Annotated in this window: 107 protein-coding genes, 1 tRNA gene, 1 other RNA gene, 1 riboswitch and 5 other annotated features (1 of these 115 only partly in view); of the genes, 102 read left to right on the plus strand and 7 right to left on the minus strand. The window is 48.9% G+C overall.

Features of this window, described 5'->3' with window-relative positions; all coding sequences use genetic code 11:
* Positions 1–7: 7 nt before the first annotated feature.
* The 9 genes from EEX84_RS00550 to EEX84_RS00590 all read left to right on the plus strand — a co-directional run bounded on the left by EEX84_RS00550 (position 8) and on the right by EEX84_RS00590 (position 8,559).
* Entirely contained in the window at positions 8–223 is a 216-nt protein-coding gene (locus tag EEX84_RS00550; RefSeq protein WP_123164020.1) for a helix-turn-helix transcriptional regulator, read from the plus strand.
* Positions 213–707: a hypothetical protein gene (locus tag EEX84_RS00555; RefSeq protein WP_123163630.1), complete on the plus strand. Its 495-nt coding sequence runs from the start codon at positions 213–215 to the stop codon at positions 705–707. Before EEX84_RS00550 ends, EEX84_RS00555 begins: the two co-directional genes overlap by 11 nt.
* On the plus strand, positions 704–1,153 hold the full coding sequence (locus tag EEX84_RS00560) for a small multi-drug export protein (RefSeq protein WP_123163631.1): 450 nt from the start codon (positions 704–706) through the stop codon (positions 1,151–1,153). The genes EEX84_RS00555 and EEX84_RS00560 overlap by 4 nt, the downstream gene beginning before the upstream one ends.
* A gap of 46 nt (positions 1,154–1,199) precedes the next feature.
* The gene (locus tag EEX84_RS00565; RefSeq protein ID WP_123163632.1) at positions 1,200–1,976 is read left to right on the plus strand and encodes a TrmH family RNA methyltransferase; all 777 of its coding nucleotides are present in this window, start codon (positions 1,200–1,202) and stop codon (positions 1,974–1,976) included.
* Positions 1,977–2,229: 253 nt separating this feature from the next.
* Positions 2,230–2,459 (plus strand) — a binding site (T-box leader).
* A gap of 39 nt (positions 2,460–2,498) precedes the next feature.
* The gene (gene pheS, locus EEX84_RS00570; protein WP_123163633.1) at positions 2,499–3,536 is read left to right on the plus strand and encodes a phenylalanine--tRNA ligase subunit alpha; all 1,038 of its coding nucleotides are present in this window, start codon (positions 2,499–2,501) and stop codon (positions 3,534–3,536) included.
* A gap of 14 nt (positions 3,537–3,550) precedes the next feature.
* Positions 3,551–5,950, plus strand: a complete 2,400-nt coding sequence (pheT, locus tag EEX84_RS00575; RefSeq protein WP_123163634.1) for a phenylalanine--tRNA ligase subunit beta — start codon at positions 3,551–3,553, stop codon at positions 5,948–5,950.
* A 221-nt stretch (positions 5,951–6,171) separates the two neighbouring features.
* Positions 6,172–6,624 (plus strand): type IV pilus modification PilV family protein, encoded by a 453-nt coding sequence (locus EEX84_RS00580; RefSeq protein ID WP_123163635.1) that lies wholly within the window; start codon positions 6,172–6,174, stop codon positions 6,622–6,624.
* The gene (locus EEX84_RS00585) at positions 6,624–7,076 is read left to right on the plus strand and encodes a PilW family protein (RefSeq protein WP_240033887.1); all 453 of its coding nucleotides are present in this window, start codon (positions 6,624–6,626) and stop codon (positions 7,074–7,076) included. Before EEX84_RS00580 ends, EEX84_RS00585 begins: the two co-directional genes overlap by 1 nt.
* Complete coding sequence (locus tag EEX84_RS00590) at positions 7,069–8,559, plus strand: DUF7305 domain-containing protein (protein WP_123163636.1); 1,491 nt, start codon at positions 7,069–7,071, stop codon at positions 8,557–8,559. The genes EEX84_RS00585 and EEX84_RS00590 overlap by 8 nt, the downstream gene beginning before the upstream one ends.
* A gap of 60 nt (positions 8,560–8,619) precedes the next feature.
* Here EEX84_RS00590 and rnhC read toward each other — a convergent pair whose 3' ends face one another.
* On the minus strand, positions 8,620–9,552 hold the full coding sequence (gene rnhC / locus EEX84_RS00595) for a ribonuclease HIII (protein ID WP_123163637.1): 933 nt from the start codon (positions 9,550–9,552) through the stop codon (positions 8,620–8,622).
* A gap of 83 nt (positions 9,553–9,635) precedes the next feature.
* Between rnhC and zapA the strand changes: the two genes are divergently transcribed.
* From zapA to EEX84_RS00780, 37 genes are all read left to right on the plus strand, one after another.
* The gene (gene zapA / locus EEX84_RS00600; RefSeq protein ID WP_123163638.1) at positions 9,636–9,896 is read left to right on the plus strand and encodes a cell division protein ZapA; all 261 of its coding nucleotides are present in this window, start codon (positions 9,636–9,638) and stop codon (positions 9,894–9,896) included.
* A gap of 5 nt (positions 9,897–9,901) precedes the next feature.
* Positions 9,902–10,441, plus strand: a complete 540-nt coding sequence (locus tag EEX84_RS00605) for a CvpA family protein (RefSeq protein ID WP_123163639.1) — start codon at positions 9,902–9,904, stop codon at positions 10,439–10,441.
* A gap of 57 nt (positions 10,442–10,498) precedes the next feature.
* Positions 10,499–12,202 carry a DNA polymerase/3'-5' exonuclease PolX gene (polX, locus tag EEX84_RS00610; RefSeq protein WP_123163640.1) on the plus strand — a complete coding sequence of 568 codons (1,704 nt, stop codon included), beginning with the start codon at positions 10,499–10,501 and terminating at the stop codon, positions 12,200–12,202.
* Between the two features lie 11 nt (positions 12,203–12,213).
* The gene (locus EEX84_RS00615; RefSeq protein WP_123163641.1) at positions 12,214–14,574 is read left to right on the plus strand and encodes an endonuclease MutS2; all 2,361 of its coding nucleotides are present in this window, start codon (positions 12,214–12,216) and stop codon (positions 14,572–14,574) included.
* A gap of 23 nt (positions 14,575–14,597) precedes the next feature.
* Positions 14,598–15,011, plus strand: a complete 414-nt coding sequence (locus tag EEX84_RS00620) for a DUF350 domain-containing protein (RefSeq protein WP_123163642.1) — start codon at positions 14,598–14,600, stop codon at positions 15,009–15,011.
* 328 nt (positions 15,012–15,339) lie between these two features.
* On the plus strand, positions 15,340–17,031 hold the full coding sequence (locus EEX84_RS00625; RefSeq protein ID WP_123163643.1) for an AMP-binding protein: 1,692 nt from the start codon (positions 15,340–15,342) through the stop codon (positions 17,029–17,031).
* Between the two features lie 43 nt (positions 17,032–17,074).
* Positions 17,075–17,704, plus strand: a complete 630-nt coding sequence (locus EEX84_RS00630; RefSeq protein WP_123163644.1) for a TetR/AcrR family transcriptional regulator — start codon at positions 17,075–17,077, stop codon at positions 17,702–17,704.
* A gap of 23 nt (positions 17,705–17,727) precedes the next feature.
* Positions 17,728–18,501 (plus strand): enoyl-CoA hydratase, encoded by a 774-nt coding sequence (locus EEX84_RS00635; protein ID WP_123163645.1) that lies wholly within the window; start codon positions 17,728–17,730, stop codon positions 18,499–18,501.
* 20 nt (positions 18,502–18,521) lie between these two features.
* Positions 18,522–19,295 carry an electron transfer flavoprotein subunit beta/FixA family protein gene (locus tag EEX84_RS00640; protein ID WP_123163646.1) on the plus strand — a complete coding sequence of 258 codons (774 nt, stop codon included), beginning with the start codon at positions 18,522–18,524 and terminating at the stop codon, positions 19,293–19,295.
* 194 nt (positions 19,296–19,489) lie between these two features.
* Positions 19,490–20,464 carry an electron transfer flavoprotein subunit alpha/FixB family protein gene (locus EEX84_RS00645; RefSeq protein ID WP_123163647.1) on the plus strand — a complete coding sequence of 325 codons (975 nt, stop codon included), beginning with the start codon at positions 19,490–19,492 and terminating at the stop codon, positions 20,462–20,464.
* Positions 20,465–20,623: 159 nt separating this feature from the next.
* Positions 20,624–20,938, plus strand: a complete 315-nt coding sequence (trxA, locus tag EEX84_RS00650) for a thioredoxin (protein WP_123163648.1) — start codon at positions 20,624–20,626, stop codon at positions 20,936–20,938.
* A 50-nt stretch (positions 20,939–20,988) separates the two neighbouring features.
* The gene (gene uvrC / locus EEX84_RS00655) at positions 20,989–22,782 is read left to right on the plus strand and encodes an excinuclease ABC subunit UvrC (RefSeq protein ID WP_123163649.1); all 1,794 of its coding nucleotides are present in this window, start codon (positions 20,989–20,991) and stop codon (positions 22,780–22,782) included.
* A 40-nt stretch (positions 22,783–22,822) separates the two neighbouring features.
* A riboswitch (Lysine riboswitch) is annotated at positions 22,823–22,996 on the plus strand.
* 136 nt (positions 22,997–23,132) lie between these two features.
* Positions 23,133–24,344 carry an aspartate kinase gene (locus EEX84_RS00660; protein ID WP_123163650.1) on the plus strand — a complete coding sequence of 404 codons (1,212 nt, stop codon included), beginning with the start codon at positions 23,133–23,135 and terminating at the stop codon, positions 24,342–24,344.
* 321 nt (positions 24,345–24,665) lie between these two features.
* Positions 24,666–25,277, plus strand: a complete 612-nt coding sequence (locus tag EEX84_RS00665; protein ID WP_123164022.1) for a succinate dehydrogenase cytochrome b558 subunit — start codon at positions 24,666–24,668, stop codon at positions 25,275–25,277.
* Positions 25,278–25,323: 46 nt separating this feature from the next.
* Positions 25,324–27,072, plus strand: coding sequence for a succinate dehydrogenase flavoprotein subunit (gene sdhA, locus EEX84_RS00670; RefSeq protein WP_123163651.1), 1,749 nt, complete (start codon positions 25,324–25,326; stop codon positions 27,070–27,072).
* Between the two features lie 18 nt (positions 27,073–27,090).
* On the plus strand, positions 27,091–27,861 hold the full coding sequence (gene sdhB / locus EEX84_RS00675) for a succinate dehydrogenase iron-sulfur subunit (RefSeq protein WP_123163652.1): 771 nt from the start codon (positions 27,091–27,093) through the stop codon (positions 27,859–27,861).
* 137 nt (positions 27,862–27,998) lie between these two features.
* On the plus strand, positions 27,999–28,466 hold the full coding sequence (locus EEX84_RS00680; RefSeq protein WP_123163653.1) for an acyl-CoA thioesterase: 468 nt from the start codon (positions 27,999–28,001) through the stop codon (positions 28,464–28,466).
* A gap of 66 nt (positions 28,467–28,532) precedes the next feature.
* Positions 28,533–28,988, plus strand: coding sequence for a MarR family winged helix-turn-helix transcriptional regulator (locus tag EEX84_RS00685; RefSeq protein WP_240033888.1), 456 nt, complete (start codon positions 28,533–28,535; stop codon positions 28,986–28,988).
* A 16-nt stretch (positions 28,989–29,004) separates the two neighbouring features.
* Positions 29,005–29,808, plus strand: coding sequence for a glutamate racemase (racE, locus tag EEX84_RS00690; protein WP_123163654.1), 804 nt, complete (start codon positions 29,005–29,007; stop codon positions 29,806–29,808).
* A gap of 78 nt (positions 29,809–29,886) precedes the next feature.
* Complete coding sequence (gene rph, locus EEX84_RS00695) at positions 29,887–30,636, plus strand: ribonuclease PH (RefSeq protein WP_123163655.1); 750 nt, start codon at positions 29,887–29,889, stop codon at positions 30,634–30,636.
* The gene (locus EEX84_RS00700) at positions 30,633–31,238 is read left to right on the plus strand and encodes an XTP/dITP diphosphatase (protein WP_123163656.1); all 606 of its coding nucleotides are present in this window, start codon (positions 30,633–30,635) and stop codon (positions 31,236–31,238) included. Before rph ends, EEX84_RS00700 begins: the two co-directional genes overlap by 4 nt.
* 210 nt (positions 31,239–31,448) lie before the next feature.
* A tRNA-Arg gene (locus tag EEX84_RS00705) sits at positions 31,449–31,522 on the plus strand.
* 218 nt (positions 31,523–31,740) lie between these two features.
* Complete coding sequence (locus EEX84_RS00710; RefSeq protein ID WP_123163657.1) at positions 31,741–32,298, plus strand: class I SAM-dependent methyltransferase; 558 nt, start codon at positions 31,741–31,743, stop codon at positions 32,296–32,298.
* A gap of 103 nt (positions 32,299–32,401) precedes the next feature.
* On the plus strand, positions 32,402–32,701 hold the full coding sequence (locus EEX84_RS00715) for a TIGR04104 family putative zinc finger protein (RefSeq protein ID WP_123163658.1): 300 nt from the start codon (positions 32,402–32,404) through the stop codon (positions 32,699–32,701).
* A 91-nt stretch (positions 32,702–32,792) separates the two neighbouring features.
* Positions 32,793–33,773: a DUF3196 family protein gene (locus EEX84_RS00720; protein ID WP_123163659.1), complete on the plus strand. Its 981-nt coding sequence runs from the start codon at positions 32,793–32,795 to the stop codon at positions 33,771–33,773.
* Between the two features lie 149 nt (positions 33,774–33,922).
* On the plus strand, positions 33,923–35,236 hold the full coding sequence (tig, locus tag EEX84_RS00725; protein ID WP_123163660.1) for a trigger factor: 1,314 nt from the start codon (positions 33,923–33,925) through the stop codon (positions 35,234–35,236).
* Positions 35,237–35,403: 167 nt separating this feature from the next.
* Complete coding sequence (gene clpX / locus EEX84_RS00730; RefSeq protein WP_123163661.1) at positions 35,404–36,675, plus strand: ATP-dependent protease ATP-binding subunit ClpX; 1,272 nt, start codon at positions 35,404–35,406, stop codon at positions 36,673–36,675.
* A 202-nt stretch (positions 36,676–36,877) separates the two neighbouring features.
* Positions 36,878–39,205, plus strand: a complete 2,328-nt coding sequence (lon, locus tag EEX84_RS00735) for an endopeptidase La (protein WP_123163662.1) — start codon at positions 36,878–36,880, stop codon at positions 39,203–39,205.
* Positions 39,202–39,783 (plus strand): ribosome biogenesis GTP-binding protein YihA/YsxC, encoded by a 582-nt coding sequence (gene yihA, locus EEX84_RS00740; protein WP_123163663.1) that lies wholly within the window; start codon positions 39,202–39,204, stop codon positions 39,781–39,783. Before lon ends, yihA begins: the two co-directional genes overlap by 4 nt.
* A 471-nt stretch (positions 39,784–40,254) precedes the next feature.
* Positions 40,255–41,628, plus strand: a complete 1,374-nt coding sequence (hemA, locus tag EEX84_RS00745; protein WP_123163664.1) for a glutamyl-tRNA reductase — start codon at positions 40,255–40,257, stop codon at positions 41,626–41,628.
* Between the two features lie 85 nt (positions 41,629–41,713).
* A complete protein-coding gene (ccsA, locus tag EEX84_RS00750) occupies positions 41,714–42,544 on the plus strand; it encodes a cytochrome c biogenesis protein CcsA (RefSeq protein ID WP_123163665.1) in 831 nt (276 codons plus the stop codon).
* An 18-nt stretch (positions 42,545–42,562) separates the two neighbouring features.
* Positions 42,563–43,492, plus strand: coding sequence for a hydroxymethylbilane synthase (gene hemC / locus EEX84_RS00755; RefSeq protein WP_123163666.1), 930 nt, complete (start codon positions 42,563–42,565; stop codon positions 43,490–43,492).
* A complete protein-coding gene (locus tag EEX84_RS00760; protein WP_123163667.1) occupies positions 43,485–44,177 on the plus strand; it encodes a uroporphyrinogen-III synthase in 693 nt (230 codons plus the stop codon). Before hemC ends, EEX84_RS00760 begins: the two co-directional genes overlap by 8 nt.
* Before the next feature lie 4 nt (positions 44,178–44,181).
* Positions 44,182–45,162, plus strand: a complete 981-nt coding sequence (hemB, locus tag EEX84_RS00765) for a porphobilinogen synthase (RefSeq protein ID WP_123163668.1) — start codon at positions 44,182–44,184, stop codon at positions 45,160–45,162.
* Complete coding sequence (gene hemL, locus EEX84_RS00770) at positions 45,163–46,449, plus strand: glutamate-1-semialdehyde 2,1-aminomutase (RefSeq protein ID WP_123163669.1); 1,287 nt, start codon at positions 45,163–45,165, stop codon at positions 46,447–46,449.
* A 266-nt stretch (positions 46,450–46,715) separates the two neighbouring features.
* Positions 46,716–47,765, plus strand: a complete 1,050-nt coding sequence (locus EEX84_RS00775) for an AbrB family transcriptional regulator (RefSeq protein ID WP_123163670.1) — start codon at positions 46,716–46,718, stop codon at positions 47,763–47,765.
* 21 nt (positions 47,766–47,786) lie between these two features.
* Positions 47,787–48,005: a binding site (T-box leader), on the plus strand.
* A 369-nt stretch (positions 48,006–48,374) separates the two neighbouring features.
* On the plus strand, positions 48,375–51,014 hold the full coding sequence (locus tag EEX84_RS00780; protein WP_123163671.1) for a valine--tRNA ligase: 2,640 nt from the start codon (positions 48,375–48,377) through the stop codon (positions 51,012–51,014).
* 513 nt (positions 51,015–51,527) lie between these two features.
* Here the strand turns inward: EEX84_RS00780 and EEX84_RS00785 are convergent.
* Complete coding sequence (locus tag EEX84_RS00785) at positions 51,528–52,322, minus strand: ATP-grasp domain-containing protein (RefSeq protein WP_123163672.1); 795 nt, start codon at positions 52,320–52,322, stop codon at positions 51,528–51,530.
* Positions 52,319–53,182 carry an ATP-grasp domain-containing protein gene (locus EEX84_RS00790; RefSeq protein ID WP_123163673.1) on the minus strand — a complete coding sequence of 288 codons (864 nt, stop codon included), beginning with the start codon at positions 53,180–53,182 and terminating at the stop codon, positions 52,319–52,321. The genes EEX84_RS00785 and EEX84_RS00790 overlap by 4 nt, the downstream gene beginning before the upstream one ends.
* Before the next feature lie 71 nt (positions 53,183–53,253).
* Here EEX84_RS00790 and EEX84_RS00795 point away from each other — a divergent pair, with 71 nt between their 5' ends.
* From EEX84_RS00795 to EEX84_RS00875, 17 genes are all read left to right on the plus strand, one after another.
* Positions 53,254–54,435 (plus strand): bifunctional folylpolyglutamate synthase/dihydrofolate synthase, encoded by a 1,182-nt coding sequence (locus EEX84_RS00795; RefSeq protein WP_123163674.1) that lies wholly within the window; start codon positions 53,254–53,256, stop codon positions 54,433–54,435.
* A 41-nt stretch (positions 54,436–54,476) separates the two neighbouring features.
* Entirely contained in the window at positions 54,477–56,180 is a 1,704-nt protein-coding gene (locus EEX84_RS00800; RefSeq protein ID WP_123163675.1) for a sensor domain-containing diguanylate cyclase, read from the plus strand.
* A 197-nt stretch (positions 56,181–56,377) separates the two neighbouring features.
* Positions 56,378–56,944, plus strand: coding sequence for a type IV pilus modification PilV family protein (locus tag EEX84_RS00805; RefSeq protein ID WP_275669722.1), 567 nt, complete (start codon positions 56,378–56,380; stop codon positions 56,942–56,944).
* Positions 56,941–57,426, plus strand: a complete 486-nt coding sequence (locus EEX84_RS00810) for a prepilin-type N-terminal cleavage/methylation domain-containing protein (RefSeq protein ID WP_123163677.1) — start codon at positions 56,941–56,943, stop codon at positions 57,424–57,426. The genes EEX84_RS00805 and EEX84_RS00810 overlap by 4 nt, the downstream gene beginning before the upstream one ends.
* Complete coding sequence (locus EEX84_RS00815) at positions 57,426–58,895, plus strand: hypothetical protein (protein WP_123163678.1); 1,470 nt, start codon at positions 57,426–57,428, stop codon at positions 58,893–58,895. Before EEX84_RS00810 ends, EEX84_RS00815 begins: the two co-directional genes overlap by 1 nt.
* A 48-nt stretch (positions 58,896–58,943) precedes the next feature.
* The gene (locus EEX84_RS00820; protein ID WP_123163679.1) at positions 58,944–59,435 is read left to right on the plus strand and encodes a hypothetical protein; all 492 of its coding nucleotides are present in this window, start codon (positions 58,944–58,946) and stop codon (positions 59,433–59,435) included.
* A gap of 1 nt (position 59,436) precedes the next feature.
* Positions 59,437–60,939 carry a VanW family protein gene (locus EEX84_RS00825; RefSeq protein ID WP_123163680.1) on the plus strand — a complete coding sequence of 501 codons (1,503 nt, stop codon included), beginning with the start codon at positions 59,437–59,439 and terminating at the stop codon, positions 60,937–60,939.
* Positions 60,940–60,960: 21 nt separating this feature from the next.
* Positions 60,961–62,619 (plus strand): GspE/PulE family protein, encoded by a 1,659-nt coding sequence (locus tag EEX84_RS00830; RefSeq protein WP_192892892.1) that lies wholly within the window; start codon positions 60,961–60,963, stop codon positions 62,617–62,619.
* 3 nt (positions 62,620–62,622) lie between these two features.
* Positions 62,623–63,663, plus strand: coding sequence for a type IV pilus twitching motility protein PilT (locus EEX84_RS00835; RefSeq protein WP_123163681.1), 1,041 nt, complete (start codon positions 62,623–62,625; stop codon positions 63,661–63,663).
* Position 63,664: 1 nt separating this feature from the next.
* Positions 63,665–64,876 (plus strand): type II secretion system F family protein, encoded by a 1,212-nt coding sequence (locus EEX84_RS00840; protein ID WP_123163682.1) that lies wholly within the window; start codon positions 63,665–63,667, stop codon positions 64,874–64,876.
* A gap of 134 nt (positions 64,877–65,010) precedes the next feature.
* Complete coding sequence (locus EEX84_RS16720) at positions 65,011–65,499, plus strand: prepilin-type N-terminal cleavage/methylation domain-containing protein (protein ID WP_123163683.1); 489 nt, start codon at positions 65,011–65,013, stop codon at positions 65,497–65,499.
* 36 nt (positions 65,500–65,535) lie between these two features.
* Positions 65,536–66,474 (plus strand): type IV pilus biogenesis protein PilM, encoded by a 939-nt coding sequence (pilM, locus tag EEX84_RS00850; protein WP_123163684.1) that lies wholly within the window; start codon positions 65,536–65,538, stop codon positions 66,472–66,474.
* 2 nt (positions 66,475–66,476) lie between these two features.
* Positions 66,477–67,229 (plus strand): PilN domain-containing protein, encoded by a 753-nt coding sequence (locus EEX84_RS00855; RefSeq protein WP_123163685.1) that lies wholly within the window; start codon positions 66,477–66,479, stop codon positions 67,227–67,229.
* Positions 67,222–67,974 carry a pilus assembly protein PilO gene (locus EEX84_RS00860; protein WP_123163686.1) on the plus strand — a complete coding sequence of 251 codons (753 nt, stop codon included), beginning with the start codon at positions 67,222–67,224 and terminating at the stop codon, positions 67,972–67,974. The genes EEX84_RS00855 and EEX84_RS00860 overlap by 8 nt, the downstream gene beginning before the upstream one ends.
* Before the next feature lie 480 nt (positions 67,975–68,454).
* Positions 68,455–69,210 (plus strand): prepilin peptidase, encoded by a 756-nt coding sequence (locus tag EEX84_RS00865; RefSeq protein WP_123163687.1) that lies wholly within the window; start codon positions 68,455–68,457, stop codon positions 69,208–69,210.
* A gap of 165 nt (positions 69,211–69,375) precedes the next feature.
* Positions 69,376–69,858, plus strand: coding sequence for a DUF2975 domain-containing protein (locus tag EEX84_RS00870; protein WP_123163688.1), 483 nt, complete (start codon positions 69,376–69,378; stop codon positions 69,856–69,858).
* A 15-nt stretch (positions 69,859–69,873) separates the two neighbouring features.
* Positions 69,874–70,092: a helix-turn-helix domain-containing protein gene (locus EEX84_RS00875; protein WP_123163689.1), complete on the plus strand. Its 219-nt coding sequence runs from the start codon at positions 69,874–69,876 to the stop codon at positions 70,090–70,092.
* A gap of 485 nt (positions 70,093–70,577) precedes the next feature.
* Here the strand turns inward: EEX84_RS00875 and EEX84_RS00880 are convergent, their stop codons facing one another.
* Positions 70,578–72,104 carry an AbgT family transporter gene (locus EEX84_RS00880; protein WP_123163690.1) on the minus strand — a complete coding sequence of 509 codons (1,527 nt, stop codon included), beginning with the start codon at positions 72,102–72,104 and terminating at the stop codon, positions 70,578–70,580.
* A 385-nt stretch (positions 72,105–72,489) separates the two neighbouring features.
* Here EEX84_RS00880 and EEX84_RS00885 point away from each other — a divergent pair, with 385 nt between their 5' ends.
* The 16 genes from EEX84_RS00885 (at position 72,490) to EEX84_RS00960 (ending at position 84,309) form a co-directional block, all read left to right on the plus strand.
* On the plus strand, positions 72,490–73,095 hold the full coding sequence (locus EEX84_RS00885) for a Maf family protein (RefSeq protein WP_123163691.1): 606 nt from the start codon (positions 72,490–72,492) through the stop codon (positions 73,093–73,095).
* Entirely contained in the window at positions 73,092–73,784 is a 693-nt protein-coding gene (radC, locus tag EEX84_RS00890; RefSeq protein WP_123163692.1) for a RadC family protein, read from the plus strand. The genes EEX84_RS00885 and radC overlap by 4 nt, the downstream gene beginning before the upstream one ends.
* Before the next feature lie 88 nt (positions 73,785–73,872).
* A complete protein-coding gene (locus tag EEX84_RS00895) occupies positions 73,873–74,901 on the plus strand; it encodes a rod shape-determining protein (RefSeq protein WP_123163693.1) in 1,029 nt (342 codons plus the stop codon).
* A 15-nt stretch (positions 74,902–74,916) separates the two neighbouring features.
* Positions 74,917–75,801 carry a rod shape-determining protein MreC gene (gene mreC / locus EEX84_RS00900; RefSeq protein ID WP_123163694.1) on the plus strand — a complete coding sequence of 295 codons (885 nt, stop codon included), beginning with the start codon at positions 74,917–74,919 and terminating at the stop codon, positions 75,799–75,801.
* The gene (gene mreD / locus EEX84_RS00905) at positions 75,798–76,331 is read left to right on the plus strand and encodes a rod shape-determining protein MreD (protein ID WP_123163695.1); all 534 of its coding nucleotides are present in this window, start codon (positions 75,798–75,800) and stop codon (positions 76,329–76,331) included. Before mreC ends, mreD begins: the two co-directional genes overlap by 4 nt.
* Positions 76,332–76,350: 19 nt before the next feature.
* Positions 76,351–77,016: a septum site-determining protein MinC gene (gene minC, locus EEX84_RS00910; RefSeq protein ID WP_123163696.1), complete on the plus strand. Its 666-nt coding sequence runs from the start codon at positions 76,351–76,353 to the stop codon at positions 77,014–77,016.
* A 1-nt stretch (position 77,017) separates the two neighbouring features.
* Entirely contained in the window at positions 77,018–77,818 is an 801-nt protein-coding gene (gene minD, locus EEX84_RS00915) for a septum site-determining protein MinD (protein WP_123163697.1), read from the plus strand.
* 55 nt (positions 77,819–77,873) lie between these two features.
* Positions 77,874–78,812: a nuclease-related domain-containing protein gene (locus EEX84_RS00920; protein ID WP_123163698.1), complete on the plus strand. Its 939-nt coding sequence runs from the start codon at positions 77,874–77,876 to the stop codon at positions 78,810–78,812.
* A 176-nt stretch (positions 78,813–78,988) separates the two neighbouring features.
* Positions 78,989–79,071: a sequence feature (ribosomal protein L21 leader region), on the plus strand.
* Between the two features lie 14 nt (positions 79,072–79,085).
* On the plus strand, positions 79,086–79,394 hold the full coding sequence (gene rplU, locus EEX84_RS00925; protein WP_123163699.1) for a 50S ribosomal protein L21: 309 nt from the start codon (positions 79,086–79,088) through the stop codon (positions 79,392–79,394).
* Positions 79,395–79,397: 3 nt separating this feature from the next.
* The gene (locus tag EEX84_RS00930) at positions 79,398–79,727 is read left to right on the plus strand and encodes a ribosomal-processing cysteine protease Prp (RefSeq protein WP_123163700.1); all 330 of its coding nucleotides are present in this window, start codon (positions 79,398–79,400) and stop codon (positions 79,725–79,727) included.
* A 13-nt stretch (positions 79,728–79,740) separates the two neighbouring features.
* A complete protein-coding gene (gene rpmA, locus EEX84_RS00935) occupies positions 79,741–80,034 on the plus strand; it encodes a 50S ribosomal protein L27 (protein ID WP_123163701.1) in 294 nt (97 codons plus the stop codon).
* A 100-nt stretch (positions 80,035–80,134) separates the two neighbouring features.
* Entirely contained in the window at positions 80,135–80,650 is a 516-nt protein-coding gene (locus EEX84_RS00940) for a Spo0B domain-containing protein (protein WP_123163702.1), read from the plus strand.
* 1 nt (position 80,651) lies between these two features.
* Positions 80,652–81,941 (plus strand): GTPase ObgE, encoded by a 1,290-nt coding sequence (obgE, locus tag EEX84_RS00945; RefSeq protein WP_123163703.1) that lies wholly within the window; start codon positions 80,652–80,654, stop codon positions 81,939–81,941.
* Positions 81,942–82,146: 205 nt separating this feature from the next.
* Positions 82,147–82,599, plus strand: coding sequence for an ACT domain-containing protein (locus EEX84_RS00950; protein WP_123164025.1), 453 nt, complete (start codon positions 82,147–82,149; stop codon positions 82,597–82,599).
* 16 nt (positions 82,600–82,615) lie between these two features.
* A complete protein-coding gene (pheA, locus tag EEX84_RS00955; protein WP_123163704.1) occupies positions 82,616–83,482 on the plus strand; it encodes a prephenate dehydratase in 867 nt (288 codons plus the stop codon).
* Between the two features lie 122 nt (positions 83,483–83,604).
* Positions 83,605–84,309 carry a potassium channel family protein gene (locus tag EEX84_RS00960; protein WP_123164026.1) on the plus strand — a complete coding sequence of 235 codons (705 nt, stop codon included), beginning with the start codon at positions 83,605–83,607 and terminating at the stop codon, positions 84,307–84,309.
* A 262-nt stretch (positions 84,310–84,571) separates the two neighbouring features.
* Here the strand turns inward: EEX84_RS00960 and EEX84_RS00965 are convergent, their stop codons facing one another.
* Positions 84,572–85,108 (minus strand): transcription repressor NadR, encoded by a 537-nt coding sequence (locus EEX84_RS00965; protein WP_123163705.1) that lies wholly within the window; start codon positions 85,106–85,108, stop codon positions 84,572–84,574.
* A gap of 123 nt (positions 85,109–85,231) precedes the next feature.
* On the opposite strand from EEX84_RS00965, the gene ruvA reads away from it, so the two are divergent.
* The 13 genes from ruvA to dtd all read left to right on the plus strand — a co-directional run bounded on the left by ruvA (position 85,232) and on the right by dtd (position 100,007).
* Complete coding sequence (gene ruvA, locus EEX84_RS00970; RefSeq protein ID WP_123163706.1) at positions 85,232–85,828, plus strand: Holliday junction branch migration protein RuvA; 597 nt, start codon at positions 85,232–85,234, stop codon at positions 85,826–85,828.
* A 19-nt stretch (positions 85,829–85,847) separates the two neighbouring features.
* On the plus strand, positions 85,848–86,846 hold the full coding sequence (gene ruvB / locus EEX84_RS00975) for a Holliday junction branch migration DNA helicase RuvB (RefSeq protein WP_123163707.1): 999 nt from the start codon (positions 85,848–85,850) through the stop codon (positions 86,844–86,846).
* Between the two features lie 26 nt (positions 86,847–86,872).
* A complete protein-coding gene (gene queA, locus EEX84_RS00980) occupies positions 86,873–87,925 on the plus strand; it encodes a tRNA preQ1(34) S-adenosylmethionine ribosyltransferase-isomerase QueA (protein ID WP_123164027.1) in 1,053 nt (350 codons plus the stop codon).
* A complete protein-coding gene (gene tgt / locus EEX84_RS00985) occupies positions 87,922–89,064 on the plus strand; it encodes a tRNA guanosine(34) transglycosylase Tgt (protein ID WP_123163708.1) in 1,143 nt (380 codons plus the stop codon). The genes queA and tgt overlap by 4 nt, the downstream gene beginning before the upstream one ends.
* Positions 89,065–89,104: 40 nt before the next feature.
* A complete protein-coding gene (yajC, locus tag EEX84_RS00990; protein WP_123163709.1) occupies positions 89,105–89,380 on the plus strand; it encodes a preprotein translocase subunit YajC in 276 nt (91 codons plus the stop codon).
* A 118-nt stretch (positions 89,381–89,498) separates the two neighbouring features.
* Positions 89,499–89,822, plus strand: a complete 324-nt coding sequence (locus EEX84_RS00995) for a post-transcriptional regulator (protein ID WP_240033889.1) — start codon at positions 89,499–89,501, stop codon at positions 89,820–89,822.
* 66 nt (positions 89,823–89,888) lie between these two features.
* Entirely contained in the window at positions 89,889–92,168 is a 2,280-nt protein-coding gene (gene secDF / locus EEX84_RS01000; RefSeq protein WP_123163711.1) for a protein translocase subunit SecDF, read from the plus strand.
* A gap of 75 nt (positions 92,169–92,243) precedes the next feature.
* Positions 92,244–92,588, plus strand: a complete 345-nt coding sequence (locus EEX84_RS01005) for a LapA family protein (protein WP_123163712.1) — start codon at positions 92,244–92,246, stop codon at positions 92,586–92,588.
* 83 nt (positions 92,589–92,671) lie between these two features.
* Positions 92,672–95,014, plus strand: coding sequence for a single-stranded-DNA-specific exonuclease RecJ (gene recJ / locus EEX84_RS01010; RefSeq protein ID WP_123163713.1), 2,343 nt, complete (start codon positions 92,672–92,674; stop codon positions 95,012–95,014).
* Positions 95,005–95,517 carry an adenine phosphoribosyltransferase gene (locus tag EEX84_RS01015; RefSeq protein WP_123163714.1) on the plus strand — a complete coding sequence of 171 codons (513 nt, stop codon included), beginning with the start codon at positions 95,005–95,007 and terminating at the stop codon, positions 95,515–95,517. Before recJ ends, EEX84_RS01015 begins: the two co-directional genes overlap by 10 nt.
* An 84-nt stretch (positions 95,518–95,601) precedes the next feature.
* Entirely contained in the window at positions 95,602–97,152 is a 1,551-nt protein-coding gene (locus tag EEX84_RS01020; RefSeq protein ID WP_123163715.1) for a glycoside hydrolase family 55 protein, read from the plus strand.
* A gap of 212 nt (positions 97,153–97,364) precedes the next feature.
* The gene (locus tag EEX84_RS01025) at positions 97,365–99,557 is read left to right on the plus strand and encodes a RelA/SpoT family protein (protein ID WP_123163716.1); all 2,193 of its coding nucleotides are present in this window, start codon (positions 97,365–97,367) and stop codon (positions 99,555–99,557) included.
* 9 nt (positions 99,558–99,566) lie between these two features.
* Entirely contained in the window at positions 99,567–100,007 is a 441-nt protein-coding gene (gene dtd, locus EEX84_RS01030; RefSeq protein WP_123163717.1) for a D-aminoacyl-tRNA deacylase, read from the plus strand.
* A 264-nt stretch (positions 100,008–100,271) separates the two neighbouring features.
* Here the strand turns inward: dtd and EEX84_RS01035 are convergent, their stop codons facing one another.
* Positions 100,272–101,810 (minus strand): N-acetylmuramoyl-L-alanine amidase family protein, encoded by a 1,539-nt coding sequence (locus tag EEX84_RS01035; RefSeq protein WP_123163718.1) that lies wholly within the window; start codon positions 101,808–101,810, stop codon positions 100,272–100,274.
* Between the two features lie 111 nt (positions 101,811–101,921).
* Positions 101,922–102,162, plus strand: a binding site (T-box leader).
* 51 nt (positions 102,163–102,213) lie between these two features.
* Here EEX84_RS01035 and hisS point away from each other — a divergent pair.
* From hisS to EEX84_RS01055, 4 genes are all read left to right on the plus strand, one after another.
* Complete coding sequence (gene hisS, locus EEX84_RS01040) at positions 102,214–103,494, plus strand: histidine--tRNA ligase (RefSeq protein ID WP_123164028.1); 1,281 nt, start codon at positions 102,214–102,216, stop codon at positions 103,492–103,494.
* 2 nt (positions 103,495–103,496) lie between these two features.
* Positions 103,497–105,281, plus strand: a complete 1,785-nt coding sequence (aspS, locus tag EEX84_RS01045; RefSeq protein ID WP_123163719.1) for an aspartate--tRNA ligase — start codon at positions 103,497–103,499, stop codon at positions 105,279–105,281.
* Between the two features lie 45 nt (positions 105,282–105,326).
* A non-coding RNA gene (gene ssrS, locus EEX84_RS01050) (6S RNA) lies at positions 105,327–105,509 on the plus strand.
* Between the two features lie 97 nt (positions 105,510–105,606).
* Positions 105,607–106,371 carry a tRNA threonylcarbamoyladenosine dehydratase gene (locus tag EEX84_RS01055; RefSeq protein WP_123163720.1) on the plus strand — a complete coding sequence of 255 codons (765 nt, stop codon included), beginning with the start codon at positions 105,607–105,609 and terminating at the stop codon, positions 106,369–106,371.
* A 517-nt stretch (positions 106,372–106,888) separates the two neighbouring features.
* Here the strand turns inward: EEX84_RS01055 and EEX84_RS01065 are convergent.
* Positions 106,889–108,175, minus strand: a complete 1,287-nt coding sequence (locus EEX84_RS01065; RefSeq protein ID WP_123163722.1) for a replication-associated recombination protein A — start codon at positions 108,173–108,175, stop codon at positions 106,889–106,891.
* Between the two features lie 134 nt (positions 108,176–108,309).
* Here EEX84_RS01065 and cymR point away from each other — a divergent pair, with 134 nt between their 5' ends.
* The 6 genes from cymR to alaS all read left to right on the plus strand — a co-directional run.
* Complete coding sequence (gene cymR, locus EEX84_RS01070) at positions 108,310–108,726, plus strand: cysteine metabolism transcriptional regulator CymR (protein WP_123163723.1); 417 nt, start codon at positions 108,310–108,312, stop codon at positions 108,724–108,726.
* 13 nt (positions 108,727–108,739) lie between these two features.
* Positions 108,740–109,873, plus strand: coding sequence for a cysteine desulfurase family protein (locus EEX84_RS01075; protein WP_123163724.1), 1,134 nt, complete (start codon positions 108,740–108,742; stop codon positions 109,871–109,873).
* A 14-nt stretch (positions 109,874–109,887) separates the two neighbouring features.
* The gene (gene mnmA / locus EEX84_RS01080) at positions 109,888–111,006 is read left to right on the plus strand and encodes a tRNA 2-thiouridine(34) synthase MnmA (RefSeq protein ID WP_123163725.1); all 1,119 of its coding nucleotides are present in this window, start codon (positions 109,888–109,890) and stop codon (positions 111,004–111,006) included.
* 14 nt (positions 111,007–111,020) lie between these two features.
* Positions 111,021–111,680: a tetratricopeptide repeat protein gene (locus EEX84_RS01085; RefSeq protein ID WP_192892893.1), complete on the plus strand. Its 660-nt coding sequence runs from the start codon at positions 111,021–111,023 to the stop codon at positions 111,678–111,680.
* Positions 111,681–111,697: 17 nt separating this feature from the next.
* Positions 111,698–114,103, plus strand: coding sequence for an SF1B family DNA helicase RecD2 (gene recD2, locus EEX84_RS01090; RefSeq protein WP_123163727.1), 2,406 nt, complete (start codon positions 111,698–111,700; stop codon positions 114,101–114,103).
* 105 nt (positions 114,104–114,208) lie between these two features.
* Positions 114,209–114,419, plus strand: a binding site (T-box leader).
* A gap of 49 nt (positions 114,420–114,468) precedes the next feature.
* Positions 114,469–115,343, plus strand: partial view of an alanine--tRNA ligase gene (gene alaS, locus EEX84_RS01095; RefSeq protein ID WP_123163728.1) — the 5' portion only. Its footprint extends 1,750 nt past the window's final position; only the first 875 of its 2,625 coding nucleotides appear in the window; it begins with the start codon at positions 114,469–114,471; its stop codon lies beyond the right edge, outside the window.

The following is a 115,343-nucleotide window of genomic DNA, read 5'->3' on the forward strand; positions in this document are numbered from 1 at the left end:
GATGCCGATGCTGAAGAACCGTGTGAAGGAAATGCGTGCCCGATATAGCCTGACGCAAAGTGAGCTGGGAAAGCAAGTGGCCGTTACGCGGCAGACAATTGCGTTTATTGAAAAAGGGGAATTCTCCCCTTCGGTTACGCTGGCGCTGAAACTGGCAAAGGCACTGCAGACGGATATCGATGAATTATTCTGGCTGGAAGGAGAGGACGACAATGAAAAATGATTTCCGCTTGCGTTATCCTTTATGGAATATGGCTTTTATTTTGGTGCTTGGCGTGATGGCGATCGGTTTGAATTCACGTTTCGTCGATGTTACCAAAACAGAAAACAGTTTGACGATCAACGCGCAGGCTTTCGATGGAGCCATCGTATTCGGATCGCTTCTGCTATACTTAGTATTGATCACAATTTATCTGTCTCAATTAAAAGCTTACAATGCTAAAAATCCAGACAGCAAAATCTCCCCATTCGCCATACGCCCTCCTGAATACATGGAAGAAGACGAAGGAATGACATTTATCACGAGGAAAGCGGTGCAGAAAGTCTATACGTTCTTCACGTGGGCATTGCCGACTTTGGCCCTCATCCTTCTATTTTTTCCACTTCCGAGACTCTATATTATATGGGGAATTTTAGCCGTTTCGTTTGGCCAGTATTTCATTTACTATCTCGAAATCCGTAAACATTTCAAGGAGGAAACAGAATGATTTATGAATACATCCTCGTTTTTCTCGGCGCTGCCATTCCGTGGTTTGAAATTGCGCTGGTCATTCCACTCGGCATTGTTTGGGGCTTGTCGCCGTTTTGGGTCATGGTGGTGGCGTTTGTCGGCAATATGCTGACGGTGCTGGCATTAATCATCGGTTTTGACCGATTCAAAGACTGGTACAACAAGCGCCAGGAGAAAAAAGGGAAAGCGAAAGACAAGAAAAGCGAGCGGGCAAAAAATATATGGAATAAATACGGCTTGCCCGGCCTCGCCATGCTCGGTCCGATTTTGATCGGCACGCATATTGCCGCGTTTATCGGGATGACACTTGGCGCAACGAAAAAGAACACGACCGTCTGGCTCACCATCAGCATCGCTGTTTGGACGTTGGCGTTCGGCGTCCTGACCGCCATGGGCTTCGACTTTTTCACGAGAAACCTGTGAGCTGTGCTATACTTGAACCAATCTGAAATAAAGGCGTGAACGATATATGAAAAGAATTGAATCGACACAGAACTCGCTCGTCAAACATTGGAAAAAGCTGGTGACGACCCGGAAAGAACGTGACAAATTCTCTGAATTTCTGGTGGAAGGGTTTCATTTGACGGAAGAGGCCTTAAAAGAAAAAGCGCTCGTCAAATCATTGATTGTCCGGGAAGGCGTCGATATTCCCGAAGAGTGGGATGTGGCAGAAGTTCCTCATTATTCCGTGACCGCGCAAGTGGCAAAGGAAATTTCCGAAACCGAGCACTCGCAAGGGATTTTCGCCCATTGCGCACAGCCGGAATTCACCGAAGAAGAGCAGCAGCGCTGGAGCACACTGCTGTTGATCGATGCCGTACAGGATCCCGGCAACATCGGCACCATGATTCGCACAGCTTCGGCGAGCGGCGTTGACGCGGTTATTTTAGGAAAAGGCTGCGCCGATCCGTTTAATCCAAAAACGGTGCGTTCGGCACAAGGGTCCCATTTCCAGATTCCTGTCGTCAAAGGTGATCTGCGGGACTGGACCGATCAGTTGAAAAGCCGCAACATCCCAATCTTCGGAACGGCTTTAACGAACGCCACACCCGTCCATGAAACCGAAGCGCAGGAAAACTTCGCTTTGATCGTCGGCAATGAAGGAAGCGGCGTCGATCCACAACTATTGCAGAAAACCGATCAGAATTTGGTGATCCCTTTATATGGAAGCGCAGAGTCACTGAACGTCGCTGTGGCCACAGGGATTTTGCTGTACGGACTGGTTCCAAAAAGTAAAGTTGAATAAACGCAGAAACTTTCGTATAATAATCTAGTATAAGTTGAGCTAATAATCTTTAGTAGTCGATATTCCGCAAAACAGCTCCGCTTGCCTGGGGGCTCGCGCTGAGCTAACTCGGGCTTAACGCCCGAGTGGATCTCACCACTTCGCTTGGTCCCCTGGGCGTCTTCGCTGTTTTGCTCCATATCTTTAGTGACTTCTCTCAGCACCGAAGCGTTATATAAAGGATCATTCTTTTGTTCAACTTATATAGTAAATAATAAAAGCGATGACCGGGAAAAGTACGGGACGCTCTTACATCTCAGGGAATCCGCACCTCGACTGAAAGTGTGGATATGTAAACGCCTCGGAAGTTCACCCTGCGAGCTGTCCAGCGGGACCAGCAAATTTTGCTGTAAAGTTGGGCCGGTGAAGAGCCGTTACGTAAACAAGTGATTGCACAATCTGCAATAACTAGGGTGGTACCGCGAATAATGCCTCGTCCCTTTTTGGGGACGGGGCTTTTTTACGTTTAAGGAGGAGAACAAAATGGAAGAACAATTGCAAGCATTGAAGACAGAAGCGCTGGAAAAAATTGAAGCCGCAAAAGACGTTAAAGAATTGAACAACGTCCGTGTCGCTTATCTGGGAAAAAAAGGCCCAATCACGGATTTATTGAAAGGCATGGGGAAATTGCCGGCCGAAGAACGCCCGAAAATGGGAGCATTGGTCAATGTCGTCCGTGAAGAAGTCACAACGAATTTGGAAGAACGGATGGCAGTGCTTGAAGAACAGGCGATCAACGAAAAACTGCAGCGTGAAATCATTGATATCACCTTGCCGGGACGTCCCGTCAAAACCGGAAATTCCCATCCGCTGACGCGTGTGGTAGAGGAAATCGAAGACCTTTTCATCTCCATGGGCTACGAAATTGCGGAGGGGCCGGAAGTGGAAAAAGATTATTACAACTTCGAAGCCTTGAACTTGCCGAAAGGGCATCCGGCACGCGATATGCAGGATTCCTTCTATATAACAGAAGACATTCTGCTCCGTACGCACACATCACCGGTACAGGCGCGGACGATGGAAGCAAAAGGGGGCGAACCGATCAAAATCATTTGCCCGGGGAAAGTGTACCGGCGTGATAATGACGACGCGACACATTCCCATCAATTTACGCAAATTGAAGGATTGGTCATCGGCGAAAACATCCGCATGAGTGATTTAAAAGGGACTTTGTCGGTATTCGCCAAAAAACTGTTCGGAGAAGAACGCGAAATCCGTTTACGCCCAAGTTTCTTCCCTTTCACGGAGCCTTCTGTTGAAATGGACATTTCCTGCTTCAAATGCGGCGGCAGCGGATGCAATGTCTGCAAAAAAACAGGCTGGATTGAAATTTTGGGAGCTGGAATGGTGCACCCGAATGTACTTGAAATGGCAGGATACGATTCCGATCGGTTGTCCGGCTTCGCGTTTGGCATGGGGCCGGAACGCATCGCCATGCTGAAATACGGCGTTGAAGACATCCGTCATTTCTATACGAACGATATCCGCTTTTTATCCCAATTCAATCGCACAGAAGTGTAAGGAGGAAATACAATATGCTAGTATCCATTAAATGGTTGAAAGATTATGTTAATACGCAGGATTTGCCTGCAGATGAACTTGGAGAAAAAATTACTCGCGCCGGCATCGAAGTCGACGCGGTCATTGACCGGTCGGAAGGCTTATCAAACATCGTCGTCGGTTATGTGGAATCGTGTGAAAAACACCCGCAGGCCGATAAGTTGTCGATTTGCCAGGTGAATGTCGGTGATGAAACTGATCAGATCATCTGCGGTGCACCGAATATCGCCGCTGGCCAGAAAGTCATCGTGGCGCGTCCGGGAGCAAGGCTTCCAGGCGGCATGAAAATCAAAAAAGCGAAACTGCGCGGTGAAGTGTCAAACGGCATGATCTGCTCGCTCCAGGAACTCGGCATTGAAGGAAAACTCGTACCGAAAGCATATGCGGAAGGCATTTATGTTTTGCCGGAAGAAGCGGAAATCGGTTCGGATGTCATCACTAATTTTGACTTGGATGATACGGTCCTTGAACTCGGCTTGACGCCAAACCGCGCTGATGCCATGAGCATGCTCGGTGTTGCCTACGAAGTCGGCGCAATCCTGGAAGAAGAAGTAAAGTTGCCGGAGATTTCGTACCCGGAAGCGGAACAAACAGCGGAATCGATGCTGACACTTCAAGTCGATGCACCCGAAGCCAATCCGCTGTACGCAGCGAAAGTGGTCCGCAACATCAAAGTGAAAGAATCACCGATGTGGCTGCAGCAACGCCTTATGGCAGCTGGTGTCCGTCCCCATAATAACGTAGTTGACGTAACGAACTACATTTTAATGGAATACGGCCAGCCGCTTCATGCATTTGACTACGATGCGCTGGGAACAGGCAATATCACCGTACGACTGGCCAAGAAAAATGAAAAAATCACCACGTTGGATGATACGGAACGGACGTTGTCGCCGCATCAGCTGGTCATTACGAACGGGGAAGTGCCCGTCGCCCTGGCTGGTGTCATGGGTGGTGCAGATTCGGAAGTCAGCGACTCCACCACAACAGTGGTCATCGAATCCGCTTATTTCGCTTCGAGCTCCATCCGTGAGACATCAAAAAATCACGGTTTGCGCAGCGATGCAAGTTCCCGTTACGAAAAAGGTGTCGATCCAAACCGTGTCATCCCGGCGGCAGAACGGGCAGCGCAATTACTGTCGGAACTGGCAGACGGTGAAGTGCTGGCCGGCTCGGTCATTTTCGATGAACTCGATAAAGAAGAAAAAATCGTCACAGTATCTCCGGACTTTATTAACAGCCGTCTGGGAATGAAAATCCCGTTCGAAGAAATGCTGGATATCTTAAAACGCCTGCAATTCAATACGGAAGCGGCAAACGGCCAATTGGTCATTTCAGTTCCGACGCGCCGGCAGGACATCCAAATCGAAGAAGACGTCGTGGAAGAAATCGCACGCCTCTATGGCTATGATGAAATCCCTGCGACTTTGCCGGAAACGGAAGCGGCACCCGGCGGTCTGACTCCTTACCAGGCCAAGCGCCGCATTGTCCGCAACTACATGGAAGGCGCTGGGCTTCTGCAGGCGACGACTTATTCCCTGACATCCGAAAAATCAGCGACGCAATTTGCGCTGACAGAAACGGACGTCACGAAATTACTCATGCCGATGAGCGAAGAACGCAGCGTTCTTCGACAAAGCCTGCTGCCTCACTTGGTGGAATCGGTCTCCTATAACACAGCGAGAAGAATGGACTCTGTCGCTTTATACGAAGTCGGTTCGGTGTTCCTGAAAACAGACGACGAATTATTGAACGAAGAAGAACACCTGGCGTTGGCCATGACGGGTCTGTGGCTCGACAACAGCTGGCAGGGAGAAAAGAAACCGGTCGACTTTTTCGTGGCAAAAGGGATTGTCGAAGGGTTAGCGGAGAAACTTGGTGTCCAGTTGGAGTTTGAGCGCGGCGAAATGAACGATTTACATCCAGGCAGAACGGCGTTCATCATGATGGACGGCAGACGCGTCGGTGTAATGGGACAGCTTCATCCATCAGAACAGAAGCAGCGTGACCTGAAGACGACCATCGTTATGGAATTGAACCTGGCAGCTTTGCTGAGCGTCGAGACAGAAGCACTTGTCTATACGCCGGTGCCTCGTTATCCATCCATTTCCCGTGACATCGCACTCGTGCTGTCGAAGATCGTCGAAGCGGGCACCATCGAAACCGTCATCCGAAACGCGGGCGGCAAGTTGCTGAAAGACGTCCGTGTCTTCGATTTGTACGAAGGCGACAAATTGGAAGAAGGTAAAAAATCCGTGGCATTCTCACTGACTTATTTCGATCCGGAAAAAACATTGACCGACGAAGAAGTTACAGCGGTGCACGAAAAAGTATTGAGCGCGTTGACGGAAGTCGGGGCGGAATTGCGGAGTTAATCATATAAGTAAATAATATGCTGAAAGACGAAATCTTTTTGATTTCGTCTTTTTTAATTTATAGAATTTCTAAATATATAGAGGCAATAAGGGAGGGAATAGATTTATTCGCCGTAAATATTTCGAACTAGTATTAAATTAAAAATATGGTAAGATGAACGTAAAACAAAGAAAAATATTACAAAGATGTTATTTTACTTAGGTTAAAAAGGGATGAATGTATGGGAGAGAGAATTCGATACTGTCTAAGAAAGGAAAAAGGAATGACGCTTGTTGAAGTGCTTGCTTCAGTTGTCTTGATTTCGCTGATTTTAATGACTTTTTTAATGATGTTTGCTCAATCTGCAAGAACTAACATAGCTTCAGAGAATATAATTGATAGCACGTATATTGCACAAACTGAAATGGAAAGGCTTTATAGCGTAAGCAAAAAACCTTTAAGTTCCTCCAGAAAAAAAGTAATTTCAGATTTGGGGTATATGGAAAGTGAATCAAATTCTGACTGGTTGAAGTTTGAAAAAGATAGCCAGAATGAAAGCGAAGAAATTATTGTCAGACTGGAAAATAAAAGTGGAGAGAAGATGACAAGAGTCATTATTGAAGTTGTAGACGTCTCAAGAGGAATAAGCCTTGCAAAAATGGAGAACGTTCTAATATGGGAGGTTACTCCTTGATGAAAAAAGTATTGGAAAGCGAGAAAGGAATCACATTAGTTGAATTGTTAGCCGCTTTGGTAATCAGTTCGATTATTGTGGTCCTTGCTATGAATATTTTTTCAACTGGTCAAAATCAATACAATAGCCAGAATATAAAAGTAGAACAATTGAATGATGTCAGATATGCACTAAAGGTGATTACTAAAGAAATCAGGCAAGCGGACAAAGTGGAAATAGAAGACCCTCATTTAAAGTTAGGCACGGATTCATCTGTTATTTTCACTTTTGAAGATGGGGAAATTTTGCATAATGGTGTTCCATTGCTTTTAGGAATCCAAGAATTTCCATTTGAAAAAGATGAAAAAGATAATAGAATACTGATAATAAAAGTTAAAAGCAGTGAGCAGAAGGGCAAAATGCAACAATTACAAACTGAAATATATATTAGAGAAGGTGTCATCTTTGAGTAACCATAAAAAGAACTTCCCAATTAATAATGAAAATGGTTATACGCTTGCTATTGTATTGATGATCCTGATGGTATTTTCTGTCATTGGAGTAAGTTTAATGGCTGTGTCGTCGACTTCAATGAAGTTATCTGCTGGAGAGAGGAAAGACCAGGCAGTATATTATATTGCAGAAAGTGGAGCTGCTTTAACAATGGCAGAATTGCAACAATTAGTAAACGCCTTATCAGAAACTGCAACAATTAAAAGTAGTGATGATTTTTTTACAGAATTTGAGGATGAAGTTTTATCTAAAACATGGAATTTTGATGAGTTCGAAAAAAATCAAGGAGAATCGGTTATGGCCGAAGTTACAGTAAAAACTGAAGAGCCATCTAAAGATTCGAATTCTCGAAGTTACCAAATTATATCAACAGGCAACATTGGAGAGCGTGATAGAATCGTAGAACATTCTTTTAAAGTCACATTTAGAGAAGGAGAAGGTATTTCTATCCCCAACAATTTAGGTATTTATTCGAAAGATAAGTTTTTGTTGACTAACGGAACTGTAATAGGAGATATCATTATAGATTCTGCAGAGGCAAAGGGTATTGAAGTGACTGGAAATCCGACGATTGTAGGGAATATTTTTATCCCTCACACAGCAAACAACAACGTCTTAGAAGCAGAAGACTGGTGGATTAATAACAATAACCCAAAAATGATCAAGCACAATCAAAATTTTACTTTTCCTCTACCGGTATTTCCTGATAGTTTCCCAAGGGAGTATAAGAAAATGCCGAATATGCAAGTCAGTGGTCATAAGGTAGTGGATAAGGGAAACATAAATATAACTCATTATTCCGTTGCTGATTATATTATGCCTTTAATGGAAAATTATGAATTTAATAATATTATATTTAATTCTAATAGAAAGTTAACTTTTGATATAGGAAACAGAGACGTTTCGATAGTAGTTAATAAAATTGAGGGGGGAGGACACTTACACATTAAAGGAACGGGCACGTTAACTATATATTTAAAAGATAATATAAACATAGGAGGGCATTTAAATCCGACTGGGGATAATAATTTATTTATTTATGTTGGTCCTTCTGCAAATCCTCAAAATCCAAAAACGATTGTGAGTTCTGATTATGCAAAATTTAATGCTTCAATTTATGCGAAAGATGCAAATGTTAAATTGATCGGTTCTGCCGGTTTAAACGGACATATTATTACAGGAGGAAAAAGCGTAGAAGTAACCGGAGGAACAAGTGCTGCTGCCAATGGAACGGTTGTATATGCGCCCGAGGCACATGTAGAATTAACTGGAAGTGGAAAGTTATTGGGATCTGTTATTTCAAAAAGCCTGAAAATTAGCGGAGGAGCAAAGATTGAAGGGAAAGATCCTTCAATTAATGATATTCCATTTTTTTTCGAAGGCAATAATGATTCTCAAGGAGCGGAACTTGAAAGTTTATTAATAAAGGAAATAACTAACTAAATCTTTTTTATTAGTTAAATTTAGCAAAACAAAGCAGGCTGCAGCCTGCTTTGTTTTTGCTCATTTCCGTCTTTTCCCAGCCAACCCAATCGCTTTCCCGGTATTGGCAAAATGCGCTTTCGACAACGTCTTCAAATAATCTTCTCCGTGTTTCAGAATGATCTTCGCGGCCGCTTCGTCGACGATTTTTCCCGCCCCTTTTGGCAGTGTGATGCCGGTCTCCGCGCTCATGAGGTCCATTTCCTCCAGGAAAGCGACGCGGGCGATGATGGACGCACAGGCAACGGAAACGTGGATTCCTTCGGCTTTGGTGGAAAACAGGACGTTCTCGCGGATGATTTCTTTTTCACCTTTGATGTGGTTGTAATAAATGCCGCGCTCAGCAAATTGGTCAATCAGGATGGCATCCGGTTTTTCAGGGGCCATCTTCCGCAGGACATGTTTGATGGCCTGGTTGTGAAGCATGGCTTTCATCTTTCCCTGTGACCAGCCGTGGCTTTGGACGGCGTTGTATTTGGCGTTTTTCAACGTCAATACACTGTGGACAAATGCCTCTTTCAAGTCGGGCGCGATTTTTCTCATCGCGTCATCCGACAGCAATTTGGAATCCTTGGCTCCCAGTTCGTGTGCCAGTGCCACTTTGTCGGCTGGCACATAACAGGCGGCGACGGTGATTGGGCCAAAAAAGTCCCCGGTGCCGGTTTCATCCGAACCGATGACAGACAGTTTGGCGAAATCAGGGGGCAGCACATCGCCTTTTGTTGAAACCGCTTTTGTGATGGGGCCGGAAACATCTCCCCATTTCAACGCTTCCCGTTCGGCTCCCGCTCCCTGGAACATCACTTTTTTCGAGTTATAGACAGTGATTACCGTGTCGGGCAGTTTGGCTGTAAAGCGAATATAGGGTGCTTTTGCCGGTATTTGGTTGTTGCTGTAGTGTTTGATGATTTGAAGCAGACTTTCTTCCGGCAGTTTTAATACGGTATTGGACATAAAGTAGTCCCCTTTCTTATGATTCACATTCAGCTTGAATTCATGTTATGATTATGTATAGTACAAAAAGGAGGGATGGAGCATTGGCAGACCAGCAAAAAAATCGCGCTTCAGTTGAAATATACGGACATACGTATAAAATAGTAGGTCCTGAGTCACCCGGCCATATGCGGTTAGTGGCGTCGATGGTGGATGATAAGATGCGTGAGATTTATGCAGTGAATCCATCTCTCGATAGTTCAAAACTCGCCGTTTTGACTGCGGTGAATGCAGTACATGACTATCTTAAACTGAAAGACCAGGTAGAACAATTAGAAAATGAATTGAAAAAACTGAAGGGTTGACGTACATGTTAGATATCGTATTATTATTGTTGCTGCTGGCGGGCATCATCGCCGGGTTCAGGAGAGGCCTTATTCTCCAATTGCTTCACATGGTCGGGTTTATCATCGCCTTTATCGTGGCGTATCTTTATTATAAGCCCTTATCGGAGTATTTTGTTCTGTGGATTCCTTATCCGGTGGTCGGTGAAGATTCGCGTTTTACCATCGCTATTGAACAATTGAATTTGGAACAGACTTTTTATCAGTTATTGGCTTTTGCACTCATTTTCTTCGTCGTGAAATTCGGCTTGCAATTGATTGCATCCATGTTTGATTTCCTGAAATACTTGCCGATCCTCGGGTTCCTCAGCAAATTGCTCGGAGCTGTATTGGGATTGATCGAAGCATACATACTATTATTCATTGTCATTTACGTGGCAGCGCTGCTTCCATTGGATGTGGTGCAAAACCAGCTCGAGAATTCAGGTATCGCACAGGCGATGCTGGAGCACACTCCTTATTTCTCAGAGAAAGTAAAAGAATGGTGGTATATTTATAACGGATAAGAACTTCTCTCATCCTGAGAGAAGTTTTTTTAAAGTGGACGAACAGGAGGATTCCGGATGAATAAAAAAGTGATCATCAGAACACTTGAGAAGATTGCGTTGTACATGGAACTGAAAGGCGACAATCCGTTCAAAGTATCAGCTTTTCGGAAAGCCGCACAAGCGCTGGAGCTTGATCCGCGCAGTTTGGATGAATTGGAAGACGTCACAAAGCTGAAAGGCATCGGCAAAGGAACGGGCGATGTCATTGTGGAACTGATGGAAACGGGAAAATCCTCGGTTTTGGAGGAGTTGCAGGCAGCCGTGCCGAAAGGCCTTGTCCCGCTCATGAAACTGCAAGGGATGGGCGGCAAGAAAATCGCCAAACTGTACAAAGAACTGGGCATCGATTCTGCAGAAGCGCTGAAACAGGCATGCATCGACCATGAAATTCAAAAGCTTCCGGGATTCGGACCTAAATCAGAAGAAAAGATCCTGAAGGAATTAATGGAATTCGAATCAAAACCGGGAAGGCTCCCTATCTGGAAAACGGAAGAAACCGTGGCATTCGTCGAAGACGTGCTTCAAAATATACAGGAAGTCAGCGAGTTTTCAGTGGCAGGCAGCTACCGGCGGGTGAAAGAAACCAGCAAAGACCTGGATTTCATCGTGGCCACCAGTGAACCTGCCGCAGTTAAAGAGCAGCTATTGGCGGCTTTACCGGTACAGGAGACTATCGCTTCCGGCGACACCAAAGTGTCCGTGACTGTCGAACTCCAGGAATTGGTTGACGTCGATTTCCGGCTCGTGGCTCCGGAGGAATTTGTAACCGCTTTGCACCATTTTACGGGTTCGAAAGACCACAACGTGAAAATGCGTCAGTTGGCGAAGTCGCAGAACAAAAAAATCAGTGAATACGGTGTTGAACAGGAAGACGGGACAATCAAAACCTTTGCATCCGAAACCGACTTTTACGCCCACTTCGGATTGCCGTTCATTCCGCCGACTGTGCGCGAAGACGGCCGGGAATTTGACCGTTTGGATGACTTGCCGAAGCTGATCGAACTGCAGGACATCAAAGGGGATCTTCATATGCATACGACAGCGTCTGACGGTGCCAACTCACTCAAGGAAATGATCGAAGCCTGCAGGGCGAAATCGTATGATTACATGGTCATCACAGATCACTCCCAGTATTTGAAAGTGGCAAATGGCTTGACTCCGGAGCGGCTGTTGGAGCAGAATGCAAAAATACGCCAGTTAAATGAAGAATATACCGATCTCGAAATTCTTTCCGGAACGGAAATGGATATCCTGCCGGATGCCACCCTCGATTTCGACGATGAGGTTTTAAAGCAATTGGATTTTGTTATCGCCAGCATCCACTCCAGCTTTCAGCAGCCCCGTGAGCAGATTATGGAACGGCTGCTGACGGCGATGAAGAACCCGTATGTTCATATGATTGCCCATCCAACAGGGCGCATTGTCGGCCAGCGCAATGGCTACGACCCGGATGTCGAACAATTGCTCGACTGGGCGAAACAATACGGAAAAATCGTGGAGCTGAATGCCAGCCCGTACCGTTTGGATTTGGCTGTGGAATTTTTGGAGATGGCACAGGAAAAAGGTGTGCCGGTCGCCATCAATACGGATGCTCATGCCATAGACGGATTGGGAGTCATGGCGACAGGTGTCCACCATGCTCAAAAAGCCTGGCTGAAAAAAGATACAGTTGTCAACACGTGGCCGCTGTCTAAACTGAAAGATTACCTGAAACGATAGGAGGTGTCTGAATGATCGCTGAACGCGCATTAAAGACGCTGGAATTTTATAAAATCCGTGAAGAAGTGGCACGATATTGCACATCTTCACTGGGCAAAGCCCATGTCGACGGATTACTGCCTTCTTCGGACATCGAAGAAGTGAATATATTGCTGGATCAAATGGATGAAGGCGCCCATGTTCTGCGGGTCAAAAACAATGTGCCGATGGGTGGTATTTTTGATATCCGGGTACATGCCAGACGTGCTCAAATCGGGGGATCTCTGAGCCCGGTGGAACTGATGGAAGTATCGTCCACGATTCGGGCATCCCGGATTTTGCGCCAGTTTTTTGAAGGGATCGAGGAAGAAGGAGACATCCAAATCCCTCATTTTCTGGAGAAAAAAGAGTCAATGCCCATACTGACATCGCTCGAACGTGACATTAATATGTGTATTGACGACAACGGGGGTGTGCTCGACAGTGCAAGTCCGGCACTGCGCACCATCCGCCAGCAGCTTCGCACCCAGGAAGGCCGTGTGCGTGAACGCCTGGAAAGCCTGGTGCGCGGAAGAAACGCTGCCAAGATGCTGTCGGATGCCATTGTCACGATCCGGAACGATCGATACGTGATTCCGGTCAAGCAGGAATACCGCAGCCATTACGGCGGCATCATCCATGACCAATCCTCTTCCGGACAGACCTTGTTCATCGAACCGGATGCGGTCGTTCAGGCCAACAACGAAGTCCGCCGTTTGAAAATGAAGGAAAAAGAAGAAATTGATCGGATTCTGCAACTGCTTTCTGCACAAGTGCAGGAAGTCGCACATGACTTGTTTTTATTGGTGGAAGTGCTGGGGGAAATTGACTTGATCCTGGCAAAAGCGAAATACGGCGTTGCCCATAAATGTACGAAACCGGAAATGAATCCGGATGGCTACATCAATTTGAGGAAAGCGCGACACCCACTGATTCCGATGGATGAAGTGGTGGCGAATGATATCGAGTTTGGTTCGGAAATCACGGCAGTGGTCATTACCGGTCCGAATACAGGCGGGAAGACGGTCACATTGAAGACTGTCGGCTTATGTACATTGATGGCACAGGCCGGCTTGCCGGTACCGGCACTTGATGGTTCCGAGCTCGCTGTATTTGATCAGGTATTTGCCGATATCGGTGACGAGCAGTCGATCGAGCAAAGCTTGAGTACTTTTTCATCCCATATGGTTAATATCGTGGACATCCTGACGAAGTTTGATGAAAACTCACTGGTCATTTTTGACGAACTGGGCGCCGGGACGGATCCTCAGGAAGGGGCGGCACTGGCGATTTCATTGCTTGATGAAGTGCATGGCAGAGGTGCCCGCGTCATGGCGACGACGCATTATCCGGAGTTGAAAGCATATGGTTTCAATCGGCCAGGCGTGGCCAACGCCAGTGTCGAATTTAACGTAGAGACATTAAGTCCGACTTACCGTCTGCTGATTGGTGTACCGGGACGAAGCAATGCATTCGAGATTTCCAAGCGTCTCGGTTTGCCTGAGCACATCATCAAACACGCTCAAAGTTTCACGGGCACCGACAGCCGTCAAGTCGATTCGATGATTGCATCACTCGAAAAGAGCCGCCGGGATTCCGAACGGGATGCCGAAAAGTCTGAGCAGCTTCTGGAAGAAGCAGAACAACTGAAACGGCAGTTGGCGGAGCAATTAAAGCAATATGAAAACAACAAAGAACAAATGGAAGAAAAAGCGAAAGAGAAAGCGCGGAAAATCATTGAGCAGGCAAGAGCGGAAGCGGAAAGCATCATTTCCGAGCTGCGGAAAATGCAGCTGAACCAATCATCTTCCGTGAAAGAGCATCAATTGATCGATGCCAAAAAGCGGCTGGACGATGCGATGCCTCAAAACCGCGTGTTGAAAAAAGCGAAAAAGGCACAGCAGGAGGCACCGCTAAAGCCGAATGACGAAGTGAAAGTCATTTCATTCGGCCAGAAAGGGACGCTTGTGGAAAAAGTCTCGGATACAGAATGGATTGTCCAGATCGGCATTTTGAAAATGAAACTGCCGGAATCGGATTTGTCGTATACCAAGCCCGAAAAACAAAAAGATCCTGTGGCGATGGCGACTCTCAAAAACCGGGACAGTCACGTCAAGCTGGAGTTGGATTTGCGGGGAGAGCGATATGAAGATGCCATTGCCCGTGTTGAAAAATACATTGATGATGCGTTATTATCGAACTACCATCAAGTATCGATTATTCACGGAAAAGGTACTGGCGCGTTAAGACAAGGGGTGCAGCAATACCTGAAAAAGCATCCGCGGGTAAAGAGCTATCGTTTCGGTGAAGCGGGAGAAGGCGGCTCTGGCGTCACAGTTGCTGAATTAAAGTGATTTTCTGAAAAGGAGAATAAAACATGTCAGAAACTGGATTTTGGACACATCCGCTTGTCGAAACAGCAGGCTATTTCAGTGTTGTGGTATTATGCTTGATCGTTTCGATGGTCATTTTTGAGATCGTCACGAAATACAAGAACTGGGAAGAGATCAAGAAAGGGAATATGGCAGTCGCTATGGCGACGGGCGGTAAGATTTTTGGTGTCACAAATATATTCCGCTTTTCCATTGAGCAGCATAACACCTTGCCGGAAATGCTTGGGTGGGGCCTTTATGGTTTCACTTTGCTGATCTTTGCCTATGTCCTGTTTGAATTTTTGACACCGAAATTTAAAGTTGACCAGGAAATCGAAAACGACAATCGTTCTGTCGGATTTATTTCCTTGACGATTTCCGTCGGTTTATCATTCGTGATCGGGGCAAGTATTTCATAGGAGCTGTTAAAGATGGAAACTTTGGCAAAAGTATTGATCGTATGCTGCATACTGTTTTTGTTAGTGGGAATCATTTATCTGGTAATTGCCTGAACAAAAGGCGGTCAGTCGAGCAGACTGGCCGTTTTTTTTATAAACTGAAGAGAAACTTGCAGCTTTCTTTCATTTCTTTCGGGTCATGTCTCGAAGCTGTTTTGCGGAGTATCAACAGTAGGGGGAAACAAGCTCAACTTTAGAAAAATAAAGTTTGTAAGCGTTATCAGAATTCTTTATAATAAGATATAGGAATATTCACACGATTTACTAGCAGAAAAAGGAGGAAAAAAGAATGACGGAAAAACCTTGGCTCTCCCATTACCCGCCAGAAGTTCCTCACACGCTTGACTATCCCAACATGCCGGTGCAAGAGTATTTGACCCACGCCTACGAACAGTATCCTGAAAAAGTGGCGATTCATTTCATGGGAAAAGACATTTCCTATAAGGAACTGTATGAATCATCATTGAAATTCGCGAATTATCTTCAGGCACTGGGAATCAGAAAAGGGGACAGAGTATCGATCATGCTGCCCAACTGCCCGCAGGCTGTCATCAGTTTTTACGGTGTTCTTTACGCAGGTGGCATTGTCGTAATGACAAATCCGCTATACAAAGAAAGGGAGATCGCCTACCAAATGAATGATTCCGGCGCCAAAGCGATTGTCGCACTGGATATTCTTTTTCCACGCATCTCCAATATTGTGAAAGAGACAAAACTGGAGAATGTCATCATCACCGGGATCAAAGAATATTTGACGTTTCCGAAAAACATGGTGTATCCACTTATCCAGAAAAAGCAATATGGCATGACAGTGAAAGTGGAACATCGTGGCATCAATCATCTGTTCTCTGAAATTATGAAAACGGCTTCTGCGAAAGTTGAAAAAACCGCATTCGATTTTGAAGAAGATTTGGCGCTGCTTCAATATACAGGAGGCACCACCGGTTCACCAAAAGGGGTTATGCTGACACACAAAAACCTCATATCAAATGCGACGATGTGTGATGCATGGCTGTACAAAACCAAAAAAGGCGAGGAAACGGTGTTGGGCATCATTCCACTGTTCCATGTGTATGGATTGACGACGGTACTGATCCTTTCCGTGATGCAGGGAAATCGAATGGTGTTATTGCCGAAGTTTGATCCTGAAACAGCATTGAAGACCATCAATAAGCAAAAGCCAACTCTGTTCCCGGGTGCGCCGACACTGTATATCGGCTTGATGAATCACCCGGATATCAAAAAATACGATCTGTCTTCCATCGAAGCATGCCTCAGCGGCTCAGCTCCGCTGCCGACGGATGTTCAGGAAAAATTTGAACGGATTACCGGCGGAAAACTGGTGGAAGGCTACGGGTTGACCGAAACTTCTCCGGTGACCCATTCTAATCTGGTGTGGGGAGAGCGTATAAAAGGATCGATCGGATTTCCTTATCCCGATACAGATTGCAAAGTTTTCCTTTCCGGGACAACTGAACCCGTACCCAACGGTGAAATAGGCGAAATAGCCATTAAAGGGCCACAGGTGATGAAAGGGTATTGGAACCGTCCTGAAGAAACAGAAGCCACGATAAAAGATGGCTGGCTCCTGACAGGGGATTTAGGCTATATGGACGATGACGGCCATTTCTTTATCGTCGACCGGAAAAAAGATATGATTATTGCCGGAGGGTTCAATATTTACCCAAGAGAAATCGAAGAAGTGCTTTACGAACACGAAGCCGTACAGGAATGTGTAGTTGCCGGAATTCCCGATCCATACCGGGGTGAGACCGTAAAAGCTTACATCGTGCAAAAAGAAGGGTATGATGTAACAGAAGAAGAATTCAATAAATACTGCAGACAGCACTTGGCGGCTTTTAAAGTGCCTCATGTCTATGAATTCCGCAAAGAATTGCCAAAAACGGCAGTCGGGAAAATTCTGCGTCGTTCTTTGATTGATGAGGAAGTTTCGAAGCAAAACGAAGCAGTCCCTTCCTGAAAGCTTGACACTATAACGGTTACCCTATAATATGAAAATATGAATGAATCATCATTCATATTTTCATATTTTTTTGGGTGGTGAGGATTTGGTTAAAAAGGATAAACCGAAATACAAACAGATTGTCGATGCGGCGGTGATTGTGATTGCCGAAAACGGCTATCATCAGGCTCAGGTTTCCAAAATTGCCCGTAAGGCCGGAGTGGCGGACGGCACTATTTATCTGTATTTCAAAAATAAAGAAGACATTCTCATTTCTGTATTTCGGGAAAAGATGGGGGTGTTTGTTGAAAACCTCGAGAAAATTCTTTCGCAGAAGGTGACGGCATCTGAAAAATTGCGATTGATGATTGAAAATCATTTTGATCTGTTGGCCGGTGATTTGAAACTTTCCATCGTCACCCAACTGGAACTCAGACAATCCAATTATGAGATTCGGATGCGCATAAATGATGTCTTAAAAGAATACCTGGTTTTATTGGATAAAATCCTGATTACCGGCATGGAAGACAACGAATTTGACCGTAATATGGATATTCGTTTAGCAAGACAGATGGTTTTTGGTACAATAGATGAGACCATCACTACTTGGGTCATGAATGATCATAAATATGATCTTGTCAGTCTGGCGCCCAAAGTCCATCATCTGTTGATGAAGGGAATGCGCGCTTAGAAGGTAAGAAAGGAGGATACAGCATGGAGTTTATCAGTTGGAGAAATGAAGATGGTGTTGCGGTGGCAACCATCAACCGTCCGCCGGCAAATGCTTTGTCCCGTTCGCTGATTCTGGAAGTGAATGAGCTGCTGGACGAAGTGGAAAATGACCAGGAGGTACGCGCCATTGTTCTGCACGGCGAAGGAAAGTTCTTTTCCGCAGGAGCTGACATCAAAGAATTCACCGAGGTCTCTTCAGGAGAAGAATTTTCGCAATTATCTGCTAGTGGGCAAAAAATTTTTGAGCGGGTGGAAAGCTTCAAAAAGCCTGTCATAGCAGCAATCCATGGAGCTGCACTGGGCGGAGGACTGGAACTCGCAATGAGTTGTCATATGCGCTTTGTCACTGATAATGCTAAAATGGGATTACCGGAGCTTCAACTTGGCTTGATCCCCGGATTTGCAGGTACACAGCGCTTGCCGAAATACGTCGGAGTAGCCAAAGCGGCTGAAATGATGTTGACCAGCGATCCGATTTCCGGAACGGAAGCGGTTCAATTCGGGTTGGCCAATCGGGCATATCCGGAAGAAGAACTGCTGACGGCAACGCTTACAATTGCGAAGAAAATAGCCAAGAAAAGTCCGGTGTCAGTAAAAGCGGCAATTGACATGCTGCAGTATACGAAACATGCATCTTACCATGAAGGGGTCAAAGCGGAAGCGGCTTCTTTTGGCGAAGTTTTTGTCTCGGAAGATGCAAAAGAAGGTATACAGGCCTTTTTGGAAAAACGGGAAGCACAATTTAAAGGGAAATAATACTTGGGAGGTTTACGTTCATGAACATTTATGTATTGGTGAAACGAACATTCGACACAGAAGAGAAGCTGGTTATTTCAGGCGGCAAAATCCAGGAAGACGGCGCGGAATTCATCATTAATCCATACGATGAATATGCCATCGAAGAAGCGATCAATGTCCGTGATGCACACGGCGGCGAAGTGACAGTTGTTACAATTGGTGGCGAAGAGGCTGAAAAGCAGTTGCGCACGGCACTTGCCATGGGCGCTGACAAAGCGGTATTGATCAACACAGAAGATGATTTGGATGAAACGGACCAGTTTACTACTGCATACATACTGGCTGAATATTTGAAAGACAAAGATGCTGACCTGATTCTCGGAGGCAATGTTGCCATCGACGGCGGTTCCGGCCAGGTAGGCCCGCGTGTTGCAGATCTTTTGGACATCAACTACGTGACAACCATCACCAGTCTGGAAATCGACGGGGACAAAGCGAAAATCGTCCGTGATATCGAAGGGGACGCCGAAGAGCTTGAAGCGTCATTGCCTTTATTGGTGACAGCACAGCAAGGCTTGAACGAGCCGCGTTACCCATCACTTCCGGGGATCATGAAAGCGAAGAAAAAGCCGCTGGAAGAATTGGAATTGGATGATATGGATATCGATGAAGACGATGTAGAACCGAAAACGGAAACGATCGAAGTTTACTTGCCGCCTGCAAAAGAAGCTGGACGGATCCTTGAAGGCGAAGTGGCGGATCAGGTGTCTGAACTTGTCAGCTTACTGCGCTCAGAAGCTAAAGTCATATAAGCAAAGAAAAGCGGAAGCGGCCGTTTCAGGTTTGACGGGCATAAGGCGGATCAGCGAAGCGGCGCTCTTTGCCGCACAGCTGAGCAGACTTATGACCCGAGAACCTGGCCGGTGGAGTCTGGACAGAGAAAAGCGGAAGCGGCCGTTTCGGCGGAAGCATATTCATTCACATTAACTTAGGGGGTATACGTATTATGTCGAAGAAAGTATTAGTATTGGGCGAAACACGCGAAGGCGCGTTGCGCAACGTATCATTTGAAGCAATTGCCGCTGCGAAGAAAGTGTCGGACGGCGGAGAAGTGGTCGGTGTCCTGATCGGCGATTCGGTTACGGATTTCGGCGCAGAATTGATCAATAATGGAGCAGATCGTGTGGTTGTGGTGGAACATCCACATTTGAAATCATATACTTCAGACGGATACGGCCAGGCATTTATGGCTGTTGTAGAAGAGGAAAATCCGGACGGCATCGTTTTCGGCCACACAGCGGTCGGAAAGGACCTGTCTCCAAAAATCGCTTCAAAATTGAAGAGCGGTTTGATTTCTGATGTGACAGACATTGATGGAGAAGGCGATGATGCAGTATTCATCCGTCCGATTTACTCCGGTAAGGCATTCGAAAAAGTGAAAATGAAAGACGGTCTTTTGTTCTTCACAATCCGACCGAATAACATTACACCACTGGAACGCGAAGAGCGTTCAGGAGATGTCAGCTCTTTGTCTGTAGACATTACGAACCTGCGCACAATTGTTCAGAACGTAGTACGGAAATCAGCGGAAGGCGTTGATTTATCGGAAGCGAAAGTGATTGTGGCCGGCGGACGCGGTGTCAAGAGTTCAGAAGGATTTGAACCATTGCAGCAATTGGCTGATCTGCTGGGCGGCGCAGTCGGTGCGTCCCGCGGAGCGTGTGATGCGGATTACTGCGATTACTCACTGCAAATCGGTCAGACTGGTAAAGTCGTAACACCTGATTTGTATATCGCTGCAGGAATTTCAGGAGCGATTCAGCATTTGGCGGGTATGTCCAATTCGAAAGTGATCGTTGCCATCAACAAAGACCCTGAAGCCAATATCTTCAAGGTGGCGGATTATGGGATTGTCGGCGACTTGTTCGAAGTCATTCCGTTGTTGACTGAGGAATTCAAGAAAGTAATGCAGACCAACTAAGAAATGCCAAGTGGACGGCCGTCGGACAGACGGCCGTTTTCTTCGTTTACACCCGGGGCAGTGAGGGTATTTGAATTACAGGCAGAAAATTAGCCCGCTCATTTGGTGCGTGCTATAATCAGTTTATAGTTTGTGTTTACCTATAAGGAGGAATTTTCAATGGCAATTGTACACGGAACAGATCAAAACTTTTCACAGGAAGTTTCAGAAGGATTAGTACTGGTAGATTTTTGGGCTACTTGGTGTGGACCATGTAAAATGATCGCTCCTGTCCTGGAAGAATTGGACGCTGAAATGAGCGATAAAGTGAAAATCGTAAAAGTCGATGTTGACGAAAACCAGGAAACTGCAGGAAATTACGGCATCATGTCAATTCCAACACTCCTTTTGATGAAAGACGGAGAAACGGTGGACAAAGTAGTTGGCTTCAGACCAAAAGAAGCTTTGGCTGAATTGGTGAACCAGCACGCATAATTCTTAACCGGGTCCAGCGATGGAACCCGGTTTTTTAATAGGGTGAGCTTATGACAAATGAATTGATCCAACATAAATTGGCCGTTCTTCCTGACCAGCCGGGTTGTTATTTGATGAAGGACCGGCAAGGCACAGTCATTTACGTCGGGAAGGCGAAAGTTTTGAAAAATCGTGTCCGTTCGTACTTTACAGGGAGCCACGATGCCAAAACGCAGCGCTTGGTCAATGAAATCGAAGACTTTGAGTACATCGTGACTTCATCGGACATTGAGGCACTGATCCTCGAATTGAACCTGATAAAAAAATACGATCCGAAATACAACATTATGCTGAAAGATGACAAGTCCTATCCTTACTTGAAAATTACGGGAGAGCGTCATCCGAAGCTGATCACAACCAGGCAAGTGAAAAAAGACAAAGGAAAATACTTTGGTCCTTATCCGAATGCCCATGCTGCAAGTGAAACGAAGAAGTTACTCGATCGCTTGTATCCATTGCGGAAATGTCATACGATGCCGGATCGCGCCTGCCTTTATTACCATATGGGGCAATGTTTGGCGCCGTGCATTAAGCCGGTCGAGCAGGAAACTTACCGGGAAATGATCGATGGCATCACGCGTTTCTTAAATGGCGGTTTCCGTGAAGTGAAACAGGAATTGGTGGAAAAGATGTCGGAGGCTGCTGAAAATCTGGAGTTTGAGCGGGCAAAAGAATACCGTGATCAGATTTCCCATATCGAAACGGTGATGGAAAAGCAGAAAATGACGATGAATGATTTCACCAACCGCGACGTTTTCGCCTATGCCGTTGATAAAGGCTGGATGTGTGTTCAGGTCTTTTTTGTGCGGCAAGGAAAATTAATTGAGCGGGATGTATCACTGTTTCCGCTTTACCGGGATCCACAGGAGGAGTTTCTCACTTTTTTGGGGCAATTTTACGAAAAACCGAACAACGTCAAGCCGAATGAGATTTTATTGCCTGAAGGCGAAGACGCGGAGTTGATCAAAGACTGGCTGGGAATCCGTGTACTGGTTCCGCAGCGGGGAAAGAAAAAAGATTTGGTGGCATTGGCAAAGAAAAACGCGGAAATCGCCATCAAAGAAAAATTTCAGCTGCTTGAACGGCAGGAAGAGCGGACGGTAGGTGCATGCCAGGAACTGGGAGAAGCGATGAATATTGAGACGCCATTGCGTATAGAGGCCTTTGATAACTCGCATATCCAGGGAGCGGATGCGGTATCTGCCATGATTACGTTCGTCGACGGCAAGCCGTCGAAAAAAGATTACCGCAAATACAAGACGCGGAATGCTTCCAAACCGGACGACTACGCAGCGATGCGTGAAGTCATCCGGCGCCGCTATACCCGTGTGCTGAAAGATGGATTGCCATTGCCGGACCTCATCGTCATTGACGGCGGAAAAGGGCAGATGGAGTCGGCGCGTGAAATTCTGGAAGATGAGCTGGGCCTGTCGATTCCAATAGCGGGTCTTGCCAAAGACACAAAACACCAGACGTCCCAATTGCTGTACGGAGATCCAGTGGAAGTGGTGCCGCTGAAACGGACAAGCGAAGCATTTTATCTGCTTCAGCGCATACAGGACGAAGTGCATCGATTTGTAATCACATTCCACCGCCAATTGAGAGGCAAGAACTCGATCGTCTCGGTGCTGGATGAACTTGAAGGCGTCGGCCCCAAGCGGCGCCAGCAGCTGCTGAAACATTTTGGGTCGGTCAAGCGGATCAGAGAAGCGGATGTGGCACAGTTAAAAGAAGCGGGCATGCCGGAAAAATTAGCGGTCTCCATCCACCGCCATTTTGCACAGGAAACATTGTCAACGGAATAAGTTCATGTTATTGTAGAAGAATAATTGAATCACTTGGAAAAGTGATGATAGAGGCGCGAACGTCAATAGTAGCCATTCGGAGATTTGCAGAATCTGTGAGGAATGGGGAAAGGGGCGGTCGCCGAAGTGTGCAAAGGCTGCAGCCGAGCATGCTGGTTCTGCATTTAAGAAGTGCAGGGCTGTCAGAGTAATTCTCTGGAGGGCTATCTCACATGGACGTTTTTCGTACATGAGGAAGAGGTAGTTTGCTGCAGTTGCGGCGGGCTGCCTCTTTTTGTGTTTGGCACCAGCGCTTTTGGCGCTTTTGCTGGATACATTGAGAGCCACATAACTATGTGGGAGTGGATAATATGGAAACAGTAGTCATGAAATTTGGAGGAACATCTGTTGCAACTCCGGAAAAAATTATCGGTGTTGCCGAACGGGCGATCAGTGAAAAAGAAAAAGGCAACCGGGTGGTGATTGTGGTCTCGGCGATGGGAAAAACGACGGACACGCTTCAGGCGCTGGCTGATGAGATAACTGCCAATCCTTCGAAACGGGAAATGGATATGCTGCTGGCAACCGGTGAGCAAGTGACAATTTCCCTGTTGGCGATGGCTTTTAAAACGCTGGGACACGAAGCTTTGTCTTTTACCGGATGGCAGGCAGGGATTGAAACTGAATCTGTGCCGCGCAACGCCCGTATCGAGCACATTCATACAGAACGGCTTGAACAGGCGCTTTCGGAAGGGTTTTTCTGTGTGGTTGCCGGGTTCCAGGGAGTTGACAGAGCCGGCAATATCACGACGCTCGGACGGGGCGGTTCCGATACGACGGCGGTTGCGCTGGCTGCTGCCTTGAATGCCCGCAAATGTGATATTTACACAGATGTCGATGGGGTATATACATCAGATCCGCGCTATGTGAACGGCGCACGCAAGCTGGAACAGATTTCCTATGATGAGATGCTGGAACTGGCGAATCTGGGAGCCGGCGTATTGCATCCGCGTGCTGTGGAATTTGCAAAAAATAACAACGTCCCATTGTCCGTAAGAGCAAGTTATTCGGATGAAGCGGGAACAATCATTCAAGAGGTGGTCACTGTGGAGAAAAATCTAATTGTCAGAGGCGTTGCATTTGAACCGGGGATCGCGCGTGTGACGGTGACGTACAAAAAACCGTTCAACGGATCGCTTGCGAACATTTTCACAAAACTGGCAGAGCATCATATTGACGTAGATATCATTGTCCAAAGCATTACCAACGATTTTCCGCCATCGGTGTCATTTTCCATCAAGCAGGATCACATGGACGAGGTGAAACGGGTGCTGGATACATATCAATCCGACATCGGTTTTGTGTCGACTGATTTTGAAGTCGGTTTGTCGAAAGTATCCATTGTCGGCTCCGGAATGGTCTCGAACCCGGGGGTTGCGGCGCAGATGTTCGATATTCTGCGACGGCAGGATATTCCTGTTAAGATGGTCAGCACCTCGGAGATCAAAGTTTCTGTTGTGGTGCCGGAAAACGACATGCATAAATCGGCCAATGCCCTGCATGAAGAATATGGGTTGGAGTAATGTCCAGGAAAGTCACAGATCCGGTTTCTGACCGGGTCTGTTTTTATTCTCGAAAAATGAACGACAACACTGCTGTATGGAAATGGATGATATACAAGTATCGCTTCCGCTGTTTTCAGTAGAAAGAAATCCACTTTCAATATAATAAAATAACTGAAAGAATCTTTTTAAAAAGCGAGAGTTGCCTTGACGCTCCTCATGGCGGGGAGTACAATAAATATGTCATATTAATGTATCATGATGATAAGTGCAGTGATGAAAGCTTTCGTAACATATCGTTCGCTTTTTTTATTGCCGATTTATTGGGCTGAGGGGGGTAAAATTTTGGAAAACCGTGAATTTTTATTGCGCAGACTGCATTCTTTGCTCGGAATTATCCCGATCGGAATCTTTTTGACGCAACACTTAATCGTCAACCATTTTGCTACGCAAGGGGTAGAAGCTTTCAATAATGCTTCTCATTTCATGGCGAATCTGCCATTCGTTATTTTCCTGGAGATTTTCGTTATTTATTTACCATTAATGTATCATGCGTTTTATGGTTTATACATAGCTTTCACGACGAAAAACAATCCGGGACATTACAGTTATATGCGTAACATCTTGTTTGTCGCTCAGCGTTACACAGGGATTTTCCTTGTGATCTTTATCGCATGGCACGTGTTTGAAACACGGTTCCAGGTAGCGATCGGAGCTGCAGAAGCCAACTTCAATATGATGGCCAACATTTTGGACAATCCATGGATGCTGGCATTCTATATTGCGGGAGTTTTGGCGGCGACATTCCATTTGGCGAACGGGCTATGGTCTTTCCTTGTGACTTGGGGAATTACACAGTCTGAAAAGTCGCAGCGCTACACAACTTATTTCACGCTTCTAGTGTTTATTGTACTATCGATTATTGGTATCAGAGCATTGTTCGCGTTCATCTAAGAACGCTTCCATTTACTGGTGAACTAAAAGAGGAGTGAGTACCACAATGGCGAAAGGCAAACTTATAATTGTCGGAGGCGGACTTGCCGGCTTGATGGCAGCTGTTAAAGCTGCAGAAGCAGGCTCGCCGGTCGACTTATTTTCCATCGTTCCCGTAAAACGGTCCCATTCAGTTTGTGCGCAAGGCGGGATCAATGGAGCGGTGAATACGAAAGGTGAAGGGGATTCCCCTGCAATTCACCTGGACGACACCGTTTATGGCGGTGACTTTCTGGCAAACCAGCGTCCGGTTAAAAAAATGACAGACGCTGCTCCAGAAATTATCCGACTGCTTGACCGCATGGGCGTTATGTTCAACCGTACGCCGGAAGGTTTGTTGGATTTCCGCCGTTTCGGGGGCACCATGCATCACAGAACGGCATTTGCCGGTGCTACGACTGGTCAGCAATTGCTTTACGCTCTTGATGAGCAGGTTCGCCGCCATGAAGTGAACGGACTTGTAACCAAATACGAAGGCTGGGAATTTATCGGCTTAGTACTTGATGAAGACGGCGTGGGCAGAGGTATCACAGCCCAAAACATGACAACATCAGAAATCGAAGCATTCCGCGGGGATGCAGTGATCATGGCGACAGGCGGTCCCGGAATCATTTTCGGAAAATCGACAAACTCTGTCATCAACACAGGATCCGCAGCTTCGATCGCTTATCAGCAAGGCGTCTACTATGCCAACGGTGAGTTTATCCAAATTCACCCGACAGCAATTCCGGGAGACGATAAACTGCGTTTGATGTCAGAATCGGCCCGTGGGGAAGGTGGACGTATTTGGACTTACAAAGACGGCAAGCCTTGGTATTTCCTGGAAGAAAAATATCCGGCATACGGTAACCTGGTTCCGCGCGATATTGCAACGCGCGAAATTTTTGATGTCTGTGTCAACCAAAAACTCGGCATCAACGGTGAAAACATGGTGTATTTGGATCTGTCCCATAAAGATCCGAAAGAACTGGACATCAAACTTGGCGGGATCATCGAAATCTATGAGAAATTCACTGGAGACGACCCACGCAAAGTACCGATGAAGATTTTCCCGGCTGTCCATTATTCAATGGGCGGATTATGGGTCGATGACGACCAGATGACCAATATCCCAGGCGTTTTCGCTGCCGGGGAATGTGATTATTCTCAGCACGGTGCGAACCGTCTTGGAGCAAACTCTTTGCTGTCAGCCATTTATGGCGGTATGGTCGCTGGACCAAATGCCCTTAAATACATCAACGGTCTGGAAAAGCTGGCGGAGGATCTTCCTTCGGACATTTTTGACAGACACGTGGCGGACGAAAAACGCAAATGGGAAGAAATCCTTGCGTTGGATGGCACAGAAAACGCCTACGTCCTGCACAAAGAACTTGGTGAATGGATGACGGATAATGTCACTGTTGTCCGCTATAACGATAAACTGAAAGCGACTGATGAGAAAATTCAGGAGTTGCTGGAACGTTTCAACCACATCAGCATGACGGATACACAGCTTTGGAGCAACCAAGGCGCTATGTTTACACGTCAATTGAAAAATATGCTACATTTGGCTAGAGCGATTACACTTGGTGCGTTAAACCGCAACGAGAGCCGTGGCGCTCATTACAAACCGGATTTCCCGGAACGTAATGACGAAGAATTCCTTAAGACGACAATGGCAAAATTCAATGGATACGATGCACCAATCTTCCATTACGAAGAAGTCGACACGTCACTGATTCCGCCACGTAAACGTGATTACTCAGCGAAAGCCTAAGAAAGGAGCTAATTTACCATGGGTGAAGCAGCAAAAACGGTTATCTTTGAAATCGAACGCAGAAACTCCACGGATGAAAATTCGTATTGGGAAAAGTTCGAATTACCATATCGCGCCAACATGAACGTCATTTCCGCTTTGATGGAAATTCGTCGTAACCCTGTCAACACGGAAGGGAAGAAAACGACTCCTGTTACTTGGGATATGAACTGCCTCGAGGAAGTATGTGGTGCATGTTCAATGGTCATCAACGGTAAAGCGCGCCAATCTTGTACAGCGCTTGTTGACCAACTGGAACAGCCAATCCGTCTTCAGCCGATGAAAACATTCCCTGTTGTCCGCGACTTGATCGTTGACCGCAGCCGGATGTTCGATTCACTGAAAAAAGTCAAAGCGTGGGTTCCAATCGACGGAACGCATGACCTTGGCGAAGGGCCACGTATGCCTGAACGCAAACGCCAGTGGGCTTATGAATTGTCAAAATGCATGACTTGCGGCGTCTGCCTGGAAGCATGCCCGAACGTCAATGATAAATCCGATTTCATCGGAGCAGCTCCACTTTCACAAGTGCGCTTGATGAACGCGCATCCAACAGGTTCCATGACTCGTGATGAGCGCTTGAACGCCATCATGGGCGAAGGCGGCCTTGCAAGTTGCGGTAACTCGCAAAACTGTGTGGAATCTTGTCCAAAAGGAATTCCTTTGACAACTTCCATCGCAGCATTGAACCGTGAAACCACTGTCCAAATGTTCCGTAACTTCTTCGGAAGCGACCACGCAGTTGGATAATAAGCTCGATTTGAAACCCCGCAGTTTTCTCTGCGGGGTTTTTAATTTTTGTTTTCCTGTAAAAACAGCGACATATTTCGACAGCTTTTTGCTATACTATAAAAATGAACACCCACACAACTTACGGGAGGGTTATTATGAAAGCGAAATATATCGGAGATTTCGAAGAGTGGAAAAACGGATTTTCATTTTCTGTGCCGGTGCAGGTGCGTTTTTCGGAAACGGATCTGTTTGGGCACCTGAACAATACTGTGCCACTCAATTATTTCGAATTCGCGCGGATTGAATACATGAAAGAACTGGGAGTCATGCAGAACTGGCTTACAAGCGAAGCAGAACTTTTTCCAGTAGTGGCAGATGCGCAGATCGATTATTTGAAGCAAGTATTTTTTGATGACAAACTGCAAATATTCGTTAAGATAGAGTCGATTGGCAATTCGTCAATTGACATTCATTATTGGGCAGTCAATGACAAAAAGGAAACTTGTTTCACCGGCCGAGGCGCCATGGTCCAGATTTCGAAAAAGACAGGTAAAGGATATCCATGGTCCGAAGAAGAGCGGAGATTGTTTGAAAGCACACAAAGCGCATCAGTGAAAAGCTGAATGGCTTATGCCTCCGGCAAAAATTATTGGTATTGAATAAATTCTTTAAAGGAGTGGTTGAACTTAATGAGTGAGGACACGAACAAGGCCATGTACCACGACACGGCACGGGTAGCATTCATGGAAAAAGAACTCCGTTATATTTCTGGCATCATCAAGCAAAAAGGCCGTGAAATCCTGAACTCCTATACGATTACCCCGCCTCAGTTCGTCGCTTTGCAATGGCTGTTTGAGCATGGTGATATGACAATCGGTGACCTGTCGAACAAAATGTATCTGGCATTCAGTACGACAACCGATTTGGTCGACCGCATGGAAAAAAACGAATTGGTCGTACGCATCCGCGAAGAACAGGATCGTCGGGTGGTTCGCATTAAGCTGCTAAAAGAAGGCGAACGGATTATTGAAGAAGTGATTAAAGAAAGACAAGGTTATCTGCAGAATGTCCTCAGTGGCTTTGATGAAAAAGAAGTGGAGCAATTTGCATTTTTGCTTGAAAAGCTGCACAAAAACATGAAATAGGATAGAGGCGATAAGGTTGAACGCCCCAATAGGTGTAATTGATTCAGGAGTAGGCGGTTTGACCGTCGCAAAAGAAATTATGAAACTGCTGCCAAACGAACAGATTTACTACATAGGAGACAATGCACGGTGCCCGTATGGCCCACGACCACTATCGCAGGTGCGGAAGTACACGTGGCAGATGGCGAATGCTTTGATGAAGAAAAACATCAAAATGCTGGTCATCGCCTGCAATACTGCTACAGCGGCAGCGCTTTATTCATTGCAAAAACGGCTGCCGATCCCGGTCATTGGCGTCATTTTTCCAGGAGCACGGGCTGCCATCAAATCATCGTCCACCAAGCGAATCGCCGTTCTCGGGACGTCAGGGACGGTTCAGAGTGGTGCTTACGAAAAGGCGATCAAGTCGCTTGTATCGTCTTCCCATGTCGTGCAATTGGCTTGTCCGCGTTTTGTCCCGCTTGTAGAAAGTGATGAGTACGAAGGTGATTTCGCACGCCGTCTCGTCCGGGAGACACTGGCCTGTCTGGCAGAAGAATCGTTCGACACAGCCATTCTTGGTTGCACACATTACCCTCTTCTGCAAGGTTTTGTCGAAGAAACACTTGGCAGCGGGGTCTGCGTTCTTTCTTCGGCTCAGGAAACGGCGAAAGATGTGGAGCAGCATCTGGCGTTCAATCATCAATTTGCCAGCCGCCAAAAACCGCCGGTGCATCATTTCTATACGACAGGCTCCGGTCCCATTTTCGCGGACATCATCCGAAAATGGCTCGCTATTGAAGAGCCGCTGATTCATTCGATACGATTTTCAAAAGCCTGACTGCTTCGGCTGGTCAGGTTTTTGTCGTGGGAATGGAAATATGGTACGCTAATTGAGCAAATACGAGGAGGATTTATCATGACAAGAATAGACGAAAGAAAGCCGGACCAATTGCGGCCTGTAACGATGGACATTGATTATTTGATTCATCCGGAAGGCTCGGTATTGATCACAGTGGGGCAGACCAAAGTAATCTGCACAGCTACAATTGAAGAGCGGGTTCCCGGATTTTTGAGAGGACAGGGAAAAGGCTGGATTACAGCTGAATATTCGATGCTTCCAAGAGCGACGAACAGCCGCAATATGCGGGAGTCTTCGCGCGGGAAAGTCGGCGGGCGCACGATGGAAATCCAGCGTTTGATCGGCCGGGCATTGCGGGCAGTGGTGGATCTGGAAAAATTGGGCGAACGGACGTTGTGGATTGACTGTGACGTCATCCAGGCAGACGGCGGTACACGGACCGCTTCGATCACCGGTGCATTCGTGGCAATGACGATGGCCATCGGCAAATTGGAATTGGCGGCTTTTCCGGTGACAGATTTTCTGGCAGCGACAAGTGTCGGAATTTCCCACGAACACGGAGCCATTCTGGATTTGAACTATGCAGAAGATTCGACGGCTGAAGTGGATATGAACCTGGTGATGACAGGAGCAGGCCAATTCGTGGAACTTCAGGGTACCGGCGAAGAAGCGACATTTTCGCGTGCACAGCTGAACGAATTGCTGGATCTTGGAGAAGCTGGAATCAGTGAATTGATTGCCATTCAAAAAGAGGTTCTAGGAACGCTGGCATCACGCATCGGCGAAGAGGTGAGTTCAGAGCTATGAAAAAAGTAATCATTGCCACGCAGAACAAAGGCAAAGCAAAGGATTTCGAAGCGCTGTTTTCGCCGCTCGGCTATGAAGTGCTGACGCTCAGGGATGTGGCGGAGCAACTGGATGTTGAAGAAACAGGAGTGACGTTTGAGGAAAATGCCATCCTGAAAGCGGAAACGGTGGCAGAGGCTCTCCAGACGGTGGTCATTGCCGATGACAGCGGACTGGAAATTGATGCATTAGGCGGAGAGCCGGGTGTTTACTCGGCGCGCTATGCGGGAGAACAAAAAAATGACGACGCCAATATCGATAAAGTGCTTGAGAATTTGGCGGAGGTGCCTGACAGCGAGCGGACTGCGCGTTTCCGCTGTGTGTTGGCGGTAGCTGCTCCGGGCAAACAAACCGAAACGTTTTCCGGTTCATGTGAAGGTGTGATTCTGACCGGCCGTAAAGGCGATCAGGGATTCGGCTACGACCCCATTTTTTATGTTCCTGAAATCGGCAAAGCGATGGCTGAATTATCGCCGGAAGAAAAAGCGGCCATTTCCCATCGCGGCAATGCGATCCGGAAGTTGGAAAGTTCCATGCCTGACTGGTTGGAAACCGAAAAATAAAATGCAGGTTCATTCGGCGGATCTCCTGCTTATAGCAGCGGGAGACCTGCTGTTTGATGCGGGAAGCATCAATAAGAAATTAATTTGTTTATTTTTTTAAAATAGCATTGACTTTTCTTCAAATGATTTCTATAATTAAAATTGTCTTTTGTTAGAGAAAAGCACGAGTTGCTGTCACGGCTGCTGGAGTGTAAATGCTAACAAAGCCATGTCCCAGTAGCTCAGCTGGATAGAGCAACGCCCTTCTAAGGCGTCGGTCGGGAGTTCGAATCTCTCCTGGGACGTATACATAATTCTGAAGCAATCTGACCGTAATGGTTCAGGTTGCTTTTTTGTTGTGGCCTAGTATCCATAGTATACGGGTAGGTATTGTATTAAGTTGAAAAAGCATGGTATGATAAAAGTGAATTCAGATTATTCTTAAAAAGTGTTTATTGCCAAGACGTCTGGAAATTGTTCTTTTGTCCAAGGGTACGAAATTGAAAAAGAAAAGAGGATGCTTATGATTCCACTGCAGTTTTTTACCCAATACATGAAGCACCCTCGTTCTGTCGGAGCAATTTTGCCAAGTTCCCGCCAGCTTGCCGAACAGATGGTGGCGTCCATCCGATTTGAAAGCACCGATTGCATTGTGGAGTACGGACCGGGAACCGGAGTTTTTACGGAGCAACTGATACAAAAAAAGAGAAACAGCACCAAGCTTTTACTATTTGAAAACAATCGGGGGTTCTACGAGCTCCTGCAGCAGAAATACGGCGATATGGACAATGTTCATATTATTTTTGATTCTGCTGAGCGGGTGGCGCATTATCTGAACAAATACGGAGTGGAGCAAGTGGACTATATCGTCTCGGGACTGCCTTTTGCCAGTCTCCCAAAAGAAGTCTCGGAACGGATTCTCAGGGAAACGAAAAAAGTTTTGGGGCAAGACGGGGTATTCATCACTTTCCAATACACACGCTTCAAACAAAAGTATTTGCATTCCTTTTTCACCAGCATCCAGGTGGACAAAGTGCTCCGCAATGCCCCGCCAGCTTTTGTCTTTAAATGCATCCAGTAAACGATCCGGGAGTTTAGGCTCCGGATCGTTTTTGTTTGGCCGTTGAGCGAAACGGAAAACAAAGTGAATCGTATAAATTAATGATAAGAAAGGAGGTGGGCCGATGCCGACTTGTAACAGCTGCGGGCGAACATGGAGCTGGAAAGAAGCGATGAAAAGTTCGTTCAGTTTGGATCCAGCCATGAAATGCCCCAAATGCGGTAAGCGCCAGCATTTGACGAAAAAATCGCGGAAGCGGATGATTTGGTTCAATTGGCTGGTGCTGATTCCATTGGCGTTGAATATATTTTTGGATCTGAGTGTCTTTTTCGTGCTCTTTCTGATGCTTGTATTATTTGCGGTGAGCATCAGTTTGATGCCTTTTCACATGGAGTTGACGGAAGAGGAAGAGCCTTTATGGTGAAAAAAGTATTCAAATATTCGGATAATTTAAAGTTTTAATTTCCCAACTTTGGCTTGTATGATATGATATTCAGTACAAATGGGGTGGTTATATGCGAAAAAAGTACAGGGATTTAAAGCGGAAAGGGAACGTCATCGTTTTTCCTACCACGATAAATCGCCTGCTCACAGACGGAATGACTTTTCTGAAAAACGAAAAGTATGAACAAGCCAGAGACAAACTGTACCAGGTGCTGGCGTACGAGCCCGATCACACCGCAGCACTTGGTGCATATTCTTATTGCCTTTACGAACTGGGGGAGTTCGAAGAGGCGCTCGATGTTTGCCGCGAACTGCTGCGCATCGGACCGATTCATTACCTGGAAACAATGGAATTATACATAAGTATTTTAATGCAAGTCCGGCAATATGAAGAAGCGGAGCAGATGATTGAAGCTCTGATAGAAGAAAACGTTCTTCCGGAAGAGCGTTTGGAACAATTTCGTCAACTGAGGGATCTGAACGAACAGATTGTCGCCAATGCGTCCATCGAAACTGTGGATTCCACGATGTATCAATTGGAGGAATTTTTGTCTTTATCCCCGCTCGAGCAGGAGTGGCTGATTATGGATTTGCCGCCAGCTTCCTATAACGCACTGAAAAAGCACCTGCTGGCGATTGTCGGGCACCCCGAAGTGGATCTGCTGACGAAAACATACATATTATTTACGCTTCATCAGGAAAACATCGATGCTGTTGTTGAAGTGGAAAAGTTCCATTACCAGGGGCGCTTCCGTATCTCCGAACTGCCGGATCCTTTATCAAACCCGCGGCTTGAATCGATCAAAAAGCAAATTGAAGAATCATTGTCCAAGGATCCTTCGCGTCTGGAATTGGCGAAAGAGCTGTTTGACCGGCATGTTTATCTGTTTTATCCGTTTCATTGGCCGGATTTTCCGGAAGCTGAAGTGGCCGCCGCCTATATGGATTACCTGGATATGCTGTTCAGCGGTGAAACTTCTGCAGGTGCCAATGAAAGGCTGTTGGAGTTGATCATACAGGCGGAACAATGGTTTGAGATGCGCAATCAGTAGAAATAGTTGAACCTGACGCCATCTATGCTATAATATGGTGGTTGTCAAAAATCGTATAAAGAGAACTTTTCAACTTGGGAGTTCTTGATGCCCGTGTACAACGGGAGAACGTAATATGACTTTGCAGAAAATGTTTGGAGGGCTAATAAATGTCAGCAAAATGGGAAAAACAAGAAGGTAACACAGGAACACTTACAGTAGAAGTGCCTGCTGAAGAAGTCAATGCAGGACTGGACAAAGCGTTCAAAAAAGTCGTCAAGGAAATAAACGTACCTGGTTTCCGTAAAGGGAAAATGCCTCGTCAAATGTTCGAAAAACGTTTTGGCGTAGAATCTCTTTACCAGGATGCACTGGATTTCATCTTGCCGGATGCATACGCAAACGCTGTCGAAGAAGCGGGCATCAACCCGGTTGACCGTCCTGAAATCGACATTGAGACGTTGGAAAAGAACCAGCCGCTTGTGTTTACTGCGAAAGTGACAGTAAAACCGGAAGTCGAGCTTGGCGAGTACAAAGGTCTTGAAGTGACAAAACAAGACACAGAAGTAACAGATGAAGATATCGAAAACCAATTGAAAGAAAGCCAGGAGCGTTTTGCGGAACTGGCTGTCAAAGAAGATGAGGCAATCGTTGAAGGCGACACAGCTGTCATCGACTTTGAAGGATTTGTTGACGGTGAAGCGTTCGAAGGCGGAGCAGGAAACGATTATTCTCTTGAAATCGGTTCGAATTCATTCATTCCAGGATTTGAAGAGCAATTGATCGGTTTGAAAGCCGGAGAAGAAAAAGACGTGGAAGTAACTTTCCCTGAAGAATACCACGCTGCTGAACTTGCAGGAAAAGCTGCGACATTCAAAGTGAAAGTCAACGAAGTCAAAGCGAAAGAACTTCCTGAACTGGACGATGAATTAGCAAAAGAAATCGATCCGGAAGTGGGAAGTGTCGAAGAACTTCGCACAAAATTGAAAGAAAACACAATCGCTGAAAAAGCATCTGCTGCTGATGCGGCACTTCGCGATGAACTTGTCCAAAAAGCGGCTGAAAATGCTACAATCGACATCCCGCATGCTATGATCCATTCAGAAATGGACCGCATGATGCAGGATTTCGAACAGCGTCTGACACAGCAAGGCATGAACCTGGACCTTTACTATCAGTTCTCCGGACAGGACGAAGCAGCTCTTCGCGAGCAGATGCATGGAGATGCTGAAACACGCGTACGTGTATCATTGACACTTGAAGCGATTGCTGAAGCAGAAAACCTGGAAGTGACTCCGGAAGATATCGACAAAGAGCTTGAAAAAATGGCTGGCCAATTCAACATGGATGTGGAACAGATCAAAGCAGCTCTTGGCGGCACAGAAATGCTTGAAAATGATATCCGCATGCAAAACACGGTGGAATTCCTGGTGGAAAACGCCAATATCACGACAGAGGTCAACGACGCCGAAGACGCTGAGTAAACCTTATTCATACAATCCAAGAAAACAAGGTGCGGCAACGCGCCTTGTTTTACTCTACATAGAACATCTGCTACCATACACAGAAGCTGATTTGTTGGAGCAAATCTAAATAGTTGCTACAATAAAGATAATCTTGTAATATAATGGCTTGAATAGGGGTGAATACATTGTTCAAATTCAATGACGAGAAAGAACATCTGAAGTGTTCGTTTTGTGGCAAACCACAAGAACAGGTTCGTAAACTGGTCGCAGGACCGGGTGTATATATTTGTGATGAATGTATTGAGCTGTGTACGGAAATCGTAGAAGAAGAGCTTGGTACAGAAGAAGAAGTGGAATTCCATGAAGTTCCAAAACCAAAAGAAATTCTGGACATTCTGAACGGCTATGTAATCGGGCAGGACAAAGCGAAAAAATCGCTGGCAGTTGCTGTGTACAACCATTACAAGCGCGTAAATTCAAACAGCAAGATCGACGACGTCGAGTTGTCCAAATCCAATATCGTATTAATCGGGCCGACAGGAAGCGGGAAAACCTTGCTTGCTCAAACTTTGGCCCGTATTCTGAATGTTCCGTTTGCCATTGCGGACGCCACTTCATTGACTGAAGCCGGTTATGTAGGCGAAGACGTGGAAAACATTCTGCTTAAATTGATCCAGGCGGCGGATTACGATGTGGAACGTGCGGAAAAAGGCATTATCTATATCGATGAAATCGATAAAGTTGCCCGCAAATCCGAAAATCCATCCATCACCCGTGACGTATCAGGGGAAGGCGTGCAGCAGGCACTTCTGAAAATCCTGGAAGGCACTACAGCCAGCGTTCCACCGCAAGGCGGACGTAAGCACCCTCACCAGGAATTCATCCAAATCGATACAACCAATGTGTTGTTTATCGTTGGTGGAGCCTTTGACGGAGTAGACCAGATCATCAAACGCCGTCTAGGCAATAAGATCATTGGTTTCGGCGCAGATCCGAACAAAGAAGAAGTGGATGAAAAATCATTGCTCAGCCAGCTGATTCCGGAAGACTTGCTGAAATTCGGCTTAATCCCTGAATTTATCGGCCGTTTGCCTGTCTTGGCGAGCCTTGAGCAATTGGATGAAAATGCACTTGTTCAGATTTTGACTGAACCGAAAAACGCATTGATCAAGCAATACCAAAAAATGATGGAGCTTGACGATGTTACATTGACGTTTGAAGACGAAGCGTTGACAGAGATTGCTAAATTAGCGATTGAACGCAAAACGGGAGCACGCGGACTGCGTTCCATCATTGAAAATACCATGCTGGAAGTGATGTTCGACTTGCCTTCACGTGAGGATATCGTTGAATGTGTCATCACTGCTGAAACAATCACTGATAACGTACAGCCGAAACTCATTTTAGAAGATGGTACGGTATACGACAAAGACAATAACGAAAGAACATCCGCTTAAGATCGATTCCAGGCACCAGGCAAACCTGGCTGCGGGGAGACATCAATCGGACTTTCATGGGCAAGATCCTTTGCCTGTTGAAGTGAACCCATACAGGATGATACGGGCTGACTCTGATCGTGCACATCCGCGCGTTCAGAAGTCAGCCTTCTTTCGTTAAAAAGGTAGAATTAGGAAAATAATTTCGGAGGTGGCTTTTTTTATGGCTAAGAAGAAAACAACAAAACGGGTGCCATTACTGCCATTGCGGGGACTCCTTGTTTTTCCGACGATGGTATTGCATATCGACGTCGGCCGGGAACGGTCGATTGCTGCCCTGGAGCAGGCGCTGCTGGAAGACAACCTCGTTTTTCTGGCGACTCAAAAAGACATGAGTGTGGAGCAGCCGGAACAAGACGATTTGCAGAAAATCGGTACGCTTGCCTACGTTAAGAAAATGCTGAAGCTGCCGAACGGCACATTCCGTGTACTGGTGGAAGGGCTGGAACGCGGGCAGTGGGACCATTATGAAGATGAGGAAACCTACACCGTCGTGGATGTGACTTCATTTCCTGATGAGACAGAAAAAGATGCCGAACAGGATGCGTTGATGCGCATTTTACTTGAGCATTTCGAAAAGTACTCGAAGAGCTCAAAAAAAGTGACGACTGAAACCTATAACACAGTGGCGGATATTGAAGAGCCGGGCCGTTTAGCGGACACAGTGGCTTCTCACTTGCCGTTGAAGCTCGCCGGAAAACAGGAAGTGCTGGAAACGTTTGATGTCAGCAAGCGTCTGGAAATGCTGATTGCACGCCTTCACAATGAGCAGGAAGTGCTCGATATTGAAAAGCGCATCAACCAGCGTGTGAAAAAAGCGATGGAGCAGACGCAAAAAGAATTTTATTTGCGCGAGCAGATGAAAGCGATTCAGACCGAACTCGGTGACAAAGACGGGAAATCCGCTGAAGTCGTCGATCTGAAGAAGCGCATTGAAGAAGCCGATATGCCGGAATCGACGGAAAAGGTTGCTTTGAAAGAATTGGACCGTTATGAAAAATTGCCGGCAGCGGCAGCGGAAAGCGGCATTATCCGCAACTATATCGAATGGCTTGTGACGATTCCATGGTCGGAAGCGACAAAAGACCGGTTGGACATCAAATACGCGGAAGAAGTTTTGAACCGTGACCATGACGGCCTGGAAAGCGTCAAAGAACGGGTGCTTGAATATTTGGCAGTCCAGCAGATGACGAATTCATTGCGCGGACCGATTTTATGCCTTGTTGGTCCTCCAGGCGTCGGGAAGACCTCCCTTGCAAAATCAATCGCCGAATCGCTGGACCGCAACTTTGTCCGTGCGTCGCTTGGCGGCGTCCGGGACGAATCGGAAATCCGCGGCCATCGCCGGACCTATGTCGGTGCCATGCCGGGGCGAATCATTCAAGGGATGAAAAAAGCGGGCACGGTCAATCCGGTGTTCCTGCTTGATGAAATCGACAAGATGTCCAACGACTTCCGTGGAGATCCGTCATCAGCGATGCTGGAAGTGCTGGATCCGGAGCAGAACAATTCGTTCAGCGATCATTACATTGAAGAGAATTACGATCTATCGAATGTCCTGTTCATTGCAACAGCCAACGACTTGAGCACCATTCCAGGACCGCTGCGCGATCGTATGGAAGTGATTTCGATTGCAGGCTATACGGAACAGGAAAAGCAGATGATCGCGAAAAACCATTTGGCTCCGAAACAATTGGAAGAGCATGGTTTGTCTGCGGAACAATTGCAATTTACGGAAGACGCGCTGCTGACAATCGTCCGCTATTACACCCGCGAGGCGGGAGTCCGTGGACTTGAACGGCAAATTGCATCAATTTGCCGGAAAGTGACCAAACAGATTATCGGGGAAGAACTGGAGCAAGTGACTGTGACACCTGATAAAGTCGAAGAATATCTGGGCAAACGCAAATTCCGTTACGGCATGGCCGAAAGTGTCAATCAAATCGGTGTCGCGACAGGACTGGCCTACACCAGTGTCGGAGGCGATACGCTTCAAATCGAAGTATCGCTGTCACCGGGCAAAGGCAAACTGCAGCTGACCGGGAAACTTGGAGATGTCATGAAAGAATCAGCACAGACAGCTCTGTCATTTGTCAGAGCACGTGCTGAATCGCTTGGCATTGATCCGAACTTCCATGAATCGCATGATATCCATATTCACGTTCCGGAAGGCGCCGTTCCAAAAGACGGCCCTTCCGCCGGCATCACCATTGCCACAGCGCTGGTATCATCGTTATCAAGGCGCCCGATCCGCCGTGAAGTCGGCATGACCGGAGAAATCACTTTACGTGGCCGTGTGCTGCCGATCGGCGGCGTCAAAGAGAAAACTTTGAGTGCCCACCGTGCCGGTCTGAAAACGATCATCCTGCCAAGTGACAACGAGCGTGATTTGGAAGACATTCCGGAAACCATCCGTGAAGAATTGACGTTCAAGCTTGTTTCCGAAGCGGACGAAGCTTTGGAAATCGCCTTGGAAGGAGCAGACAAATGATTGTAAACAACGTGGAACTAGTCATCAGCGCCGTCCGGCCGGACCAATATCCGGAAGGCGGCTTGCCTGAGTTCGCATTGGCCGGACGTTCCAATGTAGGCAAATCGTCGTTCATCAATAAAATGATCGGCCGCAAAAGCATGGCGCGCATTTCCTCGAAACCGGGGAAGACGCAGACACTGAATTTCTATAAAATCGAAGACAAATTGTTTTATGTCGACGTGCCGGGCTATGGCTATGCGAAAGTGTCCAAATCGGAACGCGAAGCGTGGGGCAAAATGATCGAGCGCTACATCACGGAGCGCGAAGAATTGCGCGCAGTGATTCAGATTGTTGACCTCCGCCATCCACCGAGCAAAGACGATATCGCAATGTACGACTTCATGAAGCATTATGAACTTCCGTGCATCATCATCGCCACCAAAGCTGACAAAATCCCGAAAGGCAAATGGGAAAAGCACAAAAAAATTGTCCGCGAGACGCTGGACATGGAAAAAGGTGACCCGTTGATCGTTTTTTCATCCGAAACCGGACTCGGCAAAGACGCAGCGTGGAAAGAAATTGAAAGCAGAATGTAAGGGGAGGAAGCGCGGCTGATGGGGCCGCGCTTTTTTTTATGTAATTTTTCGAGGGGAATTGTGCTTTCTGCAAATAAACTTCGGGATTCTGCAAACAACATAAAGAATTCCGCAAACAACCACCAATTTTCCGCAAGCAACGCAGTAAATTCCGCAAACAAAGCTTGTCAATGGAAATGAAACGGAAGAATACAAAGCCGGACCGGCAAGGCTCTTTGCAAAACGCAGCTGTCGTTAAAGAGAGCCGATCAAAATTTTGCCTTATAAAGCAACCTCTTTGCCGGAAAATTCTTTTATTATCCCGATTGTGCAATTTCCTTGTGATAGAAGATTCGCTTTGCTAAACTTACATTAGAATTATTCCAAATAAGTGTTTTTCATGGCTTGTTCACAAATTCAAAGGCTTATGTGCCATGAATAGTGGTATACTTTTATAGAGGAAATATTGAACGTGAAAGGTGTTTTGGACCCATGCATACATTAGTAGTCGGGGTGAACTACCGCTCTGCCCCAGTGGAGATCCGCGAAAAACTGTCGTTTATCGAAGCGGAGCTTCCGCAGGCGATGCAGGCATTAAAAGAGCAAAAAAGCATATTGGAGGATGTCATCGTATCGACGTGCAACCGGACGGAGATCTATGCGGTGGTCGACCAGCTTCACACAGGACGCTACTATGTGAAGCAATTTCTGGCGGACTATTTTGGCATGCCGCAGGAATCCTTTTCCCAGTACTTATTCATCCATGAAAAAGATGAAGCGGTTGAACATTTATTCCGCGTGACAGCGGGCATCGATTCGATGGTACTGGGCGAAACGCAGATTCTTGGCCAAGTCAAAAGCAGCTTCCTGGCCGGACAGGAGCACGGTACAACAGGTACGGTGTTCAACCAGCTGTTCAAGCAGGCTGTGACACTTGCCAAAAAAGCGCATTCGGAAACGGCAATCGGCGAGAACGCGGTGTCTGTTTCGTATGCGGCAGTAGAGCTCGGCAAAAAGATTTTCGGTTCTTTGAAAAACAAGCATGTTGTCATTCTGGGTGCCGGCAAGATGGGCGAATTGGCCATCAAAAACCTGCAGGGCAGCGGCGCCAACAAAATCACTGTCATCAACCGCACATTTGAGAAAGCGGAAGTGTTGGCAGAAAGTTTCGGCGGACAGGCAAAACCGATGAATCAACTGCAATGTGCATTGCTGGAAGCGGATATTCTGATTTCTTCCACGGCCGCCACGAATTACGTGATCGATCTGGAACTGATGCAGTTTGTGGAAAAACTGCGCAAAGGCAAACCATTGTTCCTGGTCGACATTGCTGTACCGCGCGATATGGATCCGCAAATCGGCGATCTGGAAAATGTGTTCTTATATGATATCGATGATATGCAGGGAATCGTCGAAGCGAATCTGGCTGAACGCGAACGTGCAGCTGAACAGATTGTGGCAATGATTAATCAGGAGACCGTCCAGTTCAACGACTGGTTGACGACTCTGGGTGTGGTTCCGGTCATTTCGGCACTGCGTCAAAAAGCGCTCGGCATACAGGCCGAGACGATGGCCAGCATCGAGAACAAAATGCCGGACCTTACAGACCGTGAGAAAAAGATTCTCAACAAACATACAAAATCGATCATCAACCAATTGTTGAAAGATCCGATTTTGCAGGCGAAAGAATTGGCAGGTTCGCCAAAATCACGTGAACAACTGGAGTTGTTCCAGCAGATTTTCGGGATTGAAGAAGAAGCGCAGGCAGAAGCCGAAAAACAGATGAGCTCTGCAAAAGCGAATGCTGGAAAACAGGCGGCGCAGACAAAACAACAGAAGCAAGAAGTTCCCGGCTATTCATTTTAATCGTTCTGACAGAGGCGTTTTCGAATCTATATGTTAAAATGTAGATGCGGAAGCGCCTTTAATTTTGGAAATGAAGGGGAATAGGATGGCTGATATAACGATGGCAAGGCTGCATGAAGCTATGGTTGTACTATACGCTGTCAGCCTTGTTTTTTATTTTATTGATTATTTATATAAAGAGAAAAGGGCCAGCCGGATCGCGATGTCCCTGCTCGGTGTCGTATGGCTGATGCAGACTGTCTTTCTGGTGTTTTATATACTGGAAACGAGACGTTTTCCGATCCTGACGTTGTTTGAAGGGATTTACTTTTATGCCTGGCTGCTTGTCACTCTGTCAATCGTGCTGCGCATATTCTACCGCTTTGACTTTGCGGTATTTTTCATCAACATCATCGGCTTTATTTTTATGACCATCCATACATTTGCCCCGGTGCAGATCGAGCGTTCACCGGTCGGGGAAACGCTCGTTTCGGAATTATTGTTCATACATATCACGTTTGCGATTTTGTCGTATGTTGCCTTTTCGGTGTCATTCGTTTTTTCGGCATTGCACGTGATTTTGTACAGGCTCCTCAAACGGAAAAAATGGACCCGGCAATGGAGCAGCCTGCCGTCACTCGGACAGGCGCAGCTTGGAATGACCATCTCCATACTGACGGGCATTCCGTTGTTGTTTATTTCACTCGTCCTCGGACTGCAGTGGGCGTACACCACCCTGTCGCAATTTTCGCTGCTGGACATGAAGATTGTCGGCTCGTTCGTTCTGCTGGTTGTCTACAGTGTGATTTTATACCGCCACCGCAGAGGTTCGTTGAACGGCATGTCCTATGCCATGGCGCACGGCTATGCGTTTTTGCTGCTGCTCGTCAATTTCTTTTTGGGAAGCCGTTTATCTGATTTTCATTTTTGGTATTAAAGAAAGGTAGGATTCATTTTGAGAAAAATTATTGTAGGTTCGAGAAGAAGCAAGCTTGCGTTGACACAAACCAATCAGTTTATCGACAAGATGAAAGCGGCAGGCGCGCCGTTTGAATTCGAAATAAAAGAAATCGTCACGAAAGGCGACCGCATTGTGGATGTCACGTTGTCAAAAGTCGGCGGCAAAGGCTTGTTCGTCAAAGAAATTGAACAGGCGCTGCGTGATGAAGAAATCGATTTCGCCGTCCACAGTATGAAAGACATGCCGTCGGTCCTTCCGGAAGGGTTTGTTATCGGCTGTATCCCGGAACGCGAAGACCCGCGCGATGCATTCATTTCAAACGATCATGTGAAACTTATGGAACTGCCGGTAGGGGCAGTGGTTGGAACGAGCAGCCTGCGCCGCAGTTCACAGCTGCTGATGCTGCGTCCGGACCTTGAAATCCAATGGATCCGCGGCAACATCGACACACGCCTGGCGAAGTTGAAAGACGAGAATTTTGATGCCATCATTTTGGCGGCTGCCGGTTTGAAACGGATGGGCTGGAAAGACGATATCGTCACTGAGTTCCTCGATGTGGATGACTGCCTGCCGGCAATCGGACAAGGTGCCCTGGGTATTGAGTGTCGTGAAGACGATACCGAATTGCTGGAGGAATTGGCAAAAGTCCATGATGAAAAAACGGCGCTTGCTGTGAACGCTGAGCGCAAGTTCCTGAAGGATATGGATGGCAGCTGCCAAGTGCCGATTGCCGGATATGCCACAGTCAACGACAGTGAAATTTCGTTCACCGGATTGATCACTTCACCTGAAGCCGATCAGGTGTACAGAGAATCCATTGTCAGCCGTGACCCGATTGAAGCGGGACGCATTGTAGCAGAAAAAATCAGCGCACAGGGCGGCTATGACTTGATTCAGCGCGTCAAAGCTGAGAGCAATGTATGAGCATGACGCACCGCTGAATGATCGAACCATCGTTTTTACCGGCTCGAACAAACCGCAGGAAGCTGTGAAACTGGTCGGGCGATTGGGCGGCAAAGCCATCTATTTGCCGCTGATCGAAACCTCGTTATGCGACAGCGAGCAGCCGGATTTCAAAGCTTATGACTGGCTGATCTTCACCAGCCGCAACAGTGCAGAAGCGTTCGGCCAATTAGCTGAAAATGTTTCGGCACGCATTGCGGCAGTCGGCGACAAAACAGCTGAAACCCTTAAACAATATGGGTACGAGATTGATTTTAAGCCGACTGTTTTCAGTGCGGACCGGTTTGTGGAAGAATTCCCCGCGGTTGCCGGAAACGCGCGCTGTTTGTTTGTCAGAGGTTCATTGGCCAAAGACACCATCACCTCCATGCCTTTGGAAGTGGATGAGTGGACAGTGTATGAAACCTTGCTGAAACTCGATAACGCGAAAAAGCTTATTGCCATGAAAAATTGCATCGTCATCTTTGCCAGTCCTTCCGCGGTAGCGGCTTATTGCCAGGCGGGAGGCAACTGGGAGGGAATCCGGGTGGCGGCGATCGGACACGTCACAGAGCATGCGATTGTCCGAAACGGCGGCCACGTCGACTGGATTCCGGAACGATACACCTATCTGGATGTAATAAACGAAATAGCGAAAGGAAGTTAACCGAATGACTGATTTACAATTCAATCGCCACCGCCGTCTGCGCGGTTCGGCCAATTTGCGGGCAATGGTCCGCGAAACCAGCTTGCATAAAGAAGATTTTATCTACCCGATTTTCGTGGTGGAAGGAGAAAACGTCAAAGAAGAAATTTCGTCGATGCCCGGCGTTTATCATTATTCCCTCGACAATCTGGGTGCAGAACTGGATGAAGTAGTGGAGCTCGGCATTCCTTCCGTCATCTTGTTCGGCGTGCCGAATGAAAAAGACGCGGTCGGTTCTCAAGCTTATCATGATCACGGGATCACGCAGGAAGCGATCCGTTTTGCCAAAGAACGCCATCCGGATCTTGTGGTCATTGCAGATACGTGCCTGTGCCAATACACGGACCACGGCCATTGCGGCGTCATCGAAAACGGCGTTATCCTGAATGACGAGACATTGGATCTATTGGCCCGTACGGCTGTGTCCCAGGCGAAAGCAGGGGCAGATATTATCGCACCATCAAATATGATGGACGGCTTTGTGGCAGCGATCCGTTTCGGTCTTGACCAGGCAGGCTTCCATAACATTCCGATCATGTCCTATGCCGTGAAATATTCATCCGCCTATTACGGCCCGTTCCGTGAAGCGGCGCACTCAACGCCTCAGTTCGGCGACCGCAAAACTTATCAGATGGATCCGGCCAATCGCCTGGAAGCATTGCGTGAAGCGGCTTCTGACATTGAAGAAGGTGCGGATTACCTGATCGTTAAACCGGCATTGTCGTATCTGGACATCGTGCGTGAAGTCCGCGACAATTACGACTTGCCGATTGTGGCCTACAATGTGTCCGGCGAATATGCGATGGTCAAAGCAGCCGCATTAAACGGCTGGGTGGACGAAAAGCAGATTGTTCTGGAAACCTTATTGAGCATGAAGCGCGCTGGAGCGGACATCATCTTAACTTATCATGCAAAAGACGCAGCACGCTGGTTGGAGGGGAAATAAATGGCTTACGAAAATTCGAATGCAGCATTCACAGAAGCGAAAAAATTGATGCCCGGCGGCGTTAACAGCCCCGTCCGCGCGTTCAAATCGGTCAATATGGATCCGATTTTCATGTCTTCTGGCAGTGGTGCCACCATCACCGATATCGACGGCAATACGTATATCGACTATGTTCTGTCTTGGGGGCCGCTGATTTTGGGGCATGCCCAACCGGACGTTGTCAAAGCGATCCAGGAAGTGGCGGTTTCCGGCACTTCATTCGGAGCGCCGACATTGATCGAAAACGAATTGGCGAAAATCGTCATGGAACGAGTGCCTTCCATTGAAATGGTGCGCATGGTTTCATCTGGTACAGAAGCGACGATGAGTGCCCTTCGTGTGGCGCGCGGCTATACCGGCCGCAATAAAATCCTGAAATTTGAAGGCTGCTACCACGGCCACGGCGACAGCCTGCTGATCAAAGCGGGATCCGGCGTCGCGACACTCGGCTTGCCGGACTCACCGGGCGTTCCGGAATCGGTGGCGCGCAATACCATAACGGTGCCGTATAATGATCTGGAAAGTGTGCGCCACGTATTCCAGGAATACGGTGACGATTTGGCAGCAGTCATCGTGGAGCCGGTTGCCGGCAATATGGGTGTTGTGCCTCCAAAAGAAGGGTTTTTGCAGGAACTGCGCAATCTGACACACGAAAACGGCACAATCTTGATCTTTGATGAAGTGATGACCGGGTTCCGCGTCGGCTATACCTGTGCACAGGGCCATTTCGGCATCACACCGGACATGACATGTCTCGGAAAAGTGATCGGCGGCGGCCTGCCGGTAGGAGCATTCGGCGGCAAACGTGAAATCATGCAGCAAGTCGCACCGAGCGGATCGATTTACCAGGCCGGCACGCTGTCGGGCAATCCGCTGGCAATGACGGCCGGATATGAAACGCTGTCCCGCCTGACGGAAGAATCCTATGAGACATTCGTTAAACGCGGCGACCAGTTGGAGCAGGGGTTCCGCGAAGCGGCGGAAAAATACAACATCCCGCACACGATCAACCGTGCCGGTTCGATGATCGGTTTCTTTTTCACGAATGAAGAAGTGGTCGATTTCGCGTCCGCGCAAACATCGGATACGCAATTATTCGCTGAGTATTATCGCTTGATGGCAGAGCAGGGCATATTCCTGCCGCCTTCCCAGTTTGAAGGCATGTTCCTGTCGACTGCCCACACAGAAGCGCATATCGCCAAAACGGTGGAAGCATTCCATGCTGTTTTTGCACAACTTGCACGCTGATTAAGATGAAGAAGCGCCGAAAAAGCTGGAATCCCAGTTTTTTCGGCTTTTTTATTGCCGTAAAACGGCCGAGTGATCATAGAATGGCTTGTATGATCATTGAGAGGCGATGACTGCTCATAGGACCACATCTACTGCCCATGACAGGCCGAAAACCGCTCACAGCAGAGTCCATCCGGCTTCACAGGTTAAATAAATTCTGCGCGCGGTTAATTTTTCGTGTAAAATAGTAACTACTTATTTCGTCTCACGAAAGTTGGAACGCCATGTATATTCTATTACGAACTGCATTGATCGCTGTGTCGGCAGGGTTTCTTTTCGAACGGCTCGGCATGTTCCTGCCGTGGCTGCTCGGACCCTTGCTGGCGCTTTTGCTGCTGAACCAGTTTACTTCCCTGGAATTCCGCTGGCCGAATACTCTTCGCATTATCGGGCTGCTGGTGCTTGGCATGCAGATGGGGTCTTCTTTTACACGGGATTCCGTACTGCTGATGTGGGTCGACTTGCCTTATATGGCGTTCATGTCGGTGGCGGTGGTGACGATGGCGCTGCTGTTGGGGTTCCTGTTCCGGAAAATGGCCAACGAGAGTCTGGCGACAAGCCTGCTGGGTTCGATGCCGGGTGGCTTGTCGCAGATGGTGTTGATTTCGGAGGAAGTGAAAACCGCCAATATGACGGTTGTGTCGATGATGCAGACCATCCGGATTTTCCTGGTCGTCACGACGATTCCTTTTTTCACGACCTTTCTTTCTGGAAGAAGTGCTTCCGAAATCGAAGAGACCTTTTTTTCGTTTTCGCCGCTTCATTTCGGCGTCGCTTTTGTGTTGGGTGCAGCCATTTACGCGGGAATGAAACGCGTCCATTTTCCGGCCGCGGAAATGCTGGCGCCGATACTCGTACTGGCGATTGTGCAGACGTTTACAGGCGAACAGCTGGTCAATCTGCCGCCGCTGCTGATCAACGGCGCCCAGGTGCTGGTTGGTGCCCACCTCGGCCTGCAGATGCAGGATCTGCGGGAGAAACTAAATGTCCGGCTGGCGTCCGCCATTCTGGTCAATAATTTTCTGCTCATCGGATTTACGGCAATTCTTGCGTATATATTAGTAAACTGGCTGCCGGCGTATTTGTTTCTAGATTTCTTTTTGAGCGCGGCACCGGGCGGTATGGCGGAAATGACCATTACGGCGCTGGAAACAGGTGGCGATGTGGCGTTGATCACGAGCTTCCAATTGTTTCGGCTGTTTTTTGTGCTGCTGATTGCAGCCCCGGCGGTTGCTTATATTGTGAAAAAACTTGACGCTAAAACGGCAAATTGAGTACAATAGATTCAACCATATACCATTGCGTTGAAGAGGATAGTAGGATGTATGTGCATTTCAGAGAGGAAGCCGTTTGGTGGGAGGTTTTCATGGACAGCATTTGAATGTCACCTCGGAGCAGTTTCCGTGAATCGAGTAGCGGAGACCGGATGCGAAATCCGTTATCGAACTTGAGAGCCGGGCTTATTTGGGCCTGTGTATAAAGGTGGTACCGCGAACAACTCCTTCGTCCTTTAAGACGACAGGAGTTTTTTTATTGTGCGGGTTCTGTTAAAAGGGAGAGCTGATATTCCGCAAAACAGCTGCGCTTGCCGCGGGCTCGCGTCCAAGCCTCCTCAGTCGCTTCGCTCCCTGTGGGGTCTCGGCCGTCTCGCTTTCCCGCAGGCGTCGCAGCTGTTTTGCTCCATATCTTAGCTACTTCTTAGATGAAAGAGCGGAAGGCGGCGACTCCAGCGGGAACAGCACGAGCTGGAGCCACTGGACTGAGCGTAGCGAGGGAAGCGGCAGAAGCCGTGCCCGCGGAAAGCGTCCGCCTGGAGCGATTTCATCCGACTACAATTCATTAGTTCAACTTATATAGTACATAATAATTAAGGAGGAATTTCAATGACTGAACAAACGCAAATGCCGACTAAGTATGACCCACAGACGGTTGAGAAAGGCCGTTATGACTGGTGGGTGGATGGAAAATTTTTCGAGGCCCAGCCGACGAGTGACAAAACACCTTATACCATCGTGATTCCGCCGCCGAACGTGACAGGGAGGCTGCACCTTGGCCACGCCTGGGATACGACGCTGCAGGATATTCTGACCCGCATGAAACGGATGCAGGGATACGATGCATTGTGGCTTCCGGGAATGGACCATGCCGGAATCGCGACACAGGCGAAAGTGGAAGGCAAGCTGAAAGAAGAAGGGCGTTCACGCTATGATTTAGGGCGCGAGGCGTTTTTGGAGGAATCGTGGAAATGGAAAGAGGAATATGCCGGCCATATCCGCCAGCAATGGTCGAAGCTTGGCCTGGGGCTTGATTATTCCCGTGAGCGCTTTACGATGGATGAAGGCCTGTCAAAAGCGGTGCGCGAAGTGTTCGTGAAACTGTATGAGAAAAAGCTCATCTACCGCGGCAAATACATCATCAACTGGGATCCGGCAACAAAAACGGCGATCTCGGATATCGAAGTAATCTATAAAGATGTACAGGGCGCATTCTATCATATGCGCTACCCGCTCACGGACGGCAGCGGCCATATCGAAATCGCTACGACCCGTCCGGAAACGATGCTCGGGGATACGGCGGTCGCGGTTCATCCGAAAGACGAACGCTACCAGCACCTGATCGGCAAAACGGTGACGCTGCCGATCATCGGCCGCGAAATGGAAATTGTAGCGGACGATTATGTGGATATGGAATTCGGCAGCGGCGCAGTGAAAATCACGCCTGCACACGACCCGAATGACTTTGAAATCGGTAACCGCCATAACCTGGAGCGCGTCCTGATCATGAACGAAGACGGCACGATGAATGAAAATGCCGGAAAATATGAAGGCATGGACCGTTTCGAATGCCGCAAACAAATCATCAAAGACTTGCAGGACATGGATGTTTTATTCAAAATTGAAGAGCATTTGCATTCGGTCGGGCATTCCGAGCGCAGCGGGGCAGTGGTTGAGCCGTATTTGTCGACGCAATGGTTTGTCGACATGCAGCCTTTGGCGGCAAAATCCGTCCAGGCCCAAAAAGACGAAACGGGCGTCAATTTCGTCCCAGAACGCTTTGAGAAAACGTATCTGCACTGGATGGAAAACATCCGTGACTGGTGCATTTCGCGTCAATTGTGGTGGGGTCATCAGATTCCGGCCTGGTACCACAACGAAACAGGCGAAATTTACGTAGGCCATGAAGCACCTGCAGATGCGGAAAACTGGACGCAGGATGAAGACGTACTCGATACGTGGTTCTCATCTGCGTTGTGGCCATTTTCGACGCTTGGCTGGCCGGAAGACAGCGAAGAGCTGAAGCGGTATTACCCGACAGACGCACTTGTGACGGGCTACGATATCATTAATTTCTGGGTGTCCCGGATGATTTTCCAAGGTCTCGAATTCACCGGCGAAAGACCCTTCAAAGACGTCCTGATCCATGGTCTCGTGCGCGACGCGGAAGGCCGTAAAATGTCGAAATCACTCGGCAATGGCGTCGACCCGATGGACGTGATCGAGGAATACGGAGCGGATTCGCTGCGCTATTTCCTGGCAACGGCATCAAGTCCGGGACAGGACCTTCGTTTCTCGATGGAAAAAGTCGAAAGCGTCTGGAATTTTGCCAATAAAATCTGGAACGCGTCACGCTTTGCCTTGATGAACATGGAAGGCATGACTTACGATCAAATCGACCTTTCCGGCAAACGTTCAGTTGCCGATTCATGGATTTTGACCCGTTTAAATGAGACAATCGAACAAGTGACGACGCTCGCCGAGAAATACGAATTCGGGGAAGTGGGCCGCCAGCTCTATAACTTCATCTGGGATGATTTCTGTGACTGGTACATCGAAATGGCGAAATTGCCGTTGTACGGGGAAGACGAAGATGCGAAGAAAATGACGCGTTCCGTTCTTGCTTACGTGCTCGATCACACGATGCGCCTATTGCATCCGTTCATGCCGTTCATCACAGAGGAAATCTGGCAGAACCTGCCGCACCAGGGCGAGTCGATTACGGTTGCCGCCTGGCCGCAAGTGGATGACAGCCTGTCGAACGAAGGTGAATCGGAAAGCATGAAGCTGCTGGTCGACATCATCCGTGCCGTCCGCACAATTCGTGCGGAAGTGCAGTCGCCGATGAGCAAAAAAGTGCCGTTGACAATTTCAGCGAAAGACGAAAACGTCCACGCCATTCTGGAATCGAACGCAGCCTATATCGAACGTTTCTGCAATCCGGAAACATTGACGATTGGCCAAAACATCGAAGCACCGGAAAAATCGATGTCCGCTGTAGTATCCGGCGCTGAATTGTTCATGCCGCTTGAAGGCTTGATCGACGTGGAAGCGGAACTGGCGCGTTTGAACAAAGAACTCGACAAATGGGCGAAAGAAGTGAAGCTCGTACAAGGCAAACTGTCGAACGAACGCTTTGTGTCCAAAGCACCGGAAGCGGTTGTTGCCGAAGAACGTGCGAAACAAGCCGATTACCTGGAAAAGCACGCGACGGTTGAAAAGCGTATTGAAGAATTGAAGAATTTGTAAGAACAGAAAACCCCGCTTTCCATTATTGGAAGGCGGGGTTTTTCTTGTTGAAAATCGATATTCCGCAAAACAGCTCCGCTTTCCTGCGGGCTTGCGCTGAACTAACTCGGGCTAGACGCCCGAGTGGATTTCAGCACTTCATCGCAAACGTGTTGGTGGCCCAACACGTTTACTGCTCCCGCTGGAGTCTACGCTGTTTTGCTCCATATCTTAGTAAACGTTCCATAAACAAGAATATACTCATAAGTTACGAGTACTTATTTCAGTTGTAGAAAAATCAGTAAATAGGAATTGATTTAAATCACTGAAAGTTTCTCGATAATCTAAAACCCCCTTTCTTCTGATAGAAAAAAAGGGTTCAGCTCGTTAAGGAGTAATTTTTGAGGTGTTTGATCGCTGAACGCACCCTATGTTAGATTTATCGCACTTCACTGCAAAAGTTTCGCACCTTATTTCCAAGTTTCCGCACCTCAACAAAAATTTCTCCATTCCAATACTGGAAAGCAGAGTTTTTTATTGGTCTCCTCGAAAAGGATAATCCTTCTCCAGTTTTTTCAAATGCAAAGTCAGCAGCTCTGCAATGTTTTCTTCGTGTGTCTCAAAGAATGACCGGGCGCCGACGGGGTCTTCGATTTCGTTGAACAGATGCAGTCCGTCCGGCAGCAGCAGAAAGTCGATGCCGATGTAATCGCTTTTTAAGGCGCGGGCGATGCGCAGGACGTCTTTTTCCTGTGCGGCACTCAGCGTGTACCGTTCGGCAGTGCCGCCGAGTGAGTAATTGGATTTGAACGAATCGGAAGATGCCGCACGCCGTTTCACGGCACCGACGACTTCTTCGCCGATGACATAAGCGCGGACATCGGCGGTGTGTTCGATGATCGGCTGAAATATCACCTCTGACACAAAATCCGGCAGCTCATCAGGCGACTCCACTTGTACCACTTGTTCACCGCCATGGCCGTCCACTGTTTTGGCGATGCATGGAAATTGCTCTGGCTGTTTAGCGGTCGGGGTGACCGGCACGCCGAGCAGCAGGCATAATTGATAAAACTGCCATTTGTCGTTGGCGATCCGGTTGACTTCCGCGCGGTTCACGAGACGGATACCGCGGTTTTCCAGGAAACGCGCTGCTTGCGGCCGCCGCGCACGGAATAAGACAAGCGACTCCGTCAACTTCTCCGCCAGTTTTTCCAAGCCATCCGCAGACCAGTCATCCCACGTAACCAGCCTAAACGGATGGAATTTCTGCAGTTCCGCGATAAACCCTTTATTCCGCTCGGCGGCGGCCGTTTCGTATAATACAATCATCGCAGGTCCTGCAGGATGTACGCAATCATCGAATCCGCCACATTGATGCCGGTGACGTTCAGGATGTTGCGGATATGCGCTGCGGCATTGACTTCGCAGACGATGGGCTGTTCCAGGTCATCGAACAGCAGGTCGACACCGGCAAAAATGGCGCCGACTGCACGCGAGGCGCTTAACGCCATCTGGCTTTGGGCCGCTGTCAATTCGATGGGAGATGCCTGTCCGCCGTTGGTGATGTTGGCGCGGAAGTCGGTTTCCGAATGCCGGTACATCGCTGCCACGATCCGGCCGCCGACGATGTTGACGCGGATGTCCCGGCCTCTGCTTGACTCAATGAATTCCTGGAAGACGAAATCGATGCCGCGAAGAGACTCGACTTTGTCGTAAAATGCCTTTTCGTCTTCGATCAAATACACTTTCATGCCGAACGAACCATGGCCTTCTTTGATGATCATCGGAAATGACAACTCCTCGATGATGCGTTCGAAATAGCCGGAATCACGGATCGAGAAATTCGGATACACTTTCGGTGCCACAATCGTTCTTGGCATCGGCAAGCCGCACGCCGCCAGTTGGATATACTGTTTGGCTTTGTTGTCACACAGGTCGATGATTGCCGGATCGTTATACACCGGAACGCCGCGGCTTTTCAGAAAATAACCGAGCAGAATATCCTTATCGAGCAGCACCGCAAAATCCGGCAGCTCCATCGGCGACGATAAATCCATCGTCACTTCATAATTCTTCATAATAGAAGCGGTCACTCCTGCGCGTTCAGCCGCTTCTGCAACCAGGTGCGCCTGGTCTGCAAATTTATCGGAAGTCAGGCTTCCGTTGTAAATTACCCAACAACTGGTCATGTCAATTCCACCTTCGTGCTATAATGATACTCAAAAAGTGTATCACGTTTAATGTGGAAAGAAGGCGTAAAATGATTAACGGACTCGAATTATACAAAACAAAATGGAATATCCAAACAGCCAATGACATCAAACCCGGTCTTGAGGCCGTTACGTCCGCACTGGCGGAGTTGAACAACCCTCATCGTTCCGGGAAATTCGTCCATATTGCCGGCACCAACGGCAAAGGGTCAACGGCGGCATTGCTGGGAGCAATTCTCCGTGAACACGGCTGGACAGTCGGCCATTTCTATTCTCCGGCCATTGTTGACGTGCACGACCAGATTCAGCTGGACGGACAAGCGATTCCTGAAGCGGAACTGCACAGCATCATGGAAAGACTGGCTGCACTCGAGACAGCGCTGACTGATTTTGAACTGCTGACGGTGGCGGCATTCGTCTTTTTCAAGCAGCAGGCGCCCGATATTGCCATCATCGAAGCGGGGATGGGCGGCCTTCTTGACAGTACAAATGTCATCAATCCGGAAGTTGCAATCATTCCGACCATCGCCATGGAACACACAAATTTCCTCGGAGATACCATGGAAGAAATTGCGCGGCATAAAGCCGGCATCATCAAAAAATGGAAACCGGTCATTGTCGGCGATGTGCCGGAGGAAGCCTGGAATGTCATCGAGCAGACAGCCAACCGGCTTCACAGCGATTTGATCCGGCCAAAACAGCCTGTCAAAGTGGAGATGAAGCTGAAAGGGCCGCATCAGCTTCATAATGCGCGGTTGGCGTGGGAAGCAGCGAAAGAATTGCTGCTGCTGGATTTTGATGAGCAAAAAGCAGAGCAGGCGTTGTCTGAAGCCACCATTCCGAATCGATTCGAAGAGGTTGTTCCCAATGTGTTTTTTGACGGCGCCCATAATCCGGCAAGTACGGAAGCATTGGTGGAGACCATCCGGCAACAGCTGCCCGATAAAAAAATCCATATTGTCATGGGTTTATTGAAAGATAAAGATTACATAAGTATATTACGTAAACTGGAGACTGTAGGGGACCGGTTCACTTTTCTGGAGTTTGACAACGAACGGGCGATGCCTGCTGAAAAATTATTTGAAGAAAATCAATGTAAAATAAAGACAATTCAAAATGGTTATGATATATTACCTGTATTGAATGAAAATGAAGCGACTATAGTAACAGGTTCTCTCTATTTATTGACAGACATTCGGAAGCGCAATTGGTCATATTTTAAAAAAGGATAAAAGTAAGTCGATATAAAAAATGCATAAAGGAGGGGCATGACATGGAAGTAACGGTTAAAAGGAAAGTGATTCTTTGGTCTCTATGGTTATTAATTGTCCCTCCCGGCCTGCTTTTGATTTACCGTTATTTCCCGCCTTCCGGTCCTTTTGGAACAGAACTGATTGCTTTTTCCGTATTAGCAGTATTGACCGCGTTCATGCCGTTGACCATCAACGGAACGCCGCTGTATCTTGTCCAATGGGTGACCATTGCCGTGTTCTTGAAATATGGCATTTTCGTTGAAATCCTGCTGTCACAATTGACGATGATCGTGCTGTTGTTCAGGAGCCGAAGCAACGACCCGCGTTCCATTCGTTTTCCGTTCAACTCCTTTATGTTTTTCATCTTGTCTGCTGTAGCCGGGTTTACCTATTTATTGGCAGGCGGTAATATCGGTTCATTTGACTTATTACACGTCATTTACTTCAGCTTGATCTATCAGCTCGTCTACATTGTGGCTAACCACATTTTTCTTTACGTCTACAGTATGCTGATCGGCGAATACAAACGCTTCCTGTCCATTGATACGATCTGGGATTTCGTCATCACCTTCCTGGTATTTCCCTACGCCATCACCCTGTACATAACCAATGCCTTTATCGGCCTTCCAGCACTTCTGCTGCTTGGCATCCCATTTCTGATGATGACTGCTTTGCTGCGCATGTATAACAATTCGGAACGAATCAATAACGATTTGAAAAAGACGGGGGCAATCGGCCACCAATTGGCTGCACGGTTGTCTGTGGACGAAGTGCTGGACCAATTCGTTTTGAAAGTGGCCCACATGTTCCGGGCAGAATTTGCCTACATACTGGATTACCGGAACGGAAAGCTTCAAATGCTGAGAATGTTCGAGAACGGGGAATTCCAATCTTTCAAAGTGCCGCCGGTTCGGTACAATAAAGGAATTGCGGGTCTTGTGCTGGTCACCGATACGCCGGTCATTTACCATAAAAAGAAACAATGGAACCATATTATTGCGGATTATGTCCCTGAAGGCGCCGAAAGTTTGATGGCCACGTTAATCTCGCGGAATAATTATACAGAAGGCGTTCTTGTGTTAGCATCAAAGAAAAAACACGCGTTTGTCTCCCATCAGCTGAAAATCCTCGATATACTCAGCACGCATTTGGCTGTAGCGCATGAAAAAGCAGAATATGTCGAGACTGCCATTGCCAAAAGTGAACGCTGCGGACTGACCAAATTGTATAATTACCGGTACTTGGAAGAAAAACTGACGGATTGCATGCAGCAGGTGAATGCAGGGGAGTTGGAGCACCTGTCGCTTGTCATGATGGATATCGACCATTTCAAAGCGATCAATGATGAATATGGCCATCAAAGCGGCAATGACATTCTGGTGCAGCTTGCAGGCATCATCAAAGAGGAAGTCGGAAGCGAAGGAACCGTCGCCCGGTACGGCGGTGAAGAGTTTGTCGTATTGTTCACGGACTACGGCAAAGACCTGACACTGCTGTTTGCAGAAAAATTGCGGCAGCGGATAGAAGACACCGAATTCGAAATCCAATCCGATCTGGGCGAAGAACGTGAAACTCTGAAAGTGAAAATCACCTTGAGCATCGGCGTCTCCACGGCACCGGAAGACAGTGATGAAGCGATGTCGCTAATCCGGAACGCGGACCGCGCCTTGTATATCGGTGCCAAACAGGCAGGGCGAAACAAAGTCGCTGCTTACGCCAAATAAGGCTGCAGGAAGGGGTTAAACCTTCCTGCAGCCTTTTTGCCTACAAAATGCACATAACATGTTAAAAATAAAAGGAAAAAGAACAGTTTTTCTTACAAGAAAACGATGCAGAAATGTGTCGACCATGCAATAATAGGATACAATAGTATAAATTTGTAGAAATACTAAAAATATATGGTAAATACTGGAGGAATCCGATACTTCAAGCTAATTCGAAGAATGAACAGGGTCTCACGTTGGTCGAAGTACTGGCGGCACTTGTGGTTCTCGGTATTCTGTTTGTCGGCATCATGACGATTTTCCCTCAAATGACGGTGTTCAATGCTAAAACCGAAACCAAGCTTGATACGATGAATTTGGCGAGGCAGGAGGTGGCGAAAATCGTTGCCGAAGAAACATGGAGAACAACTTTGCCTGTTTCTTCCGCTTTTACCGATACTGAAGAAAATTTGTTCAGAAAAACCATGGAAATTGAAATGCCAGAAATGGGATATGCATTAGAAGAAGAAAATTCCGATTACCTCAGATATACAAAAAGTGACGACTATTTCTATGAAGTGGATATTTATCGTGCTTGTGAACCTTATTGGTCAGATGAAACCGAAGAAACGCTGTCATGCAATAATTTGGATTTGCGCCAATTATATAAAGTACATTTAAAAGTTTATAATTCGCCGCCTTTAGCCGATGGCACATATCAGATGAGCAGTGAGACTTACTCATATATCAGATTTGTCGTTGAAAGTTCAGGTGTGGCGGAGTGAAATCAAACCAAAAAGGGATAACCTTAGTTGAATTGCTTGCGGTGCTTGCGTTGGTCGGGATTATAACTACGCTTGCATGGACGGCGTTATCAATTGGCTTTCAGCACAGTGCCATCGAAACAAGCCAAACACAATTGCAGCAAGAAGCCACTCTGCTCATGACGACTTTGACGAATGAACATCGTCGGAGCGATCATTATTATCTGCGCTACCAGGATGGCCATTTGGAATTGAAAACATGTACGGAAACCGCATGCGAAAGTTTCGAACGGATTACGACAAATAATTACAGCTACAATGGATCGGTCAATGACATCAATTTTGACGATTTGGATCCCAATATGAAAATAGAGCCGAAAAAAGCTCATGTGGAAGTTTCTTTAATCGTGGCAGACCCTGAGAATCTCAATAATGAAGTGACCGTTACCACTACATTGACCCGAATTTTGACCAGCATGGTAATGAGAGGAGTTCAACTCTGATGAAATATTTTACTAATGAACGTGGATATGCGCTTCTCATTGTACTTTTGGTGGTGGTATTATTCCTGGGCTTGTCGGCGACTTTTATTGCAGGTTCTTTAAACAATGCACAACAAGAACAGACGATTGATGTTTCCAACCAATCGGTCGCTGCTGCTGAGATGGGTGTACTTTATTATTCTGCAGATTTTGAATTGGAGATAGAGCGCGTGAAAAAAACTGTTTTGGAACAAACTCAGATTAAATTGAATAGTTTAATTGACTGTATTAAGCCGCCTACCGGTGAAGATTGTGACACTGCAGCTGAACGGGACAGCTGGGAACAAGAGATTGACAGGGAAATGAGAAAACTATACCTGGAAAAAGTGAAAAGCGCGATAACGGTTATGGAAAATGAAGCGAACAACAAAAAATCCCCTTTTTCAGAAGAACAAATAAATTATTTAATAAAGGAAGTCAGCAGTACTGAATTCAAGGCGGATAATGAAGATTTAACGGCGATAGAGATAGAAATGAAGATCGAAGGAACTTCTAAAGAGACCCCTAATACTCTTCTCTCTGCTTTTACAGTGGAAGTGCCGGACACGTTCTTGAATCCTAATGAAGCGATTAAAGTAGATACGGCCGTTGTCGCTTTAGATCAGGACCTTACTTATGACGATATTTTCAGTTTTGCTGCAAACTCCAAATCATGCGGTGTGCTGCTCGAAGAAGTGAAAGCTGGAACGGCTGAAGCTCCATATGAGTGCACAGCCCAAGTAAATGAAAGCTTGGCATCCTTTATTGAAGATATTAAAGAAAAGGGCTTTGATCCGGAAGACTTCAGAGTTTACACTCAGGACTTCCGAAGTTATGCATGTGACAATAACTGCAATAACTTGAATTTTGAAGGAATCAACTTAGTCGTTGATCAAAACGATGCAGGTGCTTTCAATAATATGAATAACTTTGTGAACGGCGATTTGATCATTGATGGTACATTAACTACCGGAAATAACTTAATCAATTTAGGGAAAAATGGCGTGAAACAGAACATAATCGTTAAAGGGCTGGATGTAGACAATAATATCAAAAACATGTACTACACCAATTTTTTGGTTCTGGGAAACGAAGAAGGTACCGATGCAAGACTGCAATGGGGAAAACATTTTACAGTCGACAATTATTCGCGGCTATGCATCGATATCGATCGCATCAATCAAGCGGATTTGGATCGTCTTTCGAGAGAACTCCAATTTTCAAACAGCGGATCGCTGATTTATTATTCCGCTGATCTAAATAAGACATTTTCTTTGATTGATAAGAAGGGAAGAGACCGCGGAACTGAAGTTTATGTAAAACGCGGAGAAACATATACGTCATTTTTGCAGAATTGTGGAGTTTCGTTAAAGGATATGCAAACGATGCCGACGGACGTAGCAGTTCCAAACGCCATTGACACCGGCTTCGACTTCGAAGTCGAATACTAAGCAATAGACGAAATTCTAAAATCCCGACCCATTTCAGGAGGCACTTACATGGTCCGCTTACTTATTCTACTCATTTTTGCAGCAATCCTTTTGGCGCTGCCTTACTTTCTGTTCAAATCGATTTCATTCGTCAAAAAAATGCTGTTTGTCGGGGGAAGCCTGGCAGCAGCGGCGGTGGGCCTATTTATGCAAATGAGTTTCCCGTGGCATATGGTGCTGCTCGGTATTGTGGCAGTGGCGCTTTTGGTATCGCTCGTGTTCATGAAGTTGCTGGAAAAAGAACAGGCGGAAAAACAGCGTCTTCATGAAGAACGGAAATCCCGCCGGAGCGTGCCTGAACCGGAGCGCGCAACTGCCATCGAGTTACAGAAAGACGAAACGATTGAAAACAATACGATGGAAGACACGATAATTCCGGACAACACGATTCAGGACTCAACCATTCAGGACAAGCCGGCTTCCCAGCAGCCGGTTGAAGACACCACCATCAAACCATCTTTCGGCATGGAGTCGATCGATCCGGACCGGGAGGAGCGTTAAGTTGGATAACAAAGTTTTTGGATTGACCTTTTTAGCAATATTATCGTCGGCACTTTTATTGTTTGGCGTCGCCAATGCCGGATCGTATGCGGTGGACCGCTGGTTGTTCCCGACGCAAACGTTCGGAGAAAACACTTATATCGGCACGACGGACGTTTCAGAAATGGACGTGACCGAAGCGCAAGCATTGTTCCGCGGTCATGTTGAATCCTGGCGTCAATCCTCGGAGCTGCTGGTGACCTATCAGGACGCGACCGCTGATTATCCGCTTGATAATGCAAAAATTTCAGTGGAGCAAACCGTGCAGCAGGCGGAAGACGGCGCGCAAAACGGTTTTGTTTTTGAACTGTCGGAAACTACTACAAGCACATTTTTAGAGCAGCAATTCCCGGTCAACGACTTTACAAACGACCAGGTCGCAGCCATCACGGCAGAACTCGAACAGGCACTGAGTGACGGCCAGCAGCAAACACGCGTAACGATCAGTGACGATGCCGCCATGCTGAACCGTGAAACAGTGGCACAGGCCGGCTTTACACACAATCTCGAAAGTCCGGGGATCGCAGATGTCGTCGCTGGACTGGACGGCCATCAAATCGAAGCGGGCGCCCAGTTCTCCTTTTTGGACTTTCTGATGGAGCTTAGTTACGGAACCGTGACGGATCGTGAATTGACGGAAGTGGCATCGGCCATTTACGGAGCGGTTCTGCAGACCAATTTTTTGGTCGATGAACGGAGCATCGGAAAAGAAGTTCCGGCGACAGTGCCGCTCGGTCAGGAAGCGGCGATCAACCGGCCGCTCGGCGTCGACTTCGTCTTTACCAACACGAACGACAGCTCGTTCGCGTTGAACATGGATTTGACGGGGGATGTGCTGACGGCGTCGTTTACGGGCTATCCGTTCGTCTATTCCTATGCCATCAGCAACGGCCCAGAAGAAACCGTCGAACCGCGGCTGATCAAGCAGTTCAGTGCATTTGTGTCATACGGATCAGTAGTGGAAGAGCCCGGTTCCGACGGTGTACGCGTCGAAACGCTGCGCACCATCACATCGGAAAATATCGAAATCGAAACCGAAACGGTATCCACTGATTTTTACCCGCCGGTTCACCGCGTGGAAGTCTTTCCGCTTGCTGCAGCACCTTCCGACTCCGCAACAGAAGACGGAGACACTACAGGAACGGACGGCTCCTCAGATCCGAACGATGATTCAACCGATTCCGATGGCAATGAAAACGGGGATACGGATACAGACGGCACCGATTCCACTGATTCTGATTCCGACGGTTCCGATCAGGATGGCGCCGATTCGAATTCCGGTACAGGTACCGGCTCTGGTAATGACGGAGACACGGACTCAAACAATAACAGAAACGAAGGAACAAATAACAATGGAAACACTGGGACAAACAGTGGTAAAGATGCCGGATCAGATGATACCGACTACAAAGTGAAATCCGGTCAGCCGCAGTACGACAAAGGCGGCTCGCTGATCAATCCGTAACATGAGCAAGGGGGAATAGTCATGGCCATCACACGAAGAAGACTGGGTGATATTTTAATCGAGCAGGGGCTGTTGACGGAAGACGACTTGAAAGAAACGCTGCAGGACAAAAAAAATGACCAGAAACTGGGCGATGCGCTGCTGCAGCGGGGCTTGATCACGGAGCAGCAATTGATCGAGACGCTGGAAGTACAATTGGGCATTTCGCATGTGTCGCTTTTCGGCTATCCGTTCGACCCGAAATTGTTCAACGTCGTACCGAAGGAATTCGCCAAGCGCAATCTGCTGGTGCCGCTGAAACGGGAAGGCGATAAATTGTACATTGCGATGACCGACCCGATGGATTTCATTACCATCGATGATCTTCGGCTGACGACCGGTTTCCAGATTGAACCAGCGATCGCGTCAAAAGAAGATATCGTCAAAACGCTGGCTAAATACTATGAAGACGAATCATTTGATGAATTGCTCGGTGAACTGCCGCAGGTGACGGAAGAACAGCAGGACGAATTGACGGATCTCGATGCGCCGATCGTACGCCTCGTCAACCAGATTTTATCCACAGCGGTCACGCGCAAAGCGAGTGACGTCCACTTCGATCCGCAGGAAAGCCGCGTGCTCGTACGTTACCGCATTGATGGTGTGCTGCACACCGAGCGGACGCTGCCGAAGTCGATGCAGCAGATGGTCACCGCCCGCATCAAAATCATGGCGAACCTCGACATCACGGAAAACCGTGTGCCGCAGGACGGGCGCATCAAAACACAAGTCGATTTTCGTGCCATCGATCTGCGGGTATCTTCTTTGCCGACGGTGTTCGGCGAGAAGCTGGTCATGCGGATTCTGGATTTGAGTGCCAATTTGACTGACATCACACGCCTCGGCTTCAGCGACAGGAACATGCAGCGCTTTTTGCGTGAAATCGAAAAGCCCAATGGCATCATCTTGATTTCGGGTCCGACCGGTTCTGGGAAATCGTCAACGTTGTATGCCGCGTTGAATAAACTGAACAACGAAGAAGTCAATATCATCACCGTCGAAGACCCGGTCGAGTACCAGCTCGAAGGCGTCAACCAGATCCAGGTGAATTCGAATGTCGGACTGACGTTCGCGGCTGGGCTGCGGTCGATTCTCCGCCAGGACCCGGACATTGTCATGGTCGGGGAAATCCGGGACAAGGAAACGGCGGACATTTCCATCCGTGCGTCACTGACCGGTCACCTGGTGCTCAGTACCATCCACACCAACGACTCGATCGCTTCAGTGACGCGTCTCATGGATATGGGCGTCGAACCGTTTTTGGTGACGGCGTCGCTCAACGCCGTCGTCGCACAGCGTCTGATCCGCAGAGTATGCCGTGACTGCCGCCAGATTGAACCGGCGACACCCCGTGAACAGGAAATCTTCGCTAAACGCGGCATCGAAATCGACATCATCGCCCGCGGCAAAGGCTGTTCGCAATGCAATATGACCGGCTACCGCGGACGCATGGCGATCCATGAAGTACTGGTCGTCGATGATGAAATGAAAGACGTCATCAACCGCCACGGCACGGCTGCGGAAATCCGCAACATCGCCGTCAAGAACGACACCATCTTTCTCATCGATGATGGATTATCAAAAGTGAAGGAGGGCATGACAACGACAGAAGAAGTTCTGCGCGTTGCCATGGCAGAATAACTTATGCCTACTACCTATATCGATAAAGTACTCACTGCAGCCAAGGAATTGAATGTCTCGGATATCCATTTCACGGTGGGCATTCCACCGATTTTCCGCATGCACGGTACATTGCGCCGCTACGGCCAGGAGGCGGTCAGTCCGGAACTGTCAAAAGAAATCGCCAAAACGCTGATGCCGGAAAAACTATGGGACGACTTCACTGAAAAAGGCGAAATGGACTATTCCTACCAGATAGAAGGCGTCGCCCGTTTCCGTGTCAACACGTTCCAGCAGCGCGGCAATATTTCGCACGCCTTCCGGACCATTCCGACGAAAATCCCGACCATCGATGACTTGAACATGCCGAACACCTTGAAAACACTGTCGGAAACGCATCAGGGACTGATTCTCGTGACAGGTCCGACGGGTTCCGGGAAATCAACGACGTTGGCGGCGATGATCCGCCACATGAATGAAACGATGACCAAACACATCATCACGCTGGAAGACCCGATCGAGTATTTGCACAACCACGGCTCATCAGTCATCGACCAGCGCGAAGTTGGCTTTGACACGCAATCATTCGCCAACGCATTGCGCGCGGCGCTGCGTCAGGACCCGGACGTCATCCTGGTCGGTGAGATGCGTGACCTGGAGACCATCATGACCGCCATCACTGCCGCAGAAACCGGTCACCTGGTAATGGGGACCCTGCATACGTCGAGTGCCGCATCCACCATCGAACGGATCATCGACGTCTTTCCGCCCGAGCAGCAATCGCAGGTAAGAACGCAGCTCGGCGGCATCCTGAAAGCAGTCATTTCGCAGCGCCTGCTGCCGACAGCGGACGGCAAAGGGCGTGTCGCGGCAACCGAAATCCTGATCAACAACACCGCCGTCGCCAACCTGATCCGCACCGAAAAAGTGCACCAGATTCCGAACGTCATCTTGACGAACCGCGCAGCCGGCATGCACATGATGGCGACGACGGTACAGGATCTTTTGACGAAAGGCAAAATTTCCCGTCAAACCGCACTGCCGTATCTGGAAGGGGAGGAATAATGTGGCCCGCTTTAAATACGAAGGGCGCGACCGGAAGAAAATAAGATCCGGCATCACCGTCGCCGACAACCGACGTGCCGCTGTCGAGAAGCTGCGCGATGAAGGCATACGCGTCATCGAAATCCGTGAACTCGAAGCAAAAGGCCTGCAAACCGAAATCCAGATCGGCAATCCGGTCAAACGCGACCAGTTCATCATGTTCCTGCGCCAGTTTTCGACGTTGATGCGGGCGGGTGTCACCATCGTCGACGCCGTCAAAATCCTGTCGCAGCAGGTCGAATCAAAAGCGCTGCGCAAAACTTTGGCGAATGTCGACGAAGAACTTCGGAAAGGGAATTCGCTGTCCGACTCGCTCGCCAAATACCCGAAGATTTTCGAGCCGCTGACCATCAACCTGATCCGCGCCGGGGAACTGTCCGGAAATATCGACGAATCGCTCGAACGGCTCGCCACGCATTACGACAAAGCGTATACGACGCGCCAGAAAGTAATCTCGGCGATGGCCTATCCGGTCGTCGTCGGCGTGCTGGCGATCGGTGTCGTCATTTTCCTGCTGTCGACGATCGTGCCGATGTTCGCCGATATGTTTTCAAGTTTCGGCGGCGAACTGCCGATGCTGACGCAGATCGTCATGGCTTCCAGTGATTTCACAATGCAGTACTGGTATATTTTGGTGCTGTTCGGTCTGGGAGTCGCCGGTTTGCTGTGGGCCATGAAACGCAATGAAAAAGGGCAGTATATTCTGGATATGTCGCTTTTGCGCCTGCCGATTTTCGGGAAAATCCTGAAAAAAGCGGCGCTTGCACGTTTGACACGCACGCTCAGTTCGCTGTTTTCCAGCTCCGTGCCGATTCTGCAGGCCATGACCATGACCGAAAAAGTCGTCGGCAATGCCGTGCTGTCACAAGTCATCCTGGCGTCGCGCGATTCATTGGAGCGGGGAGGGTCACTGACCGAACCGATGAAGAACCACTGGGCATTTCCGCCGCTCATACCGCATATGATTTCCATCGGGGAACAGACCGGGTCGCTCGATCACATGCTGGCAAAAGTTGCAGAGTTCTATGAAAAAGAAGTGGAAGCAGAGACCGATAGGCTGAAAGCATTAATCGAACCGCTGATGATTGTGGTGTTGGCTGCACTTGTAGGCACCATCGTGATGTCCATCATGCTGCCGATGTTCGAGATGTTCCAAAACGTAGATCAATTGTAGGAGTAAATGGTAAATTTTTATTTTAAATTTACATTAATTTCTTATATATTCCTATTGTTTATTGCGCCATAATTGCTATAATCAAGATGTACTCATTGTAGTATAAAATTGACAATTTATAGGGGGATACAAAGGTGAAAAAGTTTATACAGAAAAAATTGAAAGACCAAAAAGGGATGACGCTGATCGAACTTTTGGCAGTTATCGTTATCATCGCGATTATTGCTGCGATTGCAATACCAGCGATTGGGAATATTATTACGAATTCACGTATTGATGCTGTGAAATCTGATGCGTTAAATGTTTTAAATGCTGCATCGTTATATGAGGCACAAGAAGGAGATATCGCTGCTGCAGAGGGCGGATTGACAGTGGAAGAATTAGAAGGTGCGGGATTCTTAGATGATGCAGGTAGTATCCCAGATGACGGCGATGTAGTAACTGGTCCTGGTCTATCTACCACTGTTACTGTGGGAGATGACATCACTATAGAATTTAATAATGCCACAATCCAAGAAGTTAATGCTGCAATTTCTTCTAGTGAAATTCGTCAAAATGGAGGCGCAACTATTGGCGATGGAGCAGGAACAGAAGCAGGAACAGAAACAGGAACAGAAACATAAGCATAATATTTTATTTGATTTTTAGGAGCTGAAAAAATGGCCTTATCGTTTTTATCGAGAAAAGCGCGCGTCGTGACGATTACAATAGAAGAAGATGCGATTCGACATGTCGATTTGAAATCTTCATTCCCGCTCGAATTGAACTGCGCGGAAGAGATGGCTCTTCCGGCAGGCATCATCGAAGATGGGAAAATTGCCGACGCCCAAGCGCTGGAATCGGTGCTCGATAAGGCTGTTCATCAGTGGGGTCTTTCCAAAAAGTCAGTCCGTTTCCTCGCCCCTGACGAATTTGTTATTATCCGCAAAGTTCCATACCCCGAAGACGTCGAACCCGATGAATTGAAAGGCCATTTCTTTATCGAAATCGGGTCGACGCTTTATCTGCCTTTTGAAGATCCCGTTTTTGACGTTGTGCCGTTCCACCGCGATACGGACGAGCCGGAAGCGATCATCATCGCGTCTAAGGAATCGGTTGTCCAGGATTACGAAAACATCTTCGACGAAGTGAAACTCAAGCCGGTCGTCGCCGATATCACACCGCTCGCGTTGTACCGCTTAGCATACCTGCAGCATAACATCGGTGAAGACGAACACATCATGATCATCGATCTGCAGTCATCGAAAATGACGGTGTCGATTTTCCATGAACATCATCCATTGTTCATGCGCCCGGTCGATTTCGACAGTTCTTCAATGATTTCGGACGATCCGGATTCGATCATGGAAACGATCGAGGCGGAAAGCGAGAAGCTGGCAAACTTCTACCGCTACAATATGAATGAAGGCGAAACCGGCATCACGACAATCATCTGCAACGGGGAATTCCAGGACTGGGAAGCGTTCCGGAAAAGGCTCGAAACGCGTTTCGGTTTGCCGGTGGAACCGCTGGTCGTCGAGGCCATTCCTTCCGACAAAGAAGACAGCGTTTCGGTCCGTTTTAACCGTGCCATCGGACTTGCGTTGAAAGAGGTGTAATCATGCTCGTAGATATTAACTTATTGCCGCAAAAAGAGCGGGACCGACCCGCTGTTCTCATTGCGGCGATTTCCATTTTACTGCTGGCCGTCATCCTTTGGGCGGTCCTGTTTTTCATGGCTCGGGGAGAAGCGGCCGAACACGAAGACCTGACGGCACAATCCGCAGAAGTTGCCCTGCAACAAGCCGCCATCCGCGAACAGCTAGAAGCATCACAGGGCCTGAACGAAGAACAGCAGCTGCAAGTGACGGTCGACTGGGCGGAAAGCTATGAATATGACACCATCCCGCTGCTCGCCGAACTTGTAAGCCATTTACCGGAACGCGGCTTTTTCAACAGCTTTTCCTACATAGGCCCGAACTCCGCCTCACTCGCCATCCAGTTCGACACCAGCCGCGATGCCGCGTATTATCTGACGCACTTGAAAGATTCTGAACTGCTGGAATCAGTGACGCTTGACTCTGTTACAACTGCGGAAGTTCCGAACGCCTCAGATGAAGAAGTGGTGGAAGAAGGCATGGTAGAAAATCCACGCTACCTTGCCACTTACAGTATCACGTTCGTCGACGACCGCATCCCGACAGAAGGCGAAGCGGAAGCCGACGACGGCACGGCGGTTGAAGAAGAAGCAGCGGAAGAGCCGGCTGAAGTGGAAACGGAAGAAGAACCCGATGTGGAAACGGACGTTGATGTGAATGTAGAAACCGAAACAGATACCACTCCTGAAGAAACGGAGGGTGAAGTCAATGAGTAGTTTGACAAAACGTCAAAAAGAACTTGGCTTGATTATACTCGCTGTCGTTTTTCTTCTGGCACTGGTGGCGTATGCTTATTTCACGCTTTATGCGCCGGCGCGTGACGCCAGGGAGCAGGCAGAACAGACGCTCAGTTCCGAGCGGGAAGTGCTGATGGCTTTGGAAAGCCAGCTCGCGGAACTGCCGGACGGCGAACCGGTCAGCATCAGCAAGCTCCAGCAGAAAGTTGCCATCGAACCGTTAACCGACCTGATTGTTTTGCAGATTGAACAGGCGGAACTGCTGTCAGAGTCGCTCGTGACATCGATTAATTTCACAGAAGGCGCGTTTGAATTATTGCAGCCGGTGGAAGGTGTCGAAAACATCCAGGAAGTGCTGACTTCGATTTCTCTGGAAGCGCCTGATTATGAAAGCATCCTGACGTTCATCGGCGAAATCGAAGCGATGGAACGCATCATGGTCATCGATTCGATCGCGTTCGGCGGCTACCCCGAAATCACGCAGCGCGGCGTGGAGCCGGAGTCTTTGAGTGTCACATTAAACTTCTCGGCGTTCTACCGCCCGGATCTTGTGGCGCTGCAGGACACCGTACCGAAAGTCGACGCACCGCCGCCGGCCAACAAAGCCAACCCGATGCCGCAGAACAACGGCACGGATTTGGCGGATGAAGAGGGAGACGACACTGCAGACGAACAGGTGCAGGTTGATGTGGATGTAGATGTAGAACAGTCAGCAGGCGAATAGACTGCTGGAGAAAAAGAGGAATCCTTGTGATTTCTCTTTTTTTCTAACGGAAGAAAGGCTTCAGGCGGACGCTTTCCGCGGGCACGGCCTCAGCCGCTTCACTCGCTCAGCCGCTTCACTCGCTCTGCTCGCTCCAGGGTCTTCGGCTCGCGCTGGTCCCGCAGGAAAGGTATTGGCCGAAAGTAATTCGGTCAATGCCTTTGCGACGAAGCTAGCGAAGCGATGCAGGAGCAGTATGTTTGCCTTTCGCCGCCTTCCGCTCTTTCTTCAAGAGTTGAGTAGGAGTATTGTGATACTCACTGAAATATAATAATGATATAAGTTATGGAGCAAAACAGCGAAGACTCTAGTCTGAGCCCGCGGCAACTGGCATCGCGACGTCCTGTCGCGCCAGTTGCATGACCCACATCCTGTGGGCCCGCAAGCGGAGCTGTTTTGCGGAATATCGCTAAACAAATTCAAACAGTGAAGAGGGTTAGGATGACAATCACTTATGCCGTTTTCTTTTTCATATTCGGGCTCGTTTTTGGTTCGTTTTTCAACGTGGTCGGCTTGCGTGTGCCGAAACAGGAGTCGATCGCTTTTCCGCCTTCGCATTGCACAAACTGCGACCGCCGTCTGACCGCCATCGATCTGGTGCCGGTGCTGTCGTTTTTGTTTTTGCGGGGCAAATGCCGCACATGCGGATCAAAAATCCACTGGGTTTATCCTTTAATGGAATTCGCCACCGGGGTTTTATTCGCGGCGTCGTTCCTGATTTTCGGTTTTTCGGCCGAGCTTGTCATTGCGATTTTGTTTGTGTCGCTTTTGGTCATCATCACTGTCTCCGACATCGCCTATATGCTGATCCCGGATAAAGTGCTGCTGCCGTTTGCAGTTGTGCTACTCGTATTGCGCTTCGTCATTCCGCTTGATCCGTGGTGGAACAGCCTCGTCGGTGCGGTAGTCGGATTCCTGATATTGTTTCTGATCGCCATCGTGTCAAAAGGCGGCATGGGCGGCGGTGACATCAAGCTGTTCTTTGTCATTGGCCTCGTCGTCGGCTTGAGCGGCAGCTTGCTGACACTGTTCTTCGCCTCGTTCATCGGAGCCATCGCCGGCATCATCCAGCTGCGCATCCGGAAGCAGGGAAGAAAAACACCGGTGCCATTCGGTCCATCCATCGCAGCAGCTGCCATCATCGTCTACTTCTGGGGAGACGCAGTGCTCGGCTGGTATTTCGGGATTTTAAGTTGAATAATAAAATTATGTAAAGAAAAAGCGTTTCTCTATCCAGAGAAGCGCTTTTCCTTTTTGGTGGACGGAAGGAATGAAATTTAACAATAAAACAATATAAGTTTATTGTAATTCGATAAACAAGGTGATAAAATCAAAGAAAAATCAGTAAGTGAGGTGCTTTTTATGAAAGCGGGATCCACGTTTTTTCTGAAACTGACTATTTTCTTTATTGGACTGCCGATTTTGGCTGTCTGCATTTACGGCTTATCGAGATTTGACCCGAATTCTCCGTACTGGGCGCTGCCGGAACTGGAGAACCTGCAATATCCACTGCTGATCGGTATGTATATTGGCATGATCCCTTTTTTCTTCGCTTTGTACCAGACCCTGAAACTGTTGGCCTACATCGATAAGAACGAAGCCTTCTCGAACATGTCCGTCGCGGCTTTGAAGAAAATCAAATACAGCGCCATCGCTATCATCGTGGTGTATCTAATCGAAATGCCTTTTCTGTACCTTCTGACAATGGCAGACGATGCACCGGCCATTATAATGGGGCTGGTCGTCATCTTCGGATCATCGGTGATCGCCGTCTTTGCTGCCGTTCTCCAAAAACTGCTGCAGCAGGCAATCGATATAAAAGCGGAAAACGATCTAATAGTCTGAGCAGAGGTGAATGAAATGGCAATAATCATCAACATCGACGTGATGCTCGCCGTCCGGAAAATGAGCGTCACCGAACTATCCGAAAAAGTGGGCATCACCATGGCAAACCTGTCCATCCTGAAAAACGGCAAAGCCAAAGCAGTACGGCTATCAACACTGGAAGCCATCTGCAAAGCACTGGACTGCCAGCCGGGGGATATTTTGGAGTATAGAAGTGAAGAAGAAGGATTATAAAATAAGCATCTCATTTGGAGCAGGCCATCAATTTTGATGGCCTGTTTTTATGTCCCAATTGTCAACTTTCGTATTTTGAAAGCGATCTTTTAGGAGGAAAGTGCATCAAATTCTTTGCGCCCCAGCGATGGCCACAATTTGAGGGACAATTGAGTCCATCACTGGGGCGCGGTGGGGGTGTCCCCCGCTGAAAGTGGAAAAAGTACATATGGACGAAGCTGATTTAAGATATGGAGCAAAACAGCGGAGACTTGTGCCTGAGCCCGCGGGAACTAAGTCATTCTTTATCAGTGAACAACGCTGTTTGAAGTGGAAGCGGCGACTCCTGCGGAAAAGCGGGGTGATGAGACCCCGCAGTGAGCGAAGCGATCGAGGAGGCTCAGCGCTTCGCCCGCGGAAAGCGTCCGCCTGGAGGGATTTCAGCAAACCTTCTTAATAATTACAATAGAAAAACCTCAAGGAAATTTTTCCTTGAGGTTTCTTCATTAATTCGAATAATGGATCGGTGATGCAGGGCCCAGGTCGATGCCGAACAGCATCCAGACAATCAGCATCAGCGTCCAGATCGCCATGAAGAACATGGAATACGGGAACATGACCGAAATCAATGTACCGATTCCCATATTCTTATCGTATTTCTGCGCAAATGCGATGATGATCGCGAAATACGTCATCAGCGGTGTGATGATATTGGTCGATGAATCCGCGATGCGGTAGGCCATCTGCGTCAGTTCCGGCGAGTAGCCGAGCTGCATCATGATCGGCACGAAGACCGGTGCAAGCATGGCCCACTTCGCGGAAGCCGACCCGATGAACAGGTTGATGATTCCGACCACGATGACAAACCCGATGATCAAAGGAATGCCCGTCAGGCTGGCGGCTTCAAGTGCTTCCGCCCCGTAAACGCCGAGCACCATGCCGATGTTCGACTCCGAGAAGTAAGCGACGAACTGGCCGGCGGTGAACGCCAGCACGATGAAGACGCCCATCGAAGCCATCGTATCGGACATTTGCGCAGCGACGTCTTTGTCGCTCTTGATCGATTTCGTGGCGATTCCGTAGAACAATCCCGGAATCAGGAACAAGATCGTGATGATCGGCACCAGGGAACTCATGAACGGAGACTGGACAATGCCGCCGTCTTCCGCACGGAGAACCCCGTTTTCCGGAACAATCAGAAGTGCTGTCAGAATGGCTCCGACAAGGAACGAAAGACCGGCCCATATAAGACCTTTCTTTTCCAGGGAAGTCAAACCGTTCATTTCTTCGCGGAACTCGCCTTTGTATTCACCGAGGCGCGGTTCGACGACTTTTTCAGTAACCACTGCCCCGACGACGGTCAGCAGGAATACCGAAGCGATGATGAAGTAATAGTTCATCGCGATGTTCATGCCTTCCGCGTATGCCGGGTCGATGATCGCCGCAGCGGAAATCGTCAATTCACCCAGCATGGCGTCTGTGGCAGACAGCAGCAGGTTGGCGGAGAATCCGGCGGAAACCCCGGCAAATGCGGCAGCAAGACCTGCCAGCGGGTGACGGCCAAGCGCCGCGAAAATAACAGCGCCGAGTGGCGGCAAAACAACATATCCAGCGTCAGATGCCACGCTGGACATGATTCCGGCGAATACCAGTCCGCCGGTAATCAGGAATTTCGGAACGGATAGGACAAAGCCGCGAAGCATAGCGGAAATCAGTCCTGTGCGTTCGGCAACCCCGATTCCGAGCATCGTGACGAGCACGACGCCGAGTGGTGCGAATCCGATGAAGTTATCGACCATGCTGGCGAATATATATTGGATGCCTTCCGCATTCAGCAGGTTTTTGACTTCCACCATTTCGCCTTCCTGACCCGGATGTTCGACGGATATGCCCAGGTTTGACAGCAGTGCGGAAATTCCGAGCACCAATAAAGCCAATAAGGCGAACAACGTCACGGGATGGGGAAGTTTATTGCCGATCGTTTCGATGCGGTCGAGGGATTTTTGGAATATCCCTTTTCGTTTTGTTGCCATATGAAAACACCTTTCCTATGTAATGGGTTCATTTCATCAATTAAATTATACTCTGATAATAATTTTCTGAAATATTCAAAACCGTTTTCTATTATAAACCTTTATTTTAATGGAATAAAGAGAATCGGCGAAGTGCTACTAGTGTAAAGAATACTACAATTAAAATTATTCTAACAAAAACATTGGGAATGCCGTCATGGTGGGCTTGGCGCATTCTGTGAAAATAATTATTTGCGGCCAGCTGTTTTCAGGATTTTGTCAGGTCAAGGGTCCAAATCCTGTTTTTGATCGGCGCCACAAGGCCAAAAGCAGTTTTTGGATTTCCGGAACAATTTCCAGTCCCGCCGATTTTCGGTATGATGAATGAAAAAGGGGGAACTCCATCATGAAATTTATTGCCAATCATCCTGTTATCCTGGCGTCGCAGTCGCCGCGCCGGAAAGAATTGCTGGAAACGCTCGGTATCGGATTCGACGTCATGCCGAGCATCAAAGAAGAGCCGGATACCGGCGATTTCCAGACAGCAATGGGGTATGTCATCGAATGTGCCGCGCTGAAAGCGAAAGAACTGGCCGATCAGCACCGCGATGCTGTGGTTATCGGATCGGATACGGTGGTCGTTTTGGACGGGGAGATTTTGTTGAAGCCGCAAAACAAAAAACAGGCGAAAAGCTATTTGCAGGCGTTGTCCGGCAGAACCCATGACGTCATTACCGCAGTCACCGTGTTGAAAGGAGACAGCGAGCTGTCATTCCACGAAGTAACGAAAGTTTCTTTCTACGAATTGCCGGAATCCTGGATTGAGGCGTATATCAGCACGGAAGATCCGTACGACAAAGCGGGCGCGTATGGCATCCAGACAGTGTCGGGCTTGTTCGTCCGGAAAATCGACGGCGATTACAATACGGTAGTGGGTCTGCCGCTCGCGAGTCTGGCGCAGAAACTGGCACAAGCCGGCTACATTTCCCTTGAAGGGGGCGCTGTCCGATGAAATTGGAAACACCGATGATGATCCGCGATGTCCATATGGCCGACCGTCCCCGCGAACGGTTGATTGCTCAAGGGGCAATAAGCTTGTCGAATCAGGAGCTGATTGCCATTTTGCTGCGCACCGGCACGAAACAGGAGTCGGTGCTGCACCTGGCAAACAGCGTGCTGACGCATTTTGAGCAGATACAAGGATTGAAAGATGCAACAATCGAAGAAATGACTGCCATTAAAGGGATCGGCCGGGCGAAAGCAGTGCAGCTGATGGCTGCTGTCGAGCTTGGCCGCCGCCTGTCCTCGAAACAGACCGATACGAAATTCACCATCCGCTCCCCGAAAGACGCCGCCTCTTATTTGATGGCGGACATGACCTCCTTAAAGCAGGAACATTTCGTTGTGCTGTTCCTGAACATCAAAAACCAGGTGCTGCACCGGCAAACCATTTTTGTCGGCAGCCTGAATGCATCGATTGTCCATCCGCGCGAAATTTTCCGTGAAGCGGTCAGGCGTGCCGCCGCCTCGATCGTCGTCGCCCACAATCATCCGAGCGGCAATCCTGCACCTTCCCCTGAGGATATCGCCGTGACCAAACGACTGGTGGAAGCCGGCAGCATCGTCGGAATCGAACTTCTCGACCACATCATCATAGGAGACCATCAATTCATTTCATTGAACGAAAAGGGGTTCATGTAGCACTGTTTATTTCTTTTCATTTCCGTTATAATGTGTGGGATTGTGTCAATCTATCGGTAAGCGATAGATCAGGAAAGGAAGAAGTTACGTGTTCGGACTTGGCTCAAAAGATATAGCAATAGATTTAGGGACTGCCAATACATTGGTGTTCAGCAAAAGCAAAGGGATTGTCCTCCGGGAACCGTCCGTAGTCGTAAAAAATACCGCTACCGGTGACATTGTCGCTGTCGGTAACGAAGCCCGCAAAATGATTGGCCGGACACCTTCCTCGATTGTCGCGATCCGTCCGATGAAGGACGGTGTCATCGCCGACTACGATACCACTACTGCAATGATCCACCATTACTTGAAAGAAGCGATGAGAGCGGCCGGAACGTCGTGGAGAAAACAGACTGTCCTGATCTGCGTCCCTTATGGCATCACCTCAGTGGAGCAGCGCGCCATCATCAGCGTGGCACGGCAGGCAGGTGCAAACCAGGCGTTCACCATCGAAGAGCCGTTTGCTGCGGCGATTGGCGCCGGTTTGCCGATTTGGGAACCTGTCGGCAATATGGTCGTCGATATTGGAGGCGGCACAACGGAAGTGGCCGTCATTTCACTCGGCGGCATCGTGGCCAGTGAATCTGTACGTGTAGCTGGTGATGCGATGGATCTGGCTCTTACGCAATATATCCGCAAAAAATACAAAATGACGATCGGCGAACGGACGGCTGAAGCGATCAAGATGGAAATCGGAACGGCAGGCATCATGACTGATGCCGATAAAGACCTCAAAATGGCTGTACGCGGCCGTGATCTGGTGACCGGGTTTCCGAAGACTGTCGAGATTTCAGCTGAAGAAACGGCCGAAGCGATGAAAGAGCCGATCGCTGCCATCCTGGACAGTTTAAAACAGACGCTTGAAAAAACCCCTCCGGAACTGTCAGCGGATCTCATGGAACGCGGCATTGTCCTGACAGGAGGCGGAGCGTTGCTGAAAAACCTGGACAAGGTCATTGCTGCAGAAACGCTGATGCCTGTCGTCATTGCGGAAAACCCTTTGGACTGTGTCGTGCTCGGCACAGGCAAAGCGTTGGATCAGATGGATCAAATTCGACGCCAGCAATCAATTAAATAAGGAGGACTGCCGTATATGTCACAACTTTTTTCAAACAAACGGCTGATCTTACTGCTGCTGGGTGTTATCCTGCTCGTTGCATTGATTTCTTTTTCACTTCGTGACCGCGCCAATGTTTCATTGCCGGAACAGATCATCAAAGACGTGGTCGGCGCCGGGCAAACGGTGTTTTCACGTCCGGCCCATGTGGTTACGGGGATTTTTGATAATGTGGATTCATTGTTGAATACATATGAAGAAAACCGTCATTTGAAAACCCGTCTCGAAGAATTCGCCGGTGTGCAGGCGGAAGTGAAAGACCTTCGATCGGAAAATGCCGAGCTTCGGGAAGTGGTCGGCAAACAAGAGGATCTGCGGGAGTACAACCCCATCCAGGCGACCGTCATTGCGCGGAACCCGGATCAGTGGGAAGAAAAAATCATCCTGGACAAAGGAACGGACAGCGGCGTGACGCAAAATATGGCCGTGCTGACAGCGCGCGGACTGGTCGGCAAAGTGATTTTGGCGACACCGTCCACTTCGACGGTCGAACTGGTATCGACGCAGGATCCGAATTACCGTGTCTCGGCGATGGTGCTCGGCAAGCAACAGGATGTCTTTGGTTTGATCGAAGGCTATGACGCTGAACGCCGTGAATTGTTGTTGAAGCGCATTGACGCTGATATTGATATACAGGAAGGTGACCAGGTGGTGTCCAGTGGCCTGGGGGGCATTTTTCCAAAAGGAATTGTCATCGGTAAAATCACGGAAGTGACGATTGACGAATTCGGCTTGACCAAACTGGCATACGTCAAACCGGCAGCTGATTTCAATATGCTGAATCATGTCATGATCGCTGACCGGACCATGCCGGAAGTTGATACCGCAGACAACGGCCAAACAGAGGAAGATGGCTCATGATCCGACTACTTATTCCAGCAATCGGTTTGGTGCTGTTTTTTCTGGAACCCGTTTTCGGACTTTTTTCGCCGCTCCATCTTGGAGATGACTATTATTATGTCGTACCGCGTTTCCTGCTGATGTACCTGATTTTCGTATCCATTTACTACAGCCGCAAACAAGCGGTATTATACGGTTTATTTTTCGGACTCTTGTATGATGTGTTTTTCATTGATATTATTGGGTTATATTCTTTCTTATACCCGATGCTGTGTTTGATGGCGGCAGAGGCCGTCAAATCAATCCAACAGAATTTACTGGTCACGACAGCTTTGACAATCGGCTTGATCGCGTTGTTCGAGTTTGTCCTTTACCAATTTTTCGTCCTCATTTCCCTGACGTCCATGCCGCTTCCCGTTTTTTTGGAAACACGGCTGGTGCCGACGGTGATGACGAATTTCGTTTTTTTAATCATGCTTGGCTGGGTCTTCAGATCAGCCATTCTGCCCCGTTTGACGGAACGCGACAAGCTTCCGGGATTATATTTATGAAAGCGCAGGTGACACGTTTTTGAAGAATCTTGTTACGATAAAAGGCACGAAGCAAGGGTTTGTCCTGCAGCTCGATGACCGGTGTGCGTATGCCGATCTGCTCAAAGAGTTGAAGGGAAAGGTGTCGGATTCTGCGCTGGACGGCATTACTGAAGTCCAACTGCATCTGGGATACCGGTATTATACAGAAGCTCAGGCGAAGGAGATTACAGCAGCCGTCCAGGACAACTCGGATGTGAAAGTGACGACGATCACCAACGACGTCGTTTCCGAGGAAGAATGCAACCGCCGCGTGCTGGAACGCCAGTCGGAAACGTATGTCGGCATCGTGCGTTCCGGCCAGGTGGTCAAAGCGCAAGGCGATTTGGTGATTGTCGGTGACGTCAACCAGAACGGCCGCGTAATCGCCGGCGGCAACGTCTATGTACTCGGGCGCCTGAAAGGTTATGCCCATGCTGGAGCGAATGGCAATAAGGAAGCGGTCATCGCTGCTTCCTGGCTCGAAGCGACGCATCTGAAAATAGATGATGCGCTTGAATCTATGACTGACGAATTGACGATGTTATCGGAACAGCCGGAAATGGAATGTGCTTATTTACATACTAACGGCAGCATCATCATCGACCGTCTGCAGGAATTGCGGTTTATACGGCCGGAAATCTCAACATTTAAAGGAGGAAGCTAGTGTGGGAGAAGCAATTGTGATTACATCAGGCAAGGGGGGCGTCGGCAAAACGACGACAACCGCCAATCTCGGCACTGCATTGGCTCTTCAAGGAAAAAAAGTATGCTTGATCGATACGGATATCGGCCTGCGCAATCTGGATGTCATCCTGGGGCTCGAAAACCGGATCATCTACGATTTGGTCGATGTGCTGGAAGGCCGCTGCAAAGTGCATCAGGCACTTGTTAAAGACAAACGTTTTGAAGACCGCTTGTATTTGTTGCCGGCTGCTCAAACTTCGGACAAAAATGACATCAATCCGGAACAAATGAAAGAGCTGGTGACGAAGCTGAAGGAAGATTATGATTTCGTCATCATCGATTGCCCGGCCGGCATTGAACAGGGTTATAAAAATGCTGTGGCCGGAGCGGAAAAAGCCATCGTTGTAACGACGCCGGAAATTTCAGCTGTGCGTGACGCCGACCGCATTATCGGGCTGCTCGAGCTTGAAGAAAACCTCGAACCGCCGAAACTGATCATCAACCGCATCCGCCAGCATCTGATGAACTCCGGTGATGCGCTGGACGTCAACGAAATCACAACGCACCTGTCCATCGACCTGCTCGGCATCGTGGCGGATGAGGAAAGCGTCATTTCCAGCTCAAACCGCGGAGAACCTGTGGTGATGGATCCGAATAACCGGGCGTCAATGGGCTACCGCAACATCGCACGCCGCCTGCTCGGCGAGTCGGTGCCATTGATGACCATGGAAAAACCGAACCAGAGCATTTTCTCGAAAATCAAAGCCGTTTTTGCGAAATAAATAATGAATCCTCCGCTGAAATAGCGGAGGATTTTTAGAATCCAGGAGGTGCGGGTTGAATAATGAATTGCTGATACGAATGATATTGGCTGAACGTTTGCCGAAGAATCATGCCGCTTGGAACCCAGTCACAAGAGAATTGAAAAATGCTCTCGCGGGAGCTGGCGGGGAAGAGCGGACGCTGGCATTGTTAAATAAAGAACTGGAATTACCCGAAAGTCCAATGTTGCTGAAGGATTTACATATACCGATTAAAGAAGGATATGCACAAATTGATATTCTTTTATTGCACAGAAAGTTTGTTTGTGTATTGGAAGTCAAGAATATGACGGGTGAGTTTTATTTTGATACGGAAAACTTTCAATTCCATCGAATGATTGATGGCCGCCGTGAAGGAATGAAAAATCCTGAATCGCAATTACATCGGGCGGTAAAGGCAGCGGAAAAATTTCTGCATGCTCCGGTAGACGGCATCATCGTTCTTGCCAGCCGCTCCGGAAGAGTGGTGGAAGGGCCAAAACATTATCCGGTCGTTTCGCTGGATTATTTGCCCTTTTATCTGGAAAAACTTGCGGAAGGGGAAAAGCGTCTGGATCCGCTGGTTCTTGCTGCTAAACTGCGCAGCTTGCCGAAAAGGGATTTTCGGAAACAATTATTGGAGCGCTACGGAGTTTCATTGAATGAGATCCGACTGGGAGTTACTTGCAAGAGCTGCCGTAATTGCGCGATGATACGAAGTGAGCGAAAATGGCATTGCGTACGGTGCGGAATGTATTCAAAAGATGCACACGAAGTGACGCTGCAGGAATTTGCGGTTTTGTTCGGTGAAGAACTGCCGACGGGGTTTGCGTACCGTCTGCTGGGTGTAGAAGATAAGTATGTGCTTTATCGTCTGCTGGAAAAATCAGCATTGCAGGGAAATGAGCGCGGCAAGCGGTGGATTGTGCCTCGGCCGGAACTGTTGGAGGCGTATTTCAGGGCAGTTTATCGCTGAACGCACCCCGCAACGGATTTACCGCACCCCGACACAGAAGTTTCGCACCTCACACCCAAGTTTTCGCACCTCAATCTGAATGTTCCGCACCTCAACAGGAAATCCCCTTCATTCCAATAAAACCATTGACGTGTACGCCGCCGCATGGTATTATTCTACTGTTATGTTTGTAGCGCACCGTGCTACAACCGCTCGAATCGGGTACTTGAAGAATTCGCAGAAATGCGGGTCACCTGAGCAGGCGAGTCTTAGTCTTAGAGGAGGTGCAAGGATATGTACGCAATTATTGAAACTGGTGGTAAACAAATCAAAGTTGAAGCAGGCCAAGAAATCTACATCGAAAAATTGGATGTGGAAGCAGGCGACACTGTAACATTTGATAAAGTTCTATTTGTTGGTGGAGAAGACACGAAAGTGGGTGTTCCTTTTGTTGAAGGAGCTACCGTGACGGCGAAAGTTGAGAAAAACGGCCGCGCGAAAAAAATCACTGTCTTCAAATACAAGCCGAAAAAGAACTACCGTAAAAAGCAGGGTCACCGTCAACCATACACAAAATTGACTGTTGACGCGATCAACGCATAAGTTATGATACGAGTAACCGTAAAAGAATCAGCCGACCGCATTTCATCGTTTGAAATGTCAGGGCATGCGGACTTTGCTGAACATGGCCAGGATCTGGTATGCGCCGGAGCGAGCGCTGTCTCTTTTGGAGCAGTGAACGCCATCATGGAGCTGACAGGCATTGAGCCGGATATTCAGCAGGGAGACAGCGGCTTATTGAAAGTGGCTTTTCCGGATAACCTGGATACGAAAATCGATGAGCAGGTGCAATTGCTGGTGCGGGCGATGATTGTTTCCTTAAAAACGATTGAGCAAGATTATGGGCAGTATATTAAAATAACCTTCACAGCTTAGGAGGTGGGACAGAATGTTAAGATTAGATCTTCAGTTTTTCGCATCGAAAAAAGGTGTAGGTTCAACGAGAAACGGACGTGACTCAGAATCGAAACGCCTTGGCGCTAAACGTGCAGACGGCCAAGAAGTTACTGGTGGTTCAATTTTATACCGTCAACGCGGTACGAAAATTTATCCAGGAGAAAACGTTGGGCGTGGCGGAGACGACACACTTTTCGCTAAAGTTGACGGGATCGTACGTTTCGAACGTTACGGACGCGACAAGAAAAAAGTGAGCGTTTATCCTGTTGTAGCACAAGAAGCTTAATACATGAGAAAAAGGGCTGCTTTTTGCAGCCCTTTTTATTTTTCAGGAAATTGCCGTATAATCTTGGTATACTGAAAGAAGAAAACACGGAGTGTGACTTATGAGGGACACGATGACGGTGGCACAAGCGCTTCGGCATGCGCGCCACGATTTTTTGAATGAACTGCAATTGGTCAAGATGAATATGGACCTGGGGCGACCGGAACAGGTGCAGGCAATCATTCGCTCTCATGCCGAAGCGGCTGTGCAATTGGAACGGCTTGCCGGTCTTGGCGTACCGCAAACGGAAGCGTGGGCGCTGACGGCAAAATGGCGTTTTCCGGAAATCCGTTTCCGGCTGGAGTGCCTGGCCACCAGCGCACCAGTGGAGGCCGATGGAAAGTTTGCTGATGCACTGGAACAGCTGTCGCAGTCGGTAAGGCAGCGGCTGGATCCAGTGGACCAACTCGAATGCCGGATCACCTTGACGAACGACTCTCATAAGTTTGTGGCATCGGTGCAGATAGAAAGAGACTGGCAGAATGTGAAGATGCCGGAATCCGAAGATATACAAGTAGTAAGAGCGTGCGCTTCCAATGAAACGAAGTTTGTTTTCAGCGCACAGATGGAGGGATAATATGTTTGTCGATCACGTAAAAGTTTATGTTAAAGGTGGGGACGGCGGCGATGGTATGGTCGCGTTCCGCCGTGAGAAATATGTGCCGAACGGAGGTCCTGCCGGTGGCGACGGCGGCAAAGGGGCGGACGTCGTCTTTATCGTCGAAGAAGGATTGCGCACACTGATGGATTTCCGCTACAAGCGGATTTTTAAAGCAGAGCGCGGAACACATGGTATGAGCAGCAACAAGCACGGCTCCAAAGCACAGGATTTGGTCATCAAAGTTCCGCCGGGTACGGTCGTCAAAGACGCGGATACCGGCGAAACCATCGCCGACCTGGTCGAGCATGGCCAGACCGCAGTCATCGCACGCGGTGGCCGCGGCGGACGGGGGAATTCCCGTTTTGCCACACCTGCCAATCCGGCTCCGGAATTGTCGGAAAAAGGGGAGCCGGGTAAAGAGCGCAATGTCGTTTTGGAATTGAAAGTATTGGCGGATGCGGGTCTTGTCGGCTTTCCGAGTGTCGGGAAATCGACGTTGCTGTCAGTGATTTCTTCGGCCAAACCGAAAATTGCGGAATATCACTTTACGACCATCGTGCCGAATTTGGGGATGGTCCAGACGGAAGATAACCGCAGTTTTGTTGTAGCCGATCTGCCGGGATTAATCGAAGGCGCACACGAAGGTGTCGGTCTTGGTCATCAGTTCCTGCGCCATATCGAACGTACACGGGTCATTATCCACGTGGTCGATATGTCAGGCATGGAAGGGCGCGACCCATACGAAGATTACGTCACCATCAACGAAGAATTGAGACAATACAATCTGCGGCTGACCGAACGTCCGCAATTGATTGTGGCCAATAAAATGGATATGCCGGATTCTGAAGAGAACTTGGCTGAATTCCGTAAGAAATTGCCGGAAGATGCCCGTATTTTCCCGATTTCTGCACTTTCCCGTCAAGGCTTGTCCAATTTGCTGTTCGCGGTGGCGGACCTTCTCGAGGTGACACCGGAATTCCCATTGATCGACGAGTCGGATGAAGAATCAGACAGCACGGTATTGTACAAACACGAATCAGACCGTGAAGGCTTTGAAATCACCCGTGATCCTGATGGTGCTTATGTCTTGTCCGGATACGCCATCGAGCGTCTGTTCAAGATGACGGATTTCTCACGGGAAGATTCCATTCGCCGGTTTGCCCGCCAGATGCGGGGCATGGGAATCGATGATGCACTGCGCGAACGCGGGGCCGAACACGGCGATACGGTTCGCCTCCTGGAATTCGAGTTTGAATTTATCGACTGATCCCGCTTTAACGGAAAGGCAAGCTTCCGCTTTTTGAAGCGGTGGCCCTGCTGACTGTAAAAGCCCGGTTGATCGGGCCGGCAGGATGTCGGTCCCATAGGCGCCGCCGCAGGACGCGGCGTTTGCAGCCTATACTCTGTTTTTCCTCAGTGGGAGGAAGATGTTTCCACTGGGTGAAGTTTCTCTTGATGCGGGGGTTTTTGTAATGAAGGATATAGCGGAACAGAAGTATTATTTGGTACGTGAAGATGTGCTGACAGAAGCGATGGTCAAGACGCTGGAAGTGAAAAAGATGCTGCAGCGTGACCGTGTGTCCATTTTGGATGCAGTGGCGAAAACCGGACTTTCCCGCAGTGCATTCTACAAATATCGGGATGCGGTTTTTCCGTTCCATTCCATCGTCAAAGAACGGATTCTGACGGTCTTTCTGCAATTGGAAGACCGGTCAGGCACGCTTGCGACGCTGCTTCAGACAGTAGCCGACGTGCGCTGCAACATACTGACCATCCACCAGACCATTCCGATTCAGGGGCGGGCGAATGTGACGCTGTCCCTGGATGTGACGGCGATGTCGGTGGATTTGGAAACATTTCTGCAACACCTGAAAAAACTCGATTTTGTCGAGTCTGCTGAAATTGTATCAAGCGGATCATATTAAGTGGAGGAGAATTGGAATGGCTGGACAACCTGTGCAAAAACAAATTTCTTATTTGGGACCGGAAGCGTCATTTACCCATTTGGCTGCTGCCAAAGCGTTTCCGGACAGTAACCTGCTGCCATTTGCCACTATCCCCGAATGCATAGAAGCAGTGGCTGAAGACCGCGTGGATTACGCGGTCGTGCCACTGGAAAATGCGTTGGAAGGATCAGTGCCATTGACAGTCGATTACCTTTTTCATGAAGCGCAGCTTTATGTGACGGCGGAAGTGCTATCGCCAATCGGCATGCATTTGATGGTGCATCCCGACAATGTGGAAGCAGATTCATACGAAGCGATTTATTCGCACCCGCATGCACTTGCGCAATGCCATAAGTTTTTGTTCTATACATATAAAAATACACCGATCGAACAATTCGGCTCCACGTCAGGAGCGGCCAAGATGGTCAGTGAACTGCCGGAGCGCAACATCGCAGCGATTGCCAATGAATTCGCAGCCAAGAAATACGGCTTGTCGATTGTGCATAGCGAAATTCACGATTTCCATTTTAATCACACCCGTTTTTTTGTGTTGTCCAAAACCAATCACAAATTGAAAAATCCGGGACATGAAGGGCAGATCAAGACGACGCTGATGATTTCGCCGCCGAATGATGACCGCTCAGGCGTTCTTCATCAAGTGCTGTCGGTCTTTGCATGGCGCCAGCTAAACTTGAGCAAGATCGAATCCCGTCCGTTGAAAACAGGGCTCGGCGATTATTTCTTTATCGTCGACGTACTGGAAGACGAGACCGCGACAATGATGCGGGGCGCATTCGAGGAATTGGCCGCCCTTGGCTGCAAAGTGAAGACGCTGGGCTCGTATTATACGTACCGTTCGTGAGAAAGAGACAGTTTTACCTATAACTGCTGATTTTGCAAAGCACCCGTTACTTCAGGGTGCTTTTTGTGATGTACAGGTTAAAAAAATGAACAGAATTCATGCCGAATGCAGGTGAAGAACTGATGAAAAAATACGTCATCCATTATGAAATTTTTATGCTGTTATTGATCATTGTTTCGCTGTTTTTTGCTTTTTCGGACAATGATGCTCTAGTCCTCTATGACCGAATCATTTGGATGGTATTTGTCCTGGATTACACCATACGACTTGTGCTTGCAAAAGACCGGTGGGAGTATGTGAAAAAGCACCCGTTTGAATTGATTGCCATCATCCCGTTGGATGCCATCTTTCGAGCAGCCCGTTTTGTCCGGTTTTTTAGGATTCTCCGGTTAGTCGGGATTGGTTCGCGCTTCGTCAAGCCAGTTTATGGTTTGTTGAGAACCAATGGACTCGACAAGCTTCTGACTGTTGCTGTTGTCCTGTTGTTCATCATCCCGATTCCCATCATCCTGGTAGAGCCGGGCATCAATACATTTTCCGATGCTTTGTGGTGGGCTATTGTCACGACTACGACTGTCGGATACGGTGATATCTCACCAACCACTCCATTGGGAAGGGTGCTGGCAGTGATTTTGATGCTTGTCGGAATCGGCATCATCGGAACTTTCACCAGCTCGATCACCAGTTATTTCGGCAATAGGAATAAAAAGACTCACAATGAGCAAGTCCTGGAATTGCTACAGTCGATTGAAGAAATCGACAACCTTACGGCGGAAGATGTCGAACTTGTGGAGGTTTATCTGAAAAGGAAAGTTCCAATAGGGTAGGGGTGGCTTTTCGTGCGAAAGCTGCTGAGGTTTTCCATGTTAATGGTTGAAGTTGGCTTTTTCAATGTCGAAAAATGGCGAACGCGCATAAGTTTCGTGGAACGCGCGAAAAAATCTGTGAGCGCGCAAAAAATGAAATGAACGCGCATAACCCGTCGCCGAACGCGCAAAAAATCTTTTAAACGCGCATAAACGCACGTCTCACCAAAAAAACCCGAAACCGTGTCAAACGGCTTCGGGTTTTCGACGTTTCAACCTGCTGTTACTCGCTGTCCTCCAGCAAAAAGCCATGTTCCTGCATGGCGGCTTCCGCGCGGTCGAGCGCAGCGTCGTTTGCTGCAGTGATGGTGTGCAGATGAGTGCCATCCGTCAATTCGAGCAGATAGCTGGCGCCGGTGTCACGGACGCGTTTCATGAAATCGGCGACCTGCTGCGGTGTGGAGACATGGATGCCGGCCGTCAGTTCGCCGTAAACCGGATGTTCAATCGACACGTCTTTGACGGTGACGCCTGCTTCGACCAGGACCATCAGTTCCTGCTCGGTGTCCTGCGGCTGGTGGCGGCAGGCGATGCGGCGGCTCGTCTCCACGCGGCCGGTTTCATTGTTCATATAAAGGTAGCCCTGGCTGGTCGCCAGAATCGGCTCGCCTTTTGCTTTCAACAAGGTCATGTCACCGACGATCACTTGCCGGGAAACCTGTGCAACTGCGGCGAGTTCGCTGCCGGTCAGCGGTTTATTGGCTGTTTTTATTTTTTCCAGGAGAATTTGGCGGCGTTCTTCACCGTATAGTTTTTTCATATAGGTCCCCTCTTTATCTGTCGTTGCTTTTATTTTAACATGAAAGGCCGTGCGGCGTTTGTGTCGTCTATACCGAACAAATATGCTATAATTACTGAGTTGAAATGAAGGAGAGAACGTATCATGTACGATTACATAAAAGGGACAGTTACACGTGTGACACCTGAATATTTAGTAGTGGAGCAGCAGGGGATCGGCTGGCAGATTTTTGCGCCGAATCCATATTCGTTCGGAACGGAAGAGCTGCAGGTGTTTTTGCATCATCATGTGCGGGAAGATGCACATCTGCTGTTCGGATTTCCGACACTGGAACAGCGGGAATTGTTCCGCAAGCTGATTTCGGTTTCCGGTATCGGACCGAAAGGGGCGTTGGCCATTTTAGCGAGCGGCCAGCCGCAGCACGTGATCGATGCGATTGAACGGGAAGATGAGAAGTTTCTCGTCAAGTTTCCGGGCGTCGGCAAAAAGACGGCGCGCCAGATGATTTTAGACCTGAAAGGGAAACTGACCGAGTTTTTCGGCGACAGCGCACCGCTGGAAGATACGCCGTCTTTGCTGTCGGGTGACGAAGCGGAGCTGGAAGAAGCGATGCTGGCGCTGGGCGCGCTCGGTTATTCCGACCGGGAAATTGCCAAAGTCAAACCGCAGCTGAAAGGTTTGGAACTGGACACAGAAGGGTTTATGAAGAAAGCCCTTCAATTATTATTGAAACAAAACTGACAAAAAGGAGGCGGACGGCATGGAAGAACGGGTCATCGGCAGCGAAATTTCGGAATTTGATGAACGCTTTGAGCAATCGCTGCGGCCGCAGTATCTGTCGCAGTACATCGGCCAGCACAAAGTAAAACATAATTTGTCGATTTTCATCGAAGCGGCGAAAATGCGCGAAGAAAGCCTGGACCATGTGCTGCTGCACGGACCTCCGGGGCTTGGGAAAACAACGCTTGCGGCGGTCATCGCCAATGAAATGGAAGTCGGCGTCAAAATGACGAGCGGCCCTGCAATCGAGCGGCCGGGAGATTTGGCGGCGATTGTATCGTCATTGGAACCGGGAGACGTGCTGTTCATCGATGAAATCCATCGGTTGAACCGCTCAATCGAAGAAGTGCTGTATCCGGCGATGGAGGATTTCTGCCTCGATATCGTAGTCGGCAAAGGCCCGGCGGCGCGTTCGGTGCGGCTCGATTTGCCGCCGTTCACGCTCATCGGGGCCACAACACGGGCCGGCGCTTTATCAGCTCCGCTTCGTGACCGTTTCGGCGTATTGTCACGGCTGGATTATTACGATGCGGAAGCATTGACGGAAATCGTCGTCCGCAGTGCCAAATTATTCGAAGCGGATATAGATCCGGCGGCGGCAGTCGAAATTGCACGGCGCTCGAGAGGGACACCACGTATTGCCAACCGGCTGCTGAAACGCGTCCGTGATTACGCTCAGGTGCGCGGGGACGGCTCGATTACGATGGACATGGCCGAACAGGCACTGGAAATGCTGCAGGTCGACCCGCTCGGCCTCGATCACATCGACCACAAATTGATGACCGGCATGATGACGCGTTTCCGCGGAGGACCGGTCGGACTTGATACGATCGCTGCCAGTATCGGAGAAGAATCGACGACCATCGAAGACGTCTATGAACCGTATCTGCTGCAGATCGGTTTTATCCAGCGGACCCCGAGAGGCCGCATTGTGACACAAACTGCCTATGAACACTTTAAAATGGAGATGCCTGAATGACACATATTAAACAATCCACACAAGAATTGAATGTCACTGATTTTGATTTTGAGTTACCCGAAGAATTGATTGCACAGACGCCGCTCCTTGACCGTACGGCGAGCCGTCTGCTGGTCTTGGACAAAGAGACGGGAGCGGTCGAACACCGCCATTTCCGCGACATTATCGACCATCTGCACAAAGGGGATACGCTCGTCTTGAATGATACCCGTGTTCTGCCGGCGCGTTTGATGGGGACAAAGGAAGACACTGGTGCCAATATCGAAGTGCTGCTGCTCAAGCAAATTGAAGACGATGTATGGGAAACGCTCGTCAAGCCGGCCAAGAAAGTGAAAGTCGGGACGGTTGTGTCGTTCGGCGGCGGTTTGCTGCGCGCCGAGTGTACAGGGATCCTCGAACACGGAGGCCGCCATTTCAAGATGATCTACGACGGCATTTTCTACGAAATACTGGATGCACTCGGCGAAATGCCGTTGCCGCCGTATATCCGTGAAAAGCTGGAGGACCAGGACCGTTACCAGACCGTTTTCGCCAAAGAGCGGGGAAGCGCTGCGGCGCCGACTGCAGGGCTTCATTTTACTGATGAATTACTGGACCGGATCCGCGCAAAAGGGGTCGAAATCGCTTTTATCACACTGCATGTCGGACTTGGAACGTTCCGTCCGGTGTCGGTCGATTCGATTGAAGACCATGAAATGCATGCGGAATTTTACCGCATCAGCCAGCAGACAGCCGATTTGATCAACCAGACCAGACAGCAGGGCGGACGCGTCATTTCCGTCGGTACGACATCGACGCGGACACTTGAATCCGTGGCACGGAAATTTGATGGCGACCTGCAGGAAGACAGCGGCTGGACGGATATTTTCATTTATCCCGGCTACCGGTTTCAGGCCATCGATGGCCTGATCACCAATTTCCATTTGCCAAAGTCGACACTGGTCATGCTGGTCAGTGCATTGTCCAGCCGTGACCATATTTTGAACGCTTACGAAGAAGCTGTAAAAGAACGGTATCGTTTCTTCAGCTTTGGAGACGCGATGTTTATCGAACCACAGAAAAAGGAGACTCACGAATGACTCAAGCAGTAACGTACGAACACATAAAAACCTGTAAGCAGACCGGTGCGCGGCTTGGTATCGTCCACACGCCGCACGGTTCATTTGAAACGCCGGCATTTATGCCGGTTGGCACACAGGCGACAGTCAAGACGATGTCGCCGGAAGAACTGAAAGCCATGGACGCGGGCATCATTTTGAGCAATACGTATCATTTGTGGCTGCGCCCTGGAAACGACGTAGTGAAAGAAGCAGGCGGCCTGCACAAATTCATGAACTGGGACCGTCCCATCCTGACTGATTCCGGCGGTTTCCAGGTGTTTTCGCTGAGCGAATTCCGCAACATCAAAGAAGAAGGCGTCCATTTCCGCAACCATATGAACGGCGACAAGCTGTTTTTGAGTCCGGAAAAAGCCATGCAGATCCAAAACGATCTGGGTTCTGACATCATGATGGCATTTGACGAATGCCCGCCTTATCCGGCGTCCCATGAGTACATGAAGTCAAGTGTCGAACGGACATCGCGCTGGGCGGAACGCTGCCTCGAAGCCCACGGACGCAAGGAAGACCAGGGCTTGTTCGGCATCATCCAGGGCGGCGAATACGAAGACCTCCGCAAACAAAGCGCACAGGATCTCGTATCACTCGATTTTCCGGGATATGCCATCGGCGGTTTGTCCGTCGGCGAACCGAAAGACGTCATGAACCGTGCGCTCGAATTCACGACGCCGTTGATGCCTTTTAACAAACCGCGTTATTTGATGGGCGTCGGTTCTCCCGATTCACTGATCGACGGCGCCATCCGCGGCATTGATATGTTCGACTGCGTGCTGCCGACACGCATCGCCCGAAACGGCACATTGATGACCAGCACCGGTCGTTTGAATGTGAAAAATGCAGCGTTTAAACGTGATTTTGGCCCGATTGATGAGAAATGCGATTGCTACACATGCCAAAATTACAGCCGGGCCTATGTGCATCATTTGATTCGTGCAGATGAAACGTTCGGACTTAGACTTACTAGTTATCATAATCTCCGTTTTCTGTTAAACTTAATGGAGCAGGTACGTCAAGCGATTCGTGAAGACCGCCTGGGAGATTTCCGCGAGGAATTTTTTGAAGCATACGGTTTCAACAAGCCCAACGCCAAAAATTTCTGAGTCTAAGAAAATAGAGAGAGTGAAAGGGGGAATTTGAACAATGGATACTTTAATCGCTTTATCACCTTTACTATTGATGTTCTTGTTGATGTGGTTTTTCATCATTCGTCCTGCTCAAAAACGCCAGAAAGCAACGGCGAACATGCAGGCGGAATTGCGCCGAGGCGACCGTATCGTAACGATCGGTGGACTTCACGGCCAAGTGGATGCTGTTGACGACACGACCATCTACATTACAGTAGCAGACGGAACACGTATGCAATTCGAACGCCAGGCAATTGCCCGCGTTGTGGATTCTGCAAAACAAACCGTATAAGAAAGCTCGCCTTCGATCCGGAGGCGATTTTTTTTACACTAATTTCAGCAGTGTTCACTGAATTGTTATTTTCAGTTTCAAGCCAATAAAAAAATATAAGTAAAATGAAGAGGTGAAAATGATGCCGGACTATGCTGACCAATACGAAAAAGTTCTGCCGTTTCTTGAAAGCAAACTCTCGGAATTCTATCATTTTGAATACGATACATTCACATCGGAAGATCTGTGGCAATACTGCATAAAGAAAAAATGGCGGAAAAAAGACATCGGTGAAATGCGCCTTTATGAAATGGTCAATGACATCATGGACATGACGGCTTCCGACTTTGTCGCTTACCACCAGATTGAAGGCCTGAAAGGCGATAACTGGTTTTCCGATATAAAACAAGACGACCTGGAACAGCTGCTCCGGCCTTCACCCAAAAAACCGGATTCAATTTGACAGGGTTCAGGAGCTGTTTCATAATGAAAGTGCTGTGTTTTTGAGATTGAGGAGGAATTATTACATATGAAAGCAAGAGGTCGCATCATCGCCTTTTTCTTACTGGTCATTGTACTGATAGGAATGATTGGCACCACGAGTATGCCTATAGCAAAAGATATTAAACTGGGCCTTGATCTGCAGGGGGGATTTGAAGTCCTGTATGAAGTCACGCCTCTTGAAGGCAGTGACACGGAAATTACAAACGACGTCCTGGCCGACACGACTGACGCATTGATGAACCGCATCAACGTTCTCGGTGTCAGCGAGCCGGTTATCCAGATTGAAGGAGAAGACCGGATCCGCGTTCAACTGGCAGGCGTCGAAAACCAGTCAGAAGCCCGGGAACTGCTGTCGACGGAAGCGAACCTGACTTTCCGCGATGCCGACGATAATCTGCTGATGGACGGTTCCGACCTTGAAGAAGGCGGGGCAACAGGCACGTTTGATGAAAGCGGCCGGCCGATCGTGTCGCTTGAATTGAAAGATCCAGGCAAATTCGCCGAAATTACAGGCGAAATTTCGCAGCGTCCTTTCGGCGAGAATGTTTTGGTGATCTGGATGGACTTTGAAGAAGGCGTCGATTCCTATGAGGAAGAACGGTTGAAAGAAGACCCGAAATTCGTTTCTGCTCCGTCTGTTGACCAGCGCATCAATTCGCCAAGTGTCCAAATTACAGGGGCGTTCACTGTTGAAGAAACGCAGAACTTTGCAGGCATCCTGAATGCCGGGTCTCTTCCGGTCGAATTGGAAGAGATTTATTCCACTTCTGTCGGCGCCCAATTTGGTGAAGAAGCTTTGGATAAAACAACGTTTGCCGCTGCGGTAGGTATCGGCTTAGTGTTATTGTTCATGCTGGTTTTTTACCGTTTCCCGGGAATCATCGCATTCATCACTTTATCGGTTTATGTCTTCCTGATCCTGGTGATTTTCGTGTGGATCGGCGGCGTTCTGACATTGCCGGGTATTGCAGCGATCATGCTCGGTGTCGGGATGGCAGTTGATGCCAATATCATCACATACGAGCGGATCCGTGAAGAAATGCGGACAGGAAAATCCGTGAAGGATTCATTCCGCATCGGCGCCCGTTCATCGTTCTCGGCCATCATTGATGCCAACGTGACGACGCTTCTTGCGGCAGCTGTACTTTTCTATTTCGGTACGAGTTCCGTAAAGGGATTTGCGACTTTGTTGATCATTTCCATTCTTTCCAGCTTCCTTACAGCGGTTTGGGGTTCGCGTTTATTGCTTGGGCTTTGGGTCCACAGCGGTTTCCTCGACAACAAATCCGGCTGGTTCGGGTTGAAGCGGGATAAGATTCACAATCTTTCGGAAGAAAAAGACATTACGGATCTGACCACGCCATTCGACCGGTATGATTTTGCCGGTAACCGCAATAAATTCTTTGCCGCTTCACTGGCCTTGATTGCAGCGGGTGGGATTGTGCTCGGCCTCTTCCAGTTGAACCTTGGCATTGATTTTTCAGGCGGTACACGAGTTGAAGTAACTTCCGATTCCGCGCTTACTCAGGCAGAAGTGGAAGAGTTCCTTGAAGAGACCGGTTATCCTTCGGACGATGTGGTCATTTCCGGCGATGAATCCAATATCGGGGTAGCACGTTACGGGGATGACTTCTCCCAGGATCAAATCGAGGAATTAAAGCAGGCGGCGATTGACGAATACGGTCAGGAACCCAACGTTTCGACTGTATCAAACCAAGTTTCCATTGAGCTGATCCAGAATGCATTATACGCGCTGGCCATAGCAGCAGTCGGCATCATCATCTATGTCGCTTTCCGTTTCGAATGGCGTATGGGTGTTGCCTCAATCGTAGCTTTGATACACGATACGTTCTTCATCGTAGCGGTATTCAGCTTATTGCGTCTGGAAGTGGATATCACATTCATCGCGGCGGTGCTGACGATTGTCGGGTATTCGATCAACGATACGATTGTTACGTTTGACCGGATCCGTGAAAACATGAAGCGCATGAAGAAAATCGAGGCAGTCGAACAATTGGAGAACGTGGTCAATGTTTCCTTGCGCCAGACGCTCGTCCGTTCGGTCAACACCGTGATGACGGTTGTGCTGGTTGTTATCGCGCTCCTGATTTTCGGCGCTCCGTCCATCACCAACTTCTCGATTGCGTTATTGATCGGTTTGGTGGCAGGTACGTATTCTTCGATCTTCATTGCCGCGCAATTGTGGCTGGTGTTGAAGAAAAAGGAATTGAACAAAAAAGGACCAATCGATATCGAGAAAAAAGAAGAGAAAACGAAATGGGGTTCTGACGAGCCTGTAGTGTAAGTTTAATAGGAGAATGGAACAGGGTATAGTTAAGAAGACCTTGTTCCATTTTTTTATTTGAAGGGAGAGCTGCAGGTGAAATTGCAATGGCTTTTATTAATCGGACTCGTATTCGCTGTTATTATCGCTGTATTTGCCGTTGTCAATGTCGAAGAGGTACCGGTGAATTATGTATTCGGTGAAGCACAATGGCCGCTGATCCTCGTCATACTCGTGTCGGCGCTGCTCGGCTTTCTGCTGAGTGTCATGGTGGCAATGGCACGGAACTATGCCTTAAAGAGAAAAGTGAAGGCGCTGCAAAAAGAACTGGCAGAAAAAGAATCGATTATTGCCACACAGCAGAACGAAATTTCGGATTACCAGCACGCAGACGTGAGACCGGATACGACGGTGGTCACGGAGGAAGACAAAACCGTTTAAAGAAAAACCTTTCGGCCGATTGGCTGAAAGGTTTTTGTCTGCCAAAAATTTATGTATAATGAGCAAGTGAGGAAGTGAATGCAATGATCGAATCGAAAAAAAGGTGGCGTCTGACAGCGCCCGAACCACGACTTGTAGAAACCATCCAACAGGAACTTTCCATTTCGTCCGTCCTGGCGAAAATATTAGTGACACGCGGCATCACCACAGTACAACAGGCGCGGTCTTTCATGGATATGGACGTCAGCGGCATACATAATCCGTATTTGATGAAAGATATGGACAAAGCGGTCAAACGCATACGCCTGGCCATTGAGGCAGGAGAGAAAATCCTTGTCTACGGAGATTATGATGCAGACGGAGTGACCAGTACCACTGTTATGGTGACCGTGCTTCAGGATCTTGGAGCGGACGCCGCATTTAAAATCCCGAACCGTTTCCAGCATGGTTATGGACCCAATAAAGAGTTGTTCCAGCAGGCACACGAGGAAGGTGTCAGCCTGATTGTCACCGTTGACAATGGCATCTCGGGCATCGAGCAGGTGCAGTTCGCCAACGAACTGGGCATGGACGTCATCATCAGCGATCACCACGACATCGGCGAGAAGCTGCCGGATGCTCTGGCAGTGGTGCACCCGCGCCATCCGGAAGGCGATTACCCGTTCGGTGAACTGGCCGGGGTCGGTGTGGCGTTTAAAATGGCGCACGCCTTATATGAAGAAATTCCCGATCATTTGATGGAGCTCGTCGCAATCGGCACCATTGCCGATTTGGTGCCGCTGCACGGTGAAAATCGCTATTTTGTGAAAGAAGGCCTGCTGGCATTGAAGGATTCCCCGCGGCCGGCGATCGAAGCGCTCAGTGAAGTATCCGGCACCGCTCAGCGTGACATCACGGAAGAGACCATCGGCTTTCAATTCGGACCGCGCATCAACGCCATCGGCCGCCTGCAGGATGCAGACCCGGCCGTGCTGATGTTTTTGACGGAAGATCCGGCAACTGCGCGTGAACTTGCCAAAGGGCTTGATGAGTTGAATAAAGAACGGCAGGCGATCGTCAAACAAATCACGGACCAGGCCGTCCAGCAGGTGGAACAGCGTTATCCCGAAGAGCCGCCGCATGTCATCGTAGTGGCGCAGGAAGGCTGGAACCCGGGCGTAGTCGGCATTGTGGCCTCCAAATTGACGGAGCAATTTTACCGGCCGTCCATCGTGCTGTCACTGGATCCCGAAAAAGGGACGGCAAAAGGGTCGGCGCGCAGCATCGAAGGTTTCCATCTGTACAACGAATTGGCGAAAAACCGTGACATACTGCCTCATTTCGGCGGCCATCCAATGGCGGCGGGGATGACATTAGCGCTGGGCGATGTTGATGAGCTGCGCAAACGGCTGAATGAGCAGGCGCAGGAAAGCCTGTCAGCGGAAGACCTGCTGCCGGTGGTGGATATCGACATTCCGGTCCGTCTGGAGGAAATCGATATCGAAACGATCGAATCGATGCGCAGGCTGGCGCCGTTCGGCATGGGCTTTGCCAAACCGAAATTCTTTCTGGAAGAAGTCAAAGTAGCGTCGGTGCGCAAAATTGGAGCTTCGCAAAACCACTTGAAAATGGAATTGACACAAAACGATGCGCTGTTGGATGCGGTCGGCTTCGGCATCGGCTCGATCGGCGATGAATTGACACCGGAAGTAAAACTGGACGTCATCGGCGACTTGCAGGTCAATGAATGGAATGGCCGCAAAAAACCGCAATTGCTCATCGAAGATATCCGCACGGACGAATGGCAATTGTTTGATATTCGTGGAATCCGCCAAGTGTCCCGCTGGGTGAAACTCATTCCGGAGAAAAACCGGCTGTTTCTGGCATTCCGTCCTGAAACGGTAGCGGTGTTTCAGTCACTGGTCAACGCACCGATTTGCCTGGTGGACAATGTGGCGAAATTGGAAGAGCCGAAACATCACCTGGTACTGCTCGATTTGCCGGATTCCGAGGAGCAGCTGTCATCGGTGTTGGGGGAGATTAAACCGCAGCGGATCTACGCGCATTTCTATGCCAAAGACTCCCATTATTTCGAACAGATCCCGACACGTGACCAGTTCAAATGGCTGTTCGCTTTCATCAAAAAGCGCGGCAGCTTTGATTTCAAGAAGCATTGTGATGAGCTGGCGAAGCACAAAGGCTGGAGCAGGGACTCATTATTTTTTATGCTTCAGGTGTTTTTTGAACTCGGTTTTGTTACACTTAACAATGGCCTTACCGAGATTGCACAGTCTCCGAGCAAACGGGATTTGACTGAAGCACCGACGTATAAAAAGCGGGAACAGCAGATCGCGCTCGAGCAGAAATTATTATATGCATCTTATAAAGACTTAAAACAGTGGTTCGATGCGCGAGTGTCGGCCAAGGAGGAAGAATTATGGATTTAAAGCAATACGTAACAATTGTAGAAGATTGGCCGAAACCCGGCATCCGCTTCAAAGACATCACATCGTTGATGGACAACGGCACTGCTTATAAATATGCGACCGACCAAATTGTGGAATATGCCAAACAAGTCAACGCAGAAATTATTGTGGGTCCGGAAGCACGCGGCTTCATCATCGGCTGTCCGGTCGCTTATGCGCTGGAAATCGGCTTTGCCCCAGTCCGGAAAGAAGGCAAATTGCCGCGCGAAGTGATTCGTGCAGAATATGGTCTGGAATACGGCAAAGACGTGCTGACCATGCACAAAGACGCCATCAAACCGGGACAGCGTGTGCTGATCACCGATGATTTGCTGGCGACAGGAGGCACAATCGGGGCCACCATCAATTTGGTCGAGCAGCTCGGCGGCATCGTGGTCGGCTGTGCTTTTCTGATCGAATTGACGTATCTTGACGGACGCCGTCACCTGGAAGGCTATGACGTCAATACATTGCTTCAATATTAATGGATCCATTTTCCTTCTGCCTTATCGGGCAGAAGGATTTTTTTTATTGGCTGCGGGGTATGGAAATAAACGGGGTGATAACAGATGAAATTGGAGAAAACGCACAATCCGGCCACAAATGAGGCGCTGCTGGCAGCTGTTTTAAACGATCCGTTGCCTCTTGCTGACATAACAATGGAAACACGGCGGTTGTTCGAAGGCATTAAACAGTTGCCGAAAGAGCAGCCGAAATCACGGCGGAAAACGGCTTCTGAATGGATGTGGTCGATTTTTTCAAAGCCGTATTCAATTTATGACGACCATCAATACAGGGAGTTCATCGAAAACAGGCAAGTGGTTCCGGACTGGAAGCCAGGGCTCGACAGACAGTATGAAAAACTGGAAAAAGCAGCAGGACGCATTGTTAACGTTAAGGACTTTGGCGCAATCGGCGATGGCTTAATGGATTGTACAACTGCTTTTGAGCGGGCCATCGGAACAGGGAATGTCACGGTTTTCATTCCGCCTGGCGTCTATGTGGTGAAAGGGATCCGTTTGCCTTCGTGGACTCGTCTGGCCGGTGCAGGGAAAGGTGTGTCAGTCCTGAAGCTTCATGATCAGGCAGCCAAACGGCAGCGGCTTGTCACCAATCTCGACCATGCCAAAGGAAATCACCATATTTCGGTTGAGAATCTCAGCTTGGACTGGAATGTGGAGCGGCTTGGGAAAGTTCGGAAGACTGCAACGGGCGGCACTTATTCCAGCTGTTTGACTTATGCCAATGTGACATTCGGCTGGGTCAAAAAAGTGGAGGCAGCGAATCCGGGGCTTCATTGCTTCGATATTACATCGCCTTATTACAATTACGGAGGGGATGGCAGACGGGCGCGAAGCGGCAGCCGGTATGTCTGGCTGGATGAAACAACAGGGCACGGGTTTGGCGATGACGGCATAACGACGCATCACAGCGATTATATTTTCATTTCCAATTCTTTTTTCTGTGACCCCAGCGGCCGTTCGCATAAACGGGGTTTTTCCAATTCGAACGGCATCGAAATTGATGATGGTTCCCGTTTTGTGTGGCTTGTGAACAATTCGACGGCGCGCTGCTTTGGCGGCGTGGAAATCAAAGCTCATGCGGAATCCTCGGCAGCGACCGGCGTCTTCATTTCCGGCCATCTGTCGGTCAACGACAACCGGTCGTATAACTTCCGGCACATCGGACATCACCGGGCAGGAGATCCGCAGTCGGTCTCGGCCTACAACATCCTGGCGCAGCGTCTGGTGTCCATCGCGCCGGTGTTCACGGAGCTTTACAGGCAATCCACTCCGCGCGCGCTGGTCGTTTCAGCTTACCGCAACGTGGTGGTCAACCGGTTTTTGTTCGTCGGCGACAAACAGTATGATTACCGGGATAATCCGGCAGCCGCCGTCCAGTTCAAGGCACGGCGCGTCGTGCTGGCGAATGGCGCCGTCACCGGTTTCAAGACTGCCTCGAGCGATATTTCGATCGCCGGCGGCAGACAAGGGGCCGCTGATGTTCAGGTGCGGAATATCCACAGCATCCAATCAGCAGAAAAAGTGGTGGCAGTCGGAAAAGGCAACCGGCGCACGGTGGTCGAAGCGGTCCGGCAGGAAAGAAGTTCCAGGGGCTGAGGTGCGGAATGCGAATGAAGTCAGAGAAACGAAAATAAATTTCACTGCAAATAACCAAACTTTCAAAAGCTGCAGCACACAAAAATTTCACAAATATTTGTTTCATTCGCTCAAAGATAAGCTGGCCAAATAAGATACTTTGCTTTTATCTTGATAGTTTTTTATAATAATAAGATATACTTTCAGAAAAATGAAAAGCAAGGTGGGCAATTATGGCGAAAGATCAAGTAAGAACAGCAGAAGACGTATTTGACATGGTAGCGTCTTATATGAATGCCGATCATGTGGAAACGATCAAGAAAGCGTACCAGGTGGCGTACGATGCGCACATGGGACAATTCCGCAAATCAGGGGAACCGTACATTCTCCACCCTGTGCAAGTGGCCGGGATTCTGGCTGAACTTCAAATGGATCCCGCGACCGTAGCCGCGGGATTTTTGCATGACGTTGTCGAGGATACGGACGTCAGCAGGGAAGACATTGTCCGTGACTTTGACGAGGAAGTGGCCCTGCTCGTCGATGGTGTGACGAAACTGAGCAAGATCAAGTACATGTCGAAAGAAGAACAGCAGGCGGAAAACCACCGCAAAATGTTTGTCGCCATGGCCCAGGATATCCGCGTCATTTTGATCAAACTGGCTGACCGTCTGCACAACCTGCGGACACTGAAATACCAGTCGGTGGAAAAGCAGCGCATCAAAGCGAATGAAACCCTGGAAATTTTTGCGCCGATTGCCCACCGGCTTGGGATCAATACGATTAAATGGGAGCTCGAAGACACCGCGCTCCGTTATTTGAACCCGCAGCAATATTACCGCATCGTCAATCTCATGAAGAAGAAGCGGACGGAGCGGGAAGATTATTTGAACGATGTCATGGATGAAATCCGCAAACAGCTGAAAGACGTTGACATCAAAGCGGAGCTGTTCGGCCGGCCCAAGCACATTTACAGCATCTACAAGAAAATGGCGGTCCAAAACAAGCAGTTCAACGAAATCTATGACCTTTTAGCGGTCCGCGTGACCGTGGAAAGCATAAAAGACTGTTATGCTGTGCTCGGCATCATCCATTCGACATGGAAGCCGATGCCCGGCCGTTTCAAGGATTACATCGCCATGCCGAAGCAGAATCTATATCAATCGCTTCATACGACCGTGATCGGACCGCAGGGTGATCCGCTTGAAGTGCAGATCCGCACAGAAGAAATGCACCGCATTGCGGAATATGGGGTAGCCGCACACTGGGCGTATAAAGAAGGCAAGAAAGCCGACGTGCCGAAAAGCTCCGTCGACTCCCGCTTGTCGTGGTTCCGCGAAATCCTCGATTTCCAGAACGAAGCGAACGACGCGGAAGAATTCATGGAATCGCTGAAATTCGATTTATTTTCCGACATGGTCTATGTGTTCTCGCCAAAAGGCGATGTCATCGAAATGCCTGCTGGCTCCTGTCCGATCGATTTCGCGTACCGTGTCCACTCCGAAATCGGCAATAAAACCATCGGTGCCAAAGTCAACGGCAAAATGGTGCCGCTCGATACCGAACTCCATACCGGTGATATTGTGGAAATCCTGACGTCGAAGCAGTCGTTCGGGCCCAGCCGAGACTGGCTGAAGATCGCCAAATCGACACAGGCAAAAAACAAGATCAAGCAGTTTTTCAAGAAGCAATTGCGTGAAGACAATGTCCAAAAAGGGAAAGACATGGTCGAAAAAGAGATCAAATCACAGGAATTCCCGGTGAAAGACGTCCTGACGAACGACAACATCAAGCGTGTCTGTGAGAAATACAATTTCGCCGGAGAAGATGATATGTACGCGGCCGTCGGTTTCAACGGCATCACGGCCCAGCAGGTCGTCAACCGGCTGGCGGAAAAGATGCGCAAGCAACGCGAACAGGAAGAAGCCATTGAAAAAATCCGTGTCGAGATGAAATCCAACCAGCCAAGAAAGCAGACCGAATCCGGCGTCATCGTCCGTGGAATCGATAATATGATGATCCGTTTATCGCGCTGCTGCAATCCGGTGCCGGGAGATTCCATTCTGGGCTTTATTACAAAAGGACGCGGTGTTTCGGTGCACCGTTCAGACTGTCCGAATATCCAGACCATCGAAGCGGACCGGCTCATTCCTGTTGAATGGGAAAACGCCGGCGTGCCGGAAAACAAGGATTACCAGATTGACATTGAAGTGCAGGCTTATGACCGCACCGGCCTGATCAACGAAGTGATGCACATGGTCAGCGAAACGAAAACGACGATCATTGCCGTCAACGGACGCGCCGATGACAATAAAATCGCCACCATCAACTTATCGATCATGATACCGCATATTTCACATCTCAATCGCGTAGTCGATCGGATTAAGCAATTGCCGGATGTCTATTCCGTATCACGTGTGACCAATTAAGGAGGAATTATGAAAGTAGTTCTGCAGCGTTCCAAGAAAGCTTCAGTGACCGTCGACGGCGAAGTGACCGGGTCCATCGATTCGGGCTATGTGCTGCTCGTCGGCGTGACACATGAAGATACTGAAAAAGACGCCGCCTATCTGGCGGGAAAAATCGCCCAGCTTCGCCTGTTCGAAGACGAAGAAGGCAAGATGAACCGTTCCATCCTGGAAAACGGCGGGGAAATTTTATCGATTTCCCAATTCACGCTGTACGGCGACACCAAAAAAGGGCGCCGTCCAAGTTTTGTCGCCGCTGCCCGTCCTGAAATCGCTGAACCACTGTGGCATCGCTTTAACGAAGCGTTGCGCGGACACGGCTTGCCTGTGGAAGAAGGCGTGTTCGGCGCCATGATGGACGTATCACTCGTCAATGACGGACCGGTGACGATTGTGGTGGAGTCGAAATAGCAAAAAGCGATGCGGAGAAGTTTTCCGCATCGCTTTTTTTATGTGCGGCGGGATTTGCTTGCGGAAAACGAGGGATTGTTTGCAGAATAAGAGGTTTTATTTGCAGAATAATTAAGTTGTTTGCAGAAAAAGGCCGATTGTTTGCAGAATATAGAGGTTTATTTGCAGTATGCGATTTTCATCTCAAATCCGCGTCTGTTTCGATGCATCCATTGAACGAAAAAAGCTGCCGGCGGGAATTTTGTCCCGCCTGGCAGCTTTAGTTCATTGTTCCAATTGTGCGTCAAAATAATTGATGATCCCTGTATACAGGCCGAGAGCCGCCTGGTCGCGGAACTGGCTGGTGGTGAGGATGCGCTCTTCGTTGTAATTGCTCAGGAACCCGAGTTCGACAAGAACTGCAGCCTGACGGTTGTCACGCAGCACAAGGTAATTGCCGGGCTGGACGCCACGGTCGTGCAGGGAGATTTTGCTGGCCAGCCCTTCGTTGACATAATTGGCAAGCGGTTCCTGGTAATCGTGAAGGTAATAGGACGTAAAGCCGTGAATCGTGCTGTCATCGGTGGCATCGTAATGGATGCTGATAAATGCATCCGCCGCCACCTGGTGGCCGGTCGATACGCGTTTCCGAAGATCGACATACATATCCGATTCACGGGTCAAAGTGACCTCCGCACCTGCAGAGCGCAAGTGGTGGGCAAGAATTTCTGCCGTTTTCAGCGTCAGATCTTTTTCGACCGTTTCCCGGACGCCGACTGTGCCACCGTCATTTCCGCCATGTCCCGGATCAAGCACAATGCTGACACCGTTTAAAGTTCCTTTTTTCCGGTCCGGCTGCTGCTCGGATTTTTGAACCTCCGCAGCTTCAGCTTCGCCGGCAGTAACGACCCAGGATGCGACAAAAGCTTTTTCGCCGTTCGGCAACGTGACTTCGTACCAATCATCCTTTTCGGCTGAAACGGCCAATTGGTCGCCGGCATCGGCGCGGCTGACAACTTCGGAAGCAGTGGACGGTTCAGACCGTAAATTTGTGCCGTTTGTCAGGACCGTGACGGTTCCAACATCGTCAGTGGACGCCGTTTTGGCGCTTTGGTTTGATAAATGACCATGGAAGGCATAGACCCATCCGGTTTCCTCTTCTGATAACTGAATCTGGACCCAGTTGCCTTCCACCGATTCCACGGGGTACGCTTCGCCTTTTTGGACAGTTGCTTGGATCGATGAATTCAAATCCTGCTGCGCCCGCACTTTCAATGCGTCGACAGCGACTGTAAACGAAGAGATGCCAATCGGCTCTTTGGCGGAATTTTGTTCTGTCTCCTGTGATACGGTTATGTACTGTGTGGAAACGAAGCCGCGCACCGAACGGAATTCAATTTCTGTCCAGTCGCCTGTGTCACGAAGCACCTGCGCCTGATCGCCGGCGTTCATCTGTGTCAGCACAGCCGCCGATAACTCAGGCTGTGCGCGGACGTTCAAGTGATCAGTGGAGGAGACGGCAATGCGGTCGCCTGTATCCGCCGCAACTTCCGATACGAGCCAGGAAGCCACCCATCCTGTGCCACTGCCAAAATCGACTTCCACCCATTCGCCGTTCCGTGACAGAACAGTCATTTTCTCGCCCTGTTCCAATGAATCCGAAACACTGTAGGAAAGTCCAGGCCCTGTCCGGACATTGACCGTTTCGGCATGGACTTCGAGTTCGCCGTTATTGGCTCCGGCTTTATCGGCATCCGTCAGCGGCATGCTGCCGGCTGCGATGAATAAAAATAAAATAAATGCAATCAACCATTTTTTCCCCATACAGCACCCCATTTCTCTCTACTTTGTATTATGGAAAAAAGCCGGCCATTTGTCAAAAAAGGTTGACAATGCAATAGCGAATTATTAAGATTAACATTATTATATTTATATATTTTGCTGATGACGAAGAAAGTAATTGCATGATTGGCTGAAAAGAGAGGGAAAGTCCGGGGCTGAAAACTTTCCTGCAGAAATATGCGACGAAAAACACTTCAGAGGCTTTTTTCTGAACGAACAGACAGGTTTTATTAGGAAAAGACGGAACCGGCCGTTATCCGGAATGAGAGGATGCCCTTTTTCCGGCATCAACTAGGGTGGAACCGCGGAAGCTGATACAGCTCTCGTCCCTTGCGCACAGCAAGGGGCGGGAGCTTTTTGTATGGAAAAAAGAGGAGTGAAACAGATGAATATTCAAGCACCACGCGGCACGTATGATGTGCTGCCGGACCAATCCGCCAAATGGCAGGAAGTGGAACAAAAAATCAATGAGCTATGCAGGCTGTATCAATACAAGGAAATCCGGACGCCGATTTTTGAGCATACGGAATTGTTCCAGCGCGGCGTCGGGGATACGACCGATATCGTCCAAAAAGAAATGTACACCTTCCAGGACCGTGGCGAGCGCAGCTTGACACTGCGGCCGGAAGGGACGGCATCGGTTGTCCGTTCTTATGTGGAAAATAAATTATTCGGCCTTCCGGATCAGCCGGTCAAACTGTCGTATTTCGGCCCAATGTTCCGTTATGAGCGACCGCAGGCAGGCCGCATGCGCCAGTTTGTCCAGTTTGGCATTGAAGCAATCGGCTCCAAAGATCCGGCAATTGACGCAGAAGTCATTTCTTTGGCGATGGAAGTGTATCGATCGGTCGGTTTGAAGCGTTTGCGCCTCGTCCTCAATTCACTGGGGGATACGGAAAGCCGCATCGCCCATAAACAGGCGTTGATCGAACATTTCGAGCCGCGCATTGAGGAGTTCTGCAGTGACTGCCAGACGCGACTGACCAAAAATCCATTGCGCATCCTGGACTGCAAAGTGGACCGGGACCATCCATTGATGGAAACAGCACCGTCACTCAGCGATTACCTGAACGAGGAATCCAGACAATATTTTGAAGAAGTCAAAGGCTACCTGGAAGAGCTCGGAATCGATTATGTGGTCGATCCGAACCTGGTACGCGGCCTGGATTATTACAACCACACGGCATTTGAAATCATGAGTGACGCAGAAGGTTTCGGTGCCATCACCACATTGGCGGGTGGCGGCCGCTACAACGGGCTGGTGGAAGACCTCGGCGGACCGGAATCGCCGGGCATCGGATTTGCGATGAGCATCGAGCGTCTGCTGCTGGCATTGGAAATGGAAAAAGTGGAAATCGGCCAATCGCAGAATCTGGAAGTGTACGTCGTGGCGATGGATCAATCGACCAAGAAAAAAGCATTCAGCGTCGTCAAGGATTTGCGCAGCAACGGCATATCAGCGGATATGGACTTTGCAGGCCGCAAGCTGAAAGCACAGATGAAGTCGGCAGACCGGAAAAAAGCGGCGTACGTCATTGTCATCGGAGAATCCGAAATGGAAAGCGGCCGCGTGGCAATCAAAGAAATGGCAACGGGTGAACAGCAACAGGTTTCATTCGAAGAAATCGCTGAAACTATTCAGACAAAGAAATCATTGGAGGAATAATCATGTCGAGAACGCATTATTGTGGAGAAGTGAATGAAACAGCAATCGGACAGCGTGTATCACTCAAAGGCTGGGTCCAGAAACGACGCGACCTCGGCGGATTGATCTTCGTCGATGTCCGGGACCGTTCCGGCATCGTGCAAGTGGTGTTCAATCCGGAAATTTCGGAGCAGGCGGTAAAAGTCGGCGAAAAGTTGCGCAACGAATTTGTCGTCCATATTGACGGACTTGTCGTGGGAAGAGAGCCGGGACAAGTGAACCCGGCTATGAAAACCGGCAAAGTTGAAGTGCAGGTGGACCATGCTGCGGTCATCAATGCCGCAAAAAACCCGCCGTTTCTGATCGAAGACGAAACGGATGTCAATGAAGACCTGCGCCTGAAATACCGCTACCTGGATTTGCGGCGCCCGGCGATGTATGAGACATTCAAAATGCGTTCGGATATCACAAAATCCATTCGCCGCTTTTTGGATGAAGAAGGCTTCCTGGAAGTGGAAACACCGATTCTGACAAAATCCACACCCGAAGGCGCACGTGACTATTTGGTGCCGAGCCGTGTACATGAAGGGGAATTTTACGCACTTCCGCAATCTCCTCAATTGTTCAAACAAATGCTGATGGTATCCGGGTTCGATAAATATTATCAAATCGCCCGCTGTTTCCGCGATGAAGATCTTCGTGCGGATCGCCAGCCGGAGTTCACACAAATCGATATGGAAATGAGCTTCCAGTCAATGGAAGACATTATCGAAATGAACGAACGCATGATGGTGCAGATGATGGAATCGGTCAAAGGAATCGCCATCGAACCGACATTCCAGCGCATGAGCTATACAGAAGCGATGGACCGTTATGGCTCAGATAAGCCCGACGTCCGGTTTGGTCTGGAACTGGTGAATGTGTCGGATCTGGTGAAGGATTCTTCGTTCAAAGTGTTCTCCGGAGCCATCGAAAACGGCGGACAAGTGAAATTGATCAACGTCAAAGGACAGGCCGGCAATTATTCGCGCAAAGACATTGATGCGCTGGGTGAATTTGCAGCTGTTTATGGCGCCAAAGGGCTGGCGTGGCTGAAAGTGGAAGAATCCGGCGTCAAAGGGCCGATTGCCAAATTTTTCGAAGGGGAAGCGGCTGCTGCCTTGACGCAGCGCGCAGAAGCGGAAGCAGGGGATTTGCTGTTGTTTGTGGCGGATAAAAAATCCATCGTCGCAGACACGCTCGGCGCACTTCGTATGAAGTTTGGCAAAGAACTTGGCCTGATTGACAACTCGGTCTACAAATTCCTGTGGATCACGGACTGGCCGCTGTTGGAATACGATGACAAAGAAGGCCGCTACTACGCAGCCCATCATCCATTCACGATGCCATTCGAAGAAGATCTCGACAAACTGGAAAGCGAGCCGGAGAACGTGCGGGCTCAGGCGTACGATCTGGTATTGAACGGCTATGAACTGGGCGGCGGATCCCTGCGGATTTATCGCCGTGATATCCAGGAAAAAATGTTCAAAGTCCTCGGATTTTCTGAAGAGGAAGCGCGTGCGCAATTCGGTTTCCTGATGGAAGCATTTGAATATGGCACTCCTCCGCATGGCGGAATCGCTTTCGGGCTGGACCGTCTTGTCATGCTGTTGGCTGGTCGCACCAACCTCCGCGACACCATCGCTTTCCCGAAAACCGCCAGTGCCAGCGATTTGCTGACGGAAGCACCGAGTCCTGTATCCAATGCGCAGCTTGAGGAATTGAGTTTAGCGGTAAGTGTTCAGAATAATCCAAAAGACTCACAGTAAAACAGTTGTACAATCAAAACAGCTATGCTATTATACAGTTAATAGAGAATCCTGATGTGTACGTCTAAAGCAATTCAGTTTTGACCCAACATATTGTCGTAGGGAGACCATATTTCATCATGGCTAACATGCCTTAACGGGAAGTTATAAGTGATGAAGAGGTCACCCACCTGCTAGTAAGCGGGTTCAAAGCGATGCGCAGCCAAGGACGGCACGATTGGGATTCCTATAATTTTAAACTTTCACCCTCCGACAAATTTGTCGGGGGGTTTTTACATGTGTATAATCCGTAAAGAACAGATTTTTTTTGAAGGGTAGGAAGCTCATGTTACATCAATTTTCACGCAACGAATTAGCAATAGGAAAAGAAGGATTGGAAATGGTCAAAAATTCGACCGTGGCAATTCTTGGCGTTGGCGGTGTCGGTTCATTCGCCGCAGAGTCTGTTGCCCGCAGTGGCGTCGGCCGGATTATCCTGGTTGATAAAGACAATGTCGACATCACCAACGTCAACCGGCAGCTTGTCGCAAACCTCTCGACAGTTGGCCAGTCGAAAGCAGAAGTGATGAAAAAACGCATCGCCGATATCAACACCGACTGCGAAGTCATTTCGCTGCATATGTTTTATACCGAAGAAACATACGAAGAATTTTTCAGCTACAATCCCGACTACGTCATCGACGCTTCCGACACGATGATCTACAAAGTCCATTTGATGATCGAATGCTATAAGCGCGGCATCAAAATCATTTCCAGCATGGGTGCGGCCAATAAAACCGATCCGACACGTTTCCAGATTGCGGATATTTCCAAAACGCATACCGATCCATTGGCTAAAATCATTCGCAAAAAACTGCGCGATGCTGGAATCCGCAAAGGCATCCCAGTGGTGTTTTCCGATGAAAGCCCGATTGTCGTAAGAGAAGACGTCGTCGAAACGGTCGGCAAACCGGAAGCGGCTATCCGCAAAGCAAAAATGCCGCCTTCTTCCAACGCCTTCACGCCTTCAACCGTCGGCCTGATCTGCGGCAGCTGGGTCGTCAACGACATCACCAAATCGATTCCCATCAACCGCGTACGCAATAATTAACATTCAGCCGGCTCTTAACTGGAGCCGGTTTTTTATAGGGACATGGCAGGGGTAAGAAGAGGCCGGGATTCTTCGATCAATGTCTATAAGCTGAGGGTTAGAAAGGATTTCATTACTATATGAATTGAACAGAAGGGTTTCCTTTATACAATGCTTCGGCGCTTTGGACAAGGGCAAAGACTATGCTCCTGCGCAAGCTCGTCGCAAAGGAGATGCCATCTTCGTATGGCACACCTTGACTCCCGCAATAGGCCGAGAAGACCACTCGTCGCTCCGTCGGCATTCGCCTGCTCCGGAGGCGCGCCGGCGCTGAGAGAAGTCGCTAAAGATATGGAGCAAAACAGCGAAGACGCCCAGGGGACCAAGCGAAGTGGTGAGATCCACTCGGGCGTTAAGCCCGAGTTAGCTCAGCGCTAGCCCCCAGGCAAGCGGAGCTGTTTTGCGGAATATCAACGCCACTATTTAACACAGACACTAAATAAAAAGCCGTTTGCGAATTTGCAAACGGCTTTCAACTCTATGGTTTTTTTCGGAATGATTTCAACTTCTCGTAAATCCCGGCGAATTTCTTTTCTTCACCGGCGACGATGGGTTTGTAGAACTCTGCCGACTTCACTTCTTTCGGCAAGTATTCCTGATCCACCCAGCCGCCGAATGAGCCGATCGGTGTGTCATGCGGGTACCGGTAGCCGCCGTGTCCGAGTTCGGCACTTCCGGCGTAATGCGTATCGCGCAGATGCGGCGGAATATCACCGGTCTTTCCTTTGTGGATGGCGTCAATCGCAGCGTCCAATGCTTTGTAGGCGGAATTGGATTTTTCGGACAAGCACATTTCCACCACTGCCTGCGCCAGCGGAATGCGCGCTTCCGGCAAGCCGAGGCGGTCCGCCGACTGGCAGGCAGCAAGGACATGGCCGCCTACCGCCGGATTGGCCAGTCCGATATCTTCATAGGCCATGACGAGAAGGCGGCGTGTGACGGCGGTCAAGTCTCCGTTTTCAAGCAAATGCGCCAAGTAATAAAGGGAGGCGTTGACATCGCTGCCACGGACGGATTTTTGCAGTGCTGACAGCAGGTTGTAGAAATGACTTCCTTTTTTATCGCCAAAAACACCGATCCGTTTCATCATCTGTTCAATCATGCTATCATCAACAAGGAATTTGCCGTCTTTTTCATCAGAGGCGACGACAATCGACTCGAGCATTGTCAATGCTTTCCGGGCATCCCCGTTGGTCCCTTCGGCAATGCGCTCCACTTGGGCGGGAGAAATGTCAATGTCCAGATGACCAAGCCCGCGCTGCGGATCCGTCAACGCAGCATTCAGCAGTTGGACGATGTCTTTATGGCGCAACCGTTTTAATTGTTTGATTTCCCCGCACCGGGAACGGATTGCCGGATTGACGTCGTGGAACGGGTTTTCCGTTGTGGCACCGATCAGTACGATGGCGCCGCTTTCGACATGCGGCAAGAGCGCATCCTGCTGCAATTTGTTGAAACGATGGATTTCATCCAGGAACAGCAGCACTTTGCCGGTGATGCGCGATTCGGCAACGACTTGTTCCACATCTTTTTTTCCGGAAGTGGTGGCGTTCAATGCGATGAACGGCAGCCCGGAAGTGCCGGCGATGGCATGGGCGATCGACGTTTTGCCGATTCCCGGCTCTCCGTAAAGCAGCATGGAAGGGACGTGGCCGTTCTTGATCATTTTGTAGATGGCTGTCTGAGGGCCGATAATATCCTGCTGTCCGACGACTTCGTCAATGGTGCGCGGACGCATCCGATAAGCCAATGGTTCATTGTTCACACAGAAAACTCCTTCCATCACTCGATCTTTCCAGTATATCGTTTCGGAAAATAAAAGTCATTGCAAGTCCATCGGGTCCAAATATGCTATACTGTTTGGAAGAATAATTGGAAACTGACTTTGAGGTGTAGGAATTGAAAATATCGACAAAAGGCCGTTACGGCTTAACCATTATGATTGAATTGGGAAAACAATACGGAGCGGGCCCTGTGCCACTCCGCAAAATTGCTGCGGAGCATAATCTGTCCGAAGCTTATTTGGAACAGCTGGTGGCACCGCTGCGCAATTCCGGACTGGTCAAAAGTGTCCGCGGCGCACATGGTGGCTATATGCTGACACGTATGCCGAGGGAAATTTCAGCGGGTGATGTGATCCGCGTATTGGAAGGACCGATCCAGCCGGTCGAAGGAATTGAGGACGAAGCACAGCCACAGCGTGAACTGTGGGTCCGAATCCGTGATGCTGTGAAAAATGTACTTGATACGACCACGATTGAAGATTTGGCACATCACCAGAATGGTGAAAGCGACAATTACATGTTTTATATATAGAGGAGATAGAAAGATGAACCGAATTTATTTAGACCATGCAGCGACTTCCCCGATGCATCCCGAAGTGGCTTTGGCCTTTTCAGAAGCGCTCGGAACCGTTTTCGGAAACCCTTCCAGCATCCACGCCGCCGGACGCGAAGCCCGCAAAGCGTTGGATGATGCCAGAAGGGTTTTATCCGGAAGCATCAATGCAGACGATCCGGAAATCATTTTTACGAGTGGCGGAACCGAAGCCGATAACCTGGCGATTTTCGGGACGGCTGCCAAAAAAGAAGGAAGACATATCATCACTTCTGTCATCGAACACCATGCTGTGTTGCATGCCTGTGACAAACTGGAGCGTGACGGTTATGAAATTACGCGTCTGCCGGTGGATGAAAACGGACTGGTCCGAGCAGAAGACGTGAAAAATGCGCTCCGTGACGATACAATTCTAGTGACGATTATGCTGGGCAACAATGAAGTGGGGACGGTCCAGCCGATCGCGGAAATCGGTGCATTGCTGAAAGACACGGAAGTCACGTTTCATACAGATGCAGTGCAGGCGTATGGCGTACTGCCGATCGATGTGGAAGCCTTACAGGTCGATTTACTGTCTGTATCGGCCCATAAACTGAATGGCCCGAAAGGCATCGGATTTTTGTATCAGCGAAAAGGCACCCCGTTAGCGCCGCTTTTATACGGCGGTGAACAGGAACGCAAGCGCCGCGCCGGCACGGAAAACGTTCCGGCTATTTCAGCTTTCGCAAAAGCGGTCGCCATCTCCCAGGAAGCGATGGAGGAAAAGCGCGCCCTTTACAACGAATTCAAGCAATCATTCAAAGCTGTCCTTGAACAGGAAGGCGTTGAATTTATCGAAAACGGTACCCGGCAATTGCCGCATATACTGAACATCAGCATTCCCGGCATCGATATCGAGCCGTTCCTGATGAACCTCGATTTAATGGGAATCCATGCGTCCAGCGGGTCGGCCTGCACAGCCGGCTCCATTGACCCATCCCATGTGCTCGTCGCCATGTACGGTGAAGATGCAGATCAAATCCGCAATTCGATCCGATTCAGCTTCGGCATCGGATTGACGCACGAACAAGTAACAGAAGCAGCTGCCAAAACGGCACAAATCAGCAAGCGCCTGGCGCTGAAGTGAAAAGGTGATAACAAATGACGAACAAAGCTCCGCATGAAACGCGCGTCGTTGTCGGCATGTCCGGCGGAGTCGACTCCTCGGTCGCCGCGTATTTATTGAAACAACAAGGCTATGACGTCATCGGCATCTTCATGAAAAACTGGGATGACACTGATGAAAACGGCGTCTGCACAGCGACTGAAGATTACGAAGATGTGATTCGCGTATGCAACCAAATCGGCATTCCGTATTATGCCGTGAATTTTGAAAAACAGTATTGGGACAAAGTATTCACGTATTTTCTCGATGAATACAAAGCCGGCAGAACGCCGAACCCGGATGTCATGTGCAACAAAGAAATCAAATTCAAGGCATTCCTGGAACACGCGCTGAGCTTGGGTGCCGATTATTTGGCAACCGGCCATTATGCACAGGTTGAGCATTCAGAAGACGGCGAAACCAAAATGCTGCGCGGCAAAGACACGAACAAAGACCAAACCTATTTCCTGAACCAGCTGAACCAGGAGCAATTGTCGAAAGTGATGTTCCCGATCGGCCACATGGATAAGAAAAAGGTCCGCGAAATCGCTCTGGAAGCAGGGCTGGCCACTGCCGCGAAAAAAGATTCCACCGGTATCTGCTTTATCGGGGAACGGAATTTCAAGGAATTCCTTGGTCAGTATCTGCCGGCACAGCCCGGTTCGATGGAAACCATGGACGGCGTGAAAAAAGGCTCGCATGACGGCCTGATGTATTACACCATCGGACAGCGCCAGGGTCTTGGCATTGGCGGCGCGGGTGATCCGTGGTTTGTCATCGGAAAAGATCTGGAAAAAAACATTCTATATGTCGGCCAAAATTTCCATCATGAAGCTTTGTACTCCGACAGCCTGTCTGCAGTGAATCTGAGTTTCACTTCCGATACGCCGCCGACCGGGCCACTGGAATGCACAGCCAAATTCCGTTACCGCCAGGAAGATGTCAACGTGACTGTTGAGTTTGAAGGCGATGAAGCCATCGTCACATTCAAAGAACCGGTCCGTGCCATCACACCGGGACAAGCCGTAGTCTTTTACGACGGCGAGGAATGCCTGGGAGGCGGAACCATTGACCGTGTTTTCAAAAACGGTTCGCGACTCGAATATGTAGGATAATGGGAGAGACAAAGATGAATCACAATGAAATTGGCATCAAAGAGCTTCAACAAGGCAATATGGAGGAAGCTCTTAAGGCATTTACAGCAGCAATCGAAGAAGAGCCGGATCATCCGCTCGGCTATATCAATTTTGGCCATGTGCTGACGGCAATGGACGACGCTGAAAAAGCGGAGCGGTTTTTCCAGAAAGCGCTCGTGCTGGACGACAGCTCGGCAACCGCTTATTACGGCCTGGCCAATCTTTATTACAACACGGAACGCTTTGAAGAGGCATTGAAGCTGTACGAAAAAGCGATTCAAAACGGCATTGAAGGCGCAGACGCCCATTATATGCTGGGCAAGTGCTTTGAAAAGCTGGAGCAGCCGAAATTGGCGCTTCCTTATTTTCAGCGGGCGGTGGAGCTTGACGAAACCGATGTGCAGGCACGCCTGAGCTTCGGCATCACGCTCGCTTCTCTTGAGCTGTTTGAACTGGCAGAACCGCAATTCCGGCAAGTGCTCGAACTCGATCCGCAGCAAGCGGACGCCCATTACAATTTGGGTGTGCTGTATGCTGTGTCGACAACCGATACGGAACGCGCGTTGCATCATCTTGAACGTGCGTTTACAATTAACGAAGAACATGAGCAGGCACGCGAAGTGTACCATATGATCAACGAACGACTGCAATAGGAAAGGAGACGGCGGATATGACAGGGCAGATTGATTTATTCCAGGAAGAAAAAGAGTTTGTGCTGGGCCGTCCGATCGTCTCGATTTTCCACAATCCCCAGAATCTGTTTTCCATCGCAAAAGTGAAAATCCAACAAACCAACACCTCGTACCAGGAAAAAGAAATCATCGTTTCGGGTTATTTTCCCCAATTGTCCATGGAAGAACAATACCGTTTTACCGGCTCGGTCAAAAACCATCCGAAATACGGCATTCAGTTCCAGGCAGAGACGTTCACGAAAGAAGTGCCGGAAACGGAACAAGGCATCGTCCATTATTTATCCAGTGATATGTTCAACGGCATCGGCCGGAAAACCGCCGAAACGATCGTCAAGAAGCTCGGCAAAGACGCCATCAAAAAAATACTGGAAGACCCGGAAGCACTCGATGCAGTGCCGCGACTTTCGGACGATAAAAAAGATACAATCCGCTCGACACTGCAGATGAACCTCGGATTGGAACGGGTTATGATCCAGTTGAACGACTGGGGCTTCGGCCCGCAAATCGGCATGCGGATTTACCAGGAATACCGTGAAGAAACCATTGATATCCTGACCAAAAACCCGTTCCGGCTGATCGAAGAAATTGAAGGCATCGGTTTTCAGCGCGCTGATGAACTGGGGGCGAAGCTGGGCATTACAGGCAGCCATCCCGACCGCATCAAAGCGTCGATTCTGCATATCCTGAATCAGGCATCCTTATCGGACGGTCACGTTTACGTCGACGCCAAAACCCTGATTCCGCTTGTCAAACAGATGCTGGAAGCCAGACAGCGCGAAGAAATTCCGGTGGAAGCCATTTCGAAAGCGGCCATCGAGTTGAACGAGGAAGGCAAAGTGGCAGGAGAAGAAACGCGACTGTATTTGCCGTCTCTTTACTATTCCGAAGTGGGGATTGCGACAAAGCTGGAGACGTTGTTGGCCTCGCAGGAAGGCAGGGACCGCTTCCCGGCTTCTGAAATCCGCAAAGCACTCGGCGAAGCGGAAGAGAGACTCGGCGTCAATTATGCGGAAACGCAGATTGAAGCGATCGAGACCAGCATCAATTCTTCTGTCATGATTTTGACGGGTGGACCCGGAACCGGCAAAACCACAGTGGTCCGGGGGCTTGTCGAAGTGTACGCGGAACTGCATGGCTTATCGCTCGATCCGAAAGATTATGCCAAGAAAAAAGAACCGTTTCCGATCATTCTGGCGGCACCGACCGGCAGAGCAGCGAAACGGCTCAGCGAATCGACCGGATTGCCGGCCATGACAATTCACCGTCTGCTGGGTTTCAACGGTCAGGAAAAAGAAGAAGAAACGGAGAAGGAAATTGAAGGAAAGCTGATCATCATCGACGAAATGTCGATGGTCGATACCTGGCTTGCCCACCAATTACTGAAAGCAGTACCGGAAGAGGCGCAAGTCATTTTCGTCGGCGACCAGGATCAATTGCCGCCCGTCGGTCCCGGCCAGGTGCTGCGGGATCTGCTGGAATCGGAACGTGTGCCGACCGTTGAATTGACCGATATTTACCGTCAGACGTCCGGTTCCTCGATCATCGAACTGGCGCATCAAATGAAAAGTGGCCAATTGCCGGAAGACATTACTGCCAAGACAGCGGACCGGTCGTTTATCAAAGCGGGAGCCGATCAAATACCGGCTGTCGTTGAAAAAGTCGTCAAAAGCGCATTGGCGAAAGGCCATTCGATCAAAGATATCCAGGTGCTGGCGCCGATGTACAAAGGGCCTGCAGGAATCGATGCCCTGAACCGGCTGATCCAGGAAATGGTCAACCCAAATCCGGACGGCACACGCAAAGAGCTCGTTTTCGGTGACATCACCTATCGCATCGGCGACAAAATCCTGCAGCTTGTCAACCAGCCTGAGAGCAATGTTTTCAATGGCGACATGGGCGAGATAGTGGCCATTATGAAAGCGAAAGAGACGGTTGAAAAACAGGATCTGCTCGTCGCTTCGTTCGACGGCATTGAAGTGGAGTACCAGCGCAGCGATCTGAATCAGTTGACGCTTGCCTATTGCTGTTCGATCCATAAATCGCAGGGTTCGGAATTCCCGACAGTCATCATGCCGGTAGTCCGGAGCTACATGAAAATGCTGCGCCGCAACCTGCTGTATACCGGCATCACACGAAGCAAGGACTTTCTCATTTTATGCGGCGATCCCGGCGTCTTCCGTTACGGCGTGGAGCGGACGGACGACGCGACCCGTCTGACCACCTTGAAAAACCGACTGGCTGTTTCCGCAGCAGAACCGGAAGAAAAAACTGAAGATGCACCAAAGCAGAAAGGTCCGATGAGCCTGACCAATGAAAACGTCCACGCCATCCATCCGATGATCGGGATGGAAGGTGTCACACCTCAAAGTTTCATGGAGTCATAGCCAGGACCGGAACATTCCATTTATCGTTGAGTGCCTGAAGCTGGCGGCCGAAGAGACTCCTTGACATCAACGGCTCGTTTTCCTATAATTCTTGATAGACTGATAAACAACACATTGATGGAGACAGTACAAAATCGCGCGCGTCCAGAAAAAGGTTCCTTGGCTGGAAGAACCTTCGCAGACCGGTTTTGGAAAGCTACTCCGGAGTGCAGCTAATCCCTGCCGTCAAAGCCGCGTTAAGGCGTTTCGAGAGACATGGGCTGGAAAGCCTGTGTAACTAGGGTGGTACCGCGAATGTTGAGCCTTCGTCCCTTGCGCAAGCAAGAGGCGAGGGCTTTTTATTATGCAGGAGGAGGAAAAAATCAATGAAAAACATGAAAGCTGAAGACATTAGAAGATTGTATCTGGAATTCTTTAAAGAAAAAGGGCATGACCAGGAGCCGAGCGCACCGCTCGTCCCGTTTGAAGATCCGTCGCTTTTATGGATCAACAGCGGCGTGGCAACATTGAAAAAGTATTTTGACGGCCGCATCATTCCGCAAAATCCGCGCATCGTCAATGCCCAAAAATCGATCCGCACAGATGACATTGAAAACGTGGGGAAAACAGCCAGACACCATACTTTCTTTGAAATGCTGGGTAACTTCTCAATCGGTGATTATTTCAAAAAAGAAGCCATTCACTGGGCATGGGAATTTTTGACAGATGATAGATGGATGGGCTTTGAAGCTGAAAAATTATCGGTCACCATCCATCCGGAAGACGAAGAAGCCTATGATATCTGGCTCAATGAAGTCGGTGTACCGGCCGAACGCATCATCCGCATTGAAGGGAATTTCTGGGATATCGGGGAAGGCCCAAGTGGCCCGAACTCGGAAATTTTCTATGACCGCGGGGAAGCGTATGGCAACGACCCGACAGATCCTGAATTGTATCCGGGCGGGGAAAACGAACGTTATCTGGAAATTTGGAATCTGGTATTTTCCCAGTTCAACCACAATCCCGATCATACGTATACACCACTTCCGAAGCAGAACATCGATACCGGAATGGGGCTTGAGCGGATGGCTTCAGTCGTGCAGGACGTGCCGACCAACTACGATACCGATCTGTTTACGCCAATCATCCGTAAAACGGAAGAAATTTCCGGCAGGAAATACGGAGAGCAGGATGACACCGACATGGCGTTCCGCGTCATTGCCGATCACGTCCGCACCGTGGCGTTTGCCATCGGCGACGG

Origin of the sequence: Planococcus salinus, from assembly GCF_003719725.1 — a bacterium.
GTDB classification, from domain to species: Bacteria; Bacillota; Bacilli; order Bacillales_A; family Planococcaceae; genus Planococcus; species Planococcus salinus.

What these genes read in the sequence shown, in the direction of transcription:
- EEX84_RS00960 (WP_123164026.1), top strand. Translation starts at nt 83,605, where the DNA reads ATGAAAAAATACGTCATCCATTATGAAATTTTTATGCTGTTATTGATC.
- ccsA (WP_123163665.1), top strand. Translation starts at nt 41,714, where the DNA reads ATGGCTGATATAACGATGGCAAGGCTGCATGAAGCTATGGTTGTACTA.
- EEX84_RS00555 (WP_123163630.1), top strand. Translation starts at nt 213, where the DNA reads ATGAAAAATGATTTCCGCTTGCGTTATCCTTTATGGAATATGGCTTTT.
- EEX84_RS00625 (WP_123163643.1), top strand. Translation starts at nt 15,340, where the DNA reads ATGACGGAAAAACCTTGGCTCTCCCATTACCCGCCAGAAGTTCCTCAC.
- polX (WP_123163640.1), top strand. Translation starts at nt 10,499, where the DNA reads ATGAATAAAAAAGTGATCATCAGAACACTTGAGAAGATTGCGTTGTAC.
- EEX84_RS00965 (WP_123163705.1), bottom strand. Translation starts at nt 85,108, where the DNA reads ATGAAAAAACTATACGGTGAAGAACGCCGCCAAATTCTCCTGGAAAAA.
- pilM (WP_123163684.1), top strand. Translation starts at nt 65,536, where the DNA reads ATGGCCTTATCGTTTTTATCGAGAAAAGCGCGCGTCGTGACGATTACA.
- EEX84_RS00940 (WP_123163702.1), top strand. Translation starts at nt 80,135, where the DNA reads ATGAGGGACACGATGACGGTGGCACAAGCGCTTCGGCATGCGCGCCAC.
- hemB (WP_123163668.1), top strand. Translation starts at nt 44,182, where the DNA reads ATGACTGATTTACAATTCAATCGCCACCGCCGTCTGCGCGGTTCGGCC.
- sdhB (WP_123163652.1), top strand. Translation starts at nt 27,091, where the DNA reads ATGGGTGAAGCAGCAAAAACGGTTATCTTTGAAATCGAACGCAGAAAC.
- EEX84_RS00685 (WP_240033888.1), top strand. Translation starts at nt 28,533, where the DNA reads ATGAGTGAGGACACGAACAAGGCCATGTACCACGACACGGCACGGGTA.
- ruvB (WP_123163707.1), top strand. Translation starts at nt 85,848, where the DNA reads ATGGAAGAACGGGTCATCGGCAGCGAAATTTCGGAATTTGATGAACGC.
- EEX84_RS00885 (WP_123163691.1), top strand. Translation starts at nt 72,490, where the DNA reads ATGAAATTTATTGCCAATCATCCTGTTATCCTGGCGTCGCAGTCGCCG.
- pheT (WP_123163634.1), top strand. Translation starts at nt 3,551, where the DNA reads ATGCTAGTATCCATTAAATGGTTGAAAGATTATGTTAATACGCAGGAT.
- trxA (WP_123163648.1), top strand. Translation starts at nt 20,624, where the DNA reads ATGGCAATTGTACACGGAACAGATCAAAACTTTTCACAGGAAGTTTCA.
- EEX84_RS00780 (WP_123163671.1), top strand. Translation starts at nt 48,375, where the DNA reads ATGACTGAACAAACGCAAATGCCGACTAAGTATGACCCACAGACGGTT.
- hemL (WP_123163669.1), top strand. Translation starts at nt 45,163, where the DNA reads ATGGCTTACGAAAATTCGAATGCAGCATTCACAGAAGCGAAAAAATTG.
- sdhA (WP_123163651.1), top strand. Translation starts at nt 25,324, where the DNA reads ATGGCGAAAGGCAAACTTATAATTGTCGGAGGCGGACTTGCCGGCTTG.
- EEX84_RS00605 (WP_123163639.1), top strand. Translation starts at nt 9,902, where the DNA reads ATGTTAGATATCGTATTATTATTGTTGCTGCTGGCGGGCATCATCGCC.
- EEX84_RS01085 (WP_192892893.1), top strand. Translation starts at nt 111,021, where the DNA reads ATGAATCACAATGAAATTGGCATCAAAGAGCTTCAACAAGGCAATATG.
- EEX84_RS00720 (WP_123163659.1), top strand. Translation starts at nt 32,793, where the DNA reads ATGCGAAAAAAGTACAGGGATTTAAAGCGGAAAGGGAACGTCATCGTT.
- ruvA (WP_123163706.1), top strand. Translation starts at nt 85,232, where the DNA reads ATGTACGATTACATAAAAGGGACAGTTACACGTGTGACACCTGAATAT.
- EEX84_RS00630 (WP_123163644.1), top strand. Translation starts at nt 17,075, where the DNA reads ATGAATCATCATTCATATTTTCATATTTTTTTGGGTGGTGAGGATTTG.
- mreD (WP_123163695.1), top strand. Translation starts at nt 75,798, where the DNA reads ATGATCCGACTACTTATTCCAGCAATCGGTTTGGTGCTGTTTTTTCTG.
- pheS (WP_123163633.1), top strand. Translation starts at nt 2,499, where the DNA reads ATGGAAGAACAATTGCAAGCATTGAAGACAGAAGCGCTGGAAAAAATT.
- EEX84_RS00635 (WP_123163645.1), top strand. Translation starts at nt 17,728, where the DNA reads ATGGAGTTTATCAGTTGGAGAAATGAAGATGGTGTTGCGGTGGCAACC.
- EEX84_RS00950 (WP_123164025.1), top strand. Translation starts at nt 82,147, where the DNA reads ATGAAGGATATAGCGGAACAGAAGTATTATTTGGTACGTGAAGATGTG.
- EEX84_RS00580 (WP_123163635.1), top strand. Translation starts at nt 6,172, where the DNA reads ATGGGAGAGAGAATTCGATACTGTCTAAGAAAGGAAAAAGGAATGACG.
- yajC (WP_123163709.1), top strand. Translation starts at nt 89,105, where the DNA reads ATGGATACTTTAATCGCTTTATCACCTTTACTATTGATGTTCTTGTTG.
- EEX84_RS00615 (WP_123163641.1), top strand. Translation starts at nt 12,214, where the DNA reads ATGATCGCTGAACGCGCATTAAAGACGCTGGAATTTTATAAAATCCGT.
- EEX84_RS00785 (WP_123163672.1), bottom strand. Translation starts at nt 52,322, where the DNA reads ATGATTGTATTATACGAAACGGCCGCCGCCGAGCGGAATAAAGGGTTT.
- EEX84_RS00680 (WP_123163653.1), top strand. Translation starts at nt 27,999, where the DNA reads ATGAAAGCGAAATATATCGGAGATTTCGAAGAGTGGAAAAACGGATTT.
- rph (WP_123163655.1), top strand. Translation starts at nt 29,887, where the DNA reads ATGACAAGAATAGACGAAAGAAAGCCGGACCAATTGCGGCCTGTAACG.
- EEX84_RS00565 (WP_123163632.1), top strand. Translation starts at nt 1,200, where the DNA reads ATGAAAAGAATTGAATCGACACAGAACTCGCTCGTCAAACATTGGAAA.
- EEX84_RS00995 (WP_240033889.1), top strand. Translation starts at nt 89,499, where the DNA reads ATGATGCCGGACTATGCTGACCAATACGAAAAAGTTCTGCCGTTTCTT.
- EEX84_RS00760 (WP_123163667.1), top strand. Translation starts at nt 43,485, where the DNA reads ATGTATGAGCATGACGCACCGCTGAATGATCGAACCATCGTTTTTACC.
- rpmA (WP_123163701.1), top strand. Translation starts at nt 79,741, where the DNA reads ATGTTAAGATTAGATCTTCAGTTTTTCGCATCGAAAAAAGGTGTAGGT.
- EEX84_RS00550 (WP_123164020.1), top strand. Translation starts at nt 8, where the DNA reads ATGCTGAAGAACCGTGTGAAGGAAATGCGTGCCCGATATAGCCTGACG.
- rnhC (WP_123163637.1), bottom strand. Translation starts at nt 9,552, where the DNA reads ATGTCCAATACCGTATTAAAACTGCCGGAAGAAAGTCTGCTTCAAATC.
- EEX84_RS00790 (WP_123163673.1), bottom strand. Translation starts at nt 53,182, where the DNA reads ATGACCAGTTGTTGGGTAATTTACAACGGAAGCCTGACTTCCGATAAA.
- EEX84_RS00715 (WP_123163658.1), top strand. Translation starts at nt 32,402, where the DNA reads ATGCCGACTTGTAACAGCTGCGGGCGAACATGGAGCTGGAAAGAAGCG.
- EEX84_RS00660 (WP_123163650.1), top strand. Translation starts at nt 23,133, where the DNA reads ATGGAAACAGTAGTCATGAAATTTGGAGGAACATCTGTTGCAACTCCG.
- recD2 (WP_123163727.1), top strand. Translation starts at nt 111,698, where the DNA reads ATGACAGGGCAGATTGATTTATTCCAGGAAGAAAAAGAGTTTGTGCTG.
- uvrC (WP_123163649.1), top strand. Translation starts at nt 20,989, where the DNA reads ATGACAAATGAATTGATCCAACATAAATTGGCCGTTCTTCCTGACCAG.
- dtd (WP_123163717.1), top strand. Translation starts at nt 99,567, where the DNA reads ATGAAAGTAGTTCTGCAGCGTTCCAAGAAAGCTTCAGTGACCGTCGAC.
- EEX84_RS00700 (WP_123163656.1), top strand. Translation starts at nt 30,633, where the DNA reads ATGAAAAAAGTAATCATTGCCACGCAGAACAAAGGCAAAGCAAAGGAT.
- EEX84_RS00645 (WP_123163647.1), top strand. Translation starts at nt 19,490, where the DNA reads ATGTCGAAGAAAGTATTAGTATTGGGCGAAACACGCGAAGGCGCGTTG.
- radC (WP_123163692.1), top strand. Translation starts at nt 73,092, where the DNA reads ATGAAATTGGAAACACCGATGATGATCCGCGATGTCCATATGGCCGAC.
- EEX84_RS00860 (WP_123163686.1), top strand. Translation starts at nt 67,222, where the DNA reads ATGAGTAGTTTGACAAAACGTCAAAAAGAACTTGGCTTGATTATACTC.
- EEX84_RS00835 (WP_123163681.1), top strand. Translation starts at nt 62,623, where the DNA reads ATGCCTACTACCTATATCGATAAAGTACTCACTGCAGCCAAGGAATTG.
- pheA (WP_123163704.1), top strand. Translation starts at nt 82,616, where the DNA reads ATGGCTGGACAACCTGTGCAAAAACAAATTTCTTATTTGGGACCGGAA.
- EEX84_RS00585 (WP_240033887.1), top strand. Translation starts at nt 6,624, where the DNA reads ATGAAAAAAGTATTGGAAAGCGAGAAAGGAATCACATTAGTTGAATTG.
- EEX84_RS00855 (WP_123163685.1), top strand. Translation starts at nt 66,477, where the DNA reads ATGCTCGTAGATATTAACTTATTGCCGCAAAAAGAGCGGGACCGACCC.
- mnmA (WP_123163725.1), top strand. Translation starts at nt 109,888, where the DNA reads ATGACGAACAAAGCTCCGCATGAAACGCGCGTCGTTGTCGGCATGTCC.
- hisS (WP_123164028.1), top strand. Translation starts at nt 102,214, where the DNA reads ATGAATATTCAAGCACCACGCGGCACGTATGATGTGCTGCCGGACCAA.
- obgE (WP_123163703.1), top strand. Translation starts at nt 80,652, where the DNA reads ATGTTTGTCGATCACGTAAAAGTTTATGTTAAAGGTGGGGACGGCGGC.
- EEX84_RS00710 (WP_123163657.1), top strand. Translation starts at nt 31,741, where the DNA reads ATGATTCCACTGCAGTTTTTTACCCAATACATGAAGCACCCTCGTTCT.
- EEX84_RS01025 (WP_123163716.1), top strand. Translation starts at nt 97,365, where the DNA reads ATGGCGAAAGATCAAGTAAGAACAGCAGAAGACGTATTTGACATGGTA.
- EEX84_RS00865 (WP_123163687.1), top strand. Translation starts at nt 68,455, where the DNA reads ATGACAATCACTTATGCCGTTTTCTTTTTCATATTCGGGCTCGTTTTT.
- EEX84_RS00815 (WP_123163678.1), top strand. Translation starts at nt 57,426, where the DNA reads ATGAAATATTTTACTAATGAACGTGGATATGCGCTTCTCATTGTACTT.
- EEX84_RS00820 (WP_123163679.1), top strand. Translation starts at nt 58,944, where the DNA reads ATGGTCCGCTTACTTATTCTACTCATTTTTGCAGCAATCCTTTTGGCG.
- EEX84_RS01015 (WP_123163714.1), top strand. Translation starts at nt 95,005, where the DNA reads ATGGATTTAAAGCAATACGTAACAATTGTAGAAGATTGGCCGAAACCC.
- rplU (WP_123163699.1), top strand. Translation starts at nt 79,086, where the DNA reads ATGTACGCAATTATTGAAACTGGTGGTAAACAAATCAAAGTTGAAGCA.
- EEX84_RS00800 (WP_123163675.1), top strand. Translation starts at nt 54,477, where the DNA reads ATGGAAGTAACGGTTAAAAGGAAAGTGATTCTTTGGTCTCTATGGTTA.
- yihA (WP_123163663.1), top strand. Translation starts at nt 39,202, where the DNA reads ATGATTGTAAACAACGTGGAACTAGTCATCAGCGCCGTCCGGCCGGAC.
- EEX84_RS01075 (WP_123163724.1), top strand. Translation starts at nt 108,740, where the DNA reads ATGAACCGAATTTATTTAGACCATGCAGCGACTTCCCCGATGCATCCC.
- recJ (WP_123163713.1), top strand. Translation starts at nt 92,672, where the DNA reads ATGATCGAATCGAAAAAAAGGTGGCGTCTGACAGCGCCCGAACCACGA.
- secDF (WP_123163711.1), top strand. Translation starts at nt 89,889, where the DNA reads ATGAAAGCAAGAGGTCGCATCATCGCCTTTTTCTTACTGGTCATTGTA.
- EEX84_RS00560 (WP_123163631.1), top strand. Translation starts at nt 704, where the DNA reads ATGATTTATGAATACATCCTCGTTTTTCTCGGCGCTGCCATTCCGTGG.
- EEX84_RS00775 (WP_123163670.1), top strand. Translation starts at nt 46,716, where the DNA reads ATGTATATTCTATTACGAACTGCATTGATCGCTGTGTCGGCAGGGTTT.
- EEX84_RS01020 (WP_123163715.1), top strand. Translation starts at nt 95,602, where the DNA reads ATGAAATTGGAGAAAACGCACAATCCGGCCACAAATGAGGCGCTGCTG.
- aspS (WP_123163719.1), top strand. Translation starts at nt 103,497, where the DNA reads ATGTCGAGAACGCATTATTGTGGAGAAGTGAATGAAACAGCAATCGGA.
- hemA (WP_123163664.1), top strand. Translation starts at nt 40,255, where the DNA reads ATGCATACATTAGTAGTCGGGGTGAACTACCGCTCTGCCCCAGTGGAG.
- EEX84_RS00875 (WP_123163689.1), top strand. Translation starts at nt 69,874, where the DNA reads ATGGCAATAATCATCAACATCGACGTGATGCTCGCCGTCCGGAAAATG.
- EEX84_RS00870 (WP_123163688.1), top strand. Translation starts at nt 69,376, where the DNA reads ATGAAAGCGGGATCCACGTTTTTTCTGAAACTGACTATTTTCTTTATT.
- EEX84_RS01035 (WP_123163718.1), bottom strand. Translation starts at nt 101,810, where the DNA reads ATGGGGAAAAAATGGTTGATTGCATTTATTTTATTTTTATTCATCGCA.
- lon (WP_123163662.1), top strand. Translation starts at nt 36,878, where the DNA reads ATGGCTAAGAAGAAAACAACAAAACGGGTGCCATTACTGCCATTGCGG.
- EEX84_RS00880 (WP_123163690.1), bottom strand. Translation starts at nt 72,104, where the DNA reads ATGGCAACAAAACGAAAAGGGATATTCCAAAAATCCCTCGACCGCATC.
- mreC (WP_123163694.1), top strand. Translation starts at nt 74,917, where the DNA reads ATGTCACAACTTTTTTCAAACAAACGGCTGATCTTACTGCTGCTGGGT.
- EEX84_RS00830 (WP_192892892.1), top strand. Translation starts at nt 60,961, where the DNA reads ATGGCCATCACACGAAGAAGACTGGGTGATATTTTAATCGAGCAGGGG.
- tig (WP_123163660.1), top strand. Translation starts at nt 33,923, where the DNA reads ATGTCAGCAAAATGGGAAAAACAAGAAGGTAACACAGGAACACTTACA.
- EEX84_RS00795 (WP_123163674.1), top strand. Translation starts at nt 53,254, where the DNA reads ATGATTAACGGACTCGAATTATACAAAACAAAATGGAATATCCAAACA.
- tgt (WP_123163708.1), top strand. Translation starts at nt 87,922, where the DNA reads ATGACTCAAGCAGTAACGTACGAACACATAAAAACCTGTAAGCAGACC.
- EEX84_RS00640 (WP_123163646.1), top strand. Translation starts at nt 18,522, where the DNA reads ATGAACATTTATGTATTGGTGAAACGAACATTCGACACAGAAGAGAAG.
- EEX84_RS01055 (WP_123163720.1), top strand. Translation starts at nt 105,607, where the DNA reads ATGTTACATCAATTTTCACGCAACGAATTAGCAATAGGAAAAGAAGGA.
- EEX84_RS00930 (WP_123163700.1), top strand. Translation starts at nt 79,398, where the DNA reads ATGATACGAGTAACCGTAAAAGAATCAGCCGACCGCATTTCATCGTTT.
- EEX84_RS00620 (WP_123163642.1), top strand. Translation starts at nt 14,598, where the DNA reads ATGTCAGAAACTGGATTTTGGACACATCCGCTTGTCGAAACAGCAGGC.